The organism is Streptomyces olivochromogenes (genome assembly GCF_021538895.1).
In the GTDB taxonomy this organism is placed as follows: Bacteria; Actinomycetota; Actinomycetes; order Streptomycetales; family Streptomycetaceae; genus Streptomyces; species Streptomyces olivochromogenes_A.
Genome location: NZ_JADDRL010000014.1, coordinates 1 through 109,293, shown reverse-complemented (window position 1 = coordinate 109,293; position 109,293 = coordinate 1). Strand labels below are relative to the sequence as shown.

General features: G+C 70.6%; 116 protein-coding genes, 2 tRNA genes and 1 pseudogene (1 of these 119 only partly in view). 51 read left to right on the top strand and 68 right to left on the bottom strand.

Annotation, left to right across the window (positions count from 1 at the left end):
* Window positions 1-1,226, bottom strand: the 5' portion of a protein-coding gene (locus IPZ69_RS09725; protein ID WP_235453625.1) for an NAD(P)/FAD-dependent oxidoreductase. The gene continues 181 nt to the left of window position 1, outside the view; the window shows 1,226 of its 1,407 coding nt (coding positions 1-1,226); it begins with the start codon at window positions 1,224-1,226; the stop codon falls past the left edge of the window.
* 9 nt (window positions 1,227-1,235) lie between these two features.
* On the bottom strand, window positions 1,236-1,883 hold the full coding sequence (locus IPZ69_RS09720) for a rhomboid-like protein (protein WP_235453637.1): 648 nt from the start codon (window positions 1,881-1,883) through the stop codon (window positions 1,236-1,238).
* 40 nt (window positions 1,884-1,923) lie between these two features.
* On the opposite strand from IPZ69_RS09720, the gene IPZ69_RS09715 reads away from it, so the two are divergent.
* The 3 genes from IPZ69_RS09715 to IPZ69_RS09705 are packed head-to-tail and all read left to right on the top strand — an operon-like array spanning window position 1,924 to window position 5,046.
* Window positions 1,924-2,802: an aminoglycoside phosphotransferase family protein gene (locus IPZ69_RS09715; protein WP_235453624.1), complete on the top strand. Its 879-nt coding sequence runs from the start codon at window positions 1,924-1,926 to the stop codon at window positions 2,800-2,802.
* 60 nt (window positions 2,803-2,862) lie between these two features.
* Window positions 2,863-3,975: a right-handed parallel beta-helix repeat-containing protein gene (locus tag IPZ69_RS09710; RefSeq protein WP_235453623.1), complete on the top strand. Its 1,113-nt coding sequence runs from the start codon at window positions 2,863-2,865 to the stop codon at window positions 3,973-3,975.
* Window positions 3,976-4,017: 42 nt separating this feature from the next.
* A complete protein-coding gene (locus tag IPZ69_RS09705) occupies window positions 4,018-5,046 on the top strand; it encodes a methyltransferase (RefSeq protein WP_235453622.1) in 1,029 nt (342 codons plus the stop codon).
* 82 nt (window positions 5,047-5,128) lie between these two features.
* On the opposite strand, the gene IPZ69_RS09700 is transcribed toward IPZ69_RS09705, so the two are convergent.
* The 7 genes from IPZ69_RS09700 to IPZ69_RS09670 form a co-directional block, all read right to left on the bottom strand.
* Window positions 5,129-5,452 carry a TcmI family type II polyketide cyclase gene (locus tag IPZ69_RS09700; protein WP_235453621.1) on the bottom strand — a complete coding sequence of 108 codons (324 nt, stop codon included), beginning with the start codon at window positions 5,450-5,452 and terminating at the stop codon, window positions 5,129-5,131.
* 22 nt (window positions 5,453-5,474) lie between these two features.
* Window positions 5,475-5,954 (bottom strand): SRPBCC family protein, encoded by a 480-nt coding sequence (locus IPZ69_RS09695; RefSeq protein ID WP_235453620.1) that lies wholly within the window; start codon window positions 5,952-5,954, stop codon window positions 5,475-5,477.
* A gap of 2 nt (window positions 5,955-5,956) precedes the next feature.
* A complete protein-coding gene (locus tag IPZ69_RS09690; RefSeq protein ID WP_235453619.1) occupies window positions 5,957-6,214 on the bottom strand; it encodes an acyl carrier protein in 258 nt (85 codons plus the stop codon).
* Between the two features lie 95 nt (window positions 6,215-6,309).
* Complete coding sequence (locus IPZ69_RS09685; RefSeq protein ID WP_235453618.1) at window positions 6,310-7,560, bottom strand: ketosynthase chain-length factor; 1,251 nt, start codon at window positions 7,558-7,560, stop codon at window positions 6,310-6,312.
* A gap of 7 nt (window positions 7,561-7,567) precedes the next feature.
* Window positions 7,568-8,827 (bottom strand): beta-ketoacyl-[acyl-carrier-protein] synthase family protein, encoded by a 1,260-nt coding sequence (locus IPZ69_RS09680; RefSeq protein ID WP_235453617.1) that lies wholly within the window; start codon window positions 8,825-8,827, stop codon window positions 7,568-7,570.
* Entirely contained in the window at window positions 8,824-9,291 is a 468-nt protein-coding gene (locus tag IPZ69_RS09675) for a cupin domain-containing protein (RefSeq protein ID WP_235453616.1), read from the bottom strand. Before IPZ69_RS09675 ends, IPZ69_RS09680 begins: the two co-directional genes overlap by 4 nt.
* A 49-nt stretch (window positions 9,292-9,340) precedes the next feature.
* Complete coding sequence (locus IPZ69_RS09670; protein WP_235453615.1) at window positions 9,341-10,426, bottom strand: SchA/CurD-like domain-containing protein; 1,086 nt, start codon at window positions 10,424-10,426, stop codon at window positions 9,341-9,343.
* Window positions 10,427-10,637: 211 nt separating this feature from the next.
* Between IPZ69_RS09670 and IPZ69_RS09665 the strand changes: the two genes are divergently transcribed.
* Window positions 10,638-12,287: an FAD-dependent oxidoreductase gene (locus tag IPZ69_RS09665; protein WP_235453614.1), complete on the top strand. Its 1,650-nt coding sequence runs from the start codon at window positions 10,638-10,640 to the stop codon at window positions 12,285-12,287.
* Between the two features lie 511 nt (window positions 12,288-12,798).
* Here the strand turns inward: IPZ69_RS09665 and IPZ69_RS09660 are convergent.
* From IPZ69_RS09660 to IPZ69_RS09650, 3 genes are read right to left on the bottom strand one after another with little or no spacing between them, the layout of a single operon-like run.
* Window positions 12,799-13,590, bottom strand: coding sequence for an MBL fold metallo-hydrolase (locus tag IPZ69_RS09660; RefSeq protein WP_235453613.1), 792 nt, complete (start codon window positions 13,588-13,590; stop codon window positions 12,799-12,801).
* 15 nt (window positions 13,591-13,605) lie between these two features.
* The gene (locus IPZ69_RS09655; RefSeq protein WP_235453612.1) at window positions 13,606-14,340 is read right to left on the bottom strand and encodes a hypothetical protein; all 735 of its coding nucleotides are present in this window, start codon (window positions 14,338-14,340) and stop codon (window positions 13,606-13,608) included.
* Between the two features lie 11 nt (window positions 14,341-14,351).
* Window positions 14,352-15,212, bottom strand: coding sequence for an alpha/beta fold hydrolase (locus IPZ69_RS09650; protein WP_235453611.1), 861 nt, complete (start codon window positions 15,210-15,212; stop codon window positions 14,352-14,354).
* 154 nt (window positions 15,213-15,366) lie between these two features.
* Between IPZ69_RS09650 and IPZ69_RS09645 the strand changes: the two genes are divergently transcribed.
* On the top strand, window positions 15,367-15,975 hold the full coding sequence (locus tag IPZ69_RS09645; RefSeq protein ID WP_235453610.1) for a TetR/AcrR family transcriptional regulator: 609 nt from the start codon (window positions 15,367-15,369) through the stop codon (window positions 15,973-15,975).
* 283 nt (window positions 15,976-16,258) lie between these two features.
* On the opposite strand, the gene IPZ69_RS09640 is transcribed toward IPZ69_RS09645, so the two are convergent.
* The 3 genes from IPZ69_RS09640 to IPZ69_RS09630 all read right to left on the bottom strand — a co-directional run bounded on the left by IPZ69_RS09640 (window position 16,259) and on the right by IPZ69_RS09630 (window position 17,527).
* The gene (locus IPZ69_RS09640; RefSeq protein ID WP_235453609.1) at window positions 16,259-16,459 is read right to left on the bottom strand and encodes a hypothetical protein; all 201 of its coding nucleotides are present in this window, start codon (window positions 16,457-16,459) and stop codon (window positions 16,259-16,261) included.
* Window positions 16,456-16,674 (bottom strand): LexA family protein, encoded by a 219-nt coding sequence (locus IPZ69_RS09635; protein ID WP_235453608.1) that lies wholly within the window; start codon window positions 16,672-16,674, stop codon window positions 16,456-16,458. Before IPZ69_RS09635 ends, IPZ69_RS09640 begins: the two co-directional genes overlap by 4 nt.
* Before the next feature lie 283 nt (window positions 16,675-16,957).
* Window positions 16,958-17,527 (bottom strand): DUF4232 domain-containing protein, encoded by a 570-nt coding sequence (locus tag IPZ69_RS09630; protein WP_235453607.1) that lies wholly within the window; start codon window positions 17,525-17,527, stop codon window positions 16,958-16,960.
* A 723-nt stretch (window positions 17,528-18,250) separates the two neighbouring features.
* Between IPZ69_RS09630 and IPZ69_RS09625 the strand changes: the two genes are divergently transcribed.
* Both IPZ69_RS09625 and IPZ69_RS09620 read left to right on the top strand, forming a co-directional pair.
* Window positions 18,251-18,448, top strand: coding sequence for a helix-turn-helix domain-containing protein (locus IPZ69_RS09625; protein ID WP_235453606.1), 198 nt, complete (start codon window positions 18,251-18,253; stop codon window positions 18,446-18,448).
* Window positions 18,448-19,587, top strand: coding sequence for a site-specific integrase (locus IPZ69_RS09620; RefSeq protein WP_235453605.1), 1,140 nt, complete (start codon window positions 18,448-18,450; stop codon window positions 19,585-19,587). The genes IPZ69_RS09625 and IPZ69_RS09620 overlap by 1 nt, the downstream gene beginning before the upstream one ends.
* 78 nt (window positions 19,588-19,665) lie before the next feature.
* On the opposite strand, the gene IPZ69_RS09615 is transcribed toward IPZ69_RS09620, so the two are convergent.
* From IPZ69_RS09615 to IPZ69_RS09605, 3 genes are all read right to left on the bottom strand, one after another.
* Window positions 19,666-19,730 (bottom strand) — tRNA-Ser (locus IPZ69_RS09615).
* A gap of 1,485 nt (window positions 19,731-21,215) precedes the next feature.
* Window positions 21,216-21,881 (bottom strand): YdcF family protein, encoded by a 666-nt coding sequence (locus IPZ69_RS09610; protein ID WP_235453604.1) that lies wholly within the window; start codon window positions 21,879-21,881, stop codon window positions 21,216-21,218.
* Entirely contained in the window at window positions 21,881-22,672 is a 792-nt protein-coding gene (locus IPZ69_RS09605; RefSeq protein WP_235453603.1) for a GntR family transcriptional regulator, read from the bottom strand. The genes IPZ69_RS09610 and IPZ69_RS09605 overlap by 1 nt, the downstream gene beginning before the upstream one ends.
* Before the next feature lie 163 nt (window positions 22,673-22,835).
* Between IPZ69_RS09605 and IPZ69_RS09600 the strand changes: the two genes are divergently transcribed.
* From IPZ69_RS09600 to IPZ69_RS09555, 10 genes are read left to right on the top strand one after another with little or no spacing between them, the layout of a single operon-like run.
* Entirely contained in the window at window positions 22,836-23,165 is a 330-nt protein-coding gene (locus tag IPZ69_RS09600; RefSeq protein WP_235453602.1) for an SCO3933 family regulatory protein, read from the top strand.
* A 2-nt stretch (window positions 23,166-23,167) separates the two neighbouring features.
* Complete coding sequence (locus IPZ69_RS09595) at window positions 23,168-24,508, top strand: FtsK/SpoIIIE domain-containing protein (RefSeq protein WP_235453601.1); 1,341 nt, start codon at window positions 23,168-23,170, stop codon at window positions 24,506-24,508.
* Window positions 24,509-24,520: 12 nt separating this feature from the next.
* Window positions 24,521-25,183, top strand: a complete 663-nt coding sequence (locus tag IPZ69_RS09590) for a DUF2637 domain-containing protein (RefSeq protein ID WP_235453600.1) — start codon at window positions 24,521-24,523, stop codon at window positions 25,181-25,183.
* Window positions 25,184-25,203: 20 nt separating this feature from the next.
* Window positions 25,204-25,389, top strand: a complete 186-nt coding sequence (locus IPZ69_RS09585; protein WP_235453599.1) for a mobile element transfer protein — start codon at window positions 25,204-25,206, stop codon at window positions 25,387-25,389.
* Between the two features lie 16 nt (window positions 25,390-25,405).
* Window positions 25,406-25,723 carry a SpdD protein gene (locus IPZ69_RS09580; protein WP_235453598.1) on the top strand — a complete coding sequence of 106 codons (318 nt, stop codon included), beginning with the start codon at window positions 25,406-25,408 and terminating at the stop codon, window positions 25,721-25,723.
* Window positions 25,724-25,728: 5 nt separating this feature from the next.
* Window positions 25,729-26,547 (top strand): GGDEF domain-containing protein, encoded by an 819-nt coding sequence (locus IPZ69_RS09575; RefSeq protein ID WP_308407440.1) that lies wholly within the window; start codon window positions 25,729-25,731, stop codon window positions 26,545-26,547.
* Window positions 26,547-26,750: a hypothetical protein gene (locus IPZ69_RS09570; RefSeq protein ID WP_235453597.1), complete on the top strand. Its 204-nt coding sequence runs from the start codon at window positions 26,547-26,549 to the stop codon at window positions 26,748-26,750. Before IPZ69_RS09575 ends, IPZ69_RS09570 begins: the two co-directional genes overlap by 1 nt.
* A 4-nt stretch (window positions 26,751-26,754) precedes the next feature.
* Entirely contained in the window at window positions 26,755-28,149 is a 1,395-nt protein-coding gene (gene repSA / locus IPZ69_RS09565; RefSeq protein ID WP_235453596.1) for a replication initiator protein RepSA, read from the top strand.
* Complete coding sequence (locus tag IPZ69_RS09560) at window positions 28,146-28,334, top strand: helix-turn-helix domain-containing protein (protein WP_235453595.1); 189 nt, start codon at window positions 28,146-28,148, stop codon at window positions 28,332-28,334. The genes repSA and IPZ69_RS09560 overlap by 4 nt, the downstream gene beginning before the upstream one ends.
* A complete protein-coding gene (locus tag IPZ69_RS09555; RefSeq protein ID WP_235453594.1) occupies window positions 28,334-29,485 on the top strand; it encodes a tyrosine-type recombinase/integrase in 1,152 nt (383 codons plus the stop codon). The genes IPZ69_RS09560 and IPZ69_RS09555 overlap by 1 nt, the downstream gene beginning before the upstream one ends.
* 81 nt (window positions 29,486-29,566) lie before the next feature.
* Here the strand turns inward: IPZ69_RS09555 and IPZ69_RS09550 are convergent.
* Window positions 29,567-29,640, bottom strand: a tRNA-Thr gene (locus IPZ69_RS09550).
* A 220-nt stretch (window positions 29,641-29,860) separates the two neighbouring features.
* Here IPZ69_RS09550 and IPZ69_RS09545 point away from each other — a divergent pair.
* The 3 genes from IPZ69_RS09545 (at window position 29,861) to IPZ69_RS09535 (ending at window position 32,556) form a co-directional block, all read left to right on the top strand.
* Complete coding sequence (locus tag IPZ69_RS09545; protein ID WP_235453593.1) at window positions 29,861-30,997, top strand: ABC transporter ATP-binding protein; 1,137 nt, start codon at window positions 29,861-29,863, stop codon at window positions 30,995-30,997.
* A 217-nt stretch (window positions 30,998-31,214) separates the two neighbouring features.
* Window positions 31,215-31,682 (top strand): hypothetical protein, encoded by a 468-nt coding sequence (locus tag IPZ69_RS09540; protein ID WP_235453592.1) that lies wholly within the window; start codon window positions 31,215-31,217, stop codon window positions 31,680-31,682.
* A 142-nt stretch (window positions 31,683-31,824) separates the two neighbouring features.
* Window positions 31,825-32,556 (top strand): nucleotidyltransferase family protein, encoded by a 732-nt coding sequence (locus tag IPZ69_RS09535; protein WP_235453591.1) that lies wholly within the window; start codon window positions 31,825-31,827, stop codon window positions 32,554-32,556.
* A 125-nt stretch (window positions 32,557-32,681) separates the two neighbouring features.
* Here IPZ69_RS09535 and IPZ69_RS09530 read toward each other — a convergent pair whose 3' ends face one another.
* From IPZ69_RS09530 to IPZ69_RS09500, 7 genes are all read right to left on the bottom strand, one after another.
* Complete coding sequence (locus IPZ69_RS09530; RefSeq protein WP_235453590.1) at window positions 32,682-34,403, bottom strand: DoxX family membrane protein; 1,722 nt, start codon at window positions 34,401-34,403, stop codon at window positions 32,682-32,684.
* Between the two features lie 138 nt (window positions 34,404-34,541).
* Window positions 34,542-35,483 carry a 23S rRNA (guanosine(2251)-2'-O)-methyltransferase RlmB gene (gene rlmB / locus IPZ69_RS09525; RefSeq protein WP_235453589.1) on the bottom strand — a complete coding sequence of 314 codons (942 nt, stop codon included), beginning with the start codon at window positions 35,481-35,483 and terminating at the stop codon, window positions 34,542-34,544.
* Window positions 35,484-35,582: 99 nt separating this feature from the next.
* Window positions 35,583-36,986: a cysteine--tRNA ligase gene (cysS, locus tag IPZ69_RS09520; RefSeq protein WP_235453588.1), complete on the bottom strand. Its 1,404-nt coding sequence runs from the start codon at window positions 36,984-36,986 to the stop codon at window positions 35,583-35,585.
* 82 nt (window positions 36,987-37,068) lie between these two features.
* Window positions 37,069-37,473 (bottom strand): PPOX class F420-dependent oxidoreductase, encoded by a 405-nt coding sequence (locus IPZ69_RS09515; RefSeq protein WP_235453587.1) that lies wholly within the window; start codon window positions 37,471-37,473, stop codon window positions 37,069-37,071.
* 98 nt (window positions 37,474-37,571) lie between these two features.
* Window positions 37,572-38,063: a 2-C-methyl-D-erythritol 2,4-cyclodiphosphate synthase gene (gene ispF, locus IPZ69_RS09510; protein ID WP_235453586.1), complete on the bottom strand. Its 492-nt coding sequence runs from the start codon at window positions 38,061-38,063 to the stop codon at window positions 37,572-37,574.
* Window positions 38,053-38,817, bottom strand: a complete 765-nt coding sequence (gene ispD, locus IPZ69_RS09505; protein WP_235453585.1) for a 2-C-methyl-D-erythritol 4-phosphate cytidylyltransferase — start codon at window positions 38,815-38,817, stop codon at window positions 38,053-38,055. Before ispD ends, ispF begins: the two co-directional genes overlap by 11 nt.
* Window positions 38,818-39,069: 252 nt before the next feature.
* Entirely contained in the window at window positions 39,070-39,552 is a 483-nt protein-coding gene (locus tag IPZ69_RS09500) for a CarD family transcriptional regulator (protein WP_003953493.1), read from the bottom strand.
* 628 nt (window positions 39,553-40,180) lie between these two features.
* Here IPZ69_RS09500 and IPZ69_RS09495 point away from each other — a divergent pair.
* Entirely contained in the window at window positions 40,181-40,870 is a 690-nt protein-coding gene (locus IPZ69_RS09495; protein WP_235453584.1) for a DUF461 domain-containing protein, read from the top strand.
* Window positions 40,871-41,004: 134 nt separating this feature from the next.
* Here the strand turns inward: IPZ69_RS09495 and IPZ69_RS09490 are convergent, their stop codons facing one another.
* Both IPZ69_RS09490 and IPZ69_RS09485 read right to left on the bottom strand, forming a co-directional pair.
* Window positions 41,005-41,685 (bottom strand): response regulator transcription factor, encoded by a 681-nt coding sequence (locus IPZ69_RS09490; protein ID WP_010358452.1) that lies wholly within the window; start codon window positions 41,683-41,685, stop codon window positions 41,005-41,007.
* Window positions 41,682-42,974, bottom strand: coding sequence for a sensor histidine kinase (locus IPZ69_RS09485; protein WP_235453583.1), 1,293 nt, complete (start codon window positions 42,972-42,974; stop codon window positions 41,682-41,684). The genes IPZ69_RS09490 and IPZ69_RS09485 overlap by 4 nt, the downstream gene beginning before the upstream one ends.
* A 222-nt stretch (window positions 42,975-43,196) precedes the next feature.
* Between IPZ69_RS09485 and phoU the strand changes: the two genes are divergently transcribed.
* From phoU to IPZ69_RS09470, 3 genes are all read left to right on the top strand, one after another.
* Window positions 43,197-43,886, top strand: coding sequence for a phosphate signaling complex protein PhoU (gene phoU, locus IPZ69_RS09480; RefSeq protein WP_235453582.1), 690 nt, complete (start codon window positions 43,197-43,199; stop codon window positions 43,884-43,886).
* 158 nt (window positions 43,887-44,044) lie between these two features.
* On the top strand, window positions 44,045-44,200 hold the full coding sequence (locus IPZ69_RS09475) for a hypothetical protein (protein WP_235453581.1): 156 nt from the start codon (window positions 44,045-44,047) through the stop codon (window positions 44,198-44,200).
* Between the two features lie 146 nt (window positions 44,201-44,346).
* Window positions 44,347-44,598 carry an SCO4226 family nickel-binding protein gene (locus IPZ69_RS09470; RefSeq protein ID WP_235453580.1) on the top strand — a complete coding sequence of 84 codons (252 nt, stop codon included), beginning with the start codon at window positions 44,347-44,349 and terminating at the stop codon, window positions 44,596-44,598.
* A gap of 53 nt (window positions 44,599-44,651) precedes the next feature.
* Here the strand turns inward: IPZ69_RS09470 and IPZ69_RS09465 are convergent, their stop codons facing one another.
* Window positions 44,652-45,125: a carboxymuconolactone decarboxylase family protein gene (locus IPZ69_RS09465; RefSeq protein ID WP_235453579.1), complete on the bottom strand. Its 474-nt coding sequence runs from the start codon at window positions 45,123-45,125 to the stop codon at window positions 44,652-44,654.
* Window positions 45,126-45,357: 232 nt separating this feature from the next.
* Between IPZ69_RS09465 and IPZ69_RS09460 the strand changes: the two genes are divergently transcribed.
* From IPZ69_RS09460 to IPZ69_RS09440, 5 genes and pseudogenes are all read left to right on the top strand, one after another.
* Window positions 45,358-47,307 (top strand): glycoside hydrolase family 15 protein, encoded by a 1,950-nt coding sequence (locus IPZ69_RS09460; protein ID WP_235453578.1) that lies wholly within the window; start codon window positions 45,358-45,360, stop codon window positions 47,305-47,307.
* The gene (locus IPZ69_RS09455; protein WP_235453577.1) at window positions 47,300-48,676 is read left to right on the top strand and encodes an MFS transporter; all 1,377 of its coding nucleotides are present in this window, start codon (window positions 47,300-47,302) and stop codon (window positions 48,674-48,676) included. The genes IPZ69_RS09460 and IPZ69_RS09455 overlap by 8 nt, the downstream gene beginning before the upstream one ends.
* A 160-nt stretch (window positions 48,677-48,836) precedes the next feature.
* Complete coding sequence (locus IPZ69_RS09450) at window positions 48,837-49,301, top strand: GNAT family N-acetyltransferase (RefSeq protein WP_235453576.1); 465 nt, start codon at window positions 48,837-48,839, stop codon at window positions 49,299-49,301.
* 104 nt (window positions 49,302-49,405) lie between these two features.
* Window positions 49,406-49,732 (top strand): annotated as a pseudogene (locus tag IPZ69_RS09445) (DUF5959 family protein); the annotation flags it as partial.
* Between the two features lie 119 nt (window positions 49,733-49,851).
* On the top strand, window positions 49,852-50,058 hold the full coding sequence (locus tag IPZ69_RS09440) for a hypothetical protein (RefSeq protein WP_235453574.1): 207 nt from the start codon (window positions 49,852-49,854) through the stop codon (window positions 50,056-50,058).
* Window positions 50,059-50,192: 134 nt separating this feature from the next.
* On the opposite strand, the gene IPZ69_RS09435 is transcribed toward IPZ69_RS09440, so the two are convergent.
* Window positions 50,193-50,954, bottom strand: coding sequence for a phosphoglyceromutase (locus IPZ69_RS09435; protein ID WP_235453573.1), 762 nt, complete (start codon window positions 50,952-50,954; stop codon window positions 50,193-50,195).
* A gap of 181 nt (window positions 50,955-51,135) precedes the next feature.
* Here IPZ69_RS09435 and IPZ69_RS09430 point away from each other — a divergent pair, with 181 nt between their 5' ends.
* Window positions 51,136-52,392 carry an MDR family MFS transporter gene (locus IPZ69_RS09430; RefSeq protein WP_235453572.1) on the top strand — a complete coding sequence of 419 codons (1,257 nt, stop codon included), beginning with the start codon at window positions 51,136-51,138 and terminating at the stop codon, window positions 52,390-52,392.
* A gap of 64 nt (window positions 52,393-52,456) precedes the next feature.
* On the opposite strand, the gene IPZ69_RS09425 is transcribed toward IPZ69_RS09430, so the two are convergent.
* On the bottom strand, window positions 52,457-52,882 hold the full coding sequence (locus IPZ69_RS09425) for a DUF2000 domain-containing protein (RefSeq protein ID WP_235453571.1): 426 nt from the start codon (window positions 52,880-52,882) through the stop codon (window positions 52,457-52,459).
* Between the two features lie 49 nt (window positions 52,883-52,931).
* On the opposite strand from IPZ69_RS09425, the gene IPZ69_RS09420 reads away from it, so the two are divergent.
* On the top strand, window positions 52,932-53,729 hold the full coding sequence (locus IPZ69_RS09420; RefSeq protein WP_235453570.1) for a helix-turn-helix transcriptional regulator: 798 nt from the start codon (window positions 52,932-52,934) through the stop codon (window positions 53,727-53,729).
* 12 nt (window positions 53,730-53,741) lie between these two features.
* Here the strand turns inward: IPZ69_RS09420 and IPZ69_RS09415 are convergent, their stop codons facing one another.
* The 4 genes from IPZ69_RS09415 to mshA all read right to left on the bottom strand — a co-directional run bounded on the left by IPZ69_RS09415 (window position 53,742) and on the right by mshA (window position 58,282).
* Complete coding sequence (locus IPZ69_RS09415; protein ID WP_235453569.1) at window positions 53,742-54,545, bottom strand: hypothetical protein; 804 nt, start codon at window positions 54,543-54,545, stop codon at window positions 53,742-53,744.
* A 102-nt stretch (window positions 54,546-54,647) separates the two neighbouring features.
* A complete protein-coding gene (locus IPZ69_RS09410) occupies window positions 54,648-56,330 on the bottom strand; it encodes a glycosyl hydrolase family 28-related protein (RefSeq protein ID WP_235453568.1) in 1,683 nt (560 codons plus the stop codon).
* Window positions 56,331-56,442: 112 nt separating this feature from the next.
* A complete protein-coding gene (locus IPZ69_RS09405) occupies window positions 56,443-56,952 on the bottom strand; it encodes a type III secretion system chaperone family protein (protein ID WP_235453567.1) in 510 nt (169 codons plus the stop codon).
* A complete protein-coding gene (gene mshA / locus IPZ69_RS09400; protein WP_235453566.1) occupies window positions 56,945-58,282 on the bottom strand; it encodes a D-inositol-3-phosphate glycosyltransferase in 1,338 nt (445 codons plus the stop codon). The genes IPZ69_RS09405 and mshA overlap by 8 nt, the downstream gene beginning before the upstream one ends.
* A gap of 248 nt (window positions 58,283-58,530) precedes the next feature.
* Between mshA and IPZ69_RS09395 the strand changes: the two genes are divergently transcribed.
* From IPZ69_RS09395 to IPZ69_RS09385, 3 genes are all read left to right on the top strand, one after another.
* The gene (locus IPZ69_RS09395; protein WP_235453565.1) at window positions 58,531-59,316 is read left to right on the top strand and encodes a class I SAM-dependent methyltransferase; all 786 of its coding nucleotides are present in this window, start codon (window positions 58,531-58,533) and stop codon (window positions 59,314-59,316) included.
* A gap of 212 nt (window positions 59,317-59,528) precedes the next feature.
* Window positions 59,529-60,614: a C40 family peptidase gene (locus tag IPZ69_RS09390; RefSeq protein WP_235453564.1), complete on the top strand. Its 1,086-nt coding sequence runs from the start codon at window positions 59,529-59,531 to the stop codon at window positions 60,612-60,614.
* 263 nt (window positions 60,615-60,877) lie between these two features.
* Window positions 60,878-62,191 (top strand): PP2C family protein-serine/threonine phosphatase, encoded by a 1,314-nt coding sequence (locus tag IPZ69_RS09385; RefSeq protein ID WP_235453563.1) that lies wholly within the window; start codon window positions 60,878-60,880, stop codon window positions 62,189-62,191.
* A gap of 125 nt (window positions 62,192-62,316) precedes the next feature.
* Here IPZ69_RS09385 and IPZ69_RS09380 read toward each other — a convergent pair whose 3' ends face one another.
* From IPZ69_RS09380 to IPZ69_RS09330, 11 genes are all read right to left on the bottom strand, one after another.
* Entirely contained in the window at window positions 62,317-62,664 is a 348-nt protein-coding gene (locus IPZ69_RS09380) for a DUF2516 family protein (RefSeq protein ID WP_235453562.1), read from the bottom strand.
* Window positions 62,665-62,763: 99 nt separating this feature from the next.
* Window positions 62,764-63,411, bottom strand: coding sequence for a hypothetical protein (locus IPZ69_RS09375; RefSeq protein ID WP_235453561.1), 648 nt, complete (start codon window positions 63,409-63,411; stop codon window positions 62,764-62,766).
* A gap of 78 nt (window positions 63,412-63,489) precedes the next feature.
* Window positions 63,490-63,954 carry a helix-turn-helix domain-containing protein gene (locus IPZ69_RS09370; RefSeq protein ID WP_235453560.1) on the bottom strand — a complete coding sequence of 155 codons (465 nt, stop codon included), beginning with the start codon at window positions 63,952-63,954 and terminating at the stop codon, window positions 63,490-63,492.
* A gap of 157 nt (window positions 63,955-64,111) precedes the next feature.
* The gene (locus tag IPZ69_RS09365; RefSeq protein WP_235453635.1) at window positions 64,112-64,666 is read right to left on the bottom strand and encodes an HAD domain-containing protein; all 555 of its coding nucleotides are present in this window, start codon (window positions 64,664-64,666) and stop codon (window positions 64,112-64,114) included.
* Between the two features lie 21 nt (window positions 64,667-64,687).
* The gene (locus IPZ69_RS09360; RefSeq protein ID WP_374293076.1) at window positions 64,688-65,140 is read right to left on the bottom strand and encodes an RraA family protein; all 453 of its coding nucleotides are present in this window, start codon (window positions 65,138-65,140) and stop codon (window positions 64,688-64,690) included.
* Between the two features lie 37 nt (window positions 65,141-65,177).
* The gene (locus IPZ69_RS09355) at window positions 65,178-67,259 is read right to left on the bottom strand and encodes a HelD family protein (protein WP_235453559.1); all 2,082 of its coding nucleotides are present in this window, start codon (window positions 67,257-67,259) and stop codon (window positions 65,178-65,180) included.
* 69 nt (window positions 67,260-67,328) lie between these two features.
* Window positions 67,329-67,937: a TetR/AcrR family transcriptional regulator gene (locus IPZ69_RS09350; protein ID WP_235453558.1), complete on the bottom strand. Its 609-nt coding sequence runs from the start codon at window positions 67,935-67,937 to the stop codon at window positions 67,329-67,331.
* A 44-nt stretch (window positions 67,938-67,981) separates the two neighbouring features.
* Window positions 67,982-70,207: a phosphotransferase family protein gene (locus tag IPZ69_RS09345; RefSeq protein WP_235453557.1), complete on the bottom strand. Its 2,226-nt coding sequence runs from the start codon at window positions 70,205-70,207 to the stop codon at window positions 67,982-67,984.
* Window positions 70,208-70,519: 312 nt separating this feature from the next.
* Window positions 70,520-71,407 carry a winged helix-turn-helix domain-containing protein gene (locus tag IPZ69_RS09340; protein WP_235453556.1) on the bottom strand — a complete coding sequence of 296 codons (888 nt, stop codon included), beginning with the start codon at window positions 71,405-71,407 and terminating at the stop codon, window positions 70,520-70,522.
* 339 nt (window positions 71,408-71,746) lie between these two features.
* Entirely contained in the window at window positions 71,747-72,475 is a 729-nt protein-coding gene (locus IPZ69_RS09335) for an HAD family hydrolase (protein ID WP_374293074.1), read from the bottom strand.
* A gap of 26 nt (window positions 72,476-72,501) precedes the next feature.
* Complete coding sequence (locus tag IPZ69_RS09330) at window positions 72,502-73,383, bottom strand: winged helix-turn-helix domain-containing protein (protein WP_235453554.1); 882 nt, start codon at window positions 73,381-73,383, stop codon at window positions 72,502-72,504.
* A gap of 150 nt (window positions 73,384-73,533) precedes the next feature.
* Here IPZ69_RS09330 and IPZ69_RS09325 point away from each other — a divergent pair, with 150 nt between their 5' ends.
* Entirely contained in the window at window positions 73,534-73,722 is a 189-nt protein-coding gene (locus IPZ69_RS09325) for a hypothetical protein (protein ID WP_235453553.1), read from the top strand.
* Here IPZ69_RS09325 and IPZ69_RS09320 read toward each other — a convergent pair.
* From IPZ69_RS09320 to IPZ69_RS09310, 3 genes are all read right to left on the bottom strand, one after another.
* Entirely contained in the window at window positions 73,717-74,634 is a 918-nt protein-coding gene (locus IPZ69_RS09320) for a winged helix-turn-helix domain-containing protein (RefSeq protein ID WP_235453552.1), read from the bottom strand. The two genes, IPZ69_RS09325 and IPZ69_RS09320, sit on opposite strands and share 6 nt — an antisense overlap.
* A 339-nt stretch (window positions 74,635-74,973) precedes the next feature.
* A complete protein-coding gene (locus IPZ69_RS09315; protein ID WP_235453551.1) occupies window positions 74,974-76,230 on the bottom strand; it encodes a GNAT family N-acetyltransferase in 1,257 nt (418 codons plus the stop codon).
* 92 nt (window positions 76,231-76,322) lie between these two features.
* Window positions 76,323-76,901, bottom strand: coding sequence for an RsiG family protein (locus tag IPZ69_RS09310; protein WP_235453550.1), 579 nt, complete (start codon window positions 76,899-76,901; stop codon window positions 76,323-76,325).
* Window positions 76,902-77,059: 158 nt separating this feature from the next.
* Between IPZ69_RS09310 and dtd the strand changes: the two genes are divergently transcribed.
* Window positions 77,060-77,485 (top strand): D-aminoacyl-tRNA deacylase, encoded by a 426-nt coding sequence (gene dtd, locus IPZ69_RS09305; RefSeq protein ID WP_235453549.1) that lies wholly within the window; start codon window positions 77,060-77,062, stop codon window positions 77,483-77,485.
* Window positions 77,486-77,537: 52 nt separating this feature from the next.
* Here the strand turns inward: dtd and ygfZ are convergent, their stop codons facing one another.
* The 8 genes from ygfZ to IPZ69_RS09265 form a co-directional block, all read right to left on the bottom strand.
* On the bottom strand, window positions 77,538-78,503 hold the full coding sequence (gene ygfZ / locus IPZ69_RS09300; RefSeq protein ID WP_235453548.1) for a CAF17-like 4Fe-4S cluster assembly/insertion protein YgfZ: 966 nt from the start codon (window positions 78,501-78,503) through the stop codon (window positions 77,538-77,540).
* Window positions 78,504-78,513: 10 nt separating this feature from the next.
* Window positions 78,514-78,951, bottom strand: a complete 438-nt coding sequence (locus tag IPZ69_RS09295; protein ID WP_235453547.1) for a Fur family transcriptional regulator — start codon at window positions 78,949-78,951, stop codon at window positions 78,514-78,516.
* A gap of 59 nt (window positions 78,952-79,010) precedes the next feature.
* Window positions 79,011-79,586: an FABP family protein gene (locus tag IPZ69_RS09290; protein ID WP_235453546.1), complete on the bottom strand. Its 576-nt coding sequence runs from the start codon at window positions 79,584-79,586 to the stop codon at window positions 79,011-79,013.
* A gap of 237 nt (window positions 79,587-79,823) precedes the next feature.
* A complete protein-coding gene (locus tag IPZ69_RS09285; protein ID WP_235453545.1) occupies window positions 79,824-80,660 on the bottom strand; it encodes a hypothetical protein in 837 nt (278 codons plus the stop codon).
* Window positions 80,657-81,538: a hypothetical protein gene (locus IPZ69_RS09280; RefSeq protein ID WP_235453544.1), complete on the bottom strand. Its 882-nt coding sequence runs from the start codon at window positions 81,536-81,538 to the stop codon at window positions 80,657-80,659. Before IPZ69_RS09280 ends, IPZ69_RS09285 begins: the two co-directional genes overlap by 4 nt.
* On the bottom strand, window positions 81,535-82,332 hold the full coding sequence (locus tag IPZ69_RS09275; RefSeq protein WP_235453543.1) for a hypothetical protein: 798 nt from the start codon (window positions 82,330-82,332) through the stop codon (window positions 81,535-81,537). Before IPZ69_RS09275 ends, IPZ69_RS09280 begins: the two co-directional genes overlap by 4 nt.
* 142 nt (window positions 82,333-82,474) lie before the next feature.
* Window positions 82,475-82,918 (bottom strand): COG4315 family predicted lipoprotein, encoded by a 444-nt coding sequence (locus tag IPZ69_RS09270; protein ID WP_235453542.1) that lies wholly within the window; start codon window positions 82,916-82,918, stop codon window positions 82,475-82,477.
* A 40-nt stretch (window positions 82,919-82,958) separates the two neighbouring features.
* The gene (locus IPZ69_RS09265) at window positions 82,959-86,696 is read right to left on the bottom strand and encodes a choice-of-anchor D domain-containing protein (RefSeq protein WP_235453541.1); all 3,738 of its coding nucleotides are present in this window, start codon (window positions 86,694-86,696) and stop codon (window positions 82,959-82,961) included.
* A gap of 200 nt (window positions 86,697-86,896) precedes the next feature.
* On the opposite strand from IPZ69_RS09265, the gene IPZ69_RS09260 reads away from it, so the two are divergent.
* Window positions 86,897-87,259 carry a DsrE family protein gene (locus IPZ69_RS09260; protein WP_235453540.1) on the top strand — a complete coding sequence of 121 codons (363 nt, stop codon included), beginning with the start codon at window positions 86,897-86,899 and terminating at the stop codon, window positions 87,257-87,259.
* A gap of 28 nt (window positions 87,260-87,287) precedes the next feature.
* On the opposite strand, the gene IPZ69_RS09255 is transcribed toward IPZ69_RS09260, so the two are convergent.
* The 8 genes from IPZ69_RS09255 to IPZ69_RS09225 form a co-directional block, all read right to left on the bottom strand.
* Window positions 87,288-87,551 (bottom strand): DUF3099 domain-containing protein, encoded by a 264-nt coding sequence (locus IPZ69_RS09255; protein WP_235453539.1) that lies wholly within the window; start codon window positions 87,549-87,551, stop codon window positions 87,288-87,290.
* Between the two features lie 89 nt (window positions 87,552-87,640).
* Window positions 87,641-87,928, bottom strand: coding sequence for a DUF1416 domain-containing protein (locus IPZ69_RS09250; protein ID WP_235453538.1), 288 nt, complete (start codon window positions 87,926-87,928; stop codon window positions 87,641-87,643).
* A 55-nt stretch (window positions 87,929-87,983) separates the two neighbouring features.
* On the bottom strand, window positions 87,984-88,829 hold the full coding sequence (locus tag IPZ69_RS09245) for a sulfurtransferase (protein WP_235453537.1): 846 nt from the start codon (window positions 88,827-88,829) through the stop codon (window positions 87,984-87,986).
* Between the two features lie 133 nt (window positions 88,830-88,962).
* Window positions 88,963-89,043 carry an Ms5788A family Cys-rich leader peptide gene (locus IPZ69_RS47715; protein WP_350751515.1) on the bottom strand — a complete coding sequence of 27 codons (81 nt, stop codon included), beginning with the start codon at window positions 89,041-89,043 and terminating at the stop codon, window positions 88,963-88,965.
* 198 nt (window positions 89,044-89,241) lie between these two features.
* Complete coding sequence (locus IPZ69_RS09240; RefSeq protein ID WP_235453536.1) at window positions 89,242-89,979, bottom strand: LmeA family phospholipid-binding protein; 738 nt, start codon at window positions 89,977-89,979, stop codon at window positions 89,242-89,244.
* Between the two features lie 154 nt (window positions 89,980-90,133).
* Window positions 90,134-91,459: a hypothetical protein gene (locus tag IPZ69_RS09235; protein WP_235453535.1), complete on the bottom strand. Its 1,326-nt coding sequence runs from the start codon at window positions 91,457-91,459 to the stop codon at window positions 90,134-90,136.
* A 3-nt stretch (window positions 91,460-91,462) separates the two neighbouring features.
* Window positions 91,463-91,717 carry a MoaD/ThiS family protein gene (locus tag IPZ69_RS09230; protein WP_235453534.1) on the bottom strand — a complete coding sequence of 85 codons (255 nt, stop codon included), beginning with the start codon at window positions 91,715-91,717 and terminating at the stop codon, window positions 91,463-91,465.
* A 66-nt stretch (window positions 91,718-91,783) separates the two neighbouring features.
* Window positions 91,784-92,620 (bottom strand): alpha/beta hydrolase, encoded by an 837-nt coding sequence (locus IPZ69_RS09225; RefSeq protein ID WP_235453533.1) that lies wholly within the window; start codon window positions 92,618-92,620, stop codon window positions 91,784-91,786.
* 173 nt (window positions 92,621-92,793) lie between these two features.
* On the opposite strand from IPZ69_RS09225, the gene IPZ69_RS09220 reads away from it, so the two are divergent.
* From IPZ69_RS09220 to IPZ69_RS09195, 6 genes are all read left to right on the top strand, one after another.
* On the top strand, window positions 92,794-93,573 hold the full coding sequence (locus IPZ69_RS09220; protein ID WP_235453532.1) for a response regulator transcription factor: 780 nt from the start codon (window positions 92,794-92,796) through the stop codon (window positions 93,571-93,573).
* Window positions 93,574-93,659: 86 nt separating this feature from the next.
* Window positions 93,660-94,682: a LacI family DNA-binding transcriptional regulator gene (locus tag IPZ69_RS09215; protein ID WP_235453531.1), complete on the top strand. Its 1,023-nt coding sequence runs from the start codon at window positions 93,660-93,662 to the stop codon at window positions 94,680-94,682.
* Between the two features lie 142 nt (window positions 94,683-94,824).
* Window positions 94,825-95,955, top strand: a complete 1,131-nt coding sequence (locus IPZ69_RS09210) for a S1C family serine protease (RefSeq protein WP_235453530.1) — start codon at window positions 94,825-94,827, stop codon at window positions 95,953-95,955.
* 49 nt (window positions 95,956-96,004) lie between these two features.
* Window positions 96,005-96,235 (top strand): hypothetical protein, encoded by a 231-nt coding sequence (locus IPZ69_RS09205; RefSeq protein WP_235453529.1) that lies wholly within the window; start codon window positions 96,005-96,007, stop codon window positions 96,233-96,235.
* A gap of 144 nt (window positions 96,236-96,379) precedes the next feature.
* Entirely contained in the window at window positions 96,380-97,114 is a 735-nt protein-coding gene (locus tag IPZ69_RS09200) for a response regulator transcription factor (protein ID WP_235453528.1), read from the top strand.
* Entirely contained in the window at window positions 97,111-98,574 is a 1,464-nt protein-coding gene (locus IPZ69_RS09195) for a sensor histidine kinase (RefSeq protein ID WP_235453527.1), read from the top strand. The genes IPZ69_RS09200 and IPZ69_RS09195 overlap by 4 nt, the downstream gene beginning before the upstream one ends.
* Window positions 98,575-98,654: 80 nt before the next feature.
* On the opposite strand, the gene IPZ69_RS09190 is transcribed toward IPZ69_RS09195, so the two are convergent.
* Window positions 98,655-100,448: a bifunctional metallophosphatase/5'-nucleotidase gene (locus tag IPZ69_RS09190; protein WP_235453526.1), complete on the bottom strand. Its 1,794-nt coding sequence runs from the start codon at window positions 100,446-100,448 to the stop codon at window positions 98,655-98,657.
* A gap of 160 nt (window positions 100,449-100,608) precedes the next feature.
* On the opposite strand from IPZ69_RS09190, the gene mshD reads away from it, so the two are divergent.
* The 4 genes from mshD to IPZ69_RS09170 all read left to right on the top strand — a co-directional run bounded on the left by mshD (window position 100,609) and on the right by IPZ69_RS09170 (window position 105,608).
* On the top strand, window positions 100,609-101,535 hold the full coding sequence (gene mshD, locus IPZ69_RS09185) for a mycothiol synthase (RefSeq protein ID WP_235453525.1): 927 nt from the start codon (window positions 100,609-100,611) through the stop codon (window positions 101,533-101,535).
* Between the two features lie 197 nt (window positions 101,536-101,732).
* On the top strand, window positions 101,733-104,087 hold the full coding sequence (locus IPZ69_RS09180) for an RNA degradosome polyphosphate kinase (protein WP_374293061.1): 2,355 nt from the start codon (window positions 101,733-101,735) through the stop codon (window positions 104,085-104,087).
* Window positions 104,068-105,156, top strand: coding sequence for a CHAD domain-containing protein (locus IPZ69_RS09175; RefSeq protein WP_235453523.1), 1,089 nt, complete (start codon window positions 104,068-104,070; stop codon window positions 105,154-105,156). Before IPZ69_RS09180 ends, IPZ69_RS09175 begins: the two co-directional genes overlap by 20 nt.
* A gap of 29 nt (window positions 105,157-105,185) precedes the next feature.
* Complete coding sequence (locus tag IPZ69_RS09170) at window positions 105,186-105,608, top strand: NUDIX hydrolase (protein ID WP_235453522.1); 423 nt, start codon at window positions 105,186-105,188, stop codon at window positions 105,606-105,608.
* 60 nt (window positions 105,609-105,668) lie between these two features.
* On the opposite strand, the gene IPZ69_RS09165 is transcribed toward IPZ69_RS09170, so the two are convergent.
* Complete coding sequence (locus IPZ69_RS09165; RefSeq protein ID WP_235453521.1) at window positions 105,669-105,842, bottom strand: hypothetical protein; 174 nt, start codon at window positions 105,840-105,842, stop codon at window positions 105,669-105,671.
* 144 nt (window positions 105,843-105,986) lie between these two features.
* Here IPZ69_RS09165 and IPZ69_RS09160 point away from each other — a divergent pair, with 144 nt between their 5' ends.
* Both IPZ69_RS09160 and IPZ69_RS09155 read left to right on the top strand, forming a co-directional pair.
* On the top strand, window positions 105,987-106,841 hold the full coding sequence (locus IPZ69_RS09160; protein ID WP_235453520.1) for a hypothetical protein: 855 nt from the start codon (window positions 105,987-105,989) through the stop codon (window positions 106,839-106,841).
* A 94-nt stretch (window positions 106,842-106,935) separates the two neighbouring features.
* Window positions 106,936-107,109: a hypothetical protein gene (locus IPZ69_RS09155; protein ID WP_235453519.1), complete on the top strand. Its 174-nt coding sequence runs from the start codon at window positions 106,936-106,938 to the stop codon at window positions 107,107-107,109.
* 39 nt (window positions 107,110-107,148) lie between these two features.
* Here IPZ69_RS09155 and IPZ69_RS09150 read toward each other — a convergent pair whose 3' ends face one another.
* Complete coding sequence (locus tag IPZ69_RS09150) at window positions 107,149-107,475, bottom strand: metal-sensitive transcriptional regulator (RefSeq protein ID WP_235453518.1); 327 nt, start codon at window positions 107,473-107,475, stop codon at window positions 107,149-107,151.
* 202 nt (window positions 107,476-107,677) lie between these two features.
* On the opposite strand from IPZ69_RS09150, the gene IPZ69_RS09145 reads away from it, so the two are divergent.
* Entirely contained in the window at window positions 107,678-108,298 is a 621-nt protein-coding gene (locus IPZ69_RS09145; RefSeq protein ID WP_026252685.1) for a DUF47 domain-containing protein, read from the top strand.
* Window positions 108,299-108,305: 7 nt separating this feature from the next.
* On the top strand, window positions 108,306-109,293 hold a 988-nt coding region (locus IPZ69_RS09140), incomplete at its 3' end, for an inorganic phosphate transporter (protein WP_235453517.1).

Below are 109,293 nucleotides of genomic sequence, written 5' to 3'. Positions count from 1 at the left end.
AGGTCGGTCTTGCCCGCCTGTCCGGAGTCGAGCTGCACCAGGTCGCACAGGGTGCGGCCGGCGAGGTTGGTGGTGGCGACGCCCGAGCCGACGTAGCCGCCCGCCCAGCCGAGGCCCGTCGAGCGGTCCAGGGTGACGGTCGCGCACCAGTCGCGGGGGACGCCGAGCACGCCGGACCAGGCGTGCTCCACGCGCACCCCGGCCAGGCCCGGGAAGAAGCGGACCAGGATCTCGCGCAGCGCCTCGATCGTGGCCTGCTGCGTGCGGCCGTCGTTGTCCGTGCGCGAGCCGAAGCGATACGGCACCCCGCGCCCGCCCAGGGCGATGCGGCCGTCGGCGGTGCGCTGGGCGTACATGTAGGCGTGCGCCATGTCGCCCAGGGTCTCCCGGCCGTCCCAGCCGACCCGCTCCCACTGCTCGGCGGTGAGCGGCTCGGTGGCGATCATCGAGGAGTTCATGGGCAGCCAGGTGCGCCGCTGGCCCTTCAGGGACGCGGTGAAGCCCTCGGTGCAGCGCAGGATGTACGGGGCGCGGACCGTGCCGTACGGGGTCACGGCCCGCGTCGGGCGGATCTCCGTCACCGGCGTGGACTCGTGGATGGTCACTCCCAGTGCCTCCACGGCCGCCGCGAGGCCCTTGACCAGCTTCACCGGGTGCAGCCGGGCGCCGTGCGGGGTCCAGGTCGAACCGACCGCGTCGGCGACCCGGATCCGCTCGCGGGTGGCGCGGGCGCCGTACAGCTCGCGGTCCTTCTCGCCGTACGACAGCTCGTGCTCGTGGAAGGCCTTCAGCCGGGCCAACTGTGCGGGGGTGGTCGCCACTTCGAGCACGCCGCCCTTGTGCAGGTCGGCGTCGATGCCCTCGGCCCCGGCCACGGCGATGACCTCGTCGACGGTCTCGTTCATCGCCTTCTGCAGGCGTACGGCGGCCTCGCGGCCGTGCAGTTTCGCGTACCGGTCGCGGCCCGCGATGCCGTTGTAGAGCCAGCCGCCGTTGCGCCCGGAGCCGCCGTAGCCGCAGAACTTCTGCTCCAGGACGGTGACGCGGAGGAAGGGGGCGGCCTTCTTCAGGTAGTACGCGGTCCACAGTCCCGTGTAGCCGCCGCCGACGATCACGACGTCGGCGGAGGCGTCACCGGCGAGGGGTTCCCGGGCGTCGGGGAGTCCGTCCTGCGCGTACCAGAAGGAGATGCCGCCGTTGACGACACTGCTTGCCGAGCTGCTCATGGCCGGACGTTAACCCCTGAGGGCGGCCAGTGTCTCCTTCGGATTCCATGCTTTTGCGCGGCCTCTGACCAGCGGATAACAGGCGAGACCGATCAGGGCGGCCACGAAATGCCCGAGATCGGTGAAGGTGGGTCCGGCGGTCAGCGGCAGCCCGAAGGGGACGAGGACGAGTGCCAGATAGAGGTACCGCCAGGGCGCCGCGATCCGGTAGGTGAGCGCGGCGGCCACCCCGGCCAGCGCGTAACTGACGCCGATGTCGAGGGTGTTGACCGCGGAGCGCGGGGCCATGCCGTCGTGGATCGCCTTCAGCAGCGCGAGCTCGCTGATGAGCGTGGCCAGCACGTGCGCGGCCGCGCACACGAGCAGCCAGCGGGCGGTGCCGAGCCAGCGTTCGGCCGGGGCGTGGAAGACGGAGAACAGGACGGCGTACGGAATCCAGTAGCCGCTGTCGATCCACATCGCGCTGGTGATCAGCACCCGCGTCGGGTTCCGCGACAGTTCGTGGATGTTGGTCGACCGCTGCCGCAGGAACTGCTCCTCGAACGACGGTGACATGTGGTGCAGGGCCACGGTCGTGACGAACAGGATCAGCAGCCAGACGTACGTGCCCGGGGAGGCACGCACGTAGGCCGCGGCCGCCCCGAGCCCACGCCGCATCCGGATGACCCCGTTCACACTCGTCAGTATTGTCGGGAAGATGATCGAGGTGCCCGCCGAGCCGGCCGCTTCTCAGCGCAAATTCAACGAGGAGGCGGGGCGCGCGTTCGTCGCCGGCCTGCCGCGACGGGCGGAGGAGTTCCTGCGGCGCCGGCGGCTGCGGCCGGACGGGCCCGCCATGCACGGGGTGTGCGCGCTGGTCCTTCCGGTGGTATCCGCCGAGGGAACGCCGGCCGCGCTGAAGCTCCAGCCGCTGGACGCGGAGAGCGCGGGCGAGCCCCTCGCGCTGCGCGCCTGGGCCGGCGTCGGCGCCGTACGGCTGCTGGAGCACGACGAACCCACCTGCACGCTGCTGCTGGAGCGGCTGGACGAGACCCGGGTGCTGGCCGGCCTGCCCGAGGTGCGGGAGGCCGTGCTGGTCATCGGCGCCCTGCTGGCCCGGCTGACCGCCCGTCCGGCCCCGCCGGGACTGCGCCGGCTCGGGGACGTCGCGCGGCAACTGCTGGAGCGCACGGCGCAGGCGGCGGAGCGGGTGCCCGATCCGGCGGACCGGCGGCTGCTCGGGCACTGCGCGGCGGCCGTGCGGGAGGTCGCGGGCGAGCCCGGGGACCAGCTGCTGCACTGGGACCTGCACTACGCGAACGTCCTGGCCGCCGACCGGGCGGACTGGCTCGCCATCGACCCCAAACCCCTCGCCGGCGACCCCGGCTTCGAACTGCTGCCCGCCCTCGCCAACCGCTACGACCCCGCCGACACCCGGTGGCGCTTCGACGCGCTGAGCGACGCCCTGGGCCTGGACCGGGAGCGGGCGCGGGCGTGGACGCTCGGCCGCGTGCTGCAGAACTGCCTGTGGGAGATCGAGGACGGGCGGCCGCCGGAGACCGTCCCACTGGAGATCGGGCGGCTGTTGCGCGGCTGACACGCCGCCAGTCGGCCTATACGCCTGGTTTGGCAGTAAATCGGGCCTAGCGTACAGGATATGACGAAATGCCATATCGCGTATCTGGCGTGCACCGCGGCGCTCGTCGGCGCGGGTCTCGGCGCCACTCCTGCCGCCGCCGCCCACCATCACCTCCTCCTGGTCCGCCCCGGCGAGTCGATCCAGAAGGCGGTCGACGCCGCCCAGCCCGGGGACACCGTGCTGATCGCCCCCGGCACCTACTACGAGAGCGTGAAGATCACCACGCCTCAGCTGACCCTGCGCGGTACCGGCCTGGGCATGACGGTCATCAAGCCGGACCCGAAGGTGGTCCCGAAGCCCGCCGCCACCACGAGCTCGAACGCGGACACCACCCAGGACACCGCCACCTGCGCCGAGGGCGGCAACGGCATCTGCGTGGTGGGCACCAAGACCCGCGACATCGAGGGCGTCACCGTCTCCGACCTCACCGTGACCGGCTTCTCCCGCACCGGGGTCTTCGGCATGGCCACCGACGGGATGACCGTCCGCCGGGTGTACGCCGTGAAGAACGGGGTGTGGGGCATCGCCCAGGAGCGGTCCGTCCGCGGCGTGTTCAAGTACAACTACGCCCGCGACAACGGCGACGCCGGCCTGTTCCTCGCCAACACCGTCAAGGCCGAGCAGGGCGCGACCGACACCAAGGGCACCCTGGTCCAGCGCAACCGGCTGGAGGGCAACCGGATCGGTCTGACCGTCCGCCGCCTGCGCAACCTCACCGTCGCGGGCAACTACGTCACCGGCAACTGCGCGGGCGTGTTCATCGTCGGCGACGAGAACAAGCCCAAGGCCGGCGACATGCTCGTGACCGACAACCGCGTCGCCGCGAACAACAAGTCCTGCCCGAAGACCGAACGGCTGCCCCAGCTGCAGGGCTCCGGCATCGTCCTGACCGGCGCCGAGAAGACCACGGTCACCGGGAACGTGATCACGGACCACGCCGGCAAGTCCCCGCTGTCCGGCGGCATCGTCCTGTTCAAGAGCTTCGTGGGCGTCACCAGCGAGCAGAACCGGATCGAGTCGAACACGCTGGACAACAACTCCCCGGCGGACCTCGTCAACACGGACACCGGCCGGAACAACACCTTCACGGGCAACCGCTGCCGGGCCTCCAAGCCGTCGGGCATGTGCTGACCGATCGCGTCCCACGCCCACACCAAGGAAGGAAGGCGGCACATGACGACCGCTGAATCCGCTCCACCGCCGTCCATGCGGCTCAGGGAGCTCGTGTTCGGGGCGGCGTGTGCCGCCGCCGTCCGGGCGGCCGCCCGGCTGGGCGTCGCCGACGCCCTCGGGGACGAACCGATGACCGCGGAGGACCTCGCGGCCAAGGCGAAGACCGAGCCCAGGCCGCTGCGCCGGCTGCTGCGCGCCCTGTCCTGCTACGGCGTCTTCGCCGAGCGCAAGGACGGCACCTTCGCGCACACCGACATGTCCCGGCTGCTGCGCGAGGACGACCCGCACAGCCTGCGCGACATCTCGATGTGGTGCACCGAGCCGTGGACCTGGGACGCCTGGCCCAGGCTCGACGAGGCGGTGCGCACCGGCCGCAACGTCGTGGAGGACCTCTACGGCAAGGAGTTCTTCGAGTACCTCAACGAGGACGCCCCGGAGTCGGCCGACGTCTTCAACCGCGCGATGACCACCTCCAGCGAGCAGTCGGCGCGGGACGTGGCGGCCCTGCTGGACCTCTCGGACAGCAAGTCGGTCGCGGACATCGGCGGCGGCCAGGGGCACGTGGTGGCGTCCCTGCTGGACAAGTACCCGGTGATGCAGGGCAGCCTGCTCGACCTGCCCCGGGTCGTCGAGAACGCCGTACCGCGGCTGCGCAAGGGCGGCGACCTCGCCGACCGCGCGCGCATCGTGCCCGGCGACGTCCGCGCGGCCGTCCCGGTGCGGGCCGACGTCTACATCATCAAGAACATCCTGGAATGGGACGACGAGAGCACGGCGCGGACGCTGCGCAACGTCATCGAGGCCGGCGGTCCCGGAACGCGGGTCGTGGTCATCGAGAACCTCGTCGACGACACCCCCTCGATGCGCTTCAGCACCGCCATGGACCTGCTGCTGCTCCTCAACGTCGGCGGGGCGAAGCACACCACCGACAGCATGGTGAGCAGGCTGACCGCGGCGGGCCTGATCGTCGACGACATCCGGCCGGTCAACCCGTATCTGCACGCGTTCGACTGCCACGTCCCCGGCTGACCGCGGCCGCACGGACCACCGGTCGCCGTGCCCGCGACGCTGCGGGCCCGGCGACCGGTGCCGTGTACGAGAGCCGTACGGCTCAGTTGCGCTCCCAGAGGTAGAAACGCTGTGCCATCGCGTCCTTGGGGGACCTCCAGGTCTCGGGGTTGTACGCGCTGACGTACGCCGACAGCTTGTCGCTGATGGCCCGGAACTCGGGGTGTTCGGTCACCTTGGCGATGGCCGGGCCGGGCTCGCGCTCGGACTCGACGAGGTGCATGTAGACGTCGCCGAACTGGAAGAGGCTGCGCCGTACGACACCGACGAGGTGCGGCAGCTCTCCCCGGTCGGACTCCTCGAACACCTTGGCGATGTCCGGGGCGGATCCCGGGGCCATACGGGCGACGATCAGTGCCTGATGCATCGGGGTTCGTCCTCCGTCGGGGTCAGTCGGCCAGGGCCGGGGCGGGCCGGTGTCCGGCGGCGGCCTTCTCGATCTTGTCCCGGATGAGGGCCATCTGGACCTTGGAGTTCTTGTTGATGTTGTCGGTCATCCAGTCGTCGTCGACCGGGGCGTCCGGCTTCATCTCGAAGTCCTGCGTCCACACCATCCGGGTGCCGGAGGGCACTTCCTCGTACTGCCAGTGGATGTTCATGAAGGCGAAGGGCCCGGTCTCCACGCGGCGGGCCCGGACCGTGAGGGTGTCGCGGTCCGGCTCCCGCTCGGAGACCCAGCTCCACACGGTGCCGTTGTCGTCCGGGTGCATGGTCAGCCGGAACGTCGTCCTCTGGCCCTCCTGGGAGAGGACCTCGCAGGAGGCGTACTCGCTGAACAGCTGCGGCCACCTCTCCAGGTCGTTGGTCATGTCCCAGACGAGGTCCAGGGGTGCGGCGATGGTGATCTCGTTCTGCGTGTGTCCGGCCATGTTCAGGCTCCTGCCATGAGAGTGGTGTTGACGAGGGCGAGGAACTGCCGGGGCGTCTTGCAGCGCTCCGCGTCGGGCGGCATCAAGGTGCCGTGCCGGTTCTCCAGCTCGCCGACGATGCCGAGCAGGCCGAGCGAGTCGACGCCGAGCGCGTCGAACCCGGAGTCGGCACGCTGTTCCAGGTCCTGCGGGGCCACGGTGACCCCGGCGGCCTTCTTCATGAGCCCGGCGAGTTCTTCCACGGTGATCTGTGCGGACATGCGGTTCCTCTCCTTTGCTGCGGGGCTTCTTCGCCGCGTGGCCTCCGTGCTGCGAGACCTCGCCGCGAGGCGCCCCGCTACGAGCGGTGGATCTTTCAGGCTCGTTCGCCGGCGCCGTGCCGCAGCACGAGCGCCGAGTTCGACCCCATGAGTCCCCGGCTGAGCACCAGTGCCGTGCGCAGTTCGGCGGCTCGGGCACGGCCGGTCACGAGGTCCAGGTCGTGACAGACGTCGAAGACGTTGGGGGTGGGTGGGATCAGGCCGTGCTCCATCGCGAGCACCGCCGCCGCGGTGTCCAGCACGGGCGCCGCGCAGTAGCCCCGGCCCGTGCCGGTCTTCGGCGCGGTGACGGGCACCCGCCTGCCGTGCCCGCCCAGGGCGTCGGCGATGGCCAGCGCCTCGGCGCGGTCCGCCGCCGGTACACCGAGCGCGTCGGCGAACACGACGTCGACCTCCTCGGGAGCGCAGCCGGCCTCGTCCAGGGCCCCGCGGATCGCGTGGGCGAGCCCCTCCCGGGACTCCGCCCAGCGGGAGGCGCCGGTGAAGGTCGCCGCGTGTCCCGCGATGAGCGCCCGCACGTCCACGCCCCGCTCCCGGGCCACCTCCGCGGCCTCCACGACGAGCATGGCGCCGCCCTCGGCCGGCACGAACCCGCAGGCCGCGTCGGTGAACGGACGGTAGGCACGGGTCGGGTCCTCGACGGTGCTGAGCTCCTCGTAACCGAGCTGGCACACCATCGAGTACGGGGCGAGCGGCGCCTCGGTGGAGCCGGCCACGATCGCGTCGGTGCCCCGCTCCACCGCCCGCGCCGCATGGGCGAGGGCGTCCAGACCACCGGCCTCGTCGGCGGCGACGACGGAACAGGGCCCCTTGAAGCCGCGGCGGATGGAGATCTGGCCGGTGCTGGCGGCGTAGAACCAGGCGATGGACTGGTACGGGCCGACGAACCGGCTGCCCTTGCCCCACAGCTGCTGGAGTTCGCGCTGGCCGAACTCGCCGCCGCCGGAACCGGCCGCGGTGACCACGCCGATGGAGAACGGCGCCTCGGAGGTGTCGGCCTGCCCGAGGCGGGCGTCGTCCAGGGCGAGGTCGGCCGCGGCCATCGCGTAGTGCGTGAACCGGTCGGTCTGGACGAGGTAGCGCTCCTCGACCGCCGCCGCCGGGTCGAAGTCGCGGACCTCGCCGGCCACCTTGAGGGGCAGGTGCTCGCAGCCCTCCCGGGTGATCCGGTCGAGGACGCTCAGCCCTTGCTGGGTGGCCTTCCAGAAGGTGTCGGTGCTGGTTCCGTTGGGCGCGACCACACCGATTCCGGTGACGGCCGCGCGCCGTTCATGCGGTGCGCTCATCGTGTCCTCACTCCCTCGGCCGGGTCAGGATCACCGCGGACTGGAAACCACCGAAGCCGCTGCCCACGGACAGGACGCTGGTGAGCTTCCGTTCGCGGGCGACGCGCGGGACGTAGTCCAGGTCGCACTCGGGGTCGGGGGTCTCGTAGTTCGCGGTCGGTGGTACGACCTGGTTGGCCAGGGCCAGCACGCAGGCGACGACCTCGATGGCGCCGATCGCGCCGAGGGAGTGACCCACCATGGACTTGATGGAGCTCATGGGGATGTCGTAGGCGTGCTGTCCGAGCGCCCGCTTCACGGCCGCCGTCTCGTGACGGTCGTTCTGCCGGGTGCCCGAGCCATGCGCGTTGACGTAGTCGATCGCCGATCCGTCGAGCCGGGAGTGGTCAAGGGCGACCTCTATCGCCCGGGCCATCTCCAGACCCTCGCTGGTCAGACCGGTCATGTGATAGGCGTTGCCGAAGGTGGCGTAGCCGCTGAGCTCGCAGTACACGTGCGCGCCGCGGGCCCGCGCGTGTTCCAGCTCCTCCAGGACCAGCACCGCGCCGCCCTCGCCCATGACGAACCCGTCACGGTTGTTGTCGAAGGGCCGGGAGGCGTGTGCGGGGTCGTCGTTGTTGGGGGACGTGGCCTTGATGGCGTCGAAGCAGGCCATCGTGATCGGGGAGATCGGCGAGTCCGAGGCGCCGGCTATGCAGATGTCGGCCCGGCCCTCCTCGACGGTGTGGAAGGCGTATCCCACCGCGTCCAGACCCGAGGTGCAGCCCGTGGAGACGGTCTGCACCGGACCCTGAGCGCGGAAACGTTCCGCCACCGCGGAGGCGAGCGTGCTGGGCGAGAACGCCCGGTGCAGCTGCGGCTCGGCCTCCCGGTGGTCCACGTCCCAGCGCTCCCCTCGGTGGCTGACCAGGACGTAGTCGTGCTCCAGACGGGTGGTGCCGCCCACCGCGGTCCCCAGTGACACCCCGACCCGCCAGGGGTTCTCCCGGTCCAGGTCGAGACCGGAGTCCCGGACGGCCTCCTCCCCGGCGACCAGGGCGAACTGGATGTACCGGTCCGCCCGTTCGATCTGCTCGGCGTCCAGGCCGTGCTCCGCCGGGTCGAAGTCGCACTCGGCGGCTATCCGCGAACGCAGGCCTGTCGGGTCGAAGAACGTGATGCCTCGCGTCGCGGTTCGGCCGTTGGAGAGCAGATTCCAGAACGCCGGTACGCCGATCCCGCCCGGAGCCACGATGCCTATGCCGGTGACCGCCACGCGCCGGGTCATGAACGGACCTGACCTCGGTCGGCCGTGCGGACGGCGCCCGCCTCGGCTGGCTCGGCGGTGACGGCGGCGGCGACGGGCTCCGTGCCCTCGGTGTCGACATGGCCCAGCTGCGGCCGCGGGGCCAGCGGGCCCAGGTGGAAGACCATGCGCGCCTCCACGTTGCCGACGTTGCGGAACCGGTGCCGCATGTAGGCGGGGATCATCAGTGCCTGCTCCGGCCGCAGCGGGTGGGGTTCGCCGTCCAGATCCACCTCCAGCTCGCCGCAGGTGACGTACACGAACTCCTCGGAGTACGGGTGGTAGTGCTCGCCGATGCGGTCGCCGGGCTGGATGAGGGCCACTCCCATGAAACCGCTGGTGGAACCCACCGTGGCCGGAGTGAGCATGGCGCGCAGATCGCCGCCGCGCTTGACGTTGGGCTCGACCTCGCTGAGGTCCACGATTCTGGGACGGGGTTTGATCACGACGTTCCTCCGATGGATGTGCTGAGTCGGCGTGGGAGTGGGCCGCCGGTCAGGCGTCCGGCGAGTGACGGTCGGTGATGAGCTCCATGCGGACGGCCTCGCCGTCGAGGAGCTTCTTCAGCTCCGCGGCCTGCCCGGCCTTCGGCAGGACGGACCCGGCGTCACGGTCGCCGCGCACGTCGATCAGCCGCACCACGACGTCGTCGCGCTGGAAGATCGTGCTGCGCAGGACCGGGCTCTGCGGGTCCTCCGCCGCCGCCTCGTCGTGCTGGGCGAGCAGCTCGGCCAGCTTCATCCCGCGGCCGGACTTCGCCGGGTAGTACAGCGCGTGCCGCTCACCCTCGGGCAGCTGGTCGGCCGTCACGTGATGCACGGCCGGCAGCGCCGCCCGGGTGAAGAACACCCGCGCCGACTCCTGGTTGTTGAGGTCCCGATCCTGCTCCAGGTACGGGTTGATGGCCTCCTCGACGGCCCGCACCTCGGGCTGCCGGGCCACGTGCCGCAGCGCCGCGAGCAGGTCGCCGCGCACCTCGATGGCCCGCACGACCCGGTTGCCGTGCATGAACAGCGAGGTCCGGCACAGCCGCGTGGTGTCGTCGACCCGCGCCTCGGGCGAGGCATAGTCCGCGAGGATCTTCGCGACCTGCGGCTCGCTGCCCGGCTTGACCGTGAAGGTCAGCGCGTGCCGGAGCACACCGTCGCCGATCCGCGGGGAGGTCTGCAGCCGGCGCTTGTCCGCCTTGGGACCGGCCGCCGCGCCACCGGTCTCCCGGACGACGTGGAAGCGCAGCGAGCGGGTGTCGCGGACGCAGCTGTGCAGCGGCTCCACCATCCGCACGTGCTCCTCGCTGTTCACCCAGGCGAGGAAGGGCGGGGCACTCTCCCATTCGCTCGTGATGAGCCATTGGGATGGATTCTCGATGGACTGGCAGAGTTGGTCGCTGACATGTCCGGGCACGGACGCAACCTGATTGCACAGTTGCTCGTAGGCCTCCAGGAACTGCTGCTGGGCTCCGTCGTACACGTCGACCAGCAGGACGACCCGGAGCCGGGAACCGTCGAACACGGACTGGGAGACCCGCTTCGACACCTGTCGGGTCAGCGTTTCTGAAACACGTTCAGACGTTGTGGTCATCCTGCGCACATCTCCTTCGCGGGGCAGAGGCGGACGCCGGCCGCTGGTGACGCGACGTCAGCGTTCCTTGATCCTGTGCCGGTCCCCAGGAGTGCGCGACTCGTATGAACCACGTGGGTGATTGGGCACGCCGAGGCGCTCCCCCAAGGCCGCAAAGGGCATGGAAAGTCACAGGCGCCCCACACCCGCACCCCTGCCTCTGGAGGCTTCGATGCACCACAAAGCCGACCACCGGGTACCCGTCCTCATCGTGGGCGGCTCTCTGGTGGGCCTGTCCATGTCCCTTTTCCTGGGCCGTCTCGGTGTGCGGCACATGCTCGTCGAGCGGCACTCGGGGACCTCGCATCACCCGCGCGGACGCGGCAACAACGTCCGGACGATGGAACTCTTCCGGGTGGCCGGCGTAGAGCCGGACATCCACACGGCGGCCTCCCTGCTCGCCGAGAACCACGGCATCCTGCAGACCCCGACGCTGGTCGGGGACGCGGGCGAGTGGCTGTTCAAGCACATCGACCCGGGCGGCGGGCTGGCCAGGTTCAGCCCGACCGGATGGTGCCTGTGCAGCCAGAACGACCTGGAGCCGGTCCTGCTGGACGGCGCCCGCACCCTCGGCGGCGACCTCAGGTACTTCCACGAGATGGAGTCCTTCGAGCAGGACGCCGAAGGGGTGACAGCAGTCGTCCGGGACCGCAACACCGAGGAGCGCTACACCGTCCGGGCGGACTACCTCGTCGCGGCGGACGGCCCCCGCAGCCCGGTCCGGGGCCGGCTCGGCATCGGACAGGCCGGGCCCGGCGAGCTCTTCGCCAACGTCAGCGTCACCTTCCGCTCCAAGCTGCTCGCCGACGTGGTCGGGGACCGACGCTTCATCTGCTGCTACCTCACCGACCCCGAGGCCGACGGCGCCCTGCTCCCCGTCGACAACAAGGAGCGCTGGGTCTTCCACGCCCCCTGGCACCCGGAGCTCGGCGAGACGCTGGACGAGTTCACCGAGGACCGGCTCGCCCGGCACATCCGCCGCGCGGTCGGCTCACCCGACATCGACGTGGAGATCACCGGCAAGGCGTCCTGGCGGGCCGCCGAGCGCGTCGCCGACCGGTACCTGGACGGCAGGGTGTTCCTCGCCGGGGACTCCGCGCACGAGATGTCACCGACCGGCGCCTTCGGCTCCAACACCGGCATCCAGGACGCGCACAACCTCGCCTGGAAGCTCGCCGCCGTCCTCGACGGCTGGGCCGGCCCCGGCCTGCTGGAGACGTACGACACCGAGCGCCGCCCGGTGGCCCTGGCGACCAGCGCCCGCGCCTCCGCCCGCTCCGTGGAGCACAGCCACCCCGGCTTCGCGCCCGCGCCCGGCGTCGGCGCCGGCCGGCGCGGCGGCATCCTCAACGTCGTCCTCGGCTACCGCTACCCGGCGGGGGCCGTCATCGGCGCCGACCCGGACCAGCCGGTGGTGCCCGACGGAATGGACCTGACCGGACAGCCCGGCACCCGGGCCCCCCACATGTGGCTGCGCCGCGACGGCCGGAAGCTGTCGACCATCGACCTCTACGAGAGCTCCCTGGTCCTGCTCAGCGACGCCCCGGACGACGCCGGCTGGCACGACGCCGCCCGCCGCATCGCCGTCCGCGACGGGGTACGCCTCGACGCGTACCGCGTCGGCCAGGGCCCCGACGCCGACCTCACCTACGCCACCTACGCCACCGAGGACGCCGACTGGGCCCGGCTGCACGGCACCACCCCCGACGGCGCGGTCCTGGTCCGCCCCGACGGCTACGTGGCCTGGCGCACCAACGCCGCGTCCCCGGACCCGGAGGCAACCCTGCGCGAGACCCTGCGCACCCTCCTGCACCGGGGCTGAGCACCAGCACCGACGCGGCGCCGAGCGCCCGCACCAACGGCGAAGGCCACCCGCACACCGTCCGGTGCGGGTGGCCTTCGCCGTACAGAGCCCCCTGTCGGATTCGAACCGACGACCTTCGCTTTACAAGTTCGCCCCGTCGGCTCAGCGATCAGGGATTTGCCAACCTGGCCTAGCCTGCGACATCCGCGTCCGCTCCTGTGGATGCGGCAACGTGCACCGCTGTTGCCGTCAACGGTTGCCGTCAGTTGCCGCGCTCAGCGACTGCCAGCTCTTAGGGAGCGTTCTGGTGGCGCTGAAACGGCGCGAGGAGGCGCCCGAGTCCAACCTCGGGGACCTCCCCACGCAGGGCAGCGGCTGTCACCCGTCGCGTTCTTTCTCCTGCGGTAGTTCCCTGCTGTCGTTCGACATTACTAACCAGCCGAGGGCCACCTGCACGTACGGTTACGGCGGTTACCGGAGCGGGCGATCAGGTTCGAGGGACCATTTTCCCCTGCGGTTGAAGATCAAGCTAGGCGAACAGGAAGTAGTTCTGCACAGGCTGCATGGCAGTGCCGGTGTGGTTGGGATACGCGCTGATCAGGCGGCGGTTGAGATCGGCGGGACCGTCGGCGGCGCCCACGGCGTCGCGGGCCACGGTGAGGTAGGCGCGGGTGGCCGCGTAGAGGCCGCGGTCACCGGGGAGTCCGTGGCCGGGTAGGACGACCTCGTACGGACGGGCCTCGAGTGCGTCGAGGGCCTCGATCCAGGCGTCGAATTTCTTCTCACCGAGGAAGGCGTGAACCCCGTTGAAGACCACGTCCTGGGCGATCAGGATCGCGTCGTCGGGGAGGCCGATCGTGAGCTGGTCACCGGCCTCGGCGTGGCTCACGGGCTCGAAGCTGAAGCGAACCCCGTCGATGATCTCCTCTCCTGCCTCGACCGCGAAGCCGATGTGAGGAGAGGACGTCTCGATGTCCGGGTGACCGGTCATCAGGTACGCACCCTGCAAATGCGCTGCGCCGAACTCGTTGACGGTCTGGCGCACCGGTGCCAGGGCGTAGGCGGGGGCGTTGATGAGGGAGATGCCGGCGTAGTGGTCGGGGTGGGCGTGGCTCACGTAGAGCCGGGCGATCGGCTTGCCCAGGTCCGCGGCGTAGGCGAGGAGTTCGCCGGTGAGCGCGGGGAGCAGCGGGGTGTCGACGAGGACGAGCTGGCCGGGCAGCTCTATCAGATGGCTCGACGCGCGCCACCCGCTCTCGGGGGCGGTGTAGGTGTGGACGGTGACCGCGTCGGTCTTGGTGGTCGTGATGGTGCCGAGCATGAGTGGTCCGTTCCCCTAGCTGATCGTGATGTCGTGGATGTCGATGGCGATCGCGCTGCCCCCGGGACCGGGAAGGCCGCGGTTGGGCGTGCCGTCGACGTTGCGGGGGTGGACGAGGCGTCGGGTCGGGAAGGCCAGGCCGCCGAAGGTCCGGTACTCGTCGGTGTAGTGGGCGACCGGGACGCCGGCGTTGACGTCGACGTTGTAGTCGAGGCGGCGCAGCAGGCTGTCCTCGCTGAAGTGGAAGACCTGCTCGCGGGTGTGGGTGGCGATGGTGTCCGGGAACGTGACGTGCAGGCGGCGCCAGGTGGCGCCGTCCTCCTCGCAGGGCTCGATCTCACGGGTGCGCACACCAGGCAGGGTGAACAGGTACGGGGTGGTGAGGTAGTTCCACATTGCGTACCCGAGGAAGTAGCCGACCTGCAGTGCGGTCCAGGGCGAGTACGGGTCGTAGCCGGCGTATGAGGGGCGTGGCTCGGACAGGTCGGCGACCGTTCCGCCGTCGGCTGTCCGCAGCACGACCCGGTCGGGGGTGTAGATGAGGCTCTGCCCGGGTTCGAGCCACGGGGTGAAGACGGCATGCTGCCGGTGGAGGTCGATCTCCAGGGTCTCCTTGAGGAACGCGTCCTTGAAGCCGCGCATCTCCCAGAACGGACCGTCGATCGTGAGCCGGGCGGTGAGCGTCCTGACGCTCGACCAGCGGTCGAGGCCGCCGTGCGCGTCCAGCACGGAATTCAGTAGGTCATTCATGTCCGGTCCTTTCAGGTGAATGCGACGTCGGTGCCGAGGAAGCGATCGACGTGGTGCACGAAGAGCTCGGGATACTGGAAAAGGGAGCCGTGTCCGGAGTCGGGATAGACGATCAGTTCGGCGTTCGGAAGATGCTGCGCCATGATGTAGGAATTGACCGTGGGCGCCATGATGTCGCGACTTCCGTTCACCACGAGGGCCGGCTGGGTGATCCGTCCGAGCTCGGCGTACCGCTCACCGCGCTGCTGGTTCCACTCCACGATGGCGGCGAGCTGGGCCTTCATCGTCTGCTGCGAGGTGGGCGGGTCGACGTCGACGACCCGCTGGTGTCGGCGTTCCCAGAACGCCCTGCCCGCTGCCTGACCGGCCGGTGAGGGCCCGAAGAACAGGTAGAGGAAGTCCTCCAGGGTCGGCACCTCGTGCCGGGTGGCGACCTCGATGATGTCGGGGTGGGTCCCCTCGTCCTCACCCGCGCGCGGCTTGGCTCCGACGATGACGAGCCTGCGGACCAGAGCGGGGTGGCGGAGTGCCAGAGCCTGGGCGACGCCGCCGCCGATCGACAACCCGAGGACGTCGACCAGAGGCAGACCGAGCGCGCGAACGAACTCGGCGGCATGGTCGGCGAGCGCCTCCAGAGTGTCCGGTGTCTCGCCGCTGGAACCGGCCACACCCGCGTTGTCGAAGAGGATGACCGGCCGGTTCGCGGCCAGGCCGTCGGTGACCAGCGGATCCCAGTGATCCATTCCCCCACGGAAATGCTGCAGGAAAATCAGGGGTGTGCCGCTCTCCGGACCAAAGCTGCGATAAGCGAAGCGAATTCCGCCCGCGGCCACATATTGCGTGGGTGCGGTGACATGCGAATACTGCGACATGCTGATTCCCGTCTTGCGTACGATTGGAAACCGATCGGTACCCAGGAGGTTAGCATCACAGGAAACAGATCGGTACCCCATCTGTGAACGTGGCGTGAGTCACAACCCTCATGGCCGGAGATCGAAAAAGTAGAACGAGCAGTATCCTGTACGAGTGAATGCGCAAGGACGATCACAGACCGACGTCTCCGCGGCCGCCCAGGTGAGCCCGCGGGAGCGGATCCTCGCGACAGCGGCCGCCCTGTTCTACCGGCGCGGCATCCAGGCCACCGGCATTGACGAGCTCGCCGAAGTCGCGGGCGTATCGAAGCGGACGCTCTACAAACTGTTCGGCAGCAAAGACGAACTGGTCGCCGCCTACCTGGAGCGGATGGACGAGGACGCCGTCCCCAGCGAGCGCCCCCTACAGTGTCTGGATCTGCCACCGCGTGACCGGCTGCTCGCGCTGTTCGACCGGCCTCCTGCCGACGCGATCTTCCGCGGCTGCCCGTTCCACAATGCCGCCGTCGAACTCGCCGGGTCCGCCCACCCGGCCCACCCGGTGATCCACGCCCACAAGCACGCCGTCCTGGACACGATCATCGACGCCGCCCGCGAGGCAGGGGCCGACGACCCCGAGGCGCTGGGCCACCAGCTCTTCGTGCTTTTCGAAGGGGCTACCGCACTGGCCACCTCGATCGACAGCACCGAGTCTTTCGACTACGCGCGCCCGGTCGCCGTAGCCCTGATCGATCAGACGGTCCCCGTTGTGGACGCGGCCTGAAGTGCTGCTGGACTTGGTGCACGTCGCGGAGAATTGCTGGATTCCTCGCCGGGACGGGCCTCGCTCTCGACAGACCGGACGGACCCTAATACGCCGAAGTCAGTAAGGACTTGGCGCAGCACCGCGGCGATGTGTGGACGCCGCCTGCAACACCACGACGTGACCGGACCCGCAGCCACGCGCCGCCCTCCGATGATCGGCCTCCACCTCGGGCCGCCAGGGGGCACGGTCCGCCAGCGGTGGGGGCGGGTACCCCAAGATCGATGCCAGACCGGCAGGCGGGCTACGACTCGTCGGACCAGTTGGCCAACGCCGCGCCGGACTCCTCATCCGTGAGGGTAATGCGCGCACCGGGCATGCCGCCTCGCTCGCCGATCCATGACGCCCACTTGCGCCGGGCGGTCGCCTCGTTGCCCCACCAGCCATGCATCATCGGCCGGCCGCCGCAGGTCAGACTCAAGTGGTAGCGCTGCGGGTCCCTCACGCGAGGCGGATCCCACGATGCCGGCCGGGCTCCCGAATGATCGCCGCCTTCGCTTCGAGTTCGCCGAGCTGGTAGTGCACGGAAGCCCGGCTGCGCATACCGACGGCCGCGCCGATCTCCGCGGCCGTCGGCGCTTCGCCGGTCTCGGCGATGGATCGGCGGATGTAAGCCAGGATGCGCTCCTGGGTGTCGGTCAGGTGGTCTACTCGACGCATGACCAAATTAGAGCGCGTGTTCGAATTTTGAGGCAACCCGACGCGCGGGCCTGACTGGGTCCTGGGTCTCACTGTCTCGTGCCACTGGATCTTGACCGTTTGCCATCGGACTTTGACGGACGCGAGTTTGTGTCATCGGAGTTTGATCACCGCAGGTCAGCGACTCAACGCGCCGAAGGTGCGCTGAGTCGCTGACCTGCACTTATGTGCAGTGCCTCGTAAACGGGTAGGTCAGAGCGTTGCGATCGTCGTGCAGGCTGCTCGATTTGTGGGGACGGTGGGGTCAGGAAGGCTTGACCGCCGAGACCGGGGTGACGGTCACCTTGTTGTCGCACTCGGCCCACCATCCGTCGTTCAGGGCGACCTGGTGCTTCCCGGAGTGCGGCAGCCCGATGACCATCGTCGGATACGTCACCGGGTCCTTGCCCGACACGCAGTAGCCGTCGGCCTCCCCCTGGACCTGGACGAAGGTCAGCTTCACCCACGCCTTGCCGTGCGGCCGGACCGTCACGGTGGCCGCCCTGCCGGTGGGGGTGACCTTGAGCGGGGTGTTGTGGGCGGGGGAGCCGTTGCCGGCGCCCGCGACCGTCGGATGGCCCTTCAGGACGCACGTCCTCCGGGAGACGTTGGTGAACTGCACGACCGCCGCCCCGGTCCCGGTCCCGACGGGCCGGTGGACGGCCTGCCAGGCGCTGACCTGGAGGGCGGAGGCCGGGCAGGCGGGCGGCGGGGTGGAGGTGGTGGCGCTCGCTGCCATGGCGGTGCCGGGCAGGATGCCGGTCACCGCCGCCGCGACGGCCGTGACCGCCGTCGTCGCCAGAGCCGCCCTGCGAATGCCGTTGCTGTGACGCATGCTGTCGTCCCCCTGAGTCGTCTCGTCCGCGGGTTTCGGTCGTCGGTTGTTGCCCCGCGGTACGCGTGGTCGTGGTGCGTGAGTGCAGATAGGGCGGGAGAGCGGCAGGGTTCCGTGCGGCGACTACTTGTGACGGAACGGTGACGACAGGCTGCACCCGTGCAGATGGCCGTCAGGGCAGACAGAAGCACCTCCAGCGCGCCGCCGAGCGGGCCGTGGAAGTCCATCAACCCACCCCCCTCACTCCCGTCGTGCCCGTCGCCACGCCGCTCGTCCCCGTCCAGCCGGGCAGCGTCCCGGCGGTGGCGAGCGTGGTCCTGCCCGACGGGCGGGTCGTCACCGGCTATGCCATCAACCCCGTGCAGCCCGAACCGGTCGCGGCCAAGCGGGCCGTCTCCCGTACGGCGGTGAACATCGCGCTCGGCGGCATCGGGTTCGACCCCGAGCCGCCTCGGGCGAGCGGGTCGCCACCTACCACGGCATCACCCTCACCGGTTGAGCCCACATTCCGCCGGGTCGCGGCCCATCGCGACCCACCACTCCTGACCTGCAGTTTCTCCAAACCTCATCGCGGCCCATCGCGGCCCGCCCCTGAACGCAGTGGGCCGCGATGGGCTGCACAAGGACGCCGCAACACCACAGGTCACAGGCTTGGGCCGCGATGGGCCGCGACCCACAGCAATGTGGCGCCAACTCACCCTCACCCCTTCACGGAGGTTCGACGTGCCCACGGCCGTTCCCGAAACCCCCGAAGCATTCATGGTTTCCGAGGTCATGACGGCACTGCGTCTGAGCCGCAGCAAGTTCTACGACCTCATTCGCTCAAAGGAACTCCCGAGTTTCACGGTCGGCCGATCCCGCCGCATCCCGGTCGATTCCGTCCGCGCGTACATGCGCGATCGAATGGAGGAAGCTGCCTGATGGCATCCCGCAAGAGGAATCCGAACGGCGCCGGCAGCATCTGGCAGCGCACGGATGGACGCTTTGAGGGCCGCGTCTACGTCCCGCAGCCTGACGGCACCCGCAAGCGGAAGACCGTCTACGGCGCCACCTGGGAGGAGTGCGACGAGAAGCGTCAGGAACTCGTTCGCCGCGACCGTCAGGGAATCCCGACGCCCACTCGTTCGGCGAAGCTCTCCGAGTGGTTGCCGTACTGGCTGGAAGAGCACATCTGGCCCAACCGGAAACGCACGACGTACGTGAAGTACGAGATGCACGTCCGGCTGTACCTCGTACCGCTGCTGGGTAGCCGACGGCTGGAATCGCTCACCACGGCGAACGTCCGGCGGATGCTCTCGGAAGTCACCGCGCAGGCATCAGCGGCGACCGCGAAGGAATCGCACCGTGTGCTGCGTACAGCTCTGACGGCCGCCTGCCGCGAGGAACTCATCAGCCGCAACGTGGTGCAGTTAGTCCCCGCTCCCCAGGTCGAGCCGCGCGAGCTGCGCCCGTGGTCGCTGGACGAGACCCTGACGTTTCTCGAAGCGGCACGGACCGACCCGCTGTATACGGCGTTCGTCCTCGCCGTGGCGCTCGGCCTGCGGCGCGGGGAGATCCTGGGATTGCAGTGGAAGGACGTCGACCTTGACCGGCGCATCCTCACGGTGCGGACCACGCTGAACCGTGGCGGCAAAGAGCTGTATCTCGACACCACGAAGAACCGGCGAGCGCGGGTGATCCCGATCCCGTCCATGTGCGTCGCACCGCTCCGATGGCAACGTCTGCGGCAGGCTGACCGGCGCGAGTCCGCCGGCGCGGACTGGCACGACAGCGACCACGTCTTCACCACCCGGAGCGGTCGGCCGATCGAGCCGCGGAACCTGTACTGCTCGTTCCTGCGGATCGCGTCGTCAGCGGAGCTCCCGAAAGTCCGGCTGCACGACACCCGCCACGGATGCGCCTCGCTGCTCTTCGCGGCGGGCGTCGCGCCCCGGACCGTGATGGAGATCCTCGGGCACTCACAGATCGCGGTGACGATGAACGTCTACACGCACGTGAGCGACGGCGACCGGCGGGAAGCCATGGGACACATGGATCGCCTGCTCAGGCGGCGCCGTTAGAGGGAACTGCCGTCAAGAACTACCGTCAACGCCCTCACGATCACGGATCGTGAGGGCGTTGTCCCAGGTTGTGGGTAGAGCCCCCTGTCGGATTCGAACCGACGACCTTCGCTTTACAAGTTCGACAGCAAGCTGTCGTTGGCGGCGTGGGCTGGCCCGATTGTGGCCGGACAGGAGCGCTCGTGTACGCCCCCGTCCGGCCTCGTTGATGTCAGCCGTGGATGTCAGTGGCTTTCTGATCCGTAGCTCTATGTAGATCGGTCATGCTCGGCCATTACGGTCGCTCTCGGGCTGCTACGCGCCGTCAGTGGTCGCCGCTGGTTGCTGTGGTTGCGGTACTCCTCTGCTGTACGACATGCGTCCGATGGCAAACTGCGCAGTGTGACCACACTGCCTCGGATCGGCTCCATCTGGGCTCGGCGCTACCCGGGCTACCCGCAGCATGACTTCGACTTCCGGGTTACGGGAGTGTTCACCCGAGACGGTGTCACCTACGTCGAGGTCGAAGAGCTCGAGAGTGGCTCACCCCGTAGGGGGTTGCTTGAGTACATGTTCGATCACGCGGAGCCTGTCAGTAATGAAGACCTCCGAGGTGAGCAGACGCCGTGATCAGTCTTGAAAACCGTCGTGGCGCGAGTCACCGTGGGTTCAAATCCCACACCCACCGCCAGCAGAAACGGACCCTGACCAGGTAAATCGGTCGGGGTCCGTTCTCATGCCCAGTGTCCGCCAGCGCCCGTGACTCCCCGCTGTTTCCCGACTCAACGGGCACGGGAAGGGCACGGCGAGCGGCGGCTTCTAGGCGTAGGCGGTCAACACGATGGCGAGTAGCCCAGCCACAGCCGCAGCGAAGACTCGCGGCTTCCTCCAACCCGGCCCCGAAGCCTGGCGGTCCTGCTCCCACGCGAACACCAGACAGGCGCCAAGGCCGAGTGCGCTCCGCAGCAGGAAAACGATGGCGTGCATAGGGAACCTTCCAGAAACCTTCGAACGGACGGGAAGGCTACCCCTGGCAGCCATCCTCCCGTCACCCACCACTCGCCCCAGCTCCCGTCCCGTCTGCCGTCGACCCACACACCGTGGAGCGGGCGTGGTTCAGGGCGTCAAGGTGGAGCGCCCTGCTGGACGAACGACCTTGACGCCCTGGGCCGCGACTGCTCGGCTCTGCCTGGGTCGATGGCGGACGGGATGGGAGCACACCGCGCACGCCACACTCGGCCGGCACCCGCGAACGGCGCCCCCGCCATCTCGGAGCCTGAGCGCCCCCGCCGGAGGCATGTTCTGACCGTGCCCCCTCTCTGCGGTGCTCGACTCATGGCCTTCGGGCCCTATCCACATGTGGGCGCGCGTCGGCGCAGCGCGGGCGGAGCGGGCCGAAGGCAGGAGCGGCGCCCGGCGCGGAGCCGGGAGCGCGCCCGGCGGAGCGGAGCGCAGCCGGGGCTTGATGAGGTAGAGAAACCTGTAACAGGTCGGGACCGCTGGTCGAAGATCAATTGCCATCCGCGGAGGCAGTTGCGGCCATCGCGTGCATGGATGTGCGGCGCCGCATCGAGCACGGCATCCGTGATGCGGGCCGCGTAGACGTCGTCCATCGCCGTATGCGTCTGACTGCCTGGCGCTGAGCCGTCCTAGACAGCGGGCTGGTCAGAGGGAATGAGTCGACTAGTGAAGCCCTCGCGGCACAGGCGCTCGTAGGCCTCAAGCACGTCGTCAGGCACAGGCTGACTGATCATGAATCCCCGCTCGGGGTAGATCAGCAAACGCTGAAGCGCGCCCACAAGCATGTCGATAACCAGGCGGGCATCCCCGATGGAATCAACGTATTCCTCAAGCGTCATCGGGGTGGAGGCACTGAGGAATTCCACCTCAGGCCACTCTTTGCGGGCCGTGGCGTATGCGCGCCGCTCTTCGTACGGCTTGCTGATCAACAGCACGGAGGACACATCCGCTCCGGCCTCCTCCAGCACGGCCTTGGAGAAGCGGATGTTCTCGGCGGTATTGCTGGCACGAGGTTCCACAAGCACCGCTGAGCTAGGCACGCCGAGTTCAAGAGCCCGCTCGCGGTAGTGGACGGCCTCGCCCCTCGGCATGCGTGCCCGCGTCGTGGGGCTGGTGGCTCCGGTGAACACAAGCAGGGGGACCAGGCCGCGCTTGTACAGATCCACCGCCGTGTCGGCCACACCCAAGTCGTGGCTACCCAAGCCGATCGCAACCGAGCACGGCCGCAGGGTGTGGCCCATCTGGTGGTAATCCCACAGGCGTCGCGTGTCGGCCCATGCCTGTGTCGAGATCATTACTGCCCCTTCTCGTCCTTCGCGGAGTCCGGCACCTTGAAGTCGTACTCCCACGCGAAGCGCGAAGCTGCGTGTACCCCGATGGCGAACTCAACCACTGTGCCAGAGGCCGTGTAGGTCGTCCGATGCAATTCGACGACGGGTTCGCCCGACGGCAGCTGCAGGAGCTTCACTTCATCGGGCGTGGGAGCCCTGGCAAAGAGCTCCTCCTTCATGTGGTCGATCTCGTACCCCGCGTCGTACAGCACCCGGAAGCCACCGCCGCGGCCGGCCGGTCCCGGGGTCGGGTCCACCAGTCGCGTTCCCTCGACATGCTCTGGGCGGTAGTAGCTGGTCAGGGTGTGCGTCGGCTGGTCGCCTTCCTTCACCAGCCGAGCTCGCGCGTACACCTCGGCCCCTTCACCCAGGCCATGCGCGGCTGCGACTGCTGGCGGGGCTTCCACGAGGCTGACGGTCTGGGTCTGCTCATTGCGACGGTAGCTACGCCCAGAGGCCACGCGGTCGGCGATGAACGCCACCTCGTCACCGTCTCGCCACTTGGCCTTGTCGTAGCGAGCGATCCCGAGTCTCTTGAGCGGGACTCGTTGTCGCACGACGGTGCCATGCCCTCGGGATGAGGTCACCAGCCCCTCGGCTTCGAGAGCTTTGTAGGCCTGGTGGACGGTGGACTTGGAACCCTCGCCCGCCGCAACCAGCTCTCTGATCTGCGGCAACTGCTGGCCAGGTGCGTACTCACCTCGCTTGATCTGCTCAGCCAGCTTGTCCGCCAGCTCTCGCCACTTGGGCGTCATCGCGCCACTCCTCTCGACAAGGCAAGTCAAGCACAGTCCCAGGACTGTTGACAGTCCCAGGACTGCATGCCAAAGTCTCCCTCAAGCCGCTCGCAGTCCCAGGACAGCGAGAGAAGAGGGCCTTGTTTGGGCTGCTCTCACACATCGACTCAGGGAGTGCTTCATGCCGTCCTTCAAGATCGACACGTCGACTGCTGTGGTATTCGTGGCGACCGCGCCGACGCCGAAGCTGGCCAACGCGAAGACCGGTGAGCAGGCGATGGACCGGGAGACCGGGGCGCCGCTGTCGACGGTAGGCCTGCTGGTCTCCGACGAGGGCGAGGGGAACCTCTACCAGGTCACCATCCCGGAGACCGGTTACCCGGAGGGGTTGGCCCCGGGGATGCCGGTGAAGGTGATCGGCCTGAAGGCCCGTGACTGGGAGAACGAGTTCAACGGCCAGAAGCGCCACGGCATCTCGTTCCGTGCGGCCGCGATCACCTCGGCGGCCTGACCATGAGCGATCTGTCCATGGTGCTGGAGGCCACGGGCGCCCTCGCGGGGGCTGGCGGTCTCGGCTACGCGAAGGTACGCGCGCCGCGCGTGTACTGGTCACTGGTCGGGCTGCCGGTCACCTGGGGCCGGTTCACGATCACGTACCGCTCGACGATGGACGTGTGCGGGCTGACAGTCCAGCCGTCGCGTCTGCGGGCGTTCATCACGCGGAACGTGGCCCGTCGTGACGTGCTGCCGGTCCCGCCGAAGATCCGCCGGGTGCGGGGCACCTCGACCGGGTTGCGGGTGACTCTGCGGCTACCCGCCGGACTGGAGCCAGCTGACCTGATGGCCGCCTCCGAGCGGCTGCGGCATGCCTGGGGCGTGCACTCGGTGACCGTCGCCGAGACCAAGCCGGGATACGTCGAGCTACGCATGACCGGCTACGACGTGCTGCGCCGGGTCCGGCTTCCCCGCGGGGCCCGCCCCCAGGACCTGTCCGTGCCGGTGGCGCTGAGGGAGGACGGGACCGCGTTCGTCCGCGACTATCGCAAGGTGCCCATGGCGCTGACGCTGGGCGCGAACAACTCGGGCAAGTCCGTCTATCAGCGGAACCTGATCAAGGGACTGGCGCGGCTGCCGGTGGCCCTGGTCGGGATCGACTGCAAGCGCGGTGTCGAGCAGTCGGCGTACGCGCCCCGCCTGTCAGCCCTGGCCACCACGCCGGACGACTCCGCCTCGCTGCTGGATGTGCTGGTCGGCGAGATGGAATCCCGCTTCGATCTGCTGAGTCTGCACGGCGTCTCGGACATGTGGGACCTGCCCGAGGAGATACGGCCGGTGCCGGTCGTCGTCCTGGTCGACGAGGTCGCCGAGCTCTTCCTGATCTCCTCCAAGAAGGATGAGGAACGGCGGGAGCGGATCGTCACCGCGTTGATCCGGCTGGCGCAGATGGCCCGCGCGGTCGGGATCTACCTGGAGGTGTGCGGGCAGCGCTTCGGCTCCGAGCTGGGCAAGGGCGCGACCATGCTGCGCGCCCAGCTCACCGGCCGCGTGGTCCACCGGGTCAACGACAAGCAGACCGCCGAAATGGGACTCGCCGACGTGGCCCCCGACGCGGTCACGGCCGCCAGCCTGATCCCGGCGGAACGCCCCGGAACGGCCGTCGCCGCCGACTCCTCGGGCGGCTGGGCGAAGATCCGCACCCCTCACACCTCCCGCGATGAAGCCATGGCGGCCTGCCGAGAGTTCGCCCACCTCGTCCCCGACCTGCCCGCCCTCGACCCGTACCGGCCACACGTGCCCGCCGACGCTCCCGCGCCTGGCCCGTCTCTGGTCAAGCCGCTGCCGGTCACAGACTGAGGGAGTGATCGTGTGAACCGCTCGATCCGCCCTGATGCCGTCCTCATCCAAGCCGTAATCGCCGGTGCCCTGTCCTTCGCGCACCTGCACGACCTGGCGTCGGCGGCAGGGCAATCCGGATGGAAGGCGTGGGCCTATCCGGTCTCGGTCGACTTGCTTCTGGTCGCCGCCTGGCGTCGGCTGCGCGCCGCCCGCGACCGGTCGTCCTGGACCTGGTTCGCCATCGCTCTGACGGCTTCGCTCGGGGCCAACGTCGCCACGGCCGGGCTGCTCGACCTGCACCACGTTCCTGCCTGGCTGCGCATCCTCGTCGCCGGATGGCCCGCCCTCGCCTTCCTCGGCGGAACCCTCCTCGTCCACGCTCCCGCTCCCGCCCCGATCGTCTCGGAGCCGGAGCCGGACGAAGTACCGGCGGCCCCGGAAGTCGAAGTGCACCGTACCGACGCACCCGAACCGGCGGCCCCGGCTCTGGCGGCGGAACTGACCCCGGCACCCGTCAAGCCTCCCGCCGGCACCCCGAGCGTTCCCCCGGCCCTGCTCGACCACGCCCGCTCGATCGCCGACGCACACCGCGACAGCACGGGCGAGCAGATCACCGCCGACACGCTCACCGCCCGACTGGGCCTGCCCGCCGCGACCTGCCAAGCGATTGCCGCTCAACTTCAACTGGCCTGACTCCGAAGGAGGTTCATCCCATGCGTCCGAACCGGTTCTACGACGTGATCCAGCTCGGGCCGGTCAAGGTCGGCACCTACAACAACGGCCGTGGCCAGACCAAGCACACAGCCGCCTGCACCGCTCCTGGCTGTGGCTTCTCCACCGAACACTGCGACCGTTCCGCCGCCGAGCTCGCCGCCCGTACCCACCGCTGCAACGCCTGACAGGAGGAACGATCCCGTGCTCACCCCGAAGTACCCGACCCCGGACACCGCCCCCGCGGTCCCGTCCCCGGCGCCCACCGCCAACGGCACCGCGCCGATGCCCGCTGCCTCGCAGGCCCCGGCCCCGGTCGCCCCGGCGGTCCCCAACCGGCCGACCGTCCAGCTGACCCCGGGCGCCGCGCTCGCCCTCGTCGGCGGCGGCACCGCCGTGGTCCTCGTCGTCGGCGCCGTCCTGGTCTCCATGCTCCTCGCGGTCGCCATCACCGGCGTCTCCGTGGCCCTGGTGGCCATCGTCCTCCGCCTCCTCGCCAAGGACCTCCAGAAGGGGCGGTGACCGACATGGACACGCACGTGATCGCCGCTGGCTTACCGGCCCTGGGATGGGCCCTCCACGGCGGGATGCTCCTGCGCCGCCTGGCCACCGCCCGCCGCGACCCCCTGACCGGCCTGCACACCCGCGCCGGATGGACTGCTCGCGCCGAACGCCTACTGGCCAAGCATCCCGGCGCCCTGGTGGTCCTGGTTGACCTGGACGATTTCAAGGTCATCAACGACACCCACGGCCACGCCGCTGGGGACACGGTGCTCACCGCGACCGCCCGCCGATTGAGCGACTGGTGCGGACGCCACGGCCTCGCCGCACGCCTCGGCGGAGACGAGTTCGCCGCCATCGTCACCCACCCCGGCCGCACCCCCGGCCTCCACGCCTTGCAGAACGCCTTGGACCGGCCCGTCGAGCACATCGGCGGCGTCCTGCCGGTCTCGGCCTCGGTCGGCCATGGCCACCGGGAGCAGCTGCCCGTGCCGACCCTCACCGACGCTCTGTCCGCCGCCGACTCCGCGATGTACGCGGCCAAGGGCCACGGCAGGCGCAACACACGCCAAGCGGCCCCCGGAGCGGCCTCAACCGCCAAGTCTCGTCCGCTCCGGGCGCCTGAACCCCTTCCAAATCCAACGGACCCGAAAGGGACACCCATCATGCCCCAGCGCACCTTGCGCCGGCGGATCTGCCGGGACTGCGACGGCTTCGCCATCGCGGCCATCACCACCGGCACCCGTCACCTCGACGGCACCCGCGTCACCCTCCGCGTGCCCTGCCCGGCCTGCAAGGGCACAGGCGCCGCCCACCTCGTACGCAAGCAGGAGGTGACCGCCTGATGCCGCGCAAGTGGAGCAAGGGAGTTGACCGCATCGCCTACGAGGCAATCGACGGCGAGTACGACCGCCTGAAGAAGACCGCCAAGGCACACGGGCTGCACGACAGCCAGCGCAGTGCCAAGCCGTCTCCTGGCCGCACGGCTCTTTCCGGGCCAACCAGCAGCAACGCCAACACGCCGAAGAAGCGGCGTTGGGGGCGGTGAACAAGTGACCGACACCGCCACTGAGGCGGGTCTGGGCCCGGCCACCCTCGCCGACGTGCTGAGGCTGGCCGGGTCCACCGGCTTCGACCGCATCCAAGAGCAGATCCGTCGCACGGGCGGCTGCTCCGACCCGATCCATCTGCAAGGCTCCACCGTCACCCGCGATGCCCACACCGGCCAGTTACTCCACTCGTACTCGACAGACACCGAGCCGGGCGGCCGTCTCCGTATCGCCTGCGGCAACCGCCGCGCCTCCCGCTGCCCGGCCTGCGCCTGGACCTATGCGGGCGACACCTACCACCTCATCCGCGCTGGCCTCGTCGGCGACCCGAACAAGGGCACCCCAGAGGCGATCCGCGACCACCCCCGCGTCTTCGCCACCCTCACCGCCCCCTCGTTCGGGCGGGTCCATAACCGGCCCGGCTCCCAGCCCTGCGCCTGCGGCATCCACCACCAGGAGGACGCCCCCGAACTCGGCACCCCGCTCGATCCGGCGACGTACGACTACGCAGGCGCCGTGCTGTGGAACAACCACGCCTCCGACCTGTGGCGCTACTTCACGATCTACCTGCGCCGCGACATCGCCCGCCGGGCCGGGCTGACCCAAAAAGCCGCCCACGAACAGTCACGGGTCTCCTTCGGCAAGGTCGCCGAGTACCAGAAGCGCGGGGCCGTGCACTTCCATGCCGTGATCCGCTTCGACGGACCGGACGGACCCGACAGCCCGCCCCCGGCCTGGGCCACCGTCGACCTGCTCACCGACGCGATCCACGCCGCCGCCGCCCGCGTCGCGGTCGACGTACCTCCGTCCGGCGACCAGCCAGCCCGCACCCTGCGCTGGGGCGCCCAGCTCGATGTGCAGCCCATCGGCGCCTTCGGCCACGGCGAGGACATCACCGAACAGGCCGTCGCCTCCTACGTGGCCAAGTACGCCACCAAAGCCGCCGAGACCACCGGCACCGTCGACCGCCGCATCGGCAACAAAGAGGCCCTGGTCCTGCTCGACGTACCCGACCACCCGCGACGGCTCATCGAGGCCTGCCTCGACCTGCACCCGCTCTACCCGGACCGCAAGCTCCAGAACTGGGCTCACATGCTCGGCTTCCGGGGCCACTTCTCCACCAAGTCCCGCCGCTACTCCACCACTCTCGGTGCCTTACGCCAGGTCCGCGCCGACTACCGCGCCGCCCAGCAACGCGCCGCCCTCGGCCTGCCCGACCCCGACGACGAGACCGAGGCCACCACGCTCACCCTCGCCCACTGGACCTACGCCGGCCACGGCCACACCCCAGGTGAGTCCTGGCTCGCCGCCAACATCCGCCGCGACATCCAGCAAAACCGCGAGATCGCCCGCGAAGAACTACCCGCCTGGCTCGACCTGGAAGGAGCCGTCGCATGACCACCGCTTCACCTGTGCTGCTGACCGTGGATGAGGTCAAAGTGCGACTCAAGGTCGGCCGGACCAAGGTCTACGACCTGATCCGCACACACCGCCTCGTCTCCATCAAGGTCGACGGCTGCCGACGCATCCCCGAGAGCGCCGTGAGCGACTTCATCGCTGGCCAGATCGAGGAGGCTGCCTGATGGCCAGTGACCGCAAGCGCAACCCGAACGGCGCCGGCACCATCACCAAGCGCAAGGACGGCCGCTACCAGTGCGCGGTGTACGTGCTTCAGCCGGACGGCACCCGCGCCCGAAAGTTCGCCTACGGCAAGACGTGGGCCGAGTGCGACGCGAAGCGCCGGGAACTGCTCGCCAAGGTCGACCAGGGCGTGCCCGTGCCCACCCGGTCGGCCAAGCTCGCCGAGTGGCTGCCGTATTGGCTGGAGCACTTCATCAAGCCGAACCGCAAGCGGACGACGTACAACAAGTACGCCATGCACGTGCGCCTCTATCTCGTGCCGCTGCTCGGCTCCAAGAGCCTAGAGGCGCTGGGACCTCGCCACGTGCGGACGTTCGTGGCCGAGGTGTCACGCCGCGCCTCCCCGGCCACGGCCAAAGAGGCACACCGGGTGCTGAGGACGGCCCTCACCGCGGCCTGCCGTGAGGAGCTGGTGACGAGGAACGCCGCCTCGCTCGTGGAGGCCCCGAAGGTGCCCCGTCGCGAGCTGTCCCCGTGGACGCTGGACGAAACGCTGAGGTTCTTGGAGGAGGCGCGTCGTGATCCGTTGTACGCCGCCTTCGTCCTGGCGGTCTCCATGGGCCTGCGTCGCGGCGAGATCCTGGGGCTCCGCTGGTCGGACGTGGACCTTGAACATCGGGTCTTGCGGGTCAGCAAGCAGGTGCAGCGCGTAGGCGGGGAGCTCTACGAGGACACCACCAAGAGCGGCCGGGCGCGCCCCGTGCCCCTCCCCCTGATCTGCCTTGCGGCGCTCCGGTGGCACCGGATGCGACAGACCGAGGCGGCGCGGCTCAAGGGAGTCGAGCTCTCCCCGTCCTCATACGTCTTCACCACGCGCACCGGTCGCCCGATCGACCCGCAGAACGTGAACCGGTCGTTCTTCCGCATCACCGCTGCTGCCGGCCTTCGGCGCATCCGGCTGCACGACGCTCGGCATGGCTGCGCCACGCTCCTCACCGCGGCCGGTGTCGCTCCCCGCGTCGTGATGGAGATCCTGGGGCACAGCCAGATCAGCATCACGATGGACGTCTACACGCACGTCACCTCGGATACACAGCGCGAGGCCATCAGCCATATGGACCGCCTGCTCAGGCGCCGTGTCGACCGTGAGTAACCGCCCCGGTTGATGTCACCCGTGGATGTCGAACGCCCCGGACCGATCTTCGGCCGGGGCGTTTGTGCTGTTCAGCAAGAGAGCCCCCTGTCGGATTCGAACCGACGACCTTCGCTTTACAAGAGCGGCGCTCTGACCAGCTGAGCTAAGGAGGCGTGCGGAGTCCGCGGGACGCGGGCGCGCCCGTGCAGTGTACCCAGGTCCGACGGGCCCCTTGTCGAAAATTTCCGCGAAGTTCACAGTCCCCCGGGTGCTGACAGATCGGGCGAACGCCAGGTACCGTCCTGACCCAGTTCACTCTCGTGGACTACACCAACCACCTTCCTACTCGGATCGTCCGGCACGTTCCTGCCGGTAGAAGGGGGCCCATTCACCATGGCCACTGTCACGTTCGACAAGGCGACCCGGATCTACCCGGGTTCCACCAAGCCCGCCGTCGACGGTCTCGACATCGCGATCGAGGACGGCGAGTTCCTCGTTCTGGTCGGCCCGTCGGGCTGCGGAAAGTCCACCTCGCTCCGGATGCTCGCGGGGCTCGAGGACGTCAACGCCGGCGCCATCCGCATCGGTGACCGCGACGTCACCCACCTGCCGCCCAAGGACCGGGACATCGCCATGGTGTTCCAGAACTACGCGCTCTACCCGCACATGTCGGTCGCCGACAACATGGGCTTCGCGCTCAAGATCGCCGGTGTCAACAAGGCGGAGATCCGGCAGAAGGTCGAGGAGGCCGCGAAGATCCTCGACCTCACCGAGTACCTGGACCGCAAGCCGAAGGCCCTGTCCGGCGGTCAGCGCCAGCGTGTCGCCATGGGCCGCGCCATCGTGCGTGAGCCGCAGGTCTTCCTCATGGACGAGCCGCTGTCCAACCTGGACGCCAAGCTCCGCGTGTCCACGCGTACGCAGATCGCCTCGCTGCAGCGCCGTCTCGGCATCACCACCGTCTACGTCACCCACGACCAGGTCGAGGCCATGACGATGGGCGACCGCGTGGCGGTCCTCAAGGACGGTCTGCTCCAGCAGGTCGACTCGCCGCGCAACATGTACGACCGCCCGGCCAACCTCTTCGTCGCCGGCTTCATCGGCTCCCCCGCCATGAACCTGGTCGAGGTCCCGATCACCGACGGCGGCGTGAAGTTCGGCAACAGCGTCGTCCCGGTCAACCGCGAGGCCCTCAAGGCCGCCTCCGACAAGGGTGACCGCACGGTCACGGTCGGTGTCCGGCCCGAGCACTTCGACGTGGTCGAGCACAACGGCGCCGCCGCGGCCTCCCTGTCCAAGGACACCGAGGACGCCCCGGCCGGTCTCGCCGTCTCCGTCAACGTCGTCGAGGAGCTCGGCGCCGACGGCTACGTGTACGGCACCGCCGAGGTCGGCGGCGAGCTGAAGGACCTGGTCGTCCGCGTCAACGGCCGCCAGGTGCCGGAGAAGGGCGCTCAGCTGCACGTCGTGCCCCGGCCGGGCGAGACCCACGTCTTCTCGACCTCGACGGGCGAGCGCCTCTCCGACTGACCCGAGGAGTGGAACAACCCCGGGTAATTCACCCAGGTTGACGAAGAAGGGCCCCGCGCACGCCGCGGGGCCCTTCTCGTTGCCGCCGGAAACCCCGGCAAGGGAGACCATTTCGAGCAGCGTGCGTCAACACGTCACCCATGAATTGGTCCCATCCTGTCCCTCGAAACGGTGACCAAATGTCGCCAAATGGTTACCGGACGCTACCCTCACTCGCGTGAAGCACTCCATCACCCCACAGACGCGACGCGGCCGCGGGGGACCCGCCCGCCGGATCGGCCGCACCCTCGCCCTCGTCCTGCCCGTCGTCCTGGTGCTCTCCGGGACCCTGGCGGTCACCCGAGTCAACTGGTCGGGGAGCCCCTCCAACTCGGTGCTCACCGCCACGGACGTCACCTCGGCGGACCTGCCGGCCGCCAGGCCCCGCGCCCTCTCCCGGTCCCCGCAGGACGTCCTGCGCGACCAGCTGATGGCCGAGCTGCAGGAGAAGAACCCGGGCGAGGTCCTCACCCACCTCCAGCAGGCCGTGAACGGCCGTCCGTCGCTGGCGAGGCACTGCACCTCCATCGCCCGCGCCCTCGGCCGCGCCGCGGTCCGCGCGTACGGCGCCTCGCGCGCCCAGTCGTACGCCCGGCCCGTCTGCGACACCTCCTTCGCCTCCGGCGTCCTCGCGGCGCACAGCTGAGCCAAGGCCCGCAGCCGAGCCGAGGAACGCAGCCGTCGCCGCGGGCGGCCTCCGGAAAGCGGCAGCCGTGAAGTGGGTAACGGCTGATTAAGGAACGGTTGCCGCCGGAAGCAGCCCGCGGGACGCGACGTACAGTTCGGGCATGACCGATCCGAACGCCGCGTCCCGCCCCACTCAAGCCGTCGTCCTGGCCGGTGGCCAGGGCTCACGGCTTCGTCCCTACACCGACGACCGGCCCAAGCCGATGGTCGAGATCCCCGGAACGGGAACGCCGATCATCGGCCACCAGCTGACCTGGCTCGCCGAAGAGGGCGTGACGGATGTCGTGATCTCCTGCGGTCACCTCGCCGAGGTCCTGCAGAAGTGGCTGGATTCGGCCGACCTTCCCGTCAACGTCACCACCGTCGTGGAGACGGAGCCTCTCGGCCGCGGCGGCGGTCTCAAGTACGCGGCAGCCCGCCTACCCCACCCGGACCGGCCCTGGTACGCCACCAACGGCGACATCTGGACGCGCTTCTCGCTGCGCGAGATGGCCGACTTCCACACCGAGCGCGACGCCGTCGCCACGCTGGCGCTGGCGCGGCCGCGCATTCCGTGGGGTGCCGTGAAGACGGACGGGTTCGGACACATCACGGACTTCATCGAGGCGCCGCCCTCCACCTTCGAGATCAACGCGGGCGTCTACGTCTTCTCGCCGGAGTTCGCCGATCTGCTCCCCGAGCGCGGCGACCACGAGCGCACCACGTTCCCGCACCTCGCCCGTGAGCGGCGGCTGGCCGGCTTCCCGATTCCGCAGGGGGCGTACTGGCGGGCCATCGACACGGCGAAGGACTTGACCGAGGCAGCGAAGGAGCTGGCCGCTCTGGGGCGGTGATGTTGGTTCCGTTGCGTTATCAGTTCGGGTCGGCTGTAGCTAGGTGCGCGGTTCCCCGCGCCCCTCAGGGAAGTGCAGTCGCCTGCGTGAAAGGGCCCCGCACCTCCTGGTGCGGGGCCGTTTCGCTAGCCCAGGAGGCCGCCCACCAAGCCCGGCTGGCCCGTGGAGGAGCCGCCGTTGCCGGTGCCGCCGGTGCTTGTGCCGCCGGACGAGCCGGTGCCGCCGGTCGCCGCGCCGCCTGAGGTCGGGCCCGCGCTGGTGGTGGGCGCCTGGCCGACCGGGGACGTGTGCCGCGGCGAGGCCTGGCCCGTGGTGCCCTGGGTCTGGCTGGGAACGCCGCTGGTCGCGGCGCCCGCGGAATGGGCCGCGCCCGGGGTCGTCGCGGTGCCGGACGGGCTGGCGCCCGCCGTGGCGCCCCCACTCGGCGAGCTGGACGCCGTCGGCGTCTTCTTCTGGTGCCGCTCGGCGGGCCCGTCGGTGAGCGGGGAGCCCGGGAGGTTGTTGCGCGGGGCCTCGCCGGGCCCGGGGACCACCACGCGGCTGGAGTCGCGGACGGCGCCGCCCAGCAGGGAGCCGACGAGCAGGGTGAGTCCGACGGTGACGGCCGTGATGAGGGCGCCGCGGCGCAGGACGTACTGGCGCAGCTCCCAGAGGTCGGAGCGGGGGCCGAGCCGGCGCCAGGCGCTGCCCGCGAGACGGCCGTCCACGGAGTAGACGGGGGCGCCGGCGATGATCAGCGGGGACCAGGCGGCGAGGTAGATGATGTCCGGGGCGTCGTAGGCCGGGACGGTCTTCCAGCTGACGGTGACGATGAGCGCGGCGGAGAGCAGCGCGCCGAAGACCGCGGCGACCCGCTGCCAGCAGCCGAGCACGGTCAGCACGCCGACGACGACCTGTAGGAAGGCGATGACCAGCCCGGAGCCGATCGGGTGCTGGAGGGCGAACTGACGCAGGGGCTCGGCGACTTCCCAGGGGTGCAGGGTGTTGAGCCACTTCACCATGGAGCCGCGCTCGCCGCCGTCGAAGTAGACGGGGTCGCAGAGTTTGCCCATGCCGGCGTAGATGGAGATGAAGCCGAGGAAGACGCGCAGCGGGAGCAGGACGACGCCGAGGTTCATCCGGCGGCCGGGGTAGTAGGCGTGCCGGGCCGGGTCGTCGCCCTGGCGCCGGCCGGTGAACTCGCCCTCCTCCTCGGCCTCCTGCTCGAAGTCGTCGTAGTCGTCGTAGCCGTCGTGGTTCTCGTGGTCCTCGCGGGCCTCGAACTGCGGGCCGCGGTAGGCGGGTTCGTCGTAGGCGCTGCCCACGGTCCGCATGTGGGGCAGGAGTCGGGTCTCGCCGGAGCTGGGACCGCGCGGCGGGCCGACGACCGGGGTCTGGACGGTCTGGTCGAGTTCGCCGTAGCCGCTGTAACCGCCGTAGCCGTCGTCGATGCGCGAGATGACCTGGGTGGCCCCGGCGTCGACGGACGGCTCGTCGGGGTAGCGGACGCTGCCGCCCCGCACGGCCTGGAGCAGCCGGTGGGCGCCGGTGTCGTCGGGGGCGGAGCGGCCGCTCCAGACGACGGCACGGCGGCGGCCTCCGGCGGCGCCCGCCCTGCCCGCGGTGCCGACGGCCGGGATGCGGGCGGTGTTCTCGGTGGCGCTCAAGTGCCGTGCGACCCGCGGGGATTGGTTCCGCCGTGTCGATGCGCCCAACTGCACCCGGAAGCTCGCGTGATTGACGATGACCTGCGCCGGATCGCTCGGCACCTTCACCATGCTCAGCGCGGGAGCGTCGTCGAGCCCGGAGCTGAATCCCGACGAGCGGTCCCCCGTGGGTGTGCGGGGTGTTCTGGTGTCCACACTCATCTAACCGAGTGACGCGGAGTTAGGACACTGCTTTGACCGGTCGGATGTGTCCGGACCGCGTCAAGGTTGTCCTGGACGCCAGGTTTGACCCGTACGGGTGAGACCGCGGACGCCTGTTCAGGCATCCGCGGCGATGCGTCAGGCCCGGCGGCGAGCCGCCTCGTACAGCACGATCCCCGCCGCCACACCGGCGTTGAGTGACTCGGCGCCACCGGGCATCGGGATCCGCACCCGGAAGTCGCAGGTCTCGCCGACGAGTCGGGACAGGCCCTTGCCCTCGCTGCCGACGACGATGACGACCGGGCCGCCCAGGGCCGCCAGGTCGCCGAGTTCGGCCTCGCCGTCGGCGGCGAGACCGACGACCACGATGCCGGCCTTCTTGTACGCCTCCAGGGCGCGCGTCAGGTTGGTGGCGCGGGCGACGGGCGTACGGGCCGCCGTACCGGCGGAGGTCTTCCAGGCGCCGGCGGTCATGCCGGCCGCGCGCCGCTCGGGCACGACGACGCCGTGGCCACCGAAGGCGGAGACGGAGCGGACGACGGCGCCGAGGTTGCGCGGGTCGGTCACCCCGTCGAGGGCGACGATCAGCGGGTCCTCGCCCTCGTCGTAGGCGGCGTCGGCGAGGTCCTCGGGGTGCGCGTACTCGTACGGCGGGACCTGGAGGACCAGACCCTGGTGGTTGAGCCCGTTGGTCATGCGGTCGAGCTCGGGGCGCGGGGCCTCCATGAGGTTGATGCCGCCGCGCTCGCCGGCGAGCTGCAGGGCCTCGCGGACGCGCTCGTCGTTGTCGATGAACTGCTGGACGTACAGGGTGCTCGCGGGCACGCCCTCACGCAGCGCCTCGACGACGGGGTTGCGGCCGACGACCAGCTCGGACGACGTCTTGCCGCCGCCCCTGCGCTGCTGCGGGCGGCCCTGGGCGCGGCGGACCTTCGCGTTCGCGGCACGCTGCTTGGCGTGCCCCTTGCGCATCTCGGCGGGCGGGGTCGGGCCCTTGCCCTCCAGGCCCCGGCGTCGCTGGCCGCCACTGCCGACCTGCGCGCCCTTCTTGCCGGACATGCGGCGGTTGTTCGCGGCCATGACCTACCTGTTCTCTACGGAAGCGTGCGTACGTGTATATGCAGTGTGCCGCCCGGAGGGCCGGGCGGCACAATCGATCACCGGGGACCGGCGTCGGTCTCAGCGCGCGCCGAGACTCCAGCGCGGGCCCTGCGGGCTGTCCTCGATGACGAGGCCGGACTGGTTGAGCCGGTCGCGGATGGCGTCCGCGGTGGCCCAGTCCTTGCGGGAGCGGGCCGCCTCGCGCTGGTCGAGGACCAGTCGTACGAGGCTGTCGACCGCGCTGTGCAGGTCCTCTCCGCGGTCGGCGCCGTCACCGGCCCAGTGCGGGTCGAACGGGTCGAGACCCAGGACGCCGAGCATGGCGCGCACCTCGGCGAGGCGGGCCACGGCGGCTTCCTTGTCGTCGGCGGCGAGTGCGGAGTTGCCCTGCCGGACCGCGGTGTGCACGACGGCCAGTGCCTGCGGGACACCGAGGTCGTCGTCCATCGCCTCGGCGAACGCGGGCGGCACCTCGGCGGACGGCTCGACGACGCCCCCGGCCAGTTCGACGACGCGCTGCAGGAAGCCCTCGATCCGCGCGAACGCGGAGTCGGCCTCGCGCAGGGCGTCCTCGCTGTACTCGATCATCGAGCGGTAGTGCGGGGTGCCGAGGTAGTAGCGCAGCACGATCGGCCGCCACACCTTGACCATCTCGCTGACGAGCACCGAATTGCCCAGCGACTTGGACATCTTGTCGCCGGCCATGGTCACCCAGGCGTTGTGCACCCAGTACTGGGCGAAGTCGTCGCCGTAGGCCTTGGCCTGGGCGATCTCGTTCTCGTGGTGCGGGAAGATCAGGTCGAGGCCGCCGCCGTGGATGTCGAAGGCCCTGCCCAGGTACTTGTGCGCCATGGCCGAGCACTCCAGGTGCCAGCCGGGGCGCCCGTCTCCCCACGGCGTCGGCCAGGTCGGCTCGCCGGGCTTGGCGGACTTCCACATGGCGAAGTCGCGCGGGTCCCGCTTGCCGCTCTCGCCCTCGCCGGACGGCTGGAGCAGGTTGTCGAGCTCCTGCCGGGACAGCTCCAGGTACCGCGGGAAGGAGCGCACGTCGAAGTAGACGTTGCCGTCCGCCTCGTAGGCGTGGCCGCGCTCGATCAGGCCCTGCATCATCTCGATCATCTCGGTGATGTGGCCGGTGGCGCGGGGCTCGTACGTCGGCGGCAGGCAGCCGAGTGCCGTGTAGCCGTCGTTGAAGGCGCGCTCGTTCTCGTACCCGATCGACCACCAGGGCCGGTTCTGCTCGTGGGCCTTCGCGATGATCTTGTCGTCGATGTCGGTGACGTTCCTGATGAACGTCACGTCGTAGCCCCGGTAGCTGAACCACCGGCGCATGATGTCGAAGTTGAGGCCCGAGCGGATGTGCCCGATGTGCGGCGCGGACTGCACGGTGGCACCACACAGGTAGATCGAGACACAGCCCGGCGTGACCGGGGTGAAGTCGCGGATCTGCCGGGCGTCGGTGTCGTACAGCCGAATAGTCACCACTCCAGGGTAGTGGGCGCCGGGGAGTGCCTCACGCCCCTTTTGGCCAGGGGCCACGGATTCGTGACACGTCCGACGCGGTTCAGAGGCTTCCCACGACCTTCCGCGCGGTGATCCGCACGACCACGCGTTCCGCGTCCTGCGCCGAAGCCGGGTTGAATTCCGCGTACTTCTTGCCGGTGTATTTCAGGGCGAGCTCGTCGATCAGTTCCTGGCCGCCCGCGGTGGTCAGTTCCGCGCTGCCGCGGATTTCCGCGTACTCGTAGGGCGAGGCCGGGTCCTGGACCACGACGCTCACCCGCGCGTCGCGGTCGAGGTTCTTCTTCTTGCGGCGGTCCACCGTCGTGGAGACGAGGATCTGCTCGCCGTCCCGCTTCACCCACACCGGGGACAGCTGCGGGCTGCCGTCGGGCTGGACGGTGCCGAGGACGATGAAGACGGGGGTGTCGAGCAGGGCCTTGAGCCGGTCGGACAGGGCGGCGGACATGGGTACCTCCGGGACCTCGGCCGACGGCCGATCGTCAGGGGTCGCTTGCGTCGGGGCTCGCTTGTCGATGATCGCTCTGCGGGTACCCTCGCACGCCCTCAGCCCACGCGCACGACGAGTGCCGTGGCGATCGCCATCAGGCCCTCGTCGCGACCGGGGAAGCCGAGGCCGTCGGTGGTGGCGCCGGAGACGGACACCGGGGCGCCCGCCGCCTCCGACAGGAGCTTCTGGGCCTCGTCGCGGCGCTTGCCGATCTTGGGGCGGGGTCCGACGACCTGGACCGCGACGTTGCCGATGCGGAAGCCGGCCTCGCGGACGATCCGGGCCGCCTCGGTCAGGAGCGTGACGCCGGACGCGCCGGACCACTCGGGGCGCCCGGTGCCGAAGTGCTGCCCGAGGTCACCGAGCCCGGCGGCCGAGAAGAGCGCGTTGCAGGCGGCGTGCGCGACGACGTCCGCGTCGGAGTGGCCGGCCAGTCCCGGCCCCTCGCCCTCCCACTTCAGGCCGGCGCACCACAGCTCGCGGCCCTCCTCGAAGGCGTGGATGTCGGTACCGATGCCGACCTGGGGAAGCACGGGGTCAGAAGCCATCGTTCAGCCTCCTGCGGGCCAGGACCGCCTCGGCGAGGACCAGGTCCAGCGGGCGGGTGACCTTGAAGGCCTCCTCGTGGCCGGGCACGACCACGACCCGCTCCCCCAGCTGCTCGACCATGCTGGCGTCGTCGGTGACGTCGCCGGTCACGGTCTCGTGCGCGCGGACCAGCGTCGTACGGTCGAAGCCCTGCGGGGTCTGCACGGCCCGCAGCCGCGCCCGCTCGGGCGTGGCGACGACCGGTTCGGGCTCGCCCGGGGCCGTGGTCGGCTCGACCTCCTTGACGGTGTCCGCGAGCGGCAGCGCGGGCACGACGGCCGCCGCGCCCTCCCGTACCGCCTCGATCACCGCGTCCACCGTGTCCACCGGGACCAGCGGCCGGGCCGCGTCGTGCACCAGGACGATGTCGTGGTCCGGGGGCAGCGCCTCCAGGCCGAGCCGCACGGATTCCTGGCGGGTGTCCCCGCCGGGGACGACCAGGAAGTCGGTGCGCTCGGGCAGCGCGTGCGCGTCGAGCAGCGACTTGACCTCGGCCGTGCCGTCGGGCGGGGCCACGACCACCACGAGGGAGACCGCGCGGGAGGCGGCCATCGCGCGGACCGCGTGGATGAGCATGGGCGTGCCGTTCAGCGCGCGTAGCGCCTTGGGGGCGCCCGGACCGAGTCGTACGCCCCGGCCGGCGGCCGGGATCACGACGGCGGTGCGGGCCTCCGTACGGGGCTCTGCAGGCGAAGGGCGCGAAACGTCAGACATCGGTTCCTGTCAGGTTTGTGTGCTCGGCCTAGGTGGGTATGGCCTCACCGTGTCGGGCGCGACACGCTCGACCGGACCCTTCCGTGACACCGGTCGAGCCGGCTGCGCGGGCCCGGCACGCCAAGTATCGGGGGCACCACCCCGGCGTACGGCATCCGAGTACGAACATGCCGCAGCGCCCGGCGACAGGAATCTTGTCATCGGGCACCGCGGCATTTCACTGTGCTGACCAGAGCAGGGCTGCTGCCTGCGTCAGGACGCGAGAACCTCGTCGAGCAGGGCCTCGGCCTTGTCCTCGTTGGTGTTCTCCGCGAGGGCGAGCTCGCTCACCAGGATCTGGCGAGCCTTGGCGAGCATGCGCTTCTCACCGGCGGAGAGTCCGCGCTCGCGCTCGCGACGCCACAGGTCACGCACGACTTCCGCGACCTTGATGACATCACCGGAGGCAAGCTTCTCCAGGTTTGCCTTGTATCGACGAGACCAGTTCGTGGGCTCCTCGGCGTACGGCGCGCGCAGCACCTCGAAGACCCGGTCCAGCCCGTCCTGACCGACCACATCACGCACGCCGACGAACTCCGCATTGTCCGCTGGCACACGTACCGTCAGGTCACCCTGGGCGACCTTCAGCACCAAGTAGGTCTTGTCCACGCCTTTGATCTGGCGAGTTTCGATGGCCTCGATCAGCGCGGCCCCGTGATGGGGATAGACCACGGTGTCGCCAACCTTGAACGTCATGTGACAGGTACCCCTTCCGTGGCTATCCAGGGTAACACGGATACGGCGTCTTCTGAATGGCGTTTTCGCAGGTCAGGGCATATCTCGGGGCTTGACAACAGCAACAGGAACGTGCTGCGCAGGCCCTGCGGAACGAGGTATTCGCAGGTCGGAGCGGCTCTCCGGGCGGAGCGAAACGGGCACGTTACACACATCCGGAGCCCCCTCCAAGTGGACGAACGTCCACATTTGTCCGGTCACAAGCGTGCGACTTCCGCTACTCCGTTCGGTGGCTCCGGTGGGCCGTGAGACGAATCCGGAATTGATCACGAGCCGTCGGCCGATCGGTAGGTGATCAATATCCGAGGTGGGCTCGCATTCCTTCACGGAAATTTTGCGCGGGGTGTTGCCGGATGTCTTACGCGCGGTGTTGCGAACCGTCTTATGTGAATGCCGGACGAACGTCTCGGCAAAGTGACTCGGGAGCCACTCAAGGGCCTCGGGTACCCCCTGCTTGAGCGATGCGTGTGAGGTTGGGGGAGGGTCGGGTGCGGCCCCGTGGGAACGGCTCGGTAGCCTAAGGTCGCTGACAGACACTTAGGGCGGCTTTATAAGGAGTCGCCCGTGCGTTCAAGGAGTTGCCGCCGCCGTGAGCAGCAGCCTTCGACGCGGCGCCCTCGCCGCCTCCGCCGTCGTGTTCTCCATCGCCTCGCTCGCCGCCTGTGGCGCAGGCAACAACTCACAGACGCTGCAGGTCAAGCCGGACAACGCGGCGACGTCCGTCGGTGCCATCAAGGTGCAGAACGCGACGGTCATCACCCAGCCCGACCTGCAGTCCACGGGTCCGGCCGTGATCTCCGCGACCGTGTTCAACACCGGCACCACCGACCAGACCCTGCAGTCGATCGTCGTGCCCGGCACCGGCAAGACCGCCCAGCTGAGCCCGGCCAAGGGCGGGTCCCTGACCGTGCCGGCCGGCGGCTCGCTGATCATCGGCGGCAAGGACAACGCCTCCGCCGTGCTCGCCAGCAGCCGTGAGGCGGTCCGGGACGGCAACGCCCAGAAAATCACCTTCACCTTCACCAAGACCGGTGACGTGAGCCTGCGCGCCTTCGTCGTCCCGGCCAAGAGCTACTTCACCGGCTGGGGCCCGAGCGAGATCCCGACGCCGTCCGCGTCGGCCACGGGCAGCCCGGCCGCGGGCGCCACGGCGTCCGACAACAAGAAGCCGAAGAAGGGCGCCTCCGCCTCGGCGACCGAGTCCGCCGACGGCTCCGCGTCCACGGGTTCGACCCCGAGCGACTCCGCGTCGGCGTCGACCACGCCGTCCGGCAACTGAGCGGTCGTACGAAACAGCGGTACACAGCGGCCGTACGAAACGGCCGTACGACGAAGGGCGGTCCCCCCGCTGAGGGGGACCGCCCTTCGTCGTACGGCTCGGCCCTTGCCGGGCCTTCAGGGCCGGCGGTCGGTCTACGGCTCGAACTTGTAGCCCAGGCCGCGGACCGTGACCAGGTAGCGCGGGGCGCCCGGGTCCGGCTCGATCTTGGCGCGCAGACGCTTGACGTGGACGTCGAGGGTCTTGGTGTCACCGACGTAGTCGGCGCCCCAGACGCGGTCGATCAGCTGCATACGGGTCAGCACGCGGCCGGCGTTGCGCAGCAGCATCTCCAGCAGGTCGAACTCCTTGAGCGGGAGGTCCACCTTGGAGCCGGAGACGGTGACCACGTGCCGGTCGACGTCCATGCGGACCGGGCCGGCCTCCAGGGCCGCCGGCGTGACCTCCTCCGGCTCGCCGCGGCGACGCAGCACGGCCCGGATACGGGCGACCAGCTCGCGCGAGGAGAAGGGCTTGGTGACGTAGTCGTCGGCTCCTATCTCCAGGCCGACGACCTTGTCGATCTCGCTGTCCTTGGCGGTCACCATGATGACGGGGACGTTGGAGCGGCCGCGCAGTTGGCGGCACACCTCCGTGCCGGGCAGCCCCGGCAGCATCAGGTCGAGGAGGACGAGGTCGGCGCCGTTGCGCTCGAACTCGTCGAGTCCGTCGGGCCCGGTGGCCGCCACGGCGACCTCGAAGCCCTCCTTACGGAGCATGTACGACAGGGCGTCGGAGAAGGACTCCTCGTCCTCGACGACGAGCACTCGGGTCACGGAAGGACCTCCGGGGCGGGAAGCGTTTCGTACGCGGCTGAGTCGGGGGATACGCCGGAATCGGGGGATCCGGAAGTTGAGTGTGCGGCCTGACCCGCCTCTTCGTCGAGGTCGGGGTGCTGCTGAGCGCGGTCACGGGCCGCACCCGCCTCCGGCAGCCGGAGGGTGAAAGTGGAGCCCTGGCCTTCGGCGCTCCACACCGTGACCTCCCCGCCGTGCGAGGCGACCACGTGCTTGACGATGGCGAGACCCAGACCGGTGCCGCCGGTGGCCCGCGAGCGGGCCGGGTCGACGCGGTAGAAGCGCTCGAAGATGCGCTCCTTGTCCTTGTCCGAGATGCCGATGCCCTGGTCGGTCACGGCGAGCTCGATGAGGTCCCCGCCGGAACCGCTGACCCGGCGGGCGGCTATGCCGACGCGGGTGCGGGCCGGGGAGTAGTTCACGGCGTTCTCGACGAGGTTGCCGATGGCGGCGGCGAGCTGCCCGCGGTTTCCCCAGACGTGCAGGTCGGCGGTGCCGCCCGCGGCCATGGTGATCTGTTTGGTGCCTGCCTGGTGGCGGCAGCGGTCGATCGCCTCCGCCACCAGTTCGTCGACCCGGACCGGCTCGGCGTCCTCCAGCGGGTCGTCGTTCTGTACCCGGGACAGGTCGATGAGCTCCTGGACCAGGTTGGTCAGCCGGGTGGCTTCGATCTGCATGCGACCGGCGAAGCGCTGCACGGCCTCCGGATCGTCGGAGGCGTCCATGACCGCCTCGGACAGGAGGGAGAGTGCGCCCACCGGGGTCTTCAGCTCATGGCTGACGTTCGCGACGAAGTCGCGTCGTACCGCCTCGATACGCCGGGCCTCGGTGAGGTCCTCGACGAGGAGGAGGACGAGCCGGGATCCGAGGGGCGCGACGCGGGCGGACACGGCGAGTGCCTCGCCCCTGCCCGTCCCGCGCCTCGGCAGATCCAGCTCGACCTGGCGTATCTCTCCGTCGCGCCGCGTGTCCCTCGCCATCTGGAGCATGGGCTCCACGGCAAGCTTTCCGCCACGGACGAGCCCGAGGGCGTACGCCGCGGAGCTCGCCTTGACGACGGCGTCGGCCTCGTCGAGGACGACGGCCGAGGACCGGAGCACGGACAGCACGGTGTCCACGCCCGGCGGAAGCACGGGGTCGGTGTGCAGAGAAGTCCTGGTGGGCCGCTTCTGGTCGCGTTCGCTCCAGCGGAACGCCAGCATGGCGATGACACCGGTGAGCACCCCGGCGATCGCTGCCGCTGCGGCGACCGCCGCGTTCACGTCCATGCACCCAGGTTAGGCATGGCCTACGACATCCCCACAGCCGTCGAGGTGCGACCTCCGACACTCGTCGCCCAGAGTTCACCTTGGAGCCAGTATTGGTTCATTTGGGGTGGCGGAAACGGACGCGTACGGGCCGGAACGTGGGAGCGTGGGGTTCGCATGGCTGGTTTGTCACGGGCCCCGGCCCCCGGAGCCCCCGAAGAACACGCACGAGAGGGAACCCTGATGCGGGACGCGTACCACGAGGAACTGGACTCGATCGGCGACGGTCTGGTGGAGATGGCCCGGCTGGTCGGGTCGGCGATCGGGCGCGCCACGACGGCCATCCTCGACTCCGACCTCAAGCTGGCCGAGAGCGTCATCGAGGCCGACAAGAAGGTCGACGAACTGCAGCACGACCTGGAGGCGCGGGCGATAGCCCTGCTCGCCCGCCAGCAGCCGGTGGCCACGGATCTGCGGATCGTGGTGACCTCACTTCGTATGTCGGCCGACCTGGAGCGCTCCGGCGACCTCGCCCAGCATGTGGCGAAGCTCGCACGGCTGCGTTTCCCGGAGCGGGCCGTCCCCCACGACCTGCACGCCACGATCCTCGAAATGGGCCAGCTCGCCCAGCGTCTGATGGCCAAGGCGGCCGAGGTGATCGTCTCCAAGGACGTCGACCTCGCCCTGCAGCTGGAGCAGGACGACGACGAGATGGACCTGCTGCACCGCACCCTGTTCCAGCACCTGATCGACGAGCGCTGGAAGCACGGCATCGAGACGGCCGTCGACGTGACCCTGCTCGGCCGCTACTACGAGCGGTACGCCGACCACGCGGTGGCGGTCGCCAAGCGCGTGGTGTTCCTGGTCACGGGCGAGCACGCGGACGACCTCCAGCAGGACATCCAGCCGGTGACCGGGCCCGAGGGCAAGTAACCCCCCGGGGTCGGCCGAGGGCTTCCGCGAGCCCCAAGGGGGCTCGCGGGGTTCGGTTCGGGCGTGCGGGCGCCACTGTGCGCCGTTGATGCGCCCGAGATACCGGGCATGAAATGGGCAAAGGCAGCAGGCAGGCCCAAGCCTCTAGGAGGGGACCCATGGCCGAATCCCCCAGCACCACGCCCGACCCCACACAGGAGCGCGAGACCGACCAGCCCACTGAGATCAGAAGCCTCCCGCTCTTCGGCGCGTGCGGCTGCGGCTCGGGCTGCGGCTGCGGGTGCCAGTCGGGCAACCCCTGCCAGTGCGGCTGACGGCAGGCATCCGCTACGACGGCGAAGGTCCCCGGTGCCCTGCGGCACCGGGGACCTTCGGCGTACCCGGGGCCGTCCGGTCGCTGTGACGGGGCCGCGAGGCGCAGCATGTAAGGGAGCACCAGGCACGAAGGGGGTGCGTGGCCATGACCCAGTTCATGGACGTCCACCACGGGATGCAGGGCATCACCGACGAGGAGCTCCAGCGGGCCCACGCGGCCGACCTGGCCATAGAGAAAGAGGAGGGCGTGCACTTCGAACGGGCGTGGGCGGATCCCGTGTCCGGCACCGTGTACTGCCTCTCCGAGGCCCCTTCCGCCGAAGCGGTCCGGCGCATCCACGAACGCGCGGGGCACCCTGCGGACGAGATCCGCCCCGTGCCCCTGTCCATCTGGTGACGCCCGCCCCGGGCTCCGCGACAGCGACGCCCGGGGGTCGGTGGGCCGTCCGGTCAGTGGACCTGGCCGACTTCGTAGTCGCCGGCGGGCTGCTGGGTGATGACGTTCCCGCGGTTGAAGGCGTTGATGACGGCGATCTGCGCCACCAGGGCGGCGAGCTGCTCCTCGTCGTAGTGCTTGGCGGCGTTCGCCCACACCTCGTCCGTGACGCCGCCGGCCGCGTCGGCGATCCGGGTGCCCTGCTCGGCCAGCTCCAGCGCGGCGCGCTCGGCGTCGGTGAACACCGTGGCCTCGCGCCAGGCCGCGACCAGGTGGAGACGTACCGCGGTCTCCCCCGCCGCCGCGGCCTCCTTGGTGTGCATGTCGATGCAGCCGGCGCAGCCGTTGATCTGGCTGGCGCGCAGGTTCACCAGTTCGCGCGTCGCCGCCGGCAGCGTCGATTCCGCGAGCGCCTTGCTCGCGGCGATGAGGTGCTTGATGGCCTTGGCCGCGGCCGGGGCAGCCATGACATTCAACCGAGCTTCCATGGTGAACTCCTGTGCCGTTGTGAGTGGTTACACCCCTAGGACCCCGCGCCCCCGCGCGCTGTGACACGAGCGGATGTGATCTGCGTCTCCCGCCCCGCGCAAGGTGTCCGCCCCTCGGCTCCCCGCCCTCCGCCCTGCGGTCGGGGGCGCCCATTCACCCCCCGCGGGTGAGGCCGTACCGCCGGGAACGCCGGACCCTTGGCGTGACTGTCGCTGCGACGAGGGAGCCCAGGTGAACCGGTATCCGCCCATCGCCGAGCACGGCATGGTCGGCGATCTTCAGACCGCCGCCCTGGTCTCCTCCGGCGGTGACATCGACTGGTGGTGCACGCCGCGCTTCGACTCGCCCAGCGTCTTCGCCTCCCTCCTGGACAGCGAGCGCGGAGGGCACTGCCTGCTCGCCGCGCGGTCCCCGGACGGCAACGGCATGACGGACCGGCAGCTGTACCTGTCCGACACGGCCGTGCTGATCACCCGCTTCATGGCACCCGGCGGAGTCGGCGAGGTGGCCGACTTCATGGTGCCCATCGACTCCTCGACGGCGCAGGCCACGCACCGTCTGGTGCGGGTCGCCCGGGTGGTCCGGGGCAGCCTCCCCTTCGCCCTCGACTGCCGCCCGCGCTTCGACTACGGCCGCGCCACGCACACCCTCACGCAGGCCGACGCCCACTCCGCGCGCTTCCACGGCCCGGGCACGGACCTGCACGTGCAGTCCACGGTCGGGATCCCGCTGCACGCGGAGGGCAACGACATCACCGCCCGCTTCACCCTCTCGGCCGGCCAGGCCGCCGCGGTCGTGCTGACGACTTCGGCGAGCGACGACACCGTCCCGCCGCCCCCGTCCCTGGAACGGGTCGCCGAGGACTTCGACACGTGCCGCTCCTTCTGGCTGTCCTGGCTGCACTCCTGCACCTACCGCGGCCGCTGGCGGGACATCGTGAACCGCTCGGCGATCACCCTCAAGCTGCTCACGTACGCGCCGACCGGGGCACCCATCGCGGCGGCCACCATGGGACTGCCCGAGCAGATCGGCGGCGAGCGCAACTGGGACTACCGCTACACCTGGATCCGCGACGCGGCGCTGTCCGTCCGGGCCCTGATCGATCTGGGCTTCCACGACGAGGCGCACGCCTTCCGCCGCTGGCTGCGCGACCGTATCGAGGCCGGGGGCACCGCCTCGGGCGATCCGCTGCAGATCATGTACCGCATCGACGGCGACCCCCACCTGACGGAGGAAACCCTCGACCACCTGGAGGGCTACCAGGGCTCACGGCCCGTACGCGCGGGCAACGCGGCCGCCGACCAGCTCCAGCTCGACATCTACGGCGAGGCCTCGGACGCCCTGATCGTCGGGGGCGACATCGGTGCGCTCCGCGGCTGGGGGGCGCTGCGCGGCGTGCTGGACTGGCTCGCCGGCCACTGGGACCGGCCGGACGAGGGCATCTGGGAGACCCGGGGCGGGCGGCAGAACTTCACCTACAGCCGGCTGATGACCTGGGTGGCGTTCGACCGCGGCATCCACGCGGCCAACAGCTTCTCCCGGCCGGCCGACGTCGCCCGGTGGACCCGTACCCGGGACGCGGTCTTCCAGGAGATAGTCGACCGCGGCTGGCACGAGAAGCGGCAGGCCTTCGTCCAGCACTACGACACCGACGTCCTGGACGCCTCCCTGCTGCTCATGCCGAGGGTCGGCTTCATCTCGCCCCACGATCCCGACTGGCTCAGCACCCTCGATGCCATGAACGAGGAACTGGTCAGCGACAGCCTCGTCTACCGGTACGACCCCAAGGCCTCCCCCGACGGACTGCGCGGCTCGGAGGGCACGTTCAACCTGTGCAGCTTCTTCTACGTCGAGGCACTCGCCCGCAGCGGCAGGCTCAACCAGGCCCGGCACGCCTTCGACAAGATGCTCACCTACGCCAACCATGTCGGCCTGTTCGCCGAGGAGATCGGGCCCTCGGGGGAACAACTCGGCAACTTCCCGCAGGCGTTCACCCACCTCTCCCTGGTCACCGCGGCCTTGGCGCTCGACGAGGAACTGAGCAAGGAACGGCCCCGCTCCCGGGCCGAGGATCGCGGGCGCCCGACGATCTCCGGCCTCACGGCTCCCGCCGAGGACGACACGGGGGACGGCTCAGGGGACGCCTCGGGGAGCGCCTCGGGGGGCGGCTCCGGTGATTGAGACGGCCGAGGGACAGCGCGCGGCGGGGCAGGGGCGGGTGCTGGCCGCCCTGGCCCTCGCCCAGTTCATCTGCAGCTTCGCCGGCTCCAACATGAACGTGATGATCAACGACATCAGCAGGGACCTGGACACCACCGTCCAGGGCGTACAGGTGGCGATCACCGTCTTCCTGCTGGTGATGGCGGCGCTGATGATCCCCGGCGGCAAGCTGACCGACCGCTACGGCCGCAAGCGGTGCTTCATGACCGGCCTCGTCGTCTACGCGATCGGCGCCCTGCTGAGCGCGGCGGCTCCCGGACTCGGCGTGCTGATCCTCGGCAACTCGATCCTCGAAGGGATCGGCACCGCGCTGCTCATCCCGCCCGTCTACATCCTCACGACGCTGCTCTACCCGGACGTGACCTCCCGCGCCCGCGCCTTCGGCGTGATCATGGCGCTGGGCGGCGCCGGCGCCGCCGCCGGACCGCTGATCGGCGGACTCATCACCACGGGCATCAGCTGGCGCGCGGCCTTCGTGTTCCAGGCCCTGGTCATCGCGGTGATCGTCGCGCTCAGCCGGCACATCGAGGATCCCCTGCCACCCGATCCGACCCGCTCCTTCGACACCACCGGCGCGGTCCTCTCGGCCGCGGGTCTCGTCCTCGTCGTCATGGGCATCCTGGCCGCGGACAACAACGTCTGGCTCATGGTCGCCCTGCTGGTCCTGGGCGTGCTCGTGCTGTGGTGGTTCTTCCGCCACGTACGCGCCGAGGAGGCGGCCGGCAAGGAACCGCTGCTGTCGCTCAGCCTGTTCCGCAACCGCACGTCCAACCTCGGGCTCATCACGCAGAACGTCCAGTGGCTGATGCTCCTGGGTTCGTCGTTCACGGTGGCGGCCTACCTCCAGGTCGTACGCCACTACGACGCCATCCAGACCGGGGTCGTCTTCACCGCGGCCACGCTGGGGCTCCTGGTCTCGTCCCTGTCCGCCGAACGCCTGGCCGAGCGGCGCCCCCAGCGCACGCTCATCATGACCGGCTTCGTCGTCTCCATCGCCGGTGTGGTCGTCCTGATCGCCCTGGCCGCCGCCTTCTCCTCGGCCTGGGCCTTCGTCCCCGGACTCCTGCTGATCGGACTCGGCATGGGCGTGATGCTGACCCCGTCGGTCAACGTCGTGCAGTCGAGCTTCCCGGAAGACCAACAGGGCGAGATCTCGGGCCTGTCCCGCAGCGTGTCGAACCTCGGCTCGTCCTTCGGCACGGCCATAGCCGGCACCATCCTGGTCTCCGGCCTCACGAAGGGCGCCTACGCCGCGGCGATGACCACCCTCGCGGTCATAGGCCTGGCCGGCTTGGCAGCGGCATTCCGGCTGCCGCACCGCCGTACGTAGCCGGTATCGCCCTCGGCGTCGGCGCCGCCGCCGTTACGGGCCGAACACCGTGAACATGTGGACCGCGCCGGCGCCCTGCATCTACCGGGAGCGCGAGCCGACGGTCTTCTCTCCCAAAAAGTGCGAGAAATCGGTAGGGGCCCGGGGATAACCTCCCGCGGTGACCTCACCTGACCAGCCCCTCGTGGACCCCGAGTTCGCCGTACCGCACCCGCCTGCCACCGACCGCTTCCGCCTGGAGCCCCTCGGCCCTCAGCACAATGCTGCCGATCACGCAGCCTGGACCTCCAGCATCGCCCACATCCGAGCCACCTCCGACTTCGCCGGCGGCTCCTGGCCGCCTCCAGGGGGCATGTCCCTGGACGCCAACCTCCACGACCTGCGCCGGCACGCGGAGGACTTCGAACGGCGCGTCGGCTTCACCTACACCGTCCTGTCGGTCCCTGGGGACGACGTCATCGGCTGCGTCTACATCTACGGCTCGCGCCAGGAGCCCGGTGTCACTGACGTCCGCTCCTGGGTCCGGGCGGACCACGCTTCTCTCGACGCCGAGCTCTACCGCGTCGTCAGCGACTGGCTGGCCCGCGCATGGCCCTTCGAGCGTGTGGCATACACGCCTCGCTGAGCCATGCGATCCGAGCCGTCACGTCCGTCCGTCCGTCCGGCAAGATGCTCGGATCTTGTCATCGGGGAGGGAATGCATGAACTCGGCGGGAGTCCCTCAGCGCCACCTTCTCGGTGACCCTCCTCCCTGAAGATCTGGCCGACTGGGAGGACACCTTGGCGACCCTGGAGACCCGTCGATTCGCCATGTGGCTCACCTCGGGGCGGACACCGTCCTTGAAGTTCAAGCCCGACGGCCACGACCGGATGTCGGTGTCGGCCCACGACGGACCCGCCTCAGGGGTCACCGTGACCGTCCCGCTGTTCGCACTGCCGACGGGTTGGGTCAGCAAACAGCGCGACCTGCTCGCCCGGGTGCACGAGGTCTACCCCCGCGAAGTCGTGGAGACGTCACCCGGTGCCTACGAGCGGCACCGGGACAGCGACGCCTGACGGCCCGGGCCGAGCACTGAGCAGTTCACCCGAATGGCGCAACATGACGTGCCACCCACATGGGTGAAGATCAAGCTGACTAGTGCCCCAAACGAGGCAATCCGTGAAAGGGGAACCACATGCGCATCGGACGAATCCTCGCCGCCGTCATCGCCACGGCAGCCCTAGCCGGACTCGGCCTCACAGGCGCCGCCACCGCCACCGCCGCCGCACAGGGCAACCCGTCCTACGTCACTCCTTCTGAGTGCAAGCAGGGCGGCGGAACGGCCGATCTGACGGACAACCTCTGCAAGGGCGGTACGCACGACGGGGAGAAGGTCGACTGAACCCCACAAGGCGCCCCGCAGCCACGCGCCGCGGGGCGCTCCCGCGCGAGCGTTGAGGTTCCAGGGAGGTCCCAGAGCGCGAAAATGCCCCTGATCCGCACCGGAAGCGCAGATCAGAGGCATGATCACAAAAGCTACTTCTTCTTGCCCTGATTCTTGACCGCCTCGATGGCGGCCGCTGCCGCCTCGGGGTCCAGGTACTTGCCGCCGGGGGTGCGCGGCTTGAAGTCGGCGTCGAGTTCGTAGTACAGGGGGATGCCCGTGGGGATGTTCAGGCCCGCGATGTCGGCGTCGGAGATGCCGTCGAGGTGCTTGACCAGGGCGCGCAGGCTGTTGCCGTGGGCGGCGACGAGGACCGTGCGGCCGGCCAGGAGGTCGGGGACGATGCCGTCGTACCAGTACGGGAGCATGCGGACGACGACGTCCTTCAGGCACTCCGTGCGCGGGCGCAGCTCCGGCGGGATGGAGGCGTAGCGGGGGTCGCCCGACTGGGACCACTCCGTGCCGTCCTCGAGCGGCGGCGGCGGGGTGTCGTAGGAGCGGCGCCACAGCATGAACTGCTCCTCGCCGAACTCGGCGAGCGTCTGCGCCTTGTCCTTGCCCTGGAGCGCGCCGTAGTGGCGCTCGTTCAGGCGCCAGGAGCGGTGGACCGGGATCCAGTGACGGTCGGCGGCCTCCAGCGCGAGCTGCGCGGTGCGGATCGCGCGCTTCTGGAGGGACGTGTGGACCACGTCGGGGAGGAGATCGGCGTCCTTCAGGAGCTCGCCACCGCGGACTGCCTCCTTCTCGCCCTTCTCGTTCAGGTTGACGTCCACCCAACCGGTGAACAGGTTCTTCGCATTCCACTCGCTCTCGCCGTGGCGGAGGAGGATCAGCTTGTACGGTGCGTCGGCCATGCCCCAGAGCGTAATCCACGCTTTCGGACCCCCGCTGGAGTGCCCGGGGAGCGGACGGACAGCGGACGAGCAGCGGACTCTTGACGGCATCCGTCAATTGAGTGGTCCGGCGGGAGAGCTCCGACGTAAGTTGCGAAAGCCTTGATCACTGCTTACGCAACTTTCCGCACGTGGGGGACCCATGCCACTCGCCGCCCTGAGCCGCGCCGCCCGGGAAACGGTCTCCGGCCTGCCCCGCGCGTTCTGGTGGCTGTGGCTCAGCACCCTGGTCAACCGGCTCGGCGCGTTCGTCGCCACCTTCCTGGCGCTGTACCTGACCCTGGACCGGGGCTACAGCGCGTCGTACGCGGGACTCGTCGCCTCGCTGCACGGGCTCGGCGGGGTCGTCTCCTCCCTCGGCGGCGGTGTGATGGCCGACCGGCTCGGGCGGCGGCCGACGCTGCTCGTCGCCCAGTCCGCGACCGCCGGCTGCGTCGCGCTGCTCGGCTTCGTGCGCGACCCCGTCTCCATCGCCGCCGTCGCCTTCCTCGTCGGCATGGCCTCCAACGCCTCCCGGCCCGCCGTGCAGGCGATGATGGCGGACATCGTCCGGCCCGAGGACCGCGTGCGCGCCTTCTCCCTCAACTACTGGGCGATCAACCTCGGCTTCGCGGTCTCCTCCCTGGCCGCCGGTTTCGTCGCCGAGGTCAGCTACCGCGCCGGCTTCCTGATCGAGGCCGGGATGACGGCCGCCTGTGCCGTCGTCGTCTTCGTCAAGCTGCCCGAGTCGCGGCCCGAGCGGGTCGCCGAGGCGGCCGCGGCGCAGGAGGTGGGCCTCGGGACCGTGCTGCGCGACGGGCGGTACATGGCCGTCGTCGGGCTGTCCTTCCTGGTCGCGCTCGTCTTCCAGCAGGGCTCGGTCGGGCTCCCGGTGGCGATGGGCACGGCCGGGTTCTCGCCCGCCGACTACGGCACGGCCATCGCCGTCAACGGCGTCCTGATCGTCGCCCTGCAGATCCCCGTCACCCGCTTCATCGAGCACCGGGACCCGCGCCGGCTCCTCGTGGTCTCGTCCGTCCTCGCCGGGTACGGCTTCGGGCTCACCGCGTTCGCCGGGTCGGTCGGCGCGTTCGCGCTCACCGTGTGCGTGTGGACGCTCGCCGAGATCGTCAGCGCCCCGACGCAGACCGGGCTCGTCGTCCGGCTCTCGCCCGTCCACGGGCGCGGCCGCTACCAGGGCATGTACACCCTGTCCTGGGCCGTCGCCGCCCTGGTCGCCCCGCTGATGTCCGGCCTGGTCATCGACCGGTTCGGCGCGGAGTGGCTGTGGGGGGCGTGCGCGCTCGTCGGTACGGTGGCGGCGCTCGGGTACGGCCTGCTCATGCGCCGCCTCCCGCCGCAACTGCCGACGGCCCCCGCCGCCGCGGCCGACGCCGAGCCCGGGGTGCGTACGACCTGAGGCCGGTGCGCAAGCACCCGCCTCATGCCGTACCTCCCGGCTCAAGCCCCGCCCCAAGCACACCTCACGGATGCATCCGCGTCCCCTTCAGCACCTTGTCCACCGCGTTCCGGGGGCCGTACACCGCGAGACCCACCAGATCCAGCTCCCCGGTGCCCACCGCCCGTACCGCCGCGCGGTTGTCCCGGTCGTTGCCGGTCGTGAAGAGGTCGGAGGTGAAGACCGCGCGCGGCAGGGCACGGTTCAGTGCCTTGCCGTGGGCCGCCGTCAGGGTCTCCTTCGTGCCCTCGAAGACGAGCACCGGCTGCCGGAACATCGGGAGGTAGGGCACGCCGTCCGCGTCCTCGTACGGCTCCCCGATCACCTCGGGGGCCTGGGTGCCGAGGCCGCTGACCAGGAAGGCGGTGACGTTCAGCCGCTGCCAGGGCTCCAGGTCCTCGCGCAGCAGGACGGCGATCTTCGTGTCGAAGCGGATCGGTTCGGTGTTCATGCACCGAGACTGCCGACCGCCGTGCGCCGTCGTCTTGTACGTTCTTTGCATGGCCGCCCAGCCGGACGTCTCCGCCTGGCGCCCGCGTATCCCGGGTGTCGTGGAGGTCTTCCACGCGCACTTCACCGAGTACGCCTACCCGATGCACGTGCACGAGGCCTGGACGCTGCTGATCGTCGACGACGGGGCCGTACGGTACGACCTGGACCGGCACGAGCACGGCACCCCGCACGACACGGTGTCCCTGCTGCCGCCGCACGTCCCGCACAACGGCTCCCCCGCCACCCCGCAGGGGTTCCGCAAACGCGTCCTCTACCTCGACGCCACGCTCCTCGGGCTCGACCTCATCGGCCCCGCGGTAGACGCGCCGGACCTGCGCGACCCGGTGCTGCGCCGCCGCGTCGGCCATCTGCACGGCGCCCTCGCCCGCCCCGGCGACGAGTTGGAGGCGGAGAGCAGGCTGACGCTGATCGGCGAGCGGCTGCGGACGCATCTGAAGCCCCGCGCCGCCGTGCCCGAGCCCGCGCGCGATCCCGCCCTCGCCCGTTCCCTGCGCGAGTTGCTCGACGAGCACGTCACGCGGGGGCTCGGGCTTGAGGAGGCGGCGCGGACGCTGTACGCCCATCCCGCCCACCTGGTGCGCGCGTTCAGCGGTGCCTACGGCATCGCGCCCCACCAGTACCTGATGTCGCGCCGGGTGGAGCGCGCCCGCCGGCTGCTGCTCGACGGGCGGGCCCCGGGCGAGGTGGCGTCACTGACCGGCTTCTACGACCAGGCCCATCTCACCCGGCACTTCAAGAAGCTGGTGGGCGTGACGCCGGGGCGCTACCGCCTCAGCGCCCGCTGAGGCGGGACCGGGTCACTTGACGTCGACGTAGTCGCCGGCGGAGGTGGCGCCGCCCGTCGTGGCCGTCTCGCCGAAGGTCCAGCGCCAGTAGCCGTCCGCGGACGCGGTGACCGTGGTCTTCAGCCGGCCCGCGGAGTCCGCCTTCACGATCTTGACGGTGGAGTAGCTGCTGCTGCCCGCCTTGCGGAACTGCAGCTTGGCCGACTTGCCGCCGAAGCCGGTGTAGGCGTGCCGCACCCAGTCGGCGCGGGTGAGCCGGCCGGTCACGGTGAGCGCCTTGCCCTTGGCGACGGGCTCGGGCGAGGCGTCGACGGTGGCCTTCCCCGCGCGCTTGACCTGCACGGAGCCGAAGCCGGTCAGGTACTCGTGGCTCTTGAGGTGACCGTCGGTGCCGAAGACGTGCACGGAGACCGCGATCTTCCATGTCGTCGCATCGTTGTTCGAGTCCAGCCGGTAGCGCGGCTCGATGTACAGCTCGCCGTCGCAGTCCGCGGCGTGGGTGCCGTCCTCGAAGCACTCGACGGAACCCGTGTAGATGCCACCCTCATTGGCGCCCTTGGCGACCGTGGTGTCGTGATAGAGGAAGGGGGACGCGTCCACGTCCATGAGCTTGATGCCGGACGGCCACGAGACGTGGTACGAGAAGTCGGGGGTCACCACCGCGCTGGTGCCGACGACGATGGGCTTGCCCTTGTTCAGGACCAGGTTCGACACCGTGACGCCGGTGTCCGCCGCCTCCGCGGACGGCGCGGTGAACGCCCCCAGGGCGAGCGCTCCCGCGAGCACGACCGCGGAGCCGGATCTGCCTGTGCGCATGCACAACCTCTTGCTGGTGAAAGACCGGTAAGGGCCCGGTAAGGATTCGGGTCGCCGCAGGTTAACAGCATGACCTCGAACGCCGGTTCGGGCCCCGGTCGGTCACGGGAGATCGCGCTGGGCCTCGTACAGGTTGCGCGGGCGTACGACGTCGGTGGTGCCGTAGAGCTCCAGTCGGGAGTGCGGGTCGCCGGTGAAGTCCGGGACGTCGGTCTGGTCGAACTCGGTGACCGTGTTGAGGCCGACGGTGGCCGAGTACGGCGCCAGGCCGTCGATCTTCATCAGGCCCGCGCGGCCGTTGGTCACCCGGATGTTCCAGTGCGTGAACCGCGCGCCGAACAGCGGGCCGGCGCTGGCGTCGCCGCCGTGGCGGCCGTTGTTGTTCACGGTGATGTCCGTGCGCACGTTGGCGAAGGGCAGTCCGCGGTGGCTGTCGAAGGTGCCCATGCGCATGTCGCCGCGCGACCAGACGTTGTAGGAGGACAGGCCCTCGACGTTGATGCCGTGGAGTTGGGTGTTCGGCGGGGCCGGGACCGTGCGGTCCTCGATGGCGAAGTCCTCGATCAGGTTGTCGTGCGAGCCCTCGCGGCAGAAGTACGGGTGGTGCGAGCCGCGGCCGGACACCCGGGTGCGGCGCAGGGTGCAGGCGGAGGCGGCGACCAGGCCGAAGCCGTTGTCGACGTGGCGGACCGTGACGTCGTCCAGCCAGCAGTCGTAGGCGCACTGCAGGACGACGCCGTTGTAGCCCTTGTCCAGGAGGTGCGGTGACTGCGGGGTCTCGATCGCCTCCAGGGTCAGGCCTTCGACGCCCGAGCCGGTCAACTCCGGTACGTGGGTGGTGAGGCGGGGGTCCCATTCCGGTCGTACGTCCAGGGGCAGCGGGCGTTCGAGGGTGACGCGGCGGCCGTGCACGCGGGCGATGCGGACGGGCCATTCGTAGGGGACGTACGAGGTCAGCTTGGTCTTGTCGGCCCAGACGTAGGCCTCCGGACCCGGGCCGCCGCCCGACATGTGCTCCAGGAGGGTGTGGTCCGCGTCGTCGGCGAGGCGGAGGAGGACCAGACTGCCGGGGCGCAGCCGCGTGGGGTCCGCGACCGTCAGCGTCCAGGAGCCCTGGCGGGCCGGTTCGACGGTGGTGAGGCTCGTCCACTCGTCCCGCTTGTTGCCGGTCCAGCCCTCGAAGGGCCAGGCCTTGGCCCGGATCGCGGCGACGAGGGAGTCCAGGCGGGCCCGCGGGGCCAGCCAGATCAGGCCGCCCGCCCAGGACCAGGACGACTTGTCGCCTCCGTAGCGGGAGCCGTAGACGCCGATCAACTCGGTGAGGTTCCTGGTCGCGTACAGCTTCGTACGGTCGCTGCCGGCGCCGCGCAGTACGACGTTCGAGTCGCCGACGCGGATCAGGTCGTCGATGCGGAAGGTGCCGGGCGGGATGGTGACCGTGCCACCGCCGGCCCTTCCGGCGGCGGCGATGGCACGGTTGATCGCGGGGGCGCAGTCGGTGGTGCCGTCGGCCACGGCGCCGAAGTCCGTCACGTCGGCCACGACGGGGCGGCGCGGGAAGCGGGGCGAACCGCCGCGGGAACCGGCCCGGCCGATGTAGGGAATCTGCGGGTGGGTGAACGGATCGCGGGTGAACTCCCGCCACAGGACCGGGACTTCGGCAGCAACCGTGCCCTTGGTCCGGCCGGTGGCCGTCGCGGCTCGTGCCGGGCCGGTCGCCGCGCCGAGTGCCACGGCCGTGGCGCTCGCCAGCAGGCCCCGCCTGGTGAGGTGCGTGTCGCTCATGTCCGCCCGCCCTTCAAAATTCATGGATATGAATGATGTTCAGGAATGCGTTGGCGGTGAGCATGCCACCGCGACCCCGGGGCGGGGAAGGGGTCGTACGGGAAGAGGCCGGTCAGTCAGCCGGACGCTGGGTCAGGTGGGTGAACGCATCCAGGTTCCGCGTCGACTCGCCGCGCGCCACCCGCCAGGCGTACTCCTTGCGGATCGCGGAGGCGAAACCGAGCTCCAGGAGCGTGTTGAAGCTGCCGTCCGCGGCCTCCAGGACCTGGCCGAGCAGCCGGTCGACGTCGTCGGCGGTGACGGAGGCGAGGGGCAGCCGGGCGGTGACGTAGATGTCGCCGAGCCGGTCGACGGCGTAACTCACGCCGTACAGCTTGAGATTGCGCTCCAGGAGCCAGCGGTGGACGGCCGCCTCGTTCTCGTCGGGGTGGCGGATCACGAAGGCGTTCAGGGAGAGGGAGTGGCGGCCGACGAGGAGCTGGACCGTCGTCGAGAGCTTGCGGGTGCCGGGGAGTTTCGCCACGAAGGTGCCGGGTTCGGGGTTCTCCCAGTCGAGTTCGGCGTCCTTGAGGGCACCTTCGACGACCTGTGCCGCGCGCTGCTGCTGTGAAGCCTCACCCATGGTGGGAGCGTACGCGACGGCGGTGCGCCTGGGTCGCGGCCGTGTACACGTCGGCGGTGGCGGCGGCCGAGGTGTCCCAGCCGAACGACCGCGCGTGCCGGGCGGCGAAATCGCCCATGCGGGACGACAGGGCCGAGTCGTCGGCGAACCGGCCCAGCACGCGCGCGTACGCGGCCGGGTCGTGGCCCTGGACCAGGAATCCGGTCCGGCCGTCGCGTACGGCCACCGGGAGCCCGCCGACCGCGGCCGCGAGCACCGGTGTGCCGGCCGCCTGCGCCTCTATGGCGACCAGGCCGAAGGACTCGCTGTAGGACGGCATGACCAGCACGGACGCGGCCCGGAACCAGTCGGCGAGCTGTTCCTGGCAGACGGGCGGGCGGAACCGTACGACATCCGCGATGCCGAGCCGGGCGGCGAGCTTCTGCAGACCCTCGGGCTTGGCGAGGCCGCTGCCGCTGGGGCCGCCGACGATCGGTACGACGATGCGGGAGCGCAGGTCCGGGCGCTCGTCGAGGAGGACGGCCACGGCGCGCAGCAGCACGTCGGGGGCCTTGAGGGGCTGGATGCGGCCCGCGAAGAGCGGGACGAGCGCGTCCTGCGGCAGACCGAGGCGGGCGCGGGCGGCGGCGCGGCCGTCGGCCGGGCGGAAGCGGTCGAGGTTCACACCGGGGTGGACCACGGCGACCTTCGCCTGGTCGGCCGCATAGTGCCGGACGAGCTCGTCGGCCTCCTCGGCGGTGTTGGCGATGAGCCGGTCGGCGGCGGCGACGATCTGGGTCTCACCGATGACGCGGGCGGCGGGCTCGGGGGTGTCGCCGTCGGCGAGGTTGGCGTTCTTGACCTTGGCCATGGTGTGCATGGCGTGCACCAGGGGGACGCCCCAGCGCTGGGCGGCGAGCCAGCCGACGTGGCCGGAGAGCCAGTAGTGGGAGTGGACCAGGTCGTAGTAGCCGGGGCGGTGGCCCGCCCAGGCCTGCATCACGCCGTGCGTGAAGGCGCACAGCTGCGCCGGGAGGTCCTCCTTGGCGAGGCCCTCGTAGGGGCCCGCGTCGACGTGCCGGACCAGGACGCCCGGGGCGAGCTCCACGCTGGGCGCGAGGCCGCCCGCGGTCGCGCGGGTGAATATCTCGACCTCGATGTTGATCGCGGCGAGGCGCTGCGCGAGCTCGACGATGTAGACGTTCATGCCGCCGGCGTCGCCGGTGCCGGGCTGGTGGAGCGGTGAGGTGTGCACGGAGAGCATGGCCACGCGGCGGGGCCTGCGGTGCAGCCGCAGCCGCGGGGGCGTGGCCGCGGAGCGACGCCCGAGCCTGCTCATGTACTGGCTCACGTGGCGTTCCTCCTCGCTGCGGGCATGCCGGACGGAGGACCTGGGGCGCCCTCCAAGGGAGTGCAACGCCGGACGGCGCGGCTCCATTTCCCGATCAAGAGGCTTTGCCGAACCATTACCCATGATCGATCAACCGTTCGACGCCAGGGGGCGTGCACCCCGGGCGCCCGCATACCCTCGTACGTATGACAGCCCGCGCAGCCTCCCTCCCCCACGCTCGGCTTCGCCCGAGCGGGGGGACCCCCGTCGTGGGAACGGTGACGCGCGGGACGACCAACCCCAACCGCCTGCGCCGCATGGACCGCTGGATCGCGGCCACGCACGGCGCCGAACTGCGGCGCGCCGCCGACCCGGTGGCGATCGACCTCGGCTACGGGGCCGCGCCCTGGACGGCCGTCGAACTGCTCGGCAGGCTGCGCGGCGTCGCCGCACGCGCGCGCGTGGTCGGCATCGAGATCGAACCGGCCCGGGTCGAGGCGGCGCGGCCGTACGAGCGCGAGGGGCTGGTCTTCCGGCACGGCGGCTTCGAAGTCCCCGTTCCGCAGCGGCCGCAGCTCATCCGGGCCGCCAACGTGCTGCGCCAGTACGAGGAGTCCGAGGTCGCCGCCGTGTGGGAGCGGCTGTGCGCGCGGCTCGCGCCGGCCGTCGGCGCCTCGCGGGGCGGGCTGCTGGTCGAGGGGACCTGCGACGAGATCGGGCGGCGGCACGTGTGGGTCGCGCTCGGCCCGGAGGGGCCGCGCACGGTCACCTTCGCGACGCGGCTCGCCTCCCTGGACCGGCCCTCCGACCTCGCCGAACGCCTCCCGAAGGCGCTCATCCACCGCAACGTCCCGGGCGAGCCGGTGCACGCCTTCCTGCGCGACTTCGACCGCGCCTGGGCGGCCGCCGCGCCCTACGCCTCGTACGGCGCGCGCCAGCGCTGGATCCGGGCCGTGCGGGACCTGGCCGCCAACTGGCCGGTGACGGACTCGCCTGCGCGCTGGCGGCAGGGGGAAGTGACCGTGGCCTGGCGGGCGTTGGCGCCCCGCCGCTGACCCCCGCCCCGCAGCTCCGTTCGACCCTTTCCCCGCCGCCCCAAAGGGAACGATCTTCACGCGTTGTTCGTCACAAGGTCGGGTGGATCGTCATGCCCGGAGGCCAAAGTGGGGAGGAATCGCCGGGTATCACCTCTGTCGCTTTGCGCCGCGGCATGACACGATCCCCGGGCGACCTAAGTTACTGACGGTAAATCAGTTGGGGGACGGGTATGCGAGCGGCCAAGCGGGGCCTGATCACGGCGGCCGTGACCGTGGTCTGCGCGGTCACGGTGCTGGCCGCGCCGGGCACGGCGTTCGCCAGCCCCACGCCGACGCCCACGGCCACTCCCAGCCCCAAGACTTCGCCGACTCCCCCGCCCAGCAAGGACCTTGAGGCCGTCCGCGAGAAGCTGGACAAGCTGTACCACGACGCGGCCGTCGCCACCGACGCGTACAACGCCGCCGAGGAGAAGGCCCAGCAGCAGTCCGCCGAGATCGTCGAACTGGCCAAGAAGATCGTCCAGGGTCAGCAGAAGCTGGACCGGCTGAAGGACCGCGCGGGCGCCGCGGCCCGCGCCCAGTACCGCATGGGCGGGCTGCCGCCGCAGGCGCAGCTGATGCTGAGCGACGATCCGGGGCAGTTCCTGGACGGCGCCGGGCGGTTGCTGCAGGGCGAGCGGGCGACCAAGGGTCTCATCGGGGAAATGACCCGCACCCAGCAGGACTTGAAGCAGTACGCGCAGGACGCCTCGGCCCAGTGGGAGAAGCTGGAGGCGGGCCGCAAGGCCAAGGCCGCCGCGAAGAAGAAGATCAAGCAGCAGATCACCGAGGCCGAAAAGCTGGAGAACCGGCTGGAGAAGAAGGAGAAGGAGCGTCTGGCCAAGCTGGAGCGGGAGGCCGCCGCCAAGGCGCAGACCGCGTGGCTGGACACCGGCATCCTCAAGGAGATCAACAGCAAGGCGTCGAAACAGGGCAAAAAGGCAGTCGAGTTCGCGACGGCACAGATCGGCAAACCGTACGAATGGGGCGCCGAGGGCCCGAAGACGTTCGACTGTTCCGGCCTGACCTCGCAGGCCTGGGCGAATGCCGGGCACCCCATCCCGCGCACCTCGCAGGAGCAGTGGAAACAGCTCAAGCACGTGGACATCAAGGACATGCGGCCCGGTGACCTCATCATCTACTTCGATGACGCCAGCCATGTCGCGATGTACGTCGGCGACGGCGCCATCATCCACGCGCCGCGTCCCGGACGGACGGTGACGCTCGCGGGGGCGGGCGAAATGCCCATCCTTGCCGTGGTGCGACCGGACGCCTGAGCGCCCTCGTGACCTGGGTCATGTGACCCAGCGCATGGTCAACAACCTTCCAAACCCCGGCAGGACGTGACCTTCGTCATCCTCTCCCGAGCGCCGGCCTGTCCAACTCCGCCACGGAACGCGGCATATGACGGTGGCCTGCGGCGGAGCGACGGGGCTCACACCATTCCGTTGCGGCGGGCACTACCGCTATGGTCCCCGTCGGGTGGGTCGAGGTCCCTCGTACCCACCATGCCCTCGGGGGGAGGGAAGGAACCAACACGATGCCCGTACCCGTACCGCGGCAGAGAGCGATCCCGGCCGCGGAGAGTGGTCAGGCGCGGGCCGCGTCCGCAGTCGGCGGCCCCCTCAAGGAAGAGGCGCACCGCAACGAGGCCGCGGCGAGCAACAGCACCGCGTCCGCCACCACTCTCACGCTGCTGCTGATCGAGGACGATCCGGCCGGCTGGCCGATCGTGCCCGAGCTGCTGGACTCGTCCGGCAAGCCGATCCGTGTCCGTACCGCCCGCAACCTCACCGAGGCCGAGCGGCTGCTCACCGACGACGTGCACTGCATCCTGCTCGACCTGGCGCTCACCGCGCCCGGGCGGGCCGGCGGCGGTGACGACGAGCTGGCCGTGCTCAAGCACGTGCTGGAGCTCGCGCCCCGGCATGCCGTCCTCGCCCTCACCGCGTCCGGCGACGCCGAGCGCGGCGCCGAGGCCGTGCGCGTGGGCGCCCAGGACTACCTGTTCCGGGACGAACTGGACGGACGGCTGTTGAGCCGCGCCATCCGGTACGCCGTCGAGCGCAAGCGCTCCGACTCGGCCGAGCGGCGTCTGGCCGAGGGCCGGGTGCGCGCGCAGGAGAACCGCCGCCTGGAGCGCGGTCTGCTGCCGACGCCCCTCCTGGAGGGCTCGTCGCTGCGCTTCGCCGCCCGCTACCGCCCCGGCCGCTCGCGCGCGCTGCTCGGCGGCGACTTCTACGACACCGTGCGCACGCCCGACGGCACCGTGCACGCCATGATCGGCGACGTCTGCGGCCACGGCCCCGACGAGGCCGCGCTCGGCGTGGAGCTGCGCATCGCCTGGCGCGCGCTGACGCTGGCCGGGCTGTGCGGCGACGAGCTGCTCGGCACGCTGCAGGAGGTGCTGGAGCACGAGCGCTCCGACGAGGAGATCTTCGCGACCCTCTGCACGGTGGACATCTCCCCCGACGGCCGCAGCGCGGGCCTGTGCCTGGCCGGCCATCCGTCCCCGCTGATATCCCGCCCCGGTCGGCCCGCCGAGCTGCTGCCGTACGACAACAACGGCCCCGCCCTCGGTCTGCTCCGCGGCGCCCGCTGGCCCCGGCTACAGGTGCGGCTGGGTCCCGAGTGGAGCCTGATGCTCTACACCGACGGCCTCATCGAGGGCCGTGTGGGCACGGGTGGGGAGCGCCTGGGTCAGGACGGCATGGTGCGGATGGTGCGCCGCCAGCTGGCCGAGGGCCTGCGCGGCGAGGAACTGCTGCGGGCCGCCGTCCACGAGGTCCGCGACCTCAACGGCGGCGAGCTGACGGACGACGTCGCGGTGGTCCTGCTGGACCGGGTGCCGTAACCGGGAGCCGTGAAGGGCCGCCGGGTGGGGCGGGTGCCGCGAGGGCGGCCCGTCGGCCCCGCCGGTGGGACCGGCCGCGGTCGGCGGCCGTGGTCAGCGGCCGCGCGTCGTCGTACGGCCGCCGGTCAGCGGCCGCCGTTGTACGGCCCGTACGGCCCGTCGCTGCTGCTGCCGCCGCGTCGGCGGCCCCAGCCGCTGCCACCCGAGACCTGCTTGACCGCGGGGCGCACGTCCACGATGTAGACGATGCTCGCGATCACACCGGCGATGGGCAGGATCGAGAGGATCGAGAACAGGTAGCTCACCACGAGCGCGATGCCCAGCACGATCAGCCAGAACACCTTGTTCTGCTTGTCGGCCGCACGGAACGCGTCCTCGCGCCGGAACGCCGCGTCGATCAGCCCGAACGCGGCGAGGGCCATCAGGACGATCTTCAGCAGTCCCAAGAACCCCGTGAAGCCCAACATCAGCATGCTGCCCACCGCCTGCTCTCTGCGACACCTACGCGGTCACCGTACCCGTACAACGGGCCGGACACCCCAAGGGTGCCCGGCCCGTGTGCGCGGTGCCGCCTACTTGCCGGGCGGCGTCGACTTCTTGGCCGGAGCCTTGCGGGCGGCCGGCGCCTTCTTGGCCACGGGCTTCTTCGCCGGGGCGGCCTCGGCATTGGCCTCGGCGGGCTTCGGCTCGTCCTTGACCGCGGCCGGCTCGCTCTTCGGCTCGACCGCGATGGCCAGGTCCTCGATCTCCTCGGCGGCCTCGCCGCGCCAGGAGCGGACGGCCTGCTCGCCGTGCTCGGCGACCTTCTCGTAGGTCTCGCGGGCCTTGACGGCGTACTCGGCGGCGACGCCGACGCCGCGCAGGGCGAGGTCCTGGGCGGACTCGCCGAGCTTCTTCAGGTCCGCGTCGATCGTGGTGCCGAGCTTCTTCAGGTCACCGTCGAGGGTGCCGAAGAACTCGTTCACCTTGGCCTGGATCGTCTCCTGGGCCTCCTTGGCCTTGGCACCGGCCTCCTTGGCACGGGCGGCGGCCTTCTCCTGCACGGCCTTCGGGTCCGTGTTGCGCACGGCCTCGATGCGGGCCGGGGCCTCGGCGCGCAGCTGCTCGACCAGGCCGGGCACCTTCTTGGCCTGCTGGAAGGCCAGGTCGGCGGTGCCGGCGGCGAAGTAGAGCGGAGTCGGGTCGCTGAGGGTCTTGCGCAGATCGTCGGTGATGGCCATGGTGAGGGTCCTCCCGGATTCACATTCGGCTGAGGGTTCGTGTGGTCCGCGGCAGGGCGGCCGGTGCCCTGGTCCGGCTCAGCCGGCCGTCTGCTGCGGATCGGCTTCGCTCACATCGGCCGTGCGGGTGCCGCGCACGGTGGTGTCGTCGTGGGGCCGGGTCTCCTCCACACCGTCGTCGTCCGCGACGCCTGCGAATCCGTTCTCCTTGCGGAAGGACTCGTAGATCTGCAGCAGCACCTGCTTCTGCCGCTCGTTGAGCGTGGGATCGGCGAGGATGACGGCGCGCGTCTCCACCTCGTCCAGGTCCCGCTCGGCGTCGAGGATGCCGGCGCGGACATACAGCGTCTCGGCGGAGATCCGCAGGGCCTTGGCGACCTGCTGCAGCACCTCCGCGCTCGGCTTGCGCAGCCCGCGCTCGATCTGGCTCAGGTACGGATTGGACACCCCGGCGGCATCGGCCAGCTGCCTGAGCGACAGTTGCGCAGTGCGCCGCTGTTCGCGCAGGTACTCACCGAGATTGCCGACGTTGAGCGATGCCATGCCCCCACCTTGCCCCAGCCGCGCTAACAATTGCAAGCACCCGCTTGCAAAAGTGTGCCGCGCCACTTCTGCGCGGCCATCGGCGTGAACGGCCGGCTCTCGGCGAACCGGCGCAGGCCCGGTGCCACCCGACGCCACGCGGTCGTCGCCCGCCCCGTTACAGGCCCGTGGTGACGCTCCGGTGCGCGTGCAGCCACTCCTGGAGGGTGGAGAAGTCGGCGTCCGTGAGGCCCTGGTGGTGTTGGACGCGGTGCAGGAGGGCCGGTTCGCGGTGGTGGGCGGCGACCCAGGCGCGGTCGGCCTCGGTGATCTCGTCGTCCAGCCAGATGAACGGGCGGCCGGCCGCCCGGTCGACCAGCGACCGGGTCTTCCAGTGCAGCGGGGACGGCGGCTCGGCGTCGTCCGGCCAGTCGACGACCGGCAGTTCGGGCAGGCCGAGCCAGGGCGAGACGCAGCTGTTCGCGTCGTCCATCCAGGTGGTGGCCCACACCAGCTCGCAGCCCAGCGCCGCCAGCCGCGCGCCGAGCGCGGGGTCGATCCGGGCCAGCAGGGGGTGGGCGGCGGCCTCCGACGGGACCACGCCCAGCCGGCAGTCGGGACCGACTCCGCCCCGCCACCGCACGGCAGGGGCCGGGGCCGGCTCGTACTCGGGGTAGGGGCCGGGCCCCCCGAACGGGAGCAGCGTCCCGTCGATGTCGAGGAAGAGGAGTATTTCGGGCATCACCACCCATGATCAGCCATGGAAGCCGTTCCCGGCGAGGATCATGTCGATCCGCGCCCGGTGCTTCGCCTCCCACACGTCGAGGGGCTCCGCGGCCTCCTCGGCGAGCCGGGCCCGCGCGTCCGCGAGCACCCCGGTCCGGCGTACGTCCGGTACGACCACGACGCCCTCCTCGTCGGCCACCACCACGTCCCCGGCACCGACCCGTACACCGCCGCACCGCACCCGCTCGTTCAACGGTCGTACGGCCTTCTTGTCGCCCGGGATCGGGATGACGCCCCGCGCGAACACCGGGAAGCGCATCTCCCGCACCTCGGCCAGGTCGCGGATCAGCCCGTCGGCGACGAACCCCGCGATGCCGCGCCGCCGCGCCACCGCGCAGACGTTTCCGCCGGCCAGCGCGTGGTCCAGGTCCCCCGACTCCACGACGATCACCGAGCCGGGCGCCGGGCGGTGGATCATCATGAGGGGACGCCAACGCCCCTCTGTCGCCTGAGTCCCGTCACTCAGCTCCCCGAGTCCCGTCGCCCGCCGGGAACGGCAACGGCCGCCCGTGCACCACGTCCAGCCGGGAGACCGCCCGGGTCAGCACCACGTACAGCCGGTGCAGTCCGCGCGGTTCCGCCTCCGCGACCGCGGCCGGTTCGACGGCCACCACATGGTCGTACTCCAGGCCCTTGACGAGGGTCGCGGGCACCACCGTCACCCGCGCGCCCAGTTCCTCAGGCGCCGCCGCCCGGATGCCGGCCGCCGCGAGCGCCTCACGCACCCGGTCCACCTCCGCGTCCGCGGCGACGATGCCGACGGAGCCGTCCCGGGTGAGCGCATCCCGTACGGCGGCGACGGTCGTGCCGAGGACGTCGTCGGTCGGCCGCAGGCGCAACTCGCCGTCCCCACGCAGGGACCGGGCCGCCGGCAGGTCGACGTCCAGGCGCTCCAGCAGCCGGTTGGCCAGCTCGACGATCGCCGTCGGCACCCGGAAGCCCGTGGTCAGCGGCACCACCGCCGCCCGCGGCTTGCCCAGGTGCCGCAGGAGTACGTCCCAGGAGCGCGCCGCCCACGGGGATGTGCCCTGCGCCAGGTCGCCGAGCACGGTCAGCGAGCCGAAGGGGGCCCGCCGCGCGATGGCCCGGCACTCCATCGGGGAGAGGTCCTGTGCCTCGTCGACGACGATGTGGCCGTATCCCTCGGGGTGTTCGATCAGCCCGGCGACCTCGTCGAGCAGGACGAGATCGGCGGCCGACCAGCGCGCGGACTTGTACGAGCGCGGCGGCCGGGCCCACCGGAGCGCCCCCTGTTCCTCGGCGTCCAGGAGCCCCTCCGCCGCCCGTGCCAGCGCCTGCGGGTCGGTGAGGAGCTCGGCGACGACCTCCTCCGGCCGGACCTTCGGCCAGACGGTCTCGACCCAGGCGCTCAGCGCCCGCGCCCGCTCGATCCCGCGCACCCAGGCCCGCGGCTGGGGCCCGGCCCGCCGCTCGGCCCGCGCGAGGACGGAGCCCACCGCCCGCATGCGCACCCGTTCGCGGCCGACGGCGTACGGCGGCAGTTCGTCCCGTACCTCCGCCACGATCCGGGCCAGCTCGGCGGCCGGAACGCGCCACTGGTACGAACCGCCCGGCACGGCCAGGGAGTCGGTGCCCTCGGCCGACACCCGCGCGTACAGCGCCCGGCGCAGCACCTCGGCCATGCGCGCGTCGTGCTTGAGGACGGCGGCCCTCTCGGTGTCGGTACCGGTCACCGGGTGGCGGGCGATCTCGTCGTGGAGGGTGGCCTGTCGTACGCCGGTCTCGCCGAGGGAGGGCAGCACCTCGGAGATGTACGAGAGGAAGGTGGGGTTCGGGCCGAGGATGAGCAGTCCGGCGCGCTGGACGCGCTGCGGGTAGGTGTAGAGCAGGTAGGCGGCGCGGTGCAGGCCGACGGCGGTCTTTCCGGTGCCCGGGGCGCCCTGGACGCACAGGGACTCGGCGAGGTCGCCGCGTACCAGGTCGTCCTGCTCGGGCTGGATGGTCGCGGCGATGTCCCGCATGGGGCCGAGGCGGGGCCGCTCGATCTCACGGGCGACGATGTCGCTCGTCCCGGTCTCGCCGCTGCCCAGGTGTTCGTCCTCCAGACCGGTCAGGTCGGCACGGTCGCCGCGGCTGCCGGGTGCCCAGCCGAAGCGGCGCCGCACCGCGACGCCCTGCGGGTCGCGGGGGCCGGCCTGGTAGAAGGCGCGGGAGACGGGGGCGCGCCAGTCGACGACCAGGGGTGGGGCGGCCGGGTGCTCGCTGATCCGGAGCCGGCCGATGTGCAGTGCCTGGCCGTCGTCGTCGAAGTCCAGCCGCCCGAAGAACAGCGGACCCTCGGGCAGCTCGCTCAGCGCCTTGGCCCGGCTGCGCAGCTGGTAGCCGAGGACTTCGGCGTCGGCGCCTGAGGCGGAGACGTCCTCGCCGATGACGACCTGTTCGGCGGCGCCGTCGACCATGGCGGCGAGGGTGGTGCGGCAGGTGTCGTGATAGGCGCGCTCGAAGTCGAGTTCGTCGCGAAGCCCGTGGCTCGGTTCCGGGTGATGGGGGTCCTGGAGGCGCGGGTGGGTCGACGTCATGGACCCACGGTACCGAAATTCGTGACCGAGTTACATTTTTTACCGAGTCTCATGTGTGTGAGCATCGGCTCACGCGAGCCAGGGCAGCCCCGCCGCCAGCCGCTCGAAGGCCCGCTCCGCGGCGGCCACCGCATCGGCCCGCACCTGCGCCACCGGCTCCCCGGCGGCGATCCGCCGCCAGTTCTCCTCCGCGAGGACACGCCGTACGGCGATGATCTGTCCGGCGGCGAGCCGCGCGTCCAGGCCGCCGCCGAGCGCCTCCGCCAGCGCGGCCTCCGACCGCTGCAGGTACTCGTACACCCGCGCGACCAGGGACGGGGTGCCGTAGAGGAGGGAGTGGTAGGCGAGCACACGGGGATCGTCGTTGAGCCCGGTGACCGGGTCGTACCGGTCGAGCCCGTCGAGGAAGTGGCGGCGCAGCGCGCCGAGCGGCGAGTCCGCGTCCGCGACGATCCGCGCGGCCTCCTCGCGGTGGTCGGCGATCCGGTGCAGGACGAGGTCCTCCTTCGCCGGGAAGTACCGGAAGAGCGTCGGCTTGGAGATCCCGGCCGCGGCGGCGATCTCCGCCACGGACACCGCGTCGAACCCCTTCTCCAGGAACAGCCCCACGGCGATGTCCGACACGTCCTGGTACATCCGCTGCTTCTTGCGCTCCCGCAGCCCGATCTCCTCAGCCATACGCCGAGCGTACGCAGCGCAGCCGAGGGGCGGCGACGCCGGAGCTAGGCCAGCGCGCGGGCCAGGTACGGGTACGCCTTCGCCTTCCGCCGCACCGACAGACCGAGGGAGCCGGTCGCGGCCGCCAGGGTCATCGCGTACGAGTCCACGGCCCGGCGGACGTTGGGCGCGTCCAGGCCGGCGCCGGTGACCAGCCGGTCGAGGTCGACGTACGCCGAGCGGACGATCTCGATCCACCGGTAGACCCGCCAGTCCTCGCGCCAGTTCCGGGTGAACTCCTCGGGCAGCCGGCGCTCCCAGCGGGAGAACATGCGGTCGCGGATCTCCGGGCGGGTGGGGGTCAGGTGCATGTGCCGGACCAGGTCGTGGAGGGGGTCGCCGACCAGCGCCATCTCCCAGTCGATCAGGGTCAGCGCGAGCGCGTCGTCGCGGCGCACCAGGTTCCACGGGTTGAGGTCCCCGTGCAGCAGGGCCGGCGCGCGCCGGCTCACCTCGTGCCGGGAGAGGATCTCCCGCAGCCGGGGGGCGTCGGGCAGGCCGAGGAAGCGGGCCAGTTGCTGGGACTCCTTGGGCAGGGTGCCGACCAGCGCGACGAGCTGATCACTCAGCCAGTTGTAGAACCCGAGCTCGCCTGCGACCGGGTCGACTTGGCCGTAGTCCACCCGCGTCAGTGCAGCGAGCTGGTCGACGAGCCCGTCGGCCTCGTGCGGGAGCAGGCCGTGGACGGGGTGGTTGGGCTTCTGGCCGGTGTCGCGGGGGCCCTCGTAGGTGTGGATGGCGAATCCGTCGCTCCGGTAGGTCCGGATGTCGAAGAGGCCCTTGGAGTGGCTCTCGCCCAGTGCCAGGACGCGGGGCGCGGCCACCGCCACCTTTGCCTCCTCGATCGCCCGCAGCACGGCGTGCTCGCTCAGGAAGCTGCGCTCGCGGCGGCACACGTTCACGCCCTTGCGCCGGACCATGACGGGGAACGGGGTGCCCGGCACCCAGATCACCGAGTTGAGGTGCGCGGTGCCCTTGAAGACCCGGCTGGCCGGGGCCGCGCCCTCCAGGTACAGGGCGTCGCAGACGGCGGAGTGGGGAAAGTCGGATTGCTCCGGGACACGGTCGTCCGGCTTCCAGTCGATGGCCCGGGCCACCGTGCCGCACCGGCCACCGGCCCGGGCGGACGCGCGCCAGCGGAACAGGATCCGCTCGATCTCGCCCTCGCCCGGCACATGTCTGAGCCGCAACGGCTCCGCGCCCGCCTCCAGCGCGCGGCGCACCGCCGCCGTCGCCTCGTCCAGGCTCTTCTGGTCGAAGGAGTCCTGCAGGGACTTCGCGGCCCGCATGACATCGGGGTAGACGGACTGCGCCCGCTCGAAGGCGAGGTAGTGGCGCAGGTCCTTGGCCACGCCGTTCACCGCCGCCGGGCGGACCGCTCGCATGGCCTCGGCCCAGGCCTCGACGACCTCGTCGCGCTGGTGGGCGGGGTACCGCATCCGGACTAGGTGGGTGGCGAGGTCGTGCAGGGGGTCGCCGTAGGTGGCCAGCTCCCAGTCGACGCAGAACAGCGGCGGGGTGCCGTCGTACGAAATGATCACATTGTCGCGATGCAGATCGGCGTGGAGCAGGCTGTAGGGGCGGCGGGCCATGGAGGGCACGCGTTCGGCCAGCCGGACCAGCGCGTCCTCGGGGATGCCGAGGGCCGCGAACAGACCGCCGAAGTAGGGCCAGTTGGGCTGGCGGATCTGGGTGTCGGCCAGATGGGCGAGCGTCCGCAGGAAGGCCTGGCTGTCGGTGTGGTTCCTGGGCCAGACCGACGGCAGGGGCGGCAGCGAGCTGCCGCGGACCCGGGCCGTCTCGGCGAGCAGGCCCGCCAGCGCCTTCATGAGCAGGCCGTCGACCGGTTTGCCGTCGGCGCAGACGCTGGAGAGCGGGACGCCTTCCACATAGCTGTGGATGGCGAAACCGTCCTGCTCGACCAGGCACCGCGGGACGTTGGGCAGTACGCCCTTGATGGCCCGCAGGATCTGCGCCTCGTTCTGCCAGGTCCTGATCACCACCGGCAGCGCGTCGGTCTTGCGGACCCGTACGGTCACCGGGGCCCCGGGCTCCAGGCCGACCAGCCGCGCCACCGGCTCGGTCAGGGGCAGCACGTAGTTCTGGTTGTGGAAGCCCTCGCTCGTCTGCCCCCGTTCCTCCGCGCGACCCAGGAACGCCCTGTACACGGCATGCGGCCGGACTCTGCCGGCGCGTCCCCCGTTCACGAGGGGGACAGGCGGTGCGCCCACTGGCCGCTCCGGGGATTCGATTAGGCGGAAGGGGGGAAGGGTAGGAAAAGGCTAGGTCCAACTGATAGACCACACGACCAGAGTCACATTCGAGTGAGCTCAACGGGTGGTCTGTCACTCATCTGTGGCCTGGCCGGACGAGACTGGCCCCTTTGGCCATCCCTTACGCACAAATCCGAGCGGTTGCTCAGCCGATCCCGCATGCTAACGCACAGCGGGCCGAGCGGAACCAGGCACGGATGGTGCCAGCGTGGCGCCGGCCCCCGGCCTTGTCGAAGACCAGGAGCCGGCAGGCGGCGATCACGCGCCCCACTACACCCCCGGCGACTCCTCCGTCAGGCGGTTCCAGACCGCCTCGAACCAGGTCGTCATGCTGTCCACGAAGACCGAGCCCGGGGAGTCCGGGTGATTGTCGCGGACGTGGTGGGTGAGGGTGGCGCCCAGGCCGAGGACGTCGACGGCCTCGATCTCCTCGCCGCCATCCAGCATCAGGCGGCGTTCGATCGGGATGTAGGGGCCGTGCAGGACCTCGGCGGCGTTGATGACGTAGAGCTTGAACGTCGGGGTCAACGGGGCGTGGCGGACCTGGAGTTCCACGTTCGGGACGAGCCCCTCGGTGCTGAGCTGGCCCAGGACCTCGTACAGGGACTCGGTGTGCCGCTCGGTGATGGCGCGCAGGCGGGCCCGTGGGCGAGGGTCCGCGCCGTCGCCCTTGGACCGGGGGTAGGGCAGCTCCAGTCGCTCGGAGGGGAGCACCATGCGCAGGGCGATGCGATCCGGGGAGATCGCGCCGGCCCGGATGCGCTCCGCCTGAACACGGATGTGCGCGTCCAAGCTCTCCGAGGTCAACGTGTAGATGTCCAGGGTTACTTCGGGCTGCTCGAAGGCCTCGCCGATCAGTGGACCCAGCGTCATCGGGTGCCGCGACCTGGTGGCCCGGGGTGCCGAGGACTGGATGCGCTGGCTTCGGACGACCCGCGAACCCTGTCCCTGCCGGGACTCGATCCATCCCTCGCTGCGCAGCTCCCGCAGCACCCGCTGGACGGTGTCCCGCGAGACCCCGAACTCCTCGGCGAGCGCGTTCTGCGACGGCAGGAACGAGCGCAGCGGATAGCCGCCGTCGGCCATCCGCACCCGCAGCTCCTCCGAGACGCGCCGGAACTCGCTGCCGCCGCCCTCGTCCTTCCCGCGCTCCGTCACAGGTCGTACGTACCTCCTCCCACCCCCCGGCAAACAACTTCCGGTCAGGCAACCAGCCAAGTCAACTCCCCGGTTACTGGATCACGTTGACCGGGCATCTTGCCTCAAGCAGTCAAATTCGCCAGTCAACATCGGTACTTGAAGGGTTGGCTGACCGGATGCGGAACGAGGGGGTGGAAGCCATGACCGTGCGGGTATTCGGGGTCACCGTGCAGATCGACGATCTCAGCCAACTGGCCTGCTGGACCGTCGGGGTGCTCGTGTCCCTGACGGCCTGGCTCCGCAGGCGCGCCGGGCGGTCCCGGGGGCGGGTCGGCCGGACGGCCGCCGCCCCGGCCGTCACCGCCGCAGCAACCCCAGCAAAGGCTCCAGTGACCCCACGACGTGCCCGGCTCCGGCCGCCCGCAAGAGCTTTGCCTTCTGTTCGTTACGCGCGTAGCCGAGGAACGGGACGCCGGCCCGCACGGCCGCGTCGAGGTCGGAGGGGGAGTCGCCGATCATCAGGGCGGCGCCGGGGGCCGCGCCCATCGCGCTCAGGGCGCGGTTGAGGCAGTGCGGGTCGGGCTTGAGACGGTGCAGGTCCTGGGTGCGGCCGTAGATGTGGGGGGCGAAGCACGCGGTCAGGCCGCGGGTTTCGAGGTAGGAGCGGACCACCCGGGGAGAGTTGTTCGTCGCGATGGCCAGCCGGGAGCCGACCGCCGTCCAGGTGCGGATCACCGGGTCGGCGTAGGCGGTGGGCATCGCGGAGGACGCGGCCCGCAGTTCCTCCTGGGTGAGACGTTCCTCCAGCTCCGCGACGAGATCGCTGCCCGGGTGTCTGCGGTCGACGGCGCGCAGCACGATGTGCGGGTCCAGCGACTCCCGCTCGGTCTCGGTGAGGAGCCCGTGCAGCCCGCGCCCCTCCAGCCACTCCACCAGGTCCCCGGCCACGTGTTCCGCCTTGTGCCCGGCGAACAGGCGGCAGATCGGCCCGTCGAAGTCCCAGAGGACGACCCGGGCACGCTTGATCAGTTCCCGGAGCTTCTCGATCTCGTTCGCTGTCTCTCCCGTCGCCGGTTCGGTCGCCACCGGATCAGTCTGCGTCGTATCAGAAGTCACATGGAGAGTGTCAGGTCCGTGGTGATGGTTTCCCAGAGGGCGTCGAACCACTTCTGCGATTGCTCCACGAACGCCGCGTCCCGCTGCCCGGCCCGCTTCTCGAAGGAGAAGAGCAGGGACTCGGAGCCGACCGCGTCGTACATGTCCAGCGTTCCGCTGTCGGTGGCCTCCTCGCGGCGGGTGATCATGTAGTACGCGAACAGCGCCTCCCTGCCGTTGAGCAGGTACAACTTGGCCGGCGGGGTGAAGGGCAGCGCGCGGAAGGTGACGTGCACGTCGATGTCGTGCGTGGAGCGCAGGGCCTTCAGGTTGTACTGGAGGACCTGCCCCTGGGCGTTGCGCATCGCCAGCCAGCGGTGGTGGACCGGGTCGTCGTCGCCGCGCCCCTCGACCGGGACCGGGAAGGCGAGGTTGATGTCCCGGGACGGCAGCAGGATGCGGACGTCGATCCGCTCCGGGCGGATACGGCCCTCGTGGATCAGCCGGAGGGGCTCGCCCAGGGCCGGGATCAGGCTCTGCGCGGTCAGGCAGGCCGCGTCTATGCGCACGTGCGGGGCCGAGAAGGCCTCGGCGAGCCGGGGCGCGAGGCCGACCATCGTCGGCTGGGGTTCGTCGTGGGAGGGTGCGGGTTCCGCGATCCGCGGCGGGCTGCCCCTGCTGACGCTGCTGAGGAGGCCGTCCTCCTGGAGCGACCGCAGGGCCTGGCGGACGGCGCCGCGCTCCACACCGAACTCCTCGGCGAGCTCGGCCTGGGTGGGCAGGCGGTCCCCCGCCTTCAGGTCGCCGACGCGGATGCGTTCCCGCAGGGTGTCGGCGATCTCCTGGGGCGTGAGCCTTCTGCTGGCGTCCACTGCCACGTTCTCCTGAGTCACGACCAAACGCTACAACTTTGATCCATCTTACGGGAGTTGCTTGGAAGTTGTTTATGACTGGCTGCCAAGTGGGGACAACTTAATCAGAGTTGGTTGCCAACTTGGTTGAGTTGGCGGAAGTTTTGCTTCCCTTACCAGCCCGAAGGGGGATTCATCGTGCCTGCCCTCGCTCTCCTCTCCGCCGTCTTCGTCGTCGGCTTCGAGCAGCTCGTCCAGTGGAAGTACGGCGCCACCGGCATCGTCGGCCTGCTGCTCCTCACCATAGGCATCAAGGCCAAGAGCCCGGCCGTCAGCTCCGCGGGGGCGGTGCTCCTCGCCGTCCTGCTCGCCGGGCCCGCCCTATGACGTCAGCACGAGTTCCGTACTGATCGTCTCCCACAGCGCGTTGAACCAGAGGTGGGACTGCTCCACGAACGTCGTGTCCCGCAGTCCCGCCCCCTGCTCGAAGGCGAACAGCATCGACCGCGTGCCCTCGGCGTCGTACATCTCCAGGTGCTCGTGGTCGATCTCGCGTTCGCGCCGGGTCAGGGTGTAGTACGCGAACAGCGCCTCCGTGCCGTTGAGCAGGTACAGCTTCACCGGCGGCGTGAACGGCAGCGCGCGGAAGGAAACCTGCACGTCTATGCCGTGCGTGGCGCGCAGGGCGTGCAGGTTGTGCCGCAGCACCTGGCCCTGGGCGTTGCGCTGGGCCAGCCAGCGCCGGTGCAGCAGGCCCACGGCCGAGGCGTCGTCCACCGGCGCCGGGAAGGCCAGGTCGATGTCGCGGCTGGGCAACAGGACGCGGACGTCGACCTTGGCCGGTTTCAGTCGGCCGGCATGGATCTGGCGCAGCGGTTCGCCCATCGCGAGCGTGAGCGAGACCGCGGTCAGGCACAGGGCGTCGATCTCGACGTGCGGGGCCGCGAAGGCAGCGGCCGTGCGAGCTCCGAGCGCCACCATGGTGGGCTGCGGCGGGGCCCCGGGGCCGGCATGCGGCGGATTCAGGACCGGATCCGCCGCGACCTTGGCCGGGCTGCCCTGCGTGACGTTGGTGAGCAGGTGCTCCGACCGCAGGATGCGCAGCGCCTCGCGCACGGCCCCGCGCTCCACCCCGAACTCGTCGGCCAGTTCGGCCTGGGTGGGCATGCGCTGGCCGGGCCGCAGCAGGCCGGACCTGATCCGGGTGCGCAGCTCGTCGGCCACCTCGCGATGTGACTTCTGTGGCCGCTGTGACCTCTTCCGTCCATTGACGGAGGCGTGTTCCGGCTCCACGAACAAACACTACAACTTCTCGCCATCTTGTGGCAGTTCACGGGAAGGTGGTTATGAGTCGCATCCAAGTGGAGATAAGTACATTGAAGTTGGTCGCCAACTTCAGCAACATGGTCACACTTCCCGGTGGTTGGCCCACCGGGCTCCCTTCCGGAGGGGAGCCGGGAGCCCGAAGGGCCGGCCGGCCGCGGTACCGCACCGCAGCAGCGCAGGACGCACAGCCACAACTCAAGAGCACAGCCACAACTTCATCCGCACAGCCACAACTTCACAACGGCAGCGCACAGCCACAACTTCACAGCTCGCTACGGATGAGACCGCACGGCCGTCGGGAGAAGGGAGCACTCAGAAAATGTCCGGGCACCACGGTCGCCTGGACGTGTGCATCAGGGCGTCGGCCACTCGGGCGGCGCCCTTTCGCTCTTCCTTCAGCCGCCCCAGTGCCGCGAGCCGCCCCGCCGACTCGTCGCCGAGCCACAGCGTCGCCAACGCGTCCACGTCCAGGGTGAGTTCGGCACTCCGGGTGGTCGGCGCGCAGGACGCGCCCTCGGGCGAGGCCTCCAGCAGATAGCGGCCACCGGCCAGGCCCTGCCGGTCGGTCACCTCCAGCACCAGCGTGCCGGTCCCCTCGTACGTCCGCGCCTGAAGGGCCCGTACGACATCCAGGATCCGCACCCACAGCCAGTCCCCGTGCGTCCTGATGCTCGCCGCGCGCGGGTCGGGCAGGTAGAACGGGAGCAGATCGTCCGGCGCGCGCCAGCCGCTCTCGACCTTGGTGATCCAGTCGATCGAGCAGAGGTAGTGCCACAGGGCGCGCTCGGCCGCCGGGGTCGCCCCGAGCAGCCACTTCACCTCGGCCGTGTGCTGCGGCTGCTTGCCGTCCCACCGGTCGTCGGCCTTGTACGCCACCAGGCCCTCGACCTCGCCGGCCGCCGAACGGTAGACCGCGTAGAACGGCTCGGTCCACTCGCCGCTGAACAGCCGTACGGCACCGGTGCTCGACCGCCACCACAGCTCGTCGCGGCTGACGGCGCCGGGCTGGGCGCGGCGGGCCCGCTCGTGCAGCTCGGGGCCGATCTTCCGGACCTCCTCGCCGTCCACCAGGTCGATCCGGCCGCCGTCGTCCGGGCCCGACCAGCGCGGGTCGAGGCCGGTGCGCGGGACGTCGATCGTCCACTCGGCCATCCAGGTCGCCGCACCGAAGCCGTAGCGGCCGTAGATCGGGTACTCGGCGGCGATCAGGGTGGCGACCACGTCCCCGCGCTCCTTCGCGGCCGCGAGGTCCTGGTTCATCATGCGGGTGAGCAGGCCGCGGCGACGGTGGGTGGCGGTCACGGTGACGTTGGAGACGGCGTCCGCGGGGACGGTCGCGCCGCCCACGGCCGTGATCTCCTGCGCGAAGGAGCGGAAGGTCGCCACGCACCGGCCGGCGTCGAAGGCGCCGAGCAGACGGCCGGGCACGAACTGGTTCCGCCGGGCCTCCAACTGCTCCTGCGCGACGACCGGTTCCCGCAGAAAACCGGTGTTCAGGGCACGGTTCCAGTCGGAGAACTCGGCCTCGGTGATGGCACGGACGTCGATGTCTGCGGCGGGGCTGCTCATGGGCTCACGGTAGGTGTGCGGCGCATCGGTGTCGCGCGGTTTTTCCCGCCCTCGCCTCTCGCCCGCTCTCCCGCTCGCGTGGGCCCGTCGTCTCAGATCAGCAGGTCGTCCACCTGTGCCTCGCCGTCCCGGTACCGGCGCGCGATCTCCCCGCTGCAGTCGTCGGTCGTGCGCTGCAGGTGCTGTCGGCGGGAGGAGACCCGCTGTTCGTGGCGGACGAGGCGGCCCATCGCGGTGTTCAGTTCCAGGTCCGTGCGGGCTTCGAGGTCGGAGAGCTCGACCTCGGCGAGCATGTCGGCGGCCAGCCGCTCGTACTCCTCGCTGTACGGCGTGCCGAGGGTGACGTGGCGGGCGGAGCGGTGGCGGGCCGGGGCGTCGGTGAGGATCTCCGGGAGGCGGTCCACGACGGGGGCCTCACCGGGGGCGGGCACGGAGGCCGGGCCGCGGCGGGCGAGTTCCGCGCGCAGGATGTCGATGCGCCCCTGCAGCAGCCGCCGCACGTAGCTGAGGTCCGCCTCGTCACGCTGCGCGTCCCTGCGCAGGGTGCGCAGTTCGGGCAGGCTGAGCAGGGTCAGGTCGTGCTCGGGCGGATCCTCGGGCAGCAGCGGACTCTCGCCGCGCTGCGCGGGCGGCCGGTGGGTCTCCAGCCGCCCGGTACTCGGTGTGCTCATGTGCCTCAACCGTCCCCTCGACCCGCGTACGGAAGCATCGTGCCACCCCAGCTGGCCGCTATGTGACCGAGTGCCCCCGAACGGCCCCAGATGGGGGGTTAAGGAGCAAAAATAGGCCCCTTGCGAACGAGAGTGCGCCACCCGGCATGATGGTCCGCATGCGTGCAGTGGTGCAGAGGGTGGACGGCGCGAGCGTCGTCGTGGACGGCGAGACGGTCGGGGCGATCGAGGGCGAGGGGCTGTGCGTCCTCGTCGGGGTCACCCACGACGACACCAAGGAGAAGGCGGCCCAGCTCGCCCGCAAGCTGTGGTCCATCCGCATGCTGCACGACGAGAGGTCGTGCAGCGACATCGCCGCCCCGCTCCTGGTCATCAGCCAGTTCACGCTCTACGGCGACGCCCGCAAGGGCCGCCGCCCCACCTGGAACGCCGCCGCCCCCGGCGACGTGGCCGAGCCGCTGGTCGACGAGGTGGTCGCCCAGCTGCGCTCCCTGGGCGCGACGGTGGCGACGGGCCGGTTCGGCGCGCAGATGCGGGTGTCCCTCACGAACGACGGCCCGTTCACCGTACTGATCGAGGTCTAGGACGGATCGGGGCCGAGGCTCAACGGCTCTGCAATTCCACGGCTCTACGGCTCTACGGCTCTACGACCGTCTCCTGGGCGGCCGCCGTCTCGCCCGCCATCAGCCGTGCGTCCACCGGTACGTTCCGCTTGACCAGGGCCAGCGCGATCGGGCCCAGTTCGTGGTGGCGGACGGACGTCGTGATGAAGCCGATCTTGCGGCCGTCGGGGTCGTCGTCCGCGAGGCGGATCTCCGTGCCGTGCACCGGGAGATGGACCTCGCTGCCGTCCAGGTGCAGGAACACCAGGCGGCGCGGGGGCTTGCCCAGGTTCTGCACCCGGGCGACCGTCTCCTGACCGCGGTAGCAGCCCTTCTGGAGGTGCACGGCCGTGCCGATCCAGCCCAGCTCGTGCGGGATGGTGCGGTGGTCGGTCTCGAAGCCGATGCGGGGCCGGTGCTGCTCGACGCGCAGGGCCTCGTGGGCGAGGATGCCGGCGGCCGGCCCGGCCTTCTCCGCGTACGCCTCCAGGTCAGCGCGGGGCAGGAAGAGATCACGGCCGTACGCCGTCTCGCGGACGACGACGCCCTGCGGGACCTCGGCGATCGAACCGGCCGGCAGGCTGACGACCGCGAAGTCGGCCGTGCGGTCGGCGACTTCGACGCGGTAGAAGAACTTCATCGACTCCAGGTACGCGATCAGCGCCTCCTGGGTGCCCGGCTCGACGTGGGCCCAGACCGTCGTGCCGTCGTCCACCAGGTACAGCGCGTGCTCGATGTGGCCGTGCGCCGACAGGACCAGCGCCTCGGTGGCCTGGCCCACGGGCAGTTCACTGACGTGCTGGGTGAGCAGGAGGTGCAGCCAGCTCAGCCGGTCCTCGCCGGTCACGGTGATCACGCCGCGGTGGGACAGGTCGACGAATCCGGTGCCGTCGGCGAGGGCGCGCTGCTCCCGGAACAGGTCGCCGTAGTGCGCGGCGACGCCTTCGTCCACACCCTCGGCGGGGACGGCGCCGGGCAGGGTCAGCAGGGGGCTCTTCATACGGGTAAGCCTACGACTTGGTAATCGAGGCCTTGAGTGTGCAGTCCTTGCAGCGGCCGAAGATCGCGAAATGCTTCATGTCCGTGTCGAAGCCGAAGGTTTCGCGGAGCTTGGCGGTGAAGTCGGCGACCACGTCGACGTCCGCCTCGATCACGTTCTGGCAGTCCCGGCAGACCAGGTGGATGTGGTGATGGCGGTCCGCGAGGTGGTACGTGGGCGCTCCGTGCCCCAGATGGGCGTGACTGACCAGGCCGAGCTCTTCGAGCAGCTCCAGCGTGCGGTACACGGTCGAAATGTTGACCCCCGACGCCGTCTTCCTCACTTCCACGAGGATGTCGTCGGGGGTCGCGTGCTCCAGGGTGTCCACGGCTTCGAGGACAAGCTGTCGCTGCGGCGTCAGTCGGTAGCCGCGTTGCCTCAGGTCGCTCTTCCAGTCGGTGCTCACCACACTGAAAGTCTAGGACCACCGGCGCCACGGCTCCCGCTGTCGCGCGGACTGCTTCCCGCCTACTTGAAGAAGGCGATCCCGTCGTCCGGCATGTCGTCGGGCAGGGCCTTGGCCCAGCGCTCGACCTCTTCCGGGGTGACGACCTTCTTCAGGTGGGCGGACATGTAGGGGCGCAGCTCGACCTCGGGGGTCTGCTTCTCGCCGACCCACATGAGGTCGCTCTTGACGTAGCCGTACAGCCGCTTGCCGCCGCTGTAGGGCCGGGAGGCGGCGGTGCGCGCCACCGCGTCCGTGACCAGGTCGATCTGCGGCTTCTTGTCGGCGAGGTCGCCGTACCAGATTTCGATGACGCCATCGTCGCGGGTCATCGTGACCTCGACCTTGCGGCCGGCGTCGATCCGCCAGAAGCCGGACTCCGACTCCAACGGGCGGACCTTGTTCCCGTCGTTGTCCAGCACCCAGGTGTGGGACCGGTACTCCAGGAAGTCCCGGCCGTCATGGGTGAAGGTGACCTCCTGCCCGAAGTTGCACTTCTCTGAGCCGGGGAAGTCGTGCACACCCGCGCCGGCCCAGTTGCCGAGCAGGAAGGCGAGCGGAACCAGGTCCTTGTGGAGGTCGGACGGGATCTCGATCATGAGCGGCAGCTTTTTCCTAAGGTGTGGGTCAGCGCTGGCCCTGGTACAGCTTCTTCACGGTCAGACCGGCGAAGGCGAGGACGCCGACGCAGACCAGGACCAGCAGGGTTTCGAAGAAGATCTCCACGGGTGCTCCTCGGTTGAGCAGGTGCGGTACGTACACAGGACCGGGCCCCAGCTTACGCGGCCGGGGCCCGGCCCTCCCTGCGAGGTGGGCCCTGGGCCCTGTCGTCGGGGTCAGTCGAGCAGCTCGCTCTGCAGGACCACGGTCTGCTGGAACGGGACGGCGGCGGCGGTGCCCTTGCGGGACTGGACGACCACGGCGATGACGTCCCCGGCGCGGACGTAGGCCTGCCGGACGTGCTCGGCGCCGTACGGCTTCACCTCGTCGTAGGCGTGGCGCTGGACGTCCTCGATGTCGGCGGCGCTCGGGTAGCCGTCGTCGAACTCGGTCGCGGCGGCGCCGCGCGCGGCGAACACGGGCGAGTCGTACCCCGTGAACTTCCCGTAGACGGTGTCGGCCACCGTTCCCGTGTCGAACTGCAGCAGGTAGATGCGGGTGTGCGTGCCGTCCGTGGTGGTCCAGCCACGGGCCGCCACGTGCCGCAACCCGTAGTCGACGAACAGCTGGTTCGCGTCGTCCCGGTCCCCCTGCGCCTGGAACACCGCCAGGAAGTCCTTCGTGGCCAGCCAGCCGTCCCTGACCCGCAGCCCCTTGTCGTCCGTCGCCCCCCGGGGCGCGGGCAGCAGCAGCGCGCGCAGGTCCGCGAAGTGGGACTTGGCCCAGTTCGTCTTGGCCAACGGCCTCGGGCTGCCGGACGGCAGCGGCGGCCTGGTGATCTCCGGGTACGCCCAGCGCCCGTCCGACTCGGTGGCGAGACCGGGCACGTCGGTGCGGTCCATACGCGTGATCCCGTACGCCGTGCCCGCCCCGAGCGCGGCGAACACCGTGACGACGGCGGTCCACCGAAGTACGGCGCGCAAGGCGCGGCGGTCCCTTGCGGGGGCCTGCGGGTCGGGCGGCTCGGCGGCCGGCTGAGAGGTGTCCGCCGCCGTCTGCGGTTGATCGGTCATACGGCCTGTCCCGGGTCGTCGATGCGGTCGAGTTGTGCGGCGAAGAACTTGGCGACGAACTTCCCGTCGACCGGGTCCGGCGCGTCCGCCGTGGCGCTGACCAGTACGTTTCCGACGTAGGCGGTGCAGAACGCGCTGCCCAGGTCGTCGTCGCCGCCCTTGGGCGTCAGGAAGCACCGCGCATCCTTGTGGCCCTCGATCCTCGGGCCCTTGCGGAAGACGTCCGTGGCGGCGAGGAACGCGTTGAAGGAGGTCGCCATCCGGCGCACGGCGGTGCGGTTGTCCAGGCGCTCCACCGTGACACCGATCGTGATCGTGTCCCTGTTGTTGAAGGCGGCTCGGCCGAAGACATAGCTCCGCATCGCGATGCCCCGGATGCGCTGCTTGTCGATCAGCTTCTCCAGTTCCCGGCGTGTGGCACCGGGCAGGTCCTTGAGCGACTCCTTGCGCACGGCGGTGGCCTGCGCCCCGCTGAGCTCGGCGTCGGCGCCGAACTCCTGGACGTCAGGTCCGCGCCGCGAGTCGTCGGTTCCGAACGGCAGGAGCAGCGCGCTGAGCGCCGACCCGGACTTCGTGTCGTCCTTCGCGGACTTCTCGTCGTCCTCGGCGGCCGCCGGAAACCTCCACGTGGGCCTGCCGGGGTCGCGGTCCGCGTCCTGCACGGTCAGGACGGTGTAGCCGACGCCGCCGATCAGCAGCGCGCCGACGAGCACCAGAGGGCCGGCCACGGCGGCGATACGGCCGGTGCGGACGGTGCGGACGGGCTTGCCTGCGCCGGACTCGGCAACAGTCCCGGCCGCGCCGCTCTCGATGATCTCGGGGATCTCGGGGATCTCGGGGATCTCGGGGATCTCGGAGGTCTCGGGGTTCTCGCTCACAGCCGCCCCAACTGCCGCTCGGCCAGTTCCATGATCTCCGCCTTGGGTATCGGCCTGCTGTCGTAGATCTCGATCTCCATGCAGACATCGCCCCGCCAGGCATACGCCTGGGCCGTGTACAGCGGGAGGTAGCCCGCCTTCCGGTCGGGTGTGTCCTGCACGAACGCCATCCCGTTCCCGTCCCCGGTGCCGGGGACGGGCCAGCTGCGAGCGTCGCCCCGGTGCTCGGCCCAGTAGGAGCCGTTCGCGGCCCACTCGGACGCCGCCGGCTTGTTCTCCTGCCGGAACTGCACGAGGTGGATCTCGACGTTGTGCGCGTCGCCCAGCCGCCACGAGGTGGCGGCCACGCGGCGGATCTCGTCGTCGACGAGGTTGTTGAACGCGTTGCCCGGCCTCTCGTAACTGTCCGCGTACGCGGCGAGGTCCACCCAGCCGTCGGCGTCCACCACGTACCTCGTGTCCCGGGCTCCCTTGGGCCGCGGAACGAGAAGCTTGCGCAGGTCGCCGTCGGTCCTGACCCGGCGGTCCTGCGCGGCCGACAGCGGCTCGGCCTCGCCCTTGGCCTGGTCGACCACGGGCTGCGAGAGCGGGGGCAGCGCGGTGGGCTCGCGTCCGGCCTGGATCAGAAAGCCGGTGCAGGCGCCTGTGACGACGCCGAGTACGGCGGCCGCGGCGATCATCAGCGTCGTGCGGCCCCGCCGCCGGAGGAGCGGCGCAAAGGCCTGCGGCGACTCGGCCGCCCGCTCCGCCTCGGCGGTCGCCCCCGCCGCCTCGACCGGGCCTATCGCCCCCACCGCTCCGACTTCTTCTTCCGCTCTCTCGGGTACTTCCAAGACGTCCCCCCACACAGCGTGAAGCGCGCATTCCGTGTGCGCGCTTCACAGAGACTCTCGGGTAACACCCGTGGTTGTACGGGAGTTCGGTTACGACTTGATGTCACCCCCCTGGTGTCGCCGGGACATTGGGCGGCTGGATCACATGCCAGTGGAGGGTCACTCCGTTGGCGTCGACCGGCTGCTCGTCCGCGGCGTATGTGTAGAGAGGCGAACCGTCGTAGGTGACCTGATCGCCGCCGTCGGGGCGGGAGATGGTGCCGAGCGTGCCGACGATGCCGGGCGGCAGCCGGAGTTCGGTGCCGGGTCGGGTGAGGAGTGGCTTACGGGTGTCCGTGCAGGTCGTGACACAGGCGACGGTGCCGCCCTCCTCGCGGTCGTAGCGGTAGAGCGTGTGTCCGTCCGGGGCCGTGAGGACGCGGCCCAGGGCGTCCGTGTCCGCGACCATGACGGTCAGCGGCGGGGGCGTGGGTGCTGCCGCGGGGTGTTGCTGCGGGGCCGCGCCCATGCAGGACGCGACGGCCAGTGCGGCCAGCAAGGGAGTCATCGGTCTCTGCATCGTGCTCTCTCTCCAGCCCACCGGAGCCTCAGTAGGCGATCTTGACGTCGCTGAGGACCGTGTGATTGTCCGTGTATCCGCCGGTGGCCCCGCTGAACCCGACCCGTACGTTCTGGGGCAGGGTCACCGCGGTGTCGATGATCTGTTTGCCGTCCAGGCTGACCAGCAGGTGCCCGGCGGCCACGCTCACGTCGACCGCGTGGGTACCGGACCGCAGGGAAGGAATCGCGGTCGAGGTGGCCGTGTACTGCAGTGTGTCGCCGGTACCGCCGACGGCCACTCCGACGAAGTTGCTCGAAGGGTCGTTGCCGTTGCGAAAGGTGTCCAGGGCGACGGCGATGCCCGGCAGTCCCGCATAACCGAGGCCGCCGCCGCCCGCGCCCAGCGACGTGGGGGGCGCCTTGGCGGGATCGAGCAGGAGGAAGGTCATACCGTCGGCGCCGCTCCCTCCGCCGATCGAAGCGGTGAAGTGCGCCTGCAGCCGCGCCGACGGTACGGCGGTGGCCTGGAGGGCGGACCCCTTGGTGTTCGCATCCGTCTTGGTGAGCACCAGGTTGGTGCCGGACAGCCCGGCCGAGCCGTTGAAGGTCCAACCGTTGGGCCCGGGCGGCGGCACCGCGTACGTGGGGGCGGTGATGCTCACGTTCCGGACCGTGTGGATGTCGGTGAGCCCGCCGGTGCCGCCGGTGAAGGCCAGCAGGGCCGTGGGGCCGAGCGAGGGCACCGCGGTCCGCAGCAGCTGCGTGCCGTCCATGGTGACCGTCAAGGTGGTTCCGGTGACGGAGACGGAAACGGCGTGGGTGCCCGAGCGCAGGTCGGGCACGGCGGTGGTGGTCGCCGCGTAGGTGAGGTTGTCGCCGCTTGACGCGGTGGCGATGCCGACGAAGTTCGCCGACGGTTCGGACCCGTTGCGGAACGTGTCGAAGGTGACCGCGACGCCCGGTTGTCCCGACCAGCCGAGGCCCCCTCCCGTGCCGCCGAGCGCGCTCGGGGTGGTCCTGGCCGGGTCCAGGAGGCTGAAGGTCAGGCCGTCGGCGCCGCCCCCGCCGCCGATGACGGTCGTGAACTGCGCCTTGAGGCCGTCGGTGACCACCGGGACGGGGAAGACCGCGGAGCCCGCCTGGTTGCTCGCGGCCTGGGTGAGCTGGAGGTCGTTGCCGGAGAGCTGCGCGGATCCGTTGAGCTTCCAGCCGCCGGCCGATGGCGCCGGGACGGTGACCCCGGTGCCGGCCGTGGTTCCCGTACCGGTCAGCGTCTCGTTCTGCGGGCCGCGGCCGTCGTCCGAGGTGAGCAGGTAGGTGCCGGTGGCGGCACCGGCGGATGTCGGGGAGAAGGTGACGGCCTGGTGCACCACGTCCTCCGGGCCGATGACCTGACCCTCGCTGAGCGGGTTGCTGACCTGGAACGGAGCCGTGGGCGGTGCCGCCTTGGTGATGGTGAGCGGGATGTTGCCCGTGTTGCTGATGTCGAAGGTCCTGGTGACCGACTGTCCGACCGGTACCTGCCCGAAGTCGGTGGAGGTGGGCGTGACCGTCAGCCGCGCCTGGCCGACCACCGCCGTGCCGGTCAGGTTCACGGTCGCCGTGCCGTTCTGCCCGGTGACCGAGAGCGTCCCGGCGTTGTCGCCGGCGGCCGTCGGGGTGTACTTCACCTGGACGGTGACGGACTGCTGGGGCTGGACGACGGTGCCGGCCGCGGGCAGACCGGTGACGCCGAAGGGGGCGCTCGGCGGACTGGTGGCCGAGATCGTCTCGGCCTCGGTGCCGGTGTTGGTGAAGCTCACGCCCAGGGTCTTGGAGGTGCCGGTGGCCACCGTGCCGAAGGCCAGCGCGGCCGGGACGGCCTTGAGGCCGGACTGGACGCCGTATCCGGTCAGGCCGAGCCCGATCGTGCCGGCATCGGTGGTGAAGTTCAGCACCGAACTGTCCGCCCCGGACGTCGTCGGTGAGAACGAGACCGACACCGAGTACGTGTCGCCGGCGTGCAGCGTCGCCGGAAGACCGGTGGGTGCGGCGGAGAACCTGCTGCCCGACTGCGTGGACACCGCTGTGACGGTCACGTCACGGGTCGCGGTGACGGTGGCCGTGGCCTTGCCGGTACTGCCCACCTGTACCTTCCCGAAGTCGACCGGGTTGCCGGTCAGCGCGGTACTCGACGGACGGCCGAAGGCGAGCACATGGCCGTCCTTCGTGCCGACGTAGACCCGTCCGCCGTCGGTGGCGGGCACGGTGAACTTGGACGCGACGCCGATCGGGCCGGACCAGCGCAGCTTCATCGTTCCGTTCACCGGCACGGCGTCGTAGGCCCGCAGCTGGCCGTTGCCGCCGTTCGGGTAGACGACCCAGACGAGGGCGGAACCGGGTGTGGTGCCGGTGGAGGTGACCACCGGCGAGCCCGTGGTGTAGTCGAAGTTGCCGGTACTCGCGCCCGCACTGGACAGCGCGGGCAGTCCCGAGCCCGTGACTCCGTAGGCGAAGGCCCGCAGCGGGCCGTGGCTGCCGACCGTGTACACATAGCCGCCCTCGCCCCCGTACGCGGCCGGGTGCCCCCAGACGCCCTCGTACGGACCGAAGTTGCCGAGCACCCCGTCGGTACCGCCGGGCCCTTGGCTGCGGCCGCCGAGGTTGTCCCGGTCGAGGAGGAAGAGCCGGCCGTCCTTGCCGATCTGCACCATGAGGTGGGGATGCTGACTCGTGCCGAAGGGCGAGCCGGGCAGCGCGACCGGGCCCCCCGAGCCGAGGTCGGTGTCGTTCTGGTCGAGCAGCGGGGCGTTGGTGGGGCTGAAGAAGTCCTGGGCGGACATCGTGCCGTCGCTGTTGACGCCCAGCCGCACCACCGACTCGGCGAGCTGGCCCGGAGGCTTCGAGCCGGGGCCGGGCGCGGGGGAGACCCCGTTGCCGGTGGTGAAGAAGATCCTCCCGGGCCCGTCGGAGACCAGGCCGCCGCCGCTCATCCAGATGCCGGCCATGCCGTTGGCGGCGGAGTCCTCGGTGGCCCACAGCGTGGTCGCGCGGGTCGTGGTGTTGACGCCCAGCACATAGCCGACGTAGGTGCCGAGGTCGCAGTACGAGGCGAAGCCCGCGTAGACCGATCCGTTCATCAGGAGCAGGCCGGGGCGCTGGGCGGCGCTGTACGCGTTGAACGGGTGGGCGGGGTCGTTCACCGGAGCGCCCTGCACCTTCACCGGCCAGCCGCCGCGCTCGGCGCCGGTGGCCGCGTCGAGGGCGTGGATGTACCAGCTGGGATGCTTGGTGTCGGGACCGTCATTGACCCTCGCGGTGAGGTAGACGGTCTTGGTGGCCGGGTCGTACACGGGGGTCGAGGTCACCCCGATGTTGGGCGTCAGATCACCGCAACCGATGGCCGAGGCCGGCCATGGCGCACCGAAGTCCCTCGTCCAGTTGATCTTTCCGGTCGCCGAGTCCAGTCCGTAGGCCTTGTTGTTCTCGGTGGCGGCGACGACGGTCTTTCCGGCCACCAGGGGCTGGGCGTAGACCTGGCCGTCCACGGCGGTGGAGAACTGCTGGCCGAAGTCGGAGCTGGACACCTGGGAGGGCGCCAGACCGGGCTCGTCGGAGTCCCAGCCGGTACGGAGCGTGTCGGTCGAGACCGTCGTCACGTCGGCGCGCGCCGGCGAGGCCGTCAGCAGCGGCAACGCTCCTGACGCCACGGGCAACAGACAGGCCGTCAGCAATGCGGTCAGGAACCCCGGCAGCCGACGGCCCGTCAGCCGCAGGCGGGTCACCGGTCTGCGCGTGCGGTTCATACACCAACCTCGGAACGCGATATGAGAGGGCGGAGACAGGTTCGTTCCGCCGGTCCTCATGATCGGCCGGAGGGGTCACCATCCGTTCGATACCGGTCCACCCGCCCGCCGTTGTCCACCCGGACGGGCCAAGGAGCGCCGCCGCTCGAAAGAAGCACCACCGGCCTGGAGCCGGTGAGAACGCGCATTACTCTTCCGGCATGGCGAAGAAGCTCGTGATCAAGGTGACAGCGGGGGCCGATGCTCCCGAACGCTGCTCTCAGGCGTTCACGGTCGCGGCCGTGGCCGTGGCCAGTGGGGTGCCGGTCTCGCTGTGGCTGACCGGTGAGTCCTCGTGGTTCGCGCTGCCGGGACGGGCCGCCGAGTTCGAGCTGCCGCACGCGGCCCCGCTGCCCGACCTGCTCGACTCGATCCTGGCCGGCGGCGGCGTGACGCTGTGCACGCAGTGCGCGGCCCGCCGCGAGATCACGGAGAAGGACGTCATCGAGGGCGTACGGATCGCGGGCGCGCAGGTCTTCGTGCAGGAGATCATGGGGGACGACACCCAGGCCCTCGTCTACTGAGACCGGTACGGGAACGGCCGCCCAGGCCCTAGGACCGCGGCCGTTTCTTGCCGTCCAGCTCGTCCCACCACTCGTCCGACTGGGGATCGCCCGACGGGTCGTCCCACCAGCGGTCGTCGGGTCCCCGCCGGTTGGCGACCATCGCGGCCACCGGCGGGATGATCATGGCCACCACGCACATGCCCACGGCCGCGGGAATCGACCACAGACGCACGACCGCCCATGCCAGGACGAAGAGCGTGACGCAGGTCCCCATCATGGCGAAGTACAGGTGCCGTCGCCGTGCGTACATGCCTCCAGCGTAGGCCCGAGCATGCCGAAGGGCCGCGCCCGAGAGGTGTCCAACCCGGTGGGCGCGGCCCTTCAGCCGTACGGGGTCCGTCAGACCGCGATCGCGACCTCGGCCAGCCCGCCGTGCTGGGCGACGACCGTGCGGTCGGCGGTGGCGCCGGGGACGAGGGCGCGCAGGGTCCAGGTGCCCTCGGCCGCGTAGAAGCGGAACTGTCCGGTGGCGGAGGTCGGGACCTCCGCGGTGAACTCGCCGGTCGAGTCGAGGAGACGGACGTAGCCGACCACGGGCTCACCGTCGCGGGTCACCTGACCCTGGATCGTGGTCTCACCGGGCTTGATCGTCGAGGGGTCCGGGCCGCCGGCCTTCGCTCCACACATGTCTTACTCCTGAAGAAGGGGCTGAAGAGGGGTCTAGAGAGGTCGGTCGGAGGTCCTACTTGTTGGCGCCGAGCTCGATCGGCACGCCGACGAGGGAGCCGTACTCCGTCCAGGAGCCGTCGTAGTTCTTCACGTTCTGCACGCCCAGCAGCTCGTGCAGCACGAACCAGGTCAGCGCGGAGCGCTCACCGATGCGGCAGTAGGCGATGGTGTCCTTGGCCAGGTCGACGCTCTCCTCGACGTAGAGCTCCTTGAGCTCGTCGTCCGACTTGAAGGTGCCGTCGTCGTTGGCGTTCTTGGACCACGGGATGTTGCGGGCGGTCGGCACGTGGCCGGGGCGCTGGGACTGCTCCTGCGGCAGGTGCGCCGGGGCGAGCAGCTTGCCGGAGAACTCGTCGGGCGAACGGACGTCGACCAGGTTGTCCGAGCCGATCGCGGCGACGACCTCGTCGCGGAAGGCGCGGATGGAGACGTCCTGCGCCTTGGCCTTGTAGTCGGTGGCGGCGCGCTCGGGCACGTCGGTGCCGTCGACCAGCTCGCGGGCGTCCAGCTCCCACTTCTTGCGGCCGCCGTCGAGGAGCTTGACGTTCTCGTGGCCGTACAGCTTGAAGTACCAGTAGGCGTACGAGGCGAACCAGTTGTTGTTGCCGCCGTACAGGATCACCAGGGTGTCGTTGGCGATGCCCTTCTTCGACAGGAGCTTCTCGAAGCCCTCCTGGTCGACGAAGTCGCGGCGGACCGGGTCCTGAAGGTCCTTGGTCCAGTCGATCCGGATGGCGTTCTTGATGTGGTTCTTCTCGTAGGCGGACGTGTCCTCGTCCACCTCGACGACGGCGATGTTCGAGTCGTCCAGGTGCTCCTGAAGCCAGTCGGCGTCGACCAGGACGTCGCTGCGGCTCATGCTCTTCTCCTCCGGGGCAGTTGCGGCGGGGCGTGCGAATGTGAGGGTGCGGACTCCGGCTCGGGCCGGGGGCGGCGCACGGGTGCCCTTCCAGCAGGGCGGGCGAGGGATGCGGAAAGACGCGGGTTTCCGCTCAGAAGGGGCGACAGAGCATGGCGGCAACGCGGCACAGGTCTACTGCCCGCCGCTTCGTGAGATCCGCCTGTCGCTTCATGCGGTCGATCGTAGGGACGGACAGCGGGGCGTGTCACCGGCGTGTCGTATTTTGAGATGCGATCGTCCACGATGTGAGAACAGATGAGCGCCCGGGGTGCCGCCGCACGGCTCCCGGGCGCTCGTTTCGCGCCACACAGCTACGGTACGGACGTGGGCGTCTCGCCCTTCGGACGGCCCGCGTCCATCACCGCGTTTCCTACCCGGCCAGCTTGACGTGGGAACCCTTCACGGTGATGTCCACGCCGTCCTGCGCCGCCTGCACCTTGTCCAGCTGGATCCCGCCCGGCAGCTGGTCGATGGCCTGCTGGAAGTCGGTGATCTCCCGGACCCGGTTCTCGGCGAGGTCGATGCCGCCGAGGCTCGGCATGTTGTCGGCGTGCACCTTGACCTTGTTGTCCTGGACGGTGACCGAGCTGAGCACGGAGAGCGTCTTCTGCAGCTTGAGGGCCGGGACCTTGACCTCCACCGCGACCTTGATCTTGCCGTTGCCGCCGTCGGAGAGGCCGACCACGCGGGCGGTGACGCCGGGGGCGACCGGGGTCGGCTCGGACTTCGCCGTCTTCAGCAACTCGTCGTAGGAGACGGTCGCGGTGCCGGTGGCGGTGGCCGCGGTGGCGGAGCTGTAGTCGCCGGAGAACTCGACGCCCTTCATATGGGCCTGCAGATCGTCGATCCGGATCTTCTCGGCGCCGTTGCCGGTGGCCGCCTCGTAGTCCTTGATGCCGACCTCGACGTCGTCGAGCGAGCCGCCCGCGACCTGGGTGAGGAAGGGGAAGCCCTTGATGGACACGTCCGGGGTGGCGGCCAGGTTCTCCGTCGTCCGCAGCTTGTCCGCGGCCTCGCCCTCCGCGAAGTGGACCGCGACGCGGTCGGCGATCACGAACAGACCGCCGATGATCACGACGACGATCAGGAATATTCGCAGGGCGCGCATTGTGGTGTTCCCCCGGCTAGGCGGTCGGCTGACTTCAACCGTATCCGCGCGCGGCGCGGCCGCCGGGTATTTGTCGATCACCTGTGACAGGCGGCACCGGACGCCGCCCGGGACGGCGGCGGGTGACGGGCGGGCCCGGGGCCCGCCCGTCGGGTCAGCCGAGCGCCCGCCCCAGCAGCCACACCACCGGCGCGGCCGCCGACAGCGGGAGGGCGACGCCCGCGGTGAAGTGCACGAACCGGGACGGGTAGTCGTAGCTCGCGACCCGGTGGCCGATCAGGGCGCAGACGGCCGCGGCGGCGCCGAGCAGCGCGCCCTTCGCGCCCAGCCCGGTCATGCCGCCCACCGCGATCCCCGCGCCGGCCGCGGCGAGCAGGGAGACGGCCACGGAGGCCGGGGTGGGCAGCGGCAGGGCCCGGGCCAGGACGGCGACCGCGACGGCCGCCGCGCCCACCGACGCCGCGTGCGCGTCGGCGCCCAGGTAGCCCGTCGCGATGATCGCCAGGGCTGAGGAGGCGACCGTGGCCATCAGGCCGTACATGCGCTCGTCCGGGGAGGCGTGCGAGCGGAGCTGGAGGATCAGGGACAGCAGGACCCAGACGCCCAGCGGGCCGAGGATCGCCGCCGGCGCCTGGTCGCGGCCCGCCACGAGCACCGCCGCGTCCGCCGTGAGCCCGCCGGCGAAGGCGAGGGCGATGCCCTGCCGGGCCGGCCACATGCCGTTCAGCCGGAACCAGCCCGCCGCCGTGACGGCCTGGAGCACGACCAGCGGGACGACCAGGGCGTACGAGCCGACCGCCGCGGTGCCGGCCAGCAGCAGGCCCAGCACCGCCGTCAGCGCGGCCGGCTGCATGCCGGGCTCGATGATCGGCGAACGCCCTTCCATCCGGGCACGCTGGGCGTCGGTGACACGGGAGTTGCCGGCGAGCGTGGCGGGACCGTAGGTGGGCCCGCCGTTGGCGTCCTCGGCACCGGCACCGGGCTCGGCGGTGGGCTCCGGCTGCTGGACGGGAGCGGCGTGACCCTGCTGGTGCGTGGGAGCGACCGGGCCCTGGTGCGCGGCGGCGGCCGCCGCCTGCTGCTGATGGCCGGGGGCCGCGGGCGGCTGGTCGTAGTTCTGCGGCGGCATGTACGCCGTCTCCGCCGCGGACACCGGTGCGTGCGCCTGCGTCTCCCAGGTCTGGCCCTGCCACTGCTGGGTGTACTGCTGCTGGTCGTAGCCGGCGGCGTCGAACCCGGAGGTCCCGTAACCGGTACCGGCGGCCCCGTGGGCGGCGGACCCGTAGCCGGACTGGTCGTATCCCGACTGGTCGTAGCCCTGCTGGCCGTAGCCCTGCTGGTGCTCGTAGCCCTGCTGGCCGGGCCATCCCTGCGCTGCCTGGGGAGCGGTGTTCGGTGCCTGCTGCTGGTACGGGTCGTGAGCCGCGTACCCCTGATGGCCCTCGTACCCCTGGTAGCCCTCATACGGCTGATCGGTCATCGCTCACCCTCCTGCGAACGGCGGGAGCACCTCGACCGTGCCGCCCTCGGCCAGCCGTACCGTCTCATGTCCGCGGGTGCCCACAGGGTCACCGTCGATGAGGAACGAACATCGCAGCAGCACGCGCGCCAGTTCACCCGGGTGTCGCTCGCGTACGGCGTCCAGCGCCTCGGCGAGGGTCGCCGCGTCGTACGGCTCCTCCACCACCCCGGCGGCGGCCTTCGCGGCGGCCCAATAGCGCACCGTGACCTTTGCCATCTCGTCCCTCTGGTCCTCGGCGGATCGGCATCCGCACATCAACACCCGCCAGGCTAGCCCGTCAGGCTAGCCCGCCCGGGCGGCCGCCCAGTCCCCGATGCGGGACAGCAGGGCCTCGTCCACGGCGTGCTCGGCGTGGCCCATGCCGGGCTCCAGCCAGAGTTCGGCGTGCTCACCAGCCGCCGCGGCCAGCATCCGGGGGTGGTCGAGGGGGAAGTAGCCGTCGCGGTCGCCGTGCACGATCAGCAGCGGGGTCGGCGCGATCCTCGGGACCGCCTCCACCGGCGACAGCGGCACCGGGTTCCACTCGCGGTGGTGGATGCGGGTACGGAAGCCGTAGCGGCCGACCATGCGCCCCTCGGGGCGGGTGACCAGCCAGTGCAGGCGGCGCATGGGGGCGGTGCCCCGGTAGTACCAGCGGGCCGGGGCGCTGACCGAGACCACCGCGTCGACGCCCGAGAACAGGGCCGCGTGCCGCAGCACCACCGAGCCGCCCATGGAGAAGCCGACGGTCACCACGTGCGCGTGCCCGAGCCCACGCGCCCACTCCACGGCGGCCGCCAGGTCCAGCACCTCCCGGTCGCCGACCGTGGAGCGGCCGCCGGAGGCGCCGTGGCCCCGGAAGGAGAAGGTGACGACGGCGCCGTGCCGGGCGAGCACGGAGGCCACGCGGCGCACGTGCGGGCGGTCGACGTCGCCGGTGAAGCCGTGCGCGACGACGAACACCAGGCCACGGGCGGGTGACGGGGACCCGTCGTATACAACCGCTCCCGGGTTGTATACGGAATCGATGGAAACCCCGTCGGCCGTGTACAGAAACGTCCGCATAGGTGTGCGTCTGCTCGTCTCGCAGTTCGGACGAACGGTGGAACGTGCCCCATGACCTGCCGGACCGTTGCTCATGTCGGCTATTCTGCTGGGCAGAGGACTCGGGCAGCGCAGCCCCCGGGTCCTTTTGTGCTTTCGGAAGCGTTGTATACGAAGCGGGAAACCGCAGGTGTACGGGGCACCGGGATCGCAGAGCAGTGTCGAAGTGCCACAAACGTCCTCGCGGGGACCGAGGAGGAACCAGACCTATGAGTTCTCTGCTGCTCCTGACCAACGCCCTCCAGCCGTCGACGGAGGTGCTTCCGGCCCTCGGTCTGCTCCTGCACAACGTGCGGGTGGCTCCGGCGGAGGGACCCGCGCTCGTCGACACCCCGGGCGCCGACGTCATCCTGATCGACGGGCGCCGCGACCTGCCCCAGGTGCGCAGCCTGTGCCAGCTGCTGCGCTCCACCGGCCCCGGCTGTCCGCTGATCCTGGTCGTGACCGAGGGCGGCCTCGCGGCCGTCACCGCCGACTGGGGCATCGACGACGTACTGCTGGACACCGCCGGTCCCGCCGAGGTGGAGGCGCGCCTGCGCCTGGCCATGGGCCGGCAGCAGATCGTCAACGACGACTCCCCCATGGAGATCCGCAACGGCGACCTGTCCGTCGACGAGGCGACCTACAGCGCCAAGCTCAAGGGCCGCGTCCTGGACCTCACCTTCAAGGAGTTCGAGCTCCTCAAGTACCTCGCGCAGCACCCGGGCCGCGTCTTCACCCGCGCCCAGCTGCTGCAGGAGGTCTGGGGCTACGACTACTTCGGCGGCACCCGGACCGTCGACGTCCACGTACGGCGGCTTCGCGCCAAACTCGGACCGGAGCACGAGTCGCTGATCGGCACCGTCCGAAACGTCGGTTATCGATTCGTTACTCCCGAGAAGGGCGACCGTTCCTCGGACGAGGCGAAGGCCAAGGCGGCCCGGCAAAAGCCGGAGGATGCGGACGCATCGGCGGTCCTGGAGACCTCCGAGGTACCGGCCGAGGCATAGCCGACGCCGGGCCGGGGCATTGCTTCCGCACAGGGAAGCTGCGATACGCCCTGCCCAGAGAGGGTCCATCCGCGTAGACTCCGCGCGTGGCCAAGGTGACTCGGGATGATGTGGCGCGGCTGGCGGGTACTTCCACCGCCGTTGTCAGCTATGTCATCAACAACGGACCCCGGCCGGTCGCCCCGGCCACGCGCGAGCGTGTCCTCGCCGCGATCAAGGAACTGGGGTACCGGCCCGACCGGGTCGCCCAGGCCATGGCCTCGCGGCGCACGGACCTCATAGGCCTGATCATCCCGGACGCCCGCCAGCCCTTCTTCGGGGAGATGGCGCACGCGGTCGAGCAGGCCGCCTCCGAGCGCGGGAAGATGGTGCTCGTCGGCAACACCGACTACATCAGCGAACGCGAGGTCCACTATCTGCGGGCCTTCCTCGGCATGCGCGTCTCGGGCCTGATCCTGGTCAGCCACGCGCTGAACGACCTGGCCGCCGCCGAGATCGAGGCCTGGGACGCCCGGGTGGTGCTGCTGCACGAGCGGCCCGAGGCGATCGACGACGTCGCCGTCGTCACGGACGACCTGGGCGGCGCCCAGCTCGCCGTGCGCCACCTCCTGGAACACGGCTACGAGTACGTCGCCTGTATGGGCGGCACCGCCGAGACCCCCGCGGTCGGCGACCCGGTCTCCGACCACGTCGAGGGCTGGCGGCGCGCGATGGCCGAGGCCGGGATCCCGACGGAGGGCCGGCTGTTCGAGGCGCCGTACAACCGCTACGACGCCTACCGGGTGGCCCTGGACGTCCTGTCCGGCCCGAACCGTCCGCCCGCGGTCTTCTGCTCCACCGACGACCAGGCGATCGGTCTGCTGCGTGCCGCGCGCGAGCTGCGCCTCGACGTGCCGGGCGAGCTGGCGGTGGCCGGCTTCGACGACATCAAGGAGGCGGCGCTGGCCGACCCGCCTCTGACGACGATCGCGTCGGACCGCTCGGCGATGGCCCGGGCCGCCGTGGACCTCGTCCTCGACGACGGGCTGCGGGTGGCGGGGTCGCGTCGCGAGCGGCTGAAGACCTTCCCGTCGCGCCTGGTGGTCCGGACGTCCTGCGGCTGCGAGTGAGCGGCGACCTGCCTTCCTGAAGGCCGGCTGAGAACGCTCACCGAGCGGCGAGAGCGTTCTTTACATCGGGCGAACAAGGTTCTGCCGGGCTTCTCAGGGAGCACTCAGGAAGCTCTCATGGTCGCGGGACAAGCTCTGTGTCATGACCGAGAGCTTCCGCCGCAGCGGCGCGTACGAGAACCCCCAGGGCGACGCCTACCAGGCCGCGTACCCCCAGCAGCAGCACGCGTCCACCCCCGTGGACCCGCAGTGGCCGGCGCCGCCGGCCCACCGCCCCGCGCAGCCGGTCACCGTCGAGCCGGGCACCACCGTCTGGCCGCCCGCGACGGCCGGCGACGGCGGCCACGGCGGCGGCACCGCTCTCCTGCCCACCGTCCCGGCGGGCGCCGGTCCCGCGCCGCAGCGCAGGCGCAGCCGGGGCACGGCGGCCCTGCTCGCCGCGGTCGCGCTGGTCGCGGCGGCCGTGGGCGGCGGCACCGCGTACGCCTTCCAGGAGCTGACCAGCAAGGACACCGTCGCCACCAGCACCACCACGAACGTGGTGCCGGCCGGCAAGAAGGGCGACGTCGCCGCCATCGCCTCCGCGGTCAGCCCGAGCGTCGTCGAGATCAAGGCGACGCTCGACAACGGCTCGTCCACCGGATCCGGCGTGATCATCACGTCCGACGGCGAGATCGTCACCAACAACCACGTCGTCTCCGGCGCCTCGTCGATCAAGGTGACGACCAGCGACGGCAAGAGCTACACCGCCGAGGTCGTCGGCACCGACAGCTCCAAGGACCTCGCGCTCATCAAGCTGCGGAACGCCTCCGGCCTCAAGGCCGCCGCCCTCGGCAACTCCGACGGGGTCCAGGTCGGTGACACGGTCGTGGCGATCGGCTCGCCCGAGGGCCTGACCGGCACCGTCACCAGCGGCATCGTCTCCGCGCTCGACCGCGACGTCACCGTCTCCACCGACGAGAACCAGGGCCAGAACCAGGGCGGCGACGGCCAGTGGCCGTTCCAGTTCGGCGGCCGGGAGTTCAACGGCGACACGGGGTCGTCCACCACGACCTACAAGGCGATCCAGACCGACGCGTCCCTCAACCCCGGCAACTCCGGCGGCGCGCTGATCGACGCCGGCGGCAACATCGTCGGCATCAACTCCGCGATGTACTCGTCGAGTTCCGCGTCCTCGTCGTCCGAGGCAGGCAGCGTCGGCCTCGGCTTCGCGATTCCCGTCAACACCGTCAAGGCCGACCTGGCCAAGCTGCGGGCCGGCTCCACCAGCTGAGACACCCAGAGACACCCCGACACCCCGAGCGGGGAACAGGAGGCACGTCATGATCAGGAAGATCTCGCACCCGATGACCGACACCGGCCCGGCCGGCCTGACGCTGGCCCTGCACGTGGCGTACGCGCTCCACGCCCCCGTCGAGCCGACGCCGGCCCCTCGACTCGCGCCGCGGGCCCCGGAGGTCGCGGTGCCCCAGATGATGGGCCTGCGCATGCCGGCCGCCCGCCCGCACCTGCACAAGGTCCCGCTGAAGCGACTCGACACGCTGCGCGGCTGAACTCCTGCCCACCACCCCTGCCCACCGCCCGGCGGCTCGCCCACCCTCACGCACCGGAAACGTGCGAGGCTGATGAGGACCCGTCCACGACACCCGTCCACGAACCCGTCCACAACCCACCGCACCCCCCGAGGACCGCGAGCGATGAGTCCCGCCGAAGGCGACCGTGAACCCCAGCGCATCCTGATCGTCGACGACGAGCCCGCCGTGCGGGAGGCACTTCAGCGCAGCCTCGCCTTCGAGGGGTACGACACGGAGGTCGCGGTCGACGGCGCGGACGCCCTGGAGAAGGCGACCGCCTACCGGCCCGACCTGGTCGTCCTGGACATCCAGATGCCCCGTATGGACGGTCTGACGGCGGCCCGCCGGATCCGTGGCGCCGGGGAGACCACGCCGATCCTGATGCTGACGGCACGGGACACGGTCGGCGACCGCGTCACCGGGCTCGACGCCGGCGCGGACGACTACCTGGTCAAGCCCTTCGAGCTGGACGAGCTCTTCGCCCGCATCCGGGCCCTGCTGCGGCGCAGCTCGTACGCGGCCGTGGTCGCGGGCACGGTTGCGGACGACGAGGCACTCACCTTCGCCGACCTGCGCATGGACCTCGCCACCCGTGAGGTCACGCGCGGCGGCCGCAAGGTGGAGCTGACCCGCACCGAGTTCACGCTGCTGGAAATGTTCATGGCCCACCCGCGCCAGGTGCTCACCCGCGAGCAGATCCTCAAGGCGGTGTGGGGCTTCGACTTCGAGCCGTCGTCGAACTCCCTGGACGTCTACGTCATGTACCTGCGCCGCAAGACCGAGGCGGGCGGCGAGCCGCGGCTCGTGCACACCGTCCGTGGCGTGGGGTACGTGCTGCGGCAGGGCGGCGCCGAGTGAACACGATCGGACGCCGGTTCCGCGTACTGCCGATCCGGGCGCGGCTGTCCCTGCTGGTGGCGGCGGCGGTGGCGTTCGCGGTGGCGGCGGTCTCGGTCACCTGCTGGTTCATCGTGCAGCGGAAGCTGTACGACCAGGTCGACAACGACCTGCACAAGGCCGTGTCCATGCCCCGGCTGCAGCAGTCGGACCTGATCAACGGCGCCCTCGCCGACTGCACCCAGACTCCGCAGCAGTCCCTCGGCGGCGTGCTGCGGAACAACACGTACTCGCAGGTGGTCAGGGAGGACGGCACCCCCTGCCTGTTCCAGTCCTCGGTGGGACGGATCAACGTCGGCCAGGCCGACAAGGACGTGGTCAAGAACGCCAGCGACCCGGATGCAACCGGCGTCATCCACAACGCCACCGCCTCGGACGGCGACGACGTACGCGTGCTCACCATCCCTCGGGTCCTGCTCGATCCCGCCACCGGGACCACCACCAACGCCGCGCTCATGGCCGCCGTGCCCCTGAAGGGCACCCAGTCCACCCTCAACGACCTGGCCCTGATCCTCCTCCTCGTCTCCGGTGTCGGGGTCGTCGGCGCCGGTGCCGCCGGTCTGGCCGTGGCCCGCGCGGGCCTGCGTCCCGTCGACAAGCTCACCGAGGCGGTCGAGCAAGTGGCCCGCACCGAGGACCTGGGCGTCCGCATCCCGGTCGAGGAGGACAGCGAGGACGAGATCGCCCGCCTGTCCCGCTCCTTCAACTCCATGACCTCGGCCCTGGCCAGCTCGCGCGAGCTGCAGCAGCAGCTGATCGCCGACGCCGGCCACGAACTCCGCACCCCGCTGACCTCCCTGCGTACCAACATCGAACTCCTCACCCGGAGCGAGGAGACGGGCCGGCCGATCCCGCCGGAGGACCGCAAGGCGCTGCTCGCCTCGGTGAAGGCGCAGATGACGGAACTGGCCTCGCTCATCGGCGATCTGCAGGAGCTGTCCCGCTCGGCGGGCCAGCGCGGCGAACGCGTCCAGGTGGTCGCCTTCCAGGACACGGTGACGGCGGCCCTGGGCCGCGCCCGCCTGCGCGGCCCGGAGCTGACGATCACGGCGGACGTGGAGCCCTGGTACGTCCAGGCGGAGCCGTCGGCGCTCGAACGCGCGGTGGTCAACATCCTGGACAACGCCGTGAAGTTCAGCCCAGACGGCGGCACGATCGACGTGCGGCTGGAGAAGGGCGTCCTGACGGTCCGCGACCACGGCCCCGGCATCCCCGAGGACGAACTCCCGCACGTCTTCGACCGCTTCTGGCGCTCCCCGAGCGCCCGCGCCCTGCCCGGCTCCGGCCTGGGCCTGTCCATCGTCGCCCGCACGGTCCAGCAGGCCGGCGGCGAGGTGTCGGTGACCCGCGCGGAGGGCGGCGGCACGACGGCGACGATCCGCCTCCCGGGCGCCCCTACGGCTCCGCCCGAGACGCCGTAGGCCGTCAGCCCACGCGCAAAGGACGGGCCCGGCGCGTACGCAGGGTACGTGCCGGGCCCCGCGGTGAGCCGCGGTGGTGTCTACTTCACGATCGTGATCCGGTTCGCGGCCGGGGGCGCGATCGGCGTGCTGGGCGAGGAGTTGGCCAGCAGGTACTTCTCCAGCGCGGCCAAGTCGTCCGTGCCGACCAGGTCGTTGGTGCCCTGCCCCAGCGTCGGGAAGCCGTCGCCGCCGCCCGCGAGGAAGCTGTTCGTCGCGACACGGTAGGTGGCGGCGGGGTCGATGGCGGCACCGTTCAGCTTGATCGAGTCGGTGACCACCCGGTCCGCGCCCGTCTTCGTCATGTCCAGCGTGTAGGTGAGGCCCGAGGACGGCTGCAGGATCTTCGGCGCGGCCGTGTTGGAGCCGCTCACCTGCTCCTTCAGTGCCTGGATCACCTGGGCGCCGGTGAAGTCCTGGAGGTTGACCGTGTTGGAGAACGGCTGGACGGTGAAGCCCTCGGCGTAGGTGACGACACCGTCGCCCTCACTGCCCTTGGCCGCGTAGGTCAGACCGGCCCGCACCCCGCCGGGGTTCATCAGGGCGAGGTCCGTGCGCGGGTCCAGCTCCTTGCCGTACGCCAGCTGCGCGTCGGCGATCAGGTCGCCCATCGGGGACTCGGTGCCGGTGTTGTTGACGTCGCCGGAGATGTAGCCGATGGCGCGGTTGCCGATCGGGGCGGCCAGGGTGTTCCACTTGTCGATCAGCGCGGTCATGTCGGGCGCCTTGGCGACGTCCCGGGTGACCACGTGGTTCGCGGACTTCACGGCCGTACGGGCGATGTCACCCGTCCAACGGTCGTACGTCAGCGTGGTGTCCGTGTAGAGCCGGCCGAAGGAGGCCGCCGAGGTGACCATGCGCGGGCGGCCCGCCGGGTCGTTGACCGTGCACACGTACGCCGTGTGGGTGTGGCCGGTGACCAGCGCGTCCACGGCCGGCGTGACGTTCTTCGCGATGTCGACGATCGGGCCCGAGATGCCGGCGCCCGCGCCCGGGGAGTCGCAGTCGTAGTTGTACGCGGAGGAGGACGGCAGGCCGCCCTCGTGGATCAGCGCGACGATCGACTGGACGCCCTGGCGCTGCAGCACCTTGGCGTACTTGTTGATCGTCTCGACCTCGTCCTTGAACTTGAGGCCCTTGACGCCGTCCGCCGAGACGATGTCCGGCGTGCCCTCCAGCGTGACGCCGATGAAGCCGATCTTGACGTCCCGCTTCTTCCACACCCAGTAGGGCTTGAGGATCGGCCTGCCGGTCTTCTCGTCCTGGACGTTCGCCGCGAGGTAGGGGAAGTTCGCGCCCTGGAACTCCTCGCCGCCGTAGCAGCCGTCGGTGGGGTGGCAGCCGCCGTTCTGCAGCCGGGCCAGCTCCCGGGCACCCTCGTCGAACTCGTGGTTGCCGACCGAGGTGACGTCGAGCTTCAGGCCGTTGAGGGCCTCGATGGTGGGCTCGTCGTGGAAGAGGCCCGAGATCAGCGGGGAGGCGCCGACCATGTCGCCGCCGGCCGCGGTGATGGAGTACGGGTGGCCCTGACGGGCCTGGCGCAGATGCGTGGCGAGGTACTCGACACCGCCCGCGTCGACGGTCTTCGTCGTGCCGTCGGGCTGGAGTTCGGTGACCCGGCCGGAGGAACCGGACGGCGGTTCGAGATTGCCGTGCAGGTCGTTGAACGAGAGGAGTTGGACGTCCTGGTAGCGGCTCGGACGGTGCGCGCCCTGCTCGTCGCCGTGCGCCTGGGCCGGCAGTGCGGCGGCCAGGGCCGCGGCGGTGGCGAGGGCGGCCGTCGTCGCGAGGAGCGCGTACGTGCGGCGTCTGGTGCCACGGGGCGTGGCTGGCATGGGACCCCCCTGTGGGTCGGCTGTGCTGGAAGTGGGCCGGTCCGGCGCAGCCTAGGGTCAACGCGCGTAGCGGGACAGGGGGTTCGTGGTTACATCCTGGTTTTCCTTTGCCTGTTCCCTTACCGCCACTTTGCCTGGGGCGCGCCGTACCCTCATACGCATGACCAGCGACGACACCGTACGGGCCTTTCCCTCCCGCTCCATCGAGACCTACTCCGCGCTCTCCGATGACCAGGCCGAGGCCGTGCTCGGGCTGCTCGCGGAGGCCGCCCGGACCGACGGGCAGCAGCCGGTGTCCGAGCAGGGGCGGCTGCAACTGCGCGGAGGCACGCGCGAGGGCGTCTCGCATCTGCTGCTGACCGTGGGTGGCGAACTCGTCGGGTACGCCCAGCTGGAGGACACCGATCCGGTCGAGGCGCCGGCCGCCGAACTCGTCGTACACCCCTCGCACCGGGGTCACGGGCACGGGCGGGCGCTCGGCTCGGCGCTGCTCGCCGCCTCCGGCAAGCGGCTGCGGGTGTGGGCGCACGGCGGGCACTCCGCCGCCCGGCACCTCGCCCAGGTCCTGGGGCTCACCCTGTTCCGTGAACTGCGGCAGATGCGGCGGCCGTTGACCGACCTGGAGCTGCCCGACCCGAAGCTGCCGGACGGCGTGCGCGTGCGTGCCTTCGTGCCGGGGCAGGACGACGCGGCCTGGCTCGCCGTCAACGCCGCCGCCTTCGCACACCACCCCGAACAGGGCTCCCTGACCCAGCGCGACCTCGACGACCGCATGGCCGAGCCCTGGTTCGACCCGGCCGGCTTCTTCCTGGCCGAGCGCGAGGGCCGGATCGTCGGCTTCCACTGGACCAAGGTGCACGCCGAGGAGGGACTCGGCGAGGTGTACGTCCTCGGGGTCGCCCCGGGGGCCCAGGGCGGCGGGCTCGGCAAGGCCCTCACCACCGTCGGCCTGCGGCACCTGGCCGCGCAGGGCATGCCGACGGCGATGCTGTACGTGGACGCCGACAACAAGGCGGCCGTCTCGGTGTACGAGCGGCTGGGCTTCCTGACGCACGAGACGGACCTGATGTACCGCACGGAGACGTGAAACCGTGGCTCACGGTGACGAAAGAGGCACGTACGGGAGCGGTTCCGGGCCCGCCGCCTGGCGGCCGGCGCAGTCGCCGCCACCTTCGGCGTAGTACGGGAACCCGGTCGGCGTAGACGCCCGGGAGCCGCTCCCGCATATCCCGCACGTCATGTCTCCGTAACCATCGATTCAGGTGGACTTGCGACCCTCGGCCAATGCAGCCTGCCGTGCCAGAGCCTTCACAGCCCCCCGAGGGGCCCGCGCGCAACGGTTCCGTGACGCTCCCACCCGCACGTTCCGACGCGCCCGACACGCCCCTGGCGCGGAACAATGGGGTCATGAGTCAGCCAAACGCCCAGGCACAGGTCCAGCACGCGCAGCCCTCCGTGGGCTCCATAGCCGCGCACCGCCCCCACACGGTGGCGGCGGCGGTCTCCGACCTGGAACCCGACATCGACGCCGACCTCGACGCGTACGAGGAGTCGCAGGCTGACGGGTCCCAGCTGCCGCAGGGTCGATTCCTCGACCGGGAACGCAGCTGGCTCGCGTTCAACGAGCGCGTCCTCGAACTCGCCGAGGATCCGAACACGCCCCTTCTGGAGCGTGCCAATTTCCTGGCGATCTTCGCCAGCAACCTGGACGAGTTCTTCATGGTCCGGGTCGCCGGACTGAAGCGCCGCATCGCGACGGGTGTCGCCACCCGTTCGGCATCCGGCCTCCAGCCCCGTGAGGTGCTGGAGATGATCTGGGCCCGCTCGCGCGAGCTCATGGCCCGGCATGCCGCCTGCTACCACGAGGACGTCGCGCCCGCCCTCGCGGAGGAGGGCATCCACCTGGTCCGCTGGAGCGAGCTGACGGAGAAGGAGCAGGCCCGGCTCTTCACGCTGTTCCGGCACCAGATCTTCCCGGTCCTGACCCCGCTGGCGGTCGACCCGGCGCACCCCTTCCCGTACATCTCCGGCCTGTCCCTGAACCTGGCCGTGGTCGTACGGAACCCGGTCAGCGGCCACAAGCACTTCGCCCGCGTGAAGGTGCCGCCGCTGCTGTCCCGCTTCCTGGAGGCCGCCCCGGGCCGCTACGTCCCGCTGGAGGACGTCATAGCCGCCCACCTGGAAGAGCTCTTCCCGGGCATGGAGGTCCTGGAGCACCACGCGTTCCGGCTCACCCGGAACGAGGACCTGGAGGTCGAGGAGGACGACGCCGAGAACCTGCTCCAGGCCCTGGAGAAGGAACTCATGCGGCGCCGCTTCGGACCGCCGGTGCGCCTGGAGGTCGAGGAGTCCATCGACCGCGAGGTCCTCGACCTGCTGGTGCGCGAGCTGAAGATCAGCGAGGCCGAGGTGTACCCGCTGCCGGGTCCGCTCGACCTCACCGGCCTGTTCCGCATCCACGGCCTGGACCGGCCCGAGCTGAAGTACCCCAAGTTCATCGCCGGCACGCACCGCGACCTGGCCGAGGTGGAGTCCGCCTCCGCGCCGGACATCTTCGCCGCGCTGCGCGGCCGGGACGTGCTGCTGCACCACCCGTACGACTCCTTCTCGACGTCCGTGCAGGCCTTCCTGGAGCAGGCGGCCTCCGACCCGGACGTCCTCGCGATCAAGCAGACCCTGTACCGGACCTCCGGCGACTCCCCGATCGTCGACGCGCTCATCGACGCCGCCGAGTCCGGCAAGCAGGTCCTCGTGCTGGTCGAGATCAAGGCCCGCTTCGACGAGCACGCCAACATCAAGTGGGCGCGCAAGCTGGAGGAGGCCGGCTGCCACGTCGTCTACGGCCTGGTCGGCCTGAAGACGCACTGCAAGCTGTCCCTGGTGGTGCGCCAGGAGGGCGAGACGCTCCGCCGCTACGGCCACGTCGGCACCGGCAACTACCACCCGAAGACCGCGCGGCTGTACGAGGACCTCGGCCTGCTCACCGCCGACCCGCAGGTCGGCGCGGACCTGTCCGACCTGTTCAACCGGCTGTCCGGCTACTCCCGCCGGGAGACCTACCGCCGGCTGCTGGTCGCCCCCAAGTCCCTGCGCGACGGCCTGATCTCGCGGATCAACAAGGAGGTCCAGCACCACCGTGCGGGCCGTCCGGCGTTCATCCGCTTCAAGGTCAACTCCATCGTCGACGAGGCCGTCATCGACGCGCTCTACCGCGCGACCCAGGCGGGCGTGCCGGTCGACGTATGGGTGCGCGGCATCTGCGCGGTGCGCCCGGGTGTCCCCGGCCTGTCCGAGAACATGCGCGTACGGTCCATCCTCGGCCGCTTCCTGGAGCACTCCCGGGTGTTCGCCTTCGGCAACGGCGGCGAGCCCGAGGTCTGGATCGGCAGCGCCGACATGATGCACCGCAACCTCGACCGCCGGATAGAGGCGCTGGTCCGGGTCACCGACCCCGCGCACCGAGCCGCGCTCAACCGGCTCCTCGAAACCGGCATGTCCGACACCACCTCCTCCTGGCACCTGGGCCCGGACGGGGAGTGGACCCGGCACGCGACGGATGCGGACGGACAGCCCCTCCGCAACATCCAGGAGATGCTCATAGACGCCCGGAGGCGCCGGCGTGGCACAGCAACACCTTGACCCGACGGACCCCGCGGCCGGGGTTGTGACCGGGGACGCCCTGGCGGGCTACCTGCGCGCCCAGGCCACGGAGTTCCTCCGTGCGTTGCGGCTGCACCGGGAGAACGGGGCGGCCTGCGGCCCGGAGGAATCCGTCGACGCGGCGCGTGCCCTGCGCCGCTCGGCCCGCCGTATCAGCGGCAGCCTGCACACCTTCCGCCCGCTCCTCGACTCCGACTGGTCGGAGGAGATCCGCCCCGAACTGGCCTGGCTGTCGGGGACGCTGGGGCTGGAGCACGCGTACGAGGCGAGGCTGGAGCGGCTGCTGCTCGCGCTGCACCGGCTGTCGGGGTCGACCGCGTTCCCGGGACAGACGGGGGGCTCCGCGGGAGCCGGCCGGTCCGCGGGCGCGACGGCATCCGGCGGCACCGGTCCGGCCGTGCCGACCCCGGCCGTCCCGGAGCGCGGCAACCTCACCGTCGGCGCGGCCAAGGCCGGGGCGCTGCTCGAACGGCAGCTCACCCTGGCCCGGACGCGCGCCCACTCCTCCGCGCTCCAGGCCCTGGGTTCCTCGCGCTTCCACGCGGTGGCCGACAAGGTCGCCGTGCTGGCCAGCGAGGTGCCGCTGACCCCGGCCGCCCCCACCACCGACCTGCGGCCGCACGCCGCGGCGGCCCAGGAGCGGCTGACGGACGCGATCGCCACGCTGCCCCTGGTCACCGCCGGCCACCCCTACAACGCGGAGGCGCTGATCCACGGCCTGTCCCCGGACCCGGCCCCGCACCCGCAGGACGGCCCCTGGCACCAGGTCCGCCTGCTGCTGCGCCTGCACCGCTACGCCCGTGAGGTCCTCCACGGGAGCGGCGCACCCGTGGACGTACGCCTGCTCGCCGCCGGCCAGGCCCTGAACCGGCACCGCGACGCCTCGGAGGCGGCCGCGGCCGCGGCCCAGGCGGCGCGCACCCCGCGCATCGCCCCGGCGACCGCGTACGCCCTCGGCGTGCTCCACGCCGACCAGCGGCACGAGGTCGAGGCGGCGCGGTTCACGTTCCAGCAGTCGTGGCAGAAACAGACGGTAAGCGCACCCTGACCCTCCCCAGGAGGCGGTGAAGACACCCGGTGACGTATGCGAAGGACACCACCGTCCAGGCCGCGGGCTGCGTTCTGTGGCGTCGCTCGCCGGTGGACGGCGGCCTGGAGGTCTGCCTCGTCCACCGGCCGAAGTACGACGACTGGTCCCACCCCAAGGGCAAGCTGAAGCGCGGCGAGGACCCGCTCGCCGGGGCGGTGCGGGAGGTGGCGGAGGAGACCGGCTACTCCGCCGTCGTCGGCGCCGCGCTGCCCACCGCGCACTATCTGGCCAACGGCCGCCCCAAGCAGGTCCGTTACTGGGCGGCCGAGGCCGTCTCGGGTCGCTTCACCCCGAACGACGAGGTGGACCGCATCCTGTGGCTCTCCCCCACCGCGGCCCGGGCACGCCTGACCCAGCCGCGCGACCGGGAACTCGTCGACGCGCTGATCCGGCAGTTCGAACACACGTAGCCGGCGTCCCGGAGCGTTCGTAGCGGAAGGGCCGCGGGCCGCGCGGCCCGCCCCCTGCCCTCAGTGGCCCGCCCGGTGGCCCTCCGCGTCCGTCCTGGCCTGGCTTCTGGCTCTGCGGGCCGGGCCGCGCCAGCCGCAGGTGCACCGGGCGAGGCAGAAGCGGCCCTGTTCATACGTCGTGGCGTGGTGCTCCGGGAACTGCGGGGCGCGCTCCGGCCCCTCCTGCTGCGTCACATGGACAACGTTACCCACACCGGAGTAAAGCCCTTCCCACCCTTCGGTATGCCCCGGCCAACGCGTGACGGCCCGGGACCGCCCGTCGTTAACCGGAACGACAGGGGGCCCGTGACGGACGTACTGGCTGGGGGTAGGCAGGCGATGGATCGGCGGCAGTACAGGGGCGCGGGTGTGACGGTCGCCGCGATGGGACTCGTGATCGGGCTGGGGGTGTGCGGCACGGGGTGCGCGGGCAGCGGCGCCGCCGCGGAGGACGCCCGCGGCGCGGAGGACGCCGTCGGCACGCTGCACCGCGCCGCCGACGCCCTGCGCGACGCGGGCAGCTCGAAGGCCACCACCTCGATGGAGATGGCCACCGGCGGCACTCGGGTCACCATCCGCGGCAGGGGCGTGTACGACTACCGGCGCCGGCTGGGCCGGCTCACCGTGCAGTTGCCGCAGGACCCCTCGGGGGCCGACGAGCACCGGCCGATCACCGAGCTCCTCGCGCCCGGCGCCCTGTTCATGAAGAACCGCGGCGCGGGCGTGCCCGCCGACAAGTGGGTCCGGGTCGAGACGGCGACGCTCTCCGACGGCAACCTCGTGACGGGCGGCGCGACGGATCCGTACGCCGCGGCGGAGCTGCTGCGCGGGACCCGCACGGCGACCTACCTGGGGCGGACCGAGCTGGCCGGGACCGAGGTGCGGCACTTCCGGGGCACGGCCGATCTCGCCACGGCGGCGAAGAGCGCCTCGGCGGGCAACAAGCCTTCCCTGGCAGCGGCGGCGAAAGGGTTCGCCACGGCCGAGGTTCCGTTCGACGCCTACCTCGACGACCAGGGCCGCATCCGCAAGCTCCGGCAGCGCTTCAGCTTCGTCAACGGGCAGCAGAAGGCCACCGTGGCGGTCGCCTCGACGACGCTGCTGTACGACTTCGGCGTCCCGGCGGACGTACGGCTGCCGCGCTCGAAGGACATCTACGCGGGACGAATCGCCGAAAATCAACCGGAGAACTAGCCGGTAACCATCTCGCGAACTAGCCCTTCCGTGCCATGCGCGGTGTGTAGACCACTGCCTACTCTAGGAAGTCGGTAACGGCAGAGAAGAGGTGATGCGCGTGGCTCCGGTCGGCGGTACGGCAGTACAGGACCACGTGGCCCTCGCCGAGATCGAGCTGTGCGGAGACCTGATCATCGCGGCCTCGGCCGCCGAGGAGCGGCTCAGCCTGGAGAGCATCGACGAGGTGCTGCGTGTGGCCGAGGAACGGGACGCCCCCGCGAAGTGAGCCCGGGTCCGCGCCGAGCCCGGGTCCGCGGGGCGGGGCTCAGGTGCGCAGGAGCCGGCCGATCGCCTTCGTCGCCTCCTCCACCTTGGCGTCGATCTCGTCACCGCCCTTGAGGGCCGCGTCCGCGACGCAGTGCCGCAGGTGCTCCTCCAGCAGCTGCAGCGCGAAGGACTGCAGGGCCTTGGTGGAGGCGGACACCTGGGTGAGTATGTCGATGCAGTAGGTGTCCTCGTCGACCATGCGCTGCAGACCGCGGATCTGCCCCTCGATCCGGCGCAGCCGCTTGAGGTGCTCTTCTTTCTGCTTGTGGTACCCGTGCGTGGGGCCCCCGGAGGGGGCTGTCGCATCGGCCTCGGTGGTCGTCATCGCGGCCTCCCTCTCAGACGGTCCAGACATATACCCCTAGAGGGTATATCGTAGCGAACTTTGCTGGGTATAGGGCCCTTGGTGCGCCCCCGTGATGATCACTTTGTCCAATGGGCGACACTTGAGGACGGCCCAATAGCCGTGGCCGAATGTTGCGCCTAGCATCAGCCTGACCGAAACCGAAGCACCCCGAGGACCCCACGTGCGCTTTCGTCTGACCCCCAGGGAGACGAGCTTCTATGACATGTTCGCCGCATCCGCGGACAACATCGTCACTGGCTCGAAACTCCTCATGGAACTGCTCGGGGCGGACGCATCCGCCCGGGCCGAGATCGCAGAGCGTATGCGGGCAGCGGAACACGCGGGTGACGACGCCACGCACGCGATCTTCCACCAGCTGAACTCCTCGTTCATCACGCCGTTCGACCGTGAGGACATCTACTCCCTCGCGTCGTCCCTGGACGACATCATGGACTTCATGGAGGAGGCCGTCGACCTGGTCGTCCTCTACAACGTCGAGGAGCTCCCCAAGGGCGTCGAGCAGCAGATCGAGGTGCTGGCGCGGGCGGCCGAGCTGACCGCGGAGGCCATGCCGCACCTGCGCACCATGGACAACCTCACCGAGTACTGGATCGAGGTCAACCGGCTGGAGAACCAGGCCGACCAGATCCACAGAAAGCTTCTTGCTCACCTCTTCAACGGCAAGTACGACGCGATCGAGGTGCTCAAGCTGAAGCAGATCGTGGACGTCCTGGAGGAAGCGGCGGACGCCTTCGAGCACGTGGCGAACACGGTGGAGACCATCGCCGTCAAGGAGTCCTGAGGCGTCCATGGACACCTTCGCTCTGGTCGTGACCATCGCGGTCGCGCTCTTCTTCACCTATACGAACGGCTTCCACGACTCGGCGAACGCCATCGCGACGTCGGTGTCGACGCGGGCGCTGACGCCGCGGGCGGCTCTGGCGATGGCCGCGGTCATGAATCTGGCCGGTGCCTTCCTGGGCTCCGGAGTCGCCAAGACGGTCAGTGAAGGTCTGATCGAGACGCCCCAGGGTTCCCACGGTATGGGCATCCTGTTCGCGGCGCTCCTCGGCGCGATCACCTGGAACCTGATCACCTGGTACTTCGGTCTGCCCTCCTCTTCCTCCCACGCCCTGTTCGGCGGCCTGGTGGGCGCGGCGCTCGCCGGCGGCACGACCGTGCTGTGGAACGGCGTCCTCGACAAGGTCATCATCCCGATGTTCCTGTCGCCGCTGGTCGGCCTCGTCGTCGGCTACCTGGTCATGACGGCGATCATGTGGATCTTCCGGCGGTCCAACCCGCACAAGGCCAAGCGCGGCTTCCGGATAGCGCAGACGGTGTCGGCGGCGGGCATGGCCCTCGGACACGGTCTGCAGGACGCGCAGAAGACCATGGGCGTCGTGGTGATGGCCCTGGTCATTTCCGGCCATGAGACGTACGGCGACCCGATCCCGGTGTGGGTCAAGATCGTCTGTGCGGTGATGCTGTCGCTGGGCACCTACGCGGGTGGCTGGCGGATCATGCGCACGCTGGGGCGGAAGATCATCGAGCTGGATCCGCCGCAGGGGTTCGCGGCGGAGACGACCGGTGCGTCGATCATGTTCACCACGGCGTATCTCTTCAAGGCGCCGATCTCCACGACGCATGTCATCACGTCGGCGATCATGGGTGTCGGTGCGACGAAGCGGGTGAACGCCGTGCGGTGGGGGGTCGCCAAGAACATCGTCATGGGCTGGTTCATCACGATGCCGGCGGCAGCGGCGGTCGCTGCGCTCGCCTTCGGCGCCGTGAACCTGG

What these genes read in the sequence shown, in the direction of transcription:
- IPZ69_RS09720 (WP_235453637.1), bottom strand. Translation starts at nt 1,883, where the DNA reads ATGCGGCGTGGGCTCGGGGCGGCCGCGGCCTACGTGCGTGCCTCCCCG.
- IPZ69_RS09715 (WP_235453624.1), top strand. Translation starts at nt 1,924, where the DNA reads ATGATCGAGGTGCCCGCCGAGCCGGCCGCTTCTCAGCGCAAATTCAAC.
- IPZ69_RS09710 (WP_235453623.1), top strand. Translation starts at nt 2,863, where the DNA reads ATGACGAAATGCCATATCGCGTATCTGGCGTGCACCGCGGCGCTCGTC.
- IPZ69_RS09705 (WP_235453622.1), top strand. Translation starts at nt 4,018, where the DNA reads ATGACGACCGCTGAATCCGCTCCACCGCCGTCCATGCGGCTCAGGGAG.
- IPZ69_RS09700 (WP_235453621.1), bottom strand. Translation starts at nt 5,452, where the DNA reads ATGCATCAGGCACTGATCGTCGCCCGTATGGCCCCGGGATCCGCCCCG.
- IPZ69_RS09695 (WP_235453620.1), bottom strand. Translation starts at nt 5,954, where the DNA reads ATGGCCGGACACACGCAGAACGAGATCACCATCGCCGCACCCCTGGAC.
- IPZ69_RS09690 (WP_235453619.1), bottom strand. Translation starts at nt 6,214, where the DNA reads ATGTCCGCACAGATCACCGTGGAAGAACTCGCCGGGCTCATGAAGAAG.
- IPZ69_RS09685 (WP_235453618.1), bottom strand. Translation starts at nt 7,560, where the DNA reads ATGAGCGCACCGCATGAACGGCGCGCGGCCGTCACCGGAATCGGTGTG.
- IPZ69_RS09680 (WP_235453617.1), bottom strand. Translation starts at nt 8,827, where the DNA reads ATGACCCGGCGCGTGGCGGTCACCGGCATAGGCATCGTGGCTCCGGGC.
- IPZ69_RS09670 (WP_235453615.1), bottom strand. Translation starts at nt 10,426, where the DNA reads ATGACCACAACGTCTGAACGTGTTTCAGAAACGCTGACCCGACAGGTG.
- IPZ69_RS09665 (WP_235453614.1), top strand. Translation starts at nt 10,638, where the DNA reads ATGCACCACAAAGCCGACCACCGGGTACCCGTCCTCATCGTGGGCGGC.
- IPZ69_RS09660 (WP_235453613.1), bottom strand. Translation starts at nt 13,590, where the DNA reads ATGCTCGGCACCATCACGACCACCAAGACCGACGCGGTCACCGTCCAC.
- IPZ69_RS09655 (WP_235453612.1), bottom strand. Translation starts at nt 14,340, where the DNA reads ATGAATGACCTACTGAATTCCGTGCTGGACGCGCACGGCGGCCTCGAC.
- IPZ69_RS09650 (WP_235453611.1), bottom strand. Translation starts at nt 15,212, where the DNA reads ATGTCGCAGTATTCGCATGTCACCGCACCCACGCAATATGTGGCCGCG.
- IPZ69_RS09635 (WP_235453608.1), bottom strand. Translation starts at nt 16,674, where the DNA reads ATGCGTCGAGTAGACCACCTGACCGACACCCAGGAGCGCATCCTGGCT.
- IPZ69_RS09630 (WP_235453607.1), bottom strand. Translation starts at nt 17,527, where the DNA reads ATGCGTCACAGCAACGGCATTCGCAGGGCGGCTCTGGCGACGACGGCG.
- IPZ69_RS09620 (WP_235453605.1), top strand. Translation starts at nt 18,448, where the DNA reads ATGGCATCCCGCAAGAGGAATCCGAACGGCGCCGGCAGCATCTGGCAG.
- IPZ69_RS09610 (WP_235453604.1), bottom strand. Translation starts at nt 21,881, where the DNA reads ATGATCTCGACACAGGCATGGGCCGACACGCGACGCCTGTGGGATTAC.
- IPZ69_RS09605 (WP_235453603.1), bottom strand. Translation starts at nt 22,672, where the DNA reads ATGACGCCCAAGTGGCGAGAGCTGGCGGACAAGCTGGCTGAGCAGATC.
- IPZ69_RS09600 (WP_235453602.1), top strand. Translation starts at nt 22,836, where the DNA reads ATGCCGTCCTTCAAGATCGACACGTCGACTGCTGTGGTATTCGTGGCG.
- IPZ69_RS09595 (WP_235453601.1), top strand. Translation starts at nt 23,168, where the DNA reads ATGAGCGATCTGTCCATGGTGCTGGAGGCCACGGGCGCCCTCGCGGGG.
- IPZ69_RS09585 (WP_235453599.1), top strand. Translation starts at nt 25,204, where the DNA reads ATGCGTCCGAACCGGTTCTACGACGTGATCCAGCTCGGGCCGGTCAAG.
- IPZ69_RS09575 (WP_308407440.1), top strand. Translation starts at nt 25,729, where the DNA reads ATGGACACGCACGTGATCGCCGCTGGCTTACCGGCCCTGGGATGGGCC.
- IPZ69_RS09570 (WP_235453597.1), top strand. Translation starts at nt 26,547, where the DNA reads ATGCCGCGCAAGTGGAGCAAGGGAGTTGACCGCATCGCCTACGAGGCA.
- IPZ69_RS09560 (WP_235453595.1), top strand. Translation starts at nt 28,146, where the DNA reads ATGACCACCGCTTCACCTGTGCTGCTGACCGTGGATGAGGTCAAAGTG.
- IPZ69_RS09555 (WP_235453594.1), top strand. Translation starts at nt 28,334, where the DNA reads ATGGCCAGTGACCGCAAGCGCAACCCGAACGGCGCCGGCACCATCACC.
- IPZ69_RS09545 (WP_235453593.1), top strand. Translation starts at nt 29,861, where the DNA reads ATGGCCACTGTCACGTTCGACAAGGCGACCCGGATCTACCCGGGTTCC.
- IPZ69_RS09535 (WP_235453591.1), top strand. Translation starts at nt 31,825, where the DNA reads ATGACCGATCCGAACGCCGCGTCCCGCCCCACTCAAGCCGTCGTCCTG.
- IPZ69_RS09530 (WP_235453590.1), bottom strand. Translation starts at nt 34,403, where the DNA reads ATGAGTGTGGACACCAGAACACCCCGCACACCCACGGGGGACCGCTCG.
- rlmB (WP_235453589.1), bottom strand. Translation starts at nt 35,483, where the DNA reads ATGGCCGCGAACAACCGCCGCATGTCCGGCAAGAAGGGCGCGCAGGTC.
- IPZ69_RS09515 (WP_235453587.1), bottom strand. Translation starts at nt 37,473, where the DNA reads ATGTCCGCCGCCCTGTCCGACCGGCTCAAGGCCCTGCTCGACACCCCC.
- ispF (WP_235453586.1), bottom strand. Translation starts at nt 38,063, where the DNA reads ATGGCTTCTGACCCCGTGCTTCCCCAGGTCGGCATCGGTACCGACATC.
- ispD (WP_235453585.1), bottom strand. Translation starts at nt 38,817, where the DNA reads ATGTCTGACGTTTCGCGCCCTTCGCCTGCAGAGCCCCGTACGGAGGCC.
- IPZ69_RS09500 (WP_003953493.1), bottom strand. Translation starts at nt 39,552, where the DNA reads ATGACGTTCAAGGTTGGCGACACCGTGGTCTATCCCCATCACGGGGCC.
- IPZ69_RS09485 (WP_235453583.1), bottom strand. Translation starts at nt 42,974, where the DNA reads ATGGACGTGAACGCGGCGGTCGCCGCAGCGGCAGCGATCGCCGGGGTG.
- phoU (WP_235453582.1), top strand. Translation starts at nt 43,197, where the DNA reads ATGCGGGACGCGTACCACGAGGAACTGGACTCGATCGGCGACGGTCTG.
- IPZ69_RS09475 (WP_235453581.1), top strand. Translation starts at nt 44,045, where the DNA reads ATGGCCGAATCCCCCAGCACCACGCCCGACCCCACACAGGAGCGCGAG.
- IPZ69_RS09470 (WP_235453580.1), top strand. Translation starts at nt 44,347, where the DNA reads ATGACCCAGTTCATGGACGTCCACCACGGGATGCAGGGCATCACCGAC.
- IPZ69_RS09465 (WP_235453579.1), bottom strand. Translation starts at nt 45,125, where the DNA reads ATGGAAGCTCGGTTGAATGTCATGGCTGCCCCGGCCGCGGCCAAGGCC.
- IPZ69_RS09440 (WP_235453574.1), top strand. Translation starts at nt 49,852, where the DNA reads ATGCGCATCGGACGAATCCTCGCCGCCGTCATCGCCACGGCAGCCCTA.
- IPZ69_RS09435 (WP_235453573.1), bottom strand. Translation starts at nt 50,954, where the DNA reads ATGGCCGACGCACCGTACAAGCTGATCCTCCTCCGCCACGGCGAGAGC.
- IPZ69_RS09430 (WP_235453572.1), top strand. Translation starts at nt 51,136, where the DNA reads ATGCCACTCGCCGCCCTGAGCCGCGCCGCCCGGGAAACGGTCTCCGGC.
- IPZ69_RS09425 (WP_235453571.1), bottom strand. Translation starts at nt 52,882, where the DNA reads ATGAACACCGAACCGATCCGCTTCGACACGAAGATCGCCGTCCTGCTG.
- IPZ69_RS09420 (WP_235453570.1), top strand. Translation starts at nt 52,932, where the DNA reads ATGGCCGCCCAGCCGGACGTCTCCGCCTGGCGCCCGCGTATCCCGGGT.
- IPZ69_RS09415 (WP_235453569.1), bottom strand. Translation starts at nt 54,545, where the DNA reads ATGCGCACAGGCAGATCCGGCTCCGCGGTCGTGCTCGCGGGAGCGCTC.
- IPZ69_RS09410 (WP_235453568.1), bottom strand. Translation starts at nt 56,330, where the DNA reads ATGAGCGACACGCACCTCACCAGGCGGGGCCTGCTGGCGAGCGCCACG.
- IPZ69_RS09405 (WP_235453567.1), bottom strand. Translation starts at nt 56,952, where the DNA reads ATGGGTGAGGCTTCACAGCAGCAGCGCGCGGCACAGGTCGTCGAAGGT.
- IPZ69_RS09390 (WP_235453564.1), top strand. Translation starts at nt 59,529, where the DNA reads ATGCGAGCGGCCAAGCGGGGCCTGATCACGGCGGCCGTGACCGTGGTC.
- IPZ69_RS09385 (WP_235453563.1), top strand. Translation starts at nt 60,878, where the DNA reads ATGCCCGTACCCGTACCGCGGCAGAGAGCGATCCCGGCCGCGGAGAGT.
- IPZ69_RS09380 (WP_235453562.1), bottom strand. Translation starts at nt 62,664, where the DNA reads ATGCTGATGTTGGGCTTCACGGGGTTCTTGGGACTGCTGAAGATCGTC.
- IPZ69_RS09375 (WP_235453561.1), bottom strand. Translation starts at nt 63,411, where the DNA reads ATGGCCATCACCGACGATCTGCGCAAGACCCTCAGCGACCCGACTCCG.
- IPZ69_RS09370 (WP_235453560.1), bottom strand. Translation starts at nt 63,954, where the DNA reads ATGGCATCGCTCAACGTCGGCAATCTCGGTGAGTACCTGCGCGAACAG.
- IPZ69_RS09360 (WP_374293076.1), bottom strand. Translation starts at nt 65,140, where the DNA reads ATGATGATCCACCGCCCGGCGCCCGGCTCGGTGATCGTCGTGGAGTCG.
- IPZ69_RS09355 (WP_235453559.1), bottom strand. Translation starts at nt 67,259, where the DNA reads ATGACGTCGACCCACCCGCGCCTCCAGGACCCCCATCACCCGGAACCG.
- IPZ69_RS09350 (WP_235453558.1), bottom strand. Translation starts at nt 67,937, where the DNA reads ATGGCTGAGGAGATCGGGCTGCGGGAGCGCAAGAAGCAGCGGATGTAC.
- IPZ69_RS09315 (WP_235453551.1), bottom strand. Translation starts at nt 76,230, where the DNA reads ATGAGCAGCCCCGCCGCAGACATCGACGTCCGTGCCATCACCGAGGCC.
- IPZ69_RS09310 (WP_235453550.1), bottom strand. Translation starts at nt 76,901, where the DNA reads ATGAGCACACCGAGTACCGGGCGGCTGGAGACCCACCGGCCGCCCGCG.
- dtd (WP_235453549.1), top strand. Translation starts at nt 77,060, where the DNA reads ATGCGTGCAGTGGTGCAGAGGGTGGACGGCGCGAGCGTCGTCGTGGAC.
- ygfZ (WP_235453548.1), bottom strand. Translation starts at nt 78,503, where the DNA reads ATGAAGAGCCCCCTGCTGACCCTGCCCGGCGCCGTCCCCGCCGAGGGT.
- IPZ69_RS09290 (WP_235453546.1), bottom strand. Translation starts at nt 79,586, where the DNA reads ATGATCGAGATCCCGTCCGACCTCCACAAGGACCTGGTTCCGCTCGCC.
- IPZ69_RS09285 (WP_235453545.1), bottom strand. Translation starts at nt 80,660, where the DNA reads ATGACCGATCAACCGCAGACGGCGGCGGACACCTCTCAGCCGGCCGCC.
- IPZ69_RS09270 (WP_235453542.1), bottom strand. Translation starts at nt 82,918, where the DNA reads ATGACTCCCTTGCTGGCCGCACTGGCCGTCGCGTCCTGCATGGGCGCG.
- IPZ69_RS09265 (WP_235453541.1), bottom strand. Translation starts at nt 86,696, where the DNA reads ATGAACCGCACGCGCAGACCGGTGACCCGCCTGCGGCTGACGGGCCGT.
- IPZ69_RS09260 (WP_235453540.1), top strand. Translation starts at nt 86,897, where the DNA reads ATGGCGAAGAAGCTCGTGATCAAGGTGACAGCGGGGGCCGATGCTCCC.
- IPZ69_RS09255 (WP_235453539.1), bottom strand. Translation starts at nt 87,551, where the DNA reads ATGTACGCACGGCGACGGCACCTGTACTTCGCCATGATGGGGACCTGC.
- IPZ69_RS09250 (WP_235453538.1), bottom strand. Translation starts at nt 87,928, where the DNA reads ATGTGTGGAGCGAAGGCCGGCGGCCCGGACCCCTCGACGATCAAGCCC.
- IPZ69_RS09245 (WP_235453537.1), bottom strand. Translation starts at nt 88,829, where the DNA reads ATGAGCCGCAGCGACGTCCTGGTCGACGCCGACTGGCTTCAGGAGCAC.
- IPZ69_RS47715 (WP_350751515.1), bottom strand. Translation starts at nt 89,043, where the DNA reads ATGAAGCGACAGGCGGATCTCACGAAGCGGCGGGCAGTAGACCTGTGC.
- IPZ69_RS09240 (WP_235453536.1), bottom strand. Translation starts at nt 89,979, where the DNA reads ATGCGCGCCCTGCGAATATTCCTGATCGTCGTCGTGATCATCGGCGGT.
- IPZ69_RS09235 (WP_235453535.1), bottom strand. Translation starts at nt 91,459, where the DNA reads ATGACCGATCAGCCGTATGAGGGCTACCAGGGGTACGAGGGCCATCAG.
- IPZ69_RS09230 (WP_235453534.1), bottom strand. Translation starts at nt 91,717, where the DNA reads ATGGCAAAGGTCACGGTGCGCTATTGGGCCGCCGCGAAGGCCGCCGCC.
- IPZ69_RS09225 (WP_235453533.1), bottom strand. Translation starts at nt 92,620, where the DNA reads ATGAGCAACGGTCCGGCAGGTCATGGGGCACGTTCCACCGTTCGTCCG.
- IPZ69_RS09220 (WP_235453532.1), top strand. Translation starts at nt 92,794, where the DNA reads ATGAGTTCTCTGCTGCTCCTGACCAACGCCCTCCAGCCGTCGACGGAG.
- IPZ69_RS09210 (WP_235453530.1), top strand. Translation starts at nt 94,825, where the DNA reads ATGACCGAGAGCTTCCGCCGCAGCGGCGCGTACGAGAACCCCCAGGGC.
- IPZ69_RS09205 (WP_235453529.1), top strand. Translation starts at nt 96,005, where the DNA reads ATGATCAGGAAGATCTCGCACCCGATGACCGACACCGGCCCGGCCGGC.
- IPZ69_RS09200 (WP_235453528.1), top strand. Translation starts at nt 96,380, where the DNA reads ATGAGTCCCGCCGAAGGCGACCGTGAACCCCAGCGCATCCTGATCGTC.
- IPZ69_RS09190 (WP_235453526.1), bottom strand. Translation starts at nt 100,448, where the DNA reads ATGCCAGCCACGCCCCGTGGCACCAGACGCCGCACGTACGCGCTCCTC.
- mshD (WP_235453525.1), top strand. Translation starts at nt 100,609, where the DNA reads ATGACCAGCGACGACACCGTACGGGCCTTTCCCTCCCGCTCCATCGAG.
- IPZ69_RS09180 (WP_374293061.1), top strand. Translation starts at nt 101,733, where the DNA reads ATGCAGCCTGCCGTGCCAGAGCCTTCACAGCCCCCCGAGGGGCCCGCG.
- IPZ69_RS09160 (WP_235453520.1), top strand. Translation starts at nt 105,987, where the DNA reads ATGGATCGGCGGCAGTACAGGGGCGCGGGTGTGACGGTCGCCGCGATG.
- IPZ69_RS09155 (WP_235453519.1), top strand. Translation starts at nt 106,936, where the DNA reads ATGCGCGTGGCTCCGGTCGGCGGTACGGCAGTACAGGACCACGTGGCC.
- IPZ69_RS09150 (WP_235453518.1), bottom strand. Translation starts at nt 107,475, where the DNA reads ATGACGACCACCGAGGCCGATGCGACAGCCCCCTCCGGGGGCCCCACG.